Genomic DNA, 84556 nt, shown 5'->3' with positions numbered 1-84556 from the left:
GGCGACACACTCGCCCGCGACCTCACCCTCGACAGATCAGTACGCTACCAAGGACTGAACAACCAAAACTGTTCACGAAGTCGTGAGACATAACCGTTCACGAAGTCCTGAAACATGACAGGTCGTTCTCACGACCCGGATCACTCACGACCTTCAGTCGAGCAGGCGCCACAGGTGGTCGGCGGTCCCGTTGTCGTCGAACTGCACGACGATCGCGGAGTCCGCGGTGGACATCTGGTCCACGCCGAGCACCTTGCCGGAGTTGCGGTTCTGGACGCGGAACCAGCCGTCGCCGTCCTCGACGAAACGCCAGAGGTGATCGGCCGTGCCGTTGTCGCCGAACTGGACCACGCGCGCGGAGTTCGCGGTGGACATCTGGTCGACGCCGAGGACTTTGCCGGAGTGGCGGTTCTGGATCCGGAACCAGCCGTCGTCGTTGTCGATGGTGCGCCACAGATGGTCCGCCGTGCCGTTGTCGTGGAACTGGACGACCTGTGCGGAGTTCTCCGTGGACATTCGGTCGACACCGAGGACCTTGCCGGAGTTCCGGTTCTCGATCCGGGTCCAGCCGGTCCGCCACTCCAGGGAGCCGCCGGTCTGCGGGAAGGACGTCACCCGCAGCCGCGCGGCGCCCATCGGGATCAGCGTCACGCGCTCGACCGCCGTGTACGCCGCGACCGGGCCGTCGGCCAGTTCGCTGATCACGTTCTGTTCGTCTGCCTGCCAGGCATTGACGCGCTGTGCGTCGGTGGTGAGCCGGATGGGGCTGTTCGCCGGGGTGAACGGGTCGGCCGGGTTCCCGCCACCCGTGGCGACCGCGAAACCGGCCTGGGGCACCAAGCCGTAGTTCCACGAGGAACCGGGTCTGACCTCGTACACCGGCCATGGGGCGTTGCCTGCCACTTGACTCCAGTTCTCCTGAACCGCGAGGGAGAACGTCAGCGGCCCGCGGTCGACCGAGACGGAATTGTGGTTACGGGTCCAGATCCGCGTGCGGGTGATCATCGGCAGGCGCAGGGTGACGCGGTCGCCGGTGCGCCAGACCCGGCGGACGGTCGCGTAGCGCGGGCCCCCGCCCGCGACGACCGAAGTGCCGTTGACCGACAGCGATGGCGCCGAGCACCAGCCGGGAATCCTTACCTGGAAAGGGAATTCCGTCGGGGTCGCCAGGGTGAAGGTGAATGTGATGGTGTCCGAGAACGGGTAGGTGGTCGCTTCGGTGACGGTGACCGCGGTTCCGCCGGCGACCTTCACGGTCACCGTGGAAGCGCCGTAGAGCATCGCGCAGATGCCGCCGTCCGCGGTGGCCTGCCACATCTCTTCGACGTAGTACGGCCAGCCCATGCCGTAGTTGTGCGGGCAGCAGCGGTAGTTGTCGATGCCGGGCTCGTAGGCCTGCATGGCGAACGGATTGTCGAACTGGCTCAGCGACTTCGGCTGCCGATCGAGCTGGATCCCGTTGGCCGAGGTCACGTAGTGCACGCCTCGTCCCCTCGGATCGAGCGCGGCCGGAAGGAGATTGAAGGCGAGTTCCTCGACGCGGTCGGCCCAGATCGCGTCGCCGGTCGTCCTGGCGAGGATCTCGTGGCTCATCATGTACTCGACGATTCCGCAGGTTTCGAAGCCCTGCCTCGGATCGTCGTAACCGGGCCGGACGTTCTCGTCACCGGCGAAGCCGCCACCGGCGAATTGCCCGTAGCGGCCTTGGATCCGGTCGTAGTTCGCGTAGGCGCTCGCGCGGTGCGCGGGATCGCCGGAGAGCACCCAGAACTGGCCCGGCTCGCGGAAACCCTGGGTGATGTTGACGTTGTGGCCGGTCGGCAGGTTGTCCACCCAGTTCGCCGAGTGGCGGTGGATGGTCCGGACGAGATCCAGCAGGAACGCCTCACCGGTGCGGTTGTAGAGCCAGAAGACGACGTCGATCGTGTCGGACCAGCGGGTGGTGCCCCAGCCGTCGCTGAACACCGCGGCCGGCTGGGTTGCCATGTAATGGAAGTAGCGGGTGAGGAGTGGGACGACGCGAGCGTCCTTTGTGTACTCCTCGTGTGAGCGCAGTGCGTGCAGCATCGGCATGTGCGGCCACAGGTCGGCGTGGCCCTTGAGCGAGGTGCGGTGCCTGGCCGGGCCGAAGAACCCGTCGGGCGCCTGGGTGGCGATGACCGCGTCGATCCAGCGGTGCGCGTCGGCGACCACGCGCGCGTCGCCGGTGACGTAGCCGAGGTCTCCGTAGCCGCGAAGCCAGTACGGCACCTCTTCCCAGCCGTCCAGTTCGGGCTTCACCCAGCCGGTCTTGTCGAACGCGAGGTAGTGCGAGACCTCCTGATAGCGGCCGTTGAGGCCGTCGAGCTGCCTGCGGAGCTGGGTGGCGAGCCAGCCGTCGGCCTTCGCCGACCCGGGCGGGAGCCGCAGCAGGGGAGCGGGCTGGAGTGGTGCGCGGTTGGCGACGTACGGCGGGGCCGGAGCGGCGACCGCGGCTCCGGCAGTGTCGATTCCACTGTCGATTGCACTGCCGATTCCGCTGCCGACGACGAGACCGGTGGCGGCGGTGGCCTTGAGGAAGCTACGACGGGGGACGGACATGGCGTTTCCCCTTTCACGACCCGGTAGCCCAGATTTGCATCGTTGGTACAACGTTGTAAATCCGCCGTTCGTCGTGTTCCCGGTCAACCGCGGTGTCCGATCGGGCAATCAGGCTGGAAAGCCAACCTAAACCAGGCAAAATCACTCAAACCAACATTCGACGGCGTGAGGTGAGGCATACGTGTTCGTGACCGTCACGGCGAACCCCAGCGTCGACCGGACCATCGAGGTGGACCGGCTCGCCCGCGGCGAGCTGCACCGCGCGACGCGCACCCAGGTTCATCCGGGCGGCAAGGGCGTCAACGTGGCCAGGGCGCTGGTCCGCAACGGCGTCAAGGCCCGCGCGGTCGTGCCGGTCGGCGGCGCCGAGGGCACCCAGCTCGTCGCCCTGCTGACCGAGTACAGCGTCGACGTCGTCCGCGTCCCGACGGCGGGCGCGGTCCGCTGCAACATCAGCGTCATCGAGCCCGACGGCACGGTCACCAAGCTCAACGAGGCCGGTCCGCCGCTGACCGGGGACGACTCCGTCGCGATCCGCGACGCCGTCCTCTCCGTTGTGTCCGATGCCGAAGGGGTCGTGCTGGCGGGCAGTCTTCCGCCGGGCGCGCCCGACGACTTCTACGCCGACCTCATCGGCAGGCTCCGCGGTGTCGGCGTCGACATCGCCGTCGACACCAGCGGTCCCGCCTTCCTCGCCGCCGTCAAGGCTGGCCCCGCACTGGTGAAGCCGAACCTCCACGAACTGGAGGAAGCGGCCGGCCGGGAGCTTCCCACGCTCGGCGACGTCATCGCCGCCTCGCGGGAACTACGCGAGCAGGGGGCCGGCGCGGTGCTCGCCAGCCTCGGCGGCCGGGGTGCCGTCCTGGTCGACGGGAACGGCGTCTGGCACGCCGACGCGCCCGCCGAGGTGCGCTGCACGGTCGGCGCCGGAGACGCGCTGCTCGCCGGATTCCTTTCGGCGGGCGGAAAAGGTCCCGACGCTCTGGGCGAGGCCGTCGCCTGGGGAGCGGCCGCGGTTTCACTGCCCGGCAGCACCATGCCGGGCGCGACGGACATCAAGGGGCGGGTGGCGCGGATCGACGCGCGGCCGGATCCGGCGCGGAGCACCCGTTAGCGTTGTCGAACCAACAAGAAACCAACTATTGTCGCGTTGCCCGCATATCCGCCACCACACGAGGAGGTCCGTTGTACGCCGAAGAGCGGCAGCGCGCCATCCTCAAGCAGGCCCGGCAGGACGGCCGGGTCGACGTGGCGACGCTCGCGGCCACCTTCGAGATCACCAGCGAGACCGTCCGCCGAGACCTCACCGCGCTGGAGCGCAACGGGGTCCTGCGGCGGGTGCACGGCGGGGCCATTCCGGTCGAGCGCCTGGGCTTCGAGCCCGGTCTCGCCACCCGCGACACGGTGATGACGGGGGAGAAGGAACGGATCGCCGCCGCCGCGCTGGAGCAGATGCCCACCGAGGGCGCGATCCTGCTGGACGCGGGCACCACCGTGGGGCGGCTGGCGAGCATCATCCCGGCCGATCGCGAACTGACCGTGGTGACCCACTCGCTGCCGGCCGCGTTCACTCTCGCGGGGCGCCCCAACATCACGCTGATGCTGGTCGGCGGCAGGCTCAGGGCTCGAACGATGGCCGCGGTCGACAGCTGGGCGCTCAACGCCCTCAAGGACACCTACGTCGACATCGCCTTCATCGCCACCAACGGGATCTCCGTCGAACGCGGGCTCACCACACCGGACACCGCCGAGGCGATGATCAAGCGCGCGGCGATCGCGGCCGCGCGGCGCACGGTCCTGCTGGCCGACCATACGAAGATCGGCAACGATCACTTCGCCCGGTTCGGCGATCTGTCCGATGTCGACACTCTGATCACCGATACCGGGGTCGATCCCCAGGTGGCCGACGAGATCGCGCAGACCGGCATCAAGGTGATCGCCGTTTGAGGCGATCGGGCGAGCGGTTCGGCGGGTATCTGATGACCGCGCCGTTCTTCGTCCTGTTCGGTGTTTTCGGGCTCTTCCCGTTGCTCTACACCGCTTGGGTGGCGCTGCACCACTGGCATCTGATCAACGGCGACACCGGGTTCGCCGGGCTGGGGAATTTCGCCGTCCTACTGCGGGATCCCCATTTCTACAACGCCCTCTTCAACACCGTCAGCATCTTCGTGCTCTCGACCGTGCCGCAGCTGCTGGCCGCGCTCGGGCTCGCGGCCCTGCTCGACCGCCCGTTGCGTGCGCGGACGATGTGGCGCGCCAGTGTGCTGCTGCCCAACGTCGTCTCGGTGGTCGCGGTGGCGCTGGTGTTCAGCCAGCTGTTCGCCAAGGACTACGGCGTCGTCAACTGGGTGCTCGGCCTGGTGGGGATCGACCCGGTGGACTGGCATTCGGACCGGTTCGCCGCGCATGTCGCGGTGAGCGTGATGGTGATGTGGCGCTGGACCGGCTACAACGCGCTGCTCTACCTCGCCGCCATGCAGTCCGTGCCGCAGGAGCGTTACGACGCCGCCATGCTCGACGGCGCCTCGCGCTGGCGCACGTTCTGGTCGATCACCGTGCCCGCGATCCGGCCGACCATCGCCTTCACCGTGGTGGTCTCGACCATCGGCGGGCTGCAGCTGTTCGCCGAGCCGCAGTTGTTCGACGAGACCGGGGTCGCCGGGACCGGCGGCGCCGACCGGCAGTTCCAGACGCTCGCGATGTACCTGTACGAGCAAGGGTTCGGCCAGTTCGACGCCGGGTACGCCGCCGCCATCGCGTGGCTGCTGTTCCTGCTCTCGGCCGGGTTCGCGCTGGTCAACTTCTCGTTCGTGCGCCGGATGCGCGGCGGGGAGTGACGGTGGCGCGCGAACGGGCCGGATTTCTCGTCTACGGGCTGCTGCTCGCCGTGGGGATCGCGTCGATCTTCCCGTTGTACTGGTCGTTCGTGGTGTCCTCGAAGGACGACTCCGCGCTCGGGGAGACCACCCCGCCGCTGGTGCCCGGCGGCAACCTGTTCGAGAACGTCCGTGAGGTCTTCGCCACCGTCGATTTCTGGCTGGCCATGGAGAACTCGCTGATCGTCGCCGGCACGGTCACCGTGTCGAACGTGCTGCTGTCCAGCATGGCCGGATTCGCCTTCGCCCGGTTGCGGTTTCCCGGCCGGGACACGCTTTTCCTGGTCGTCATCGGCACCGCCATGGTGCCCGCGCAACTCGGCGTGATCCCGCTCTACCTGGTGGTCGGTGAACTCGGCTGGTACGGGCGGCTGGAAGCGGTGATCGTGCCCGGGCTGATCGGCGCGTTCAGCGTGTTCTGGATGCGGCAGGCGTGCGAGGAGGCGATCCCCGGCGAACTGCTCGACGCCGGGCGCATCGACGGCTGCTCGACGCTGCGGCTGTTCTGGCATGTGGCCGTGCCCGTCATCCGCCCGCAGGCCGCCGTGCTCGGCATGCTGACGTTCATGACCGCCTGGAACGACTTCTTCTGGCCGCTGGTCGTCCTCGACCCCAACGAGAACCCGACCGTCCAAGTGGCACTGTCGCGGTTGGCCAGTGGCTACTTCACCGACTACTCGCTCATGCTCACCGCCGCGACGCTGGGTGTGCTGCCGGTCATCGTGCTGTTCATCCTGCTGGCCAGGAAGGTCGTCACCGGCGTGATGCGGGGCGCGCCACGGGGCTGAGAGTGTGTTCGCCCTCCAATCACGCGTGTTCCGCCTCCAATCACGCGTGTTCGCTGTATGGCCACCCTCACGGACTCAGAGTCCCTGTGGCCACGCGAAGGATCCGTGGTTGTCGCGTGATCTTAGGGAGGACACGCGTGACTGGATGGAGATCACGTGTGTCCAGCCGGAGAACTTGCGTGATTGGACGCGGAACACGTGACGGAACCTCCGACGTACTGCACTTAAAGTCCGTTTCTGGCCACGACGTCGGCGAAGAACCGGGCGCTGTCCTTGAGTACCCGCTCCTGGGTCTCGAAGTCGACATGCACGATCCCGAACCGCTGTGTGTAGCCCCTCGCCCACTCGAAGTTGTCCAGCAGCGACCAGGCGAGGTAACCGCGGACGTCGGCGCCTCGCTCGATCGCGTCGTGCACCGCACCGATGTGCTCGGCGAAATACCGCACACGCTTTTCGTCGTGCACGCGCCCGTCGACCACCTCGTCCGCGAAGGCGGCACCGTTCTCGGCGACCACCAGCGGCAGCTCCGGGCAGTGTTCGTGCAGCCACAGCAACAGATCGGTGAACGACTCCGGCCGCTGTTCCCAGCCGAACGACGTCACGTCGCCTCGTGGCGGCTGGACGTCCATGCCGCGCAGGCCCGGCAGCGGGCAGTTGCTGTCGGCCTCCGGGGCGTCGAGCGGGACCGCGCGGGTGGGCGCGTAGTAGTTGACGCCCAGCAGATCCAGCGGCTGCGCGATGAGGTCGAGGTCCCCGTCGGCGATCGCCGGTTCGAGCGTGCCGAGATGTGCCAGGTCTTCGAGCAGCGCGGCCGGGTAGCCGCGGCCGAGCAGCGGGTCGAGGAAGAACCTGTTGTGCAGGAAGTCGAACTTGCGCGCGGCCTCGCGGTGTGCGGAATCGTCCACATCGGTCAGCACGGGGGAGAAGTTGAGCACGATGGACACTTCCTGCCCGTCGCCGCCGTTCGCGCGGATCGCCCGGGTCGCGTGGCCGTGCGCGAGCAGCAGGTTGTGCGCGGCGACCAGCGCGGCGCCCTCGTCCTGGATACCCGGCGCGTGATCGCCGTTGCCGTAGCCGATGAAGGCCGCGCAGAACGGCTCGTTGATCGTCGTCCACTGCCGGACCCGGTCGCCGAGTGCTTTGTGGACGGTCTGGGCATAGTCGGCGAAGTAGCCGGCGAGATCGCGGTTGGGCCAGCCGCCCGCGTCCTGCAGCGCCTGCGGCAGGTCCCAGTGATACAGCGTGAGCATCGGGGTGATCCCGCGCTCCAGGAGCTTGTCGACAAGGCGATCGTAGAAGGCGAGCCCGCGCGGTTCGATCGTGCGGCCGTCCGGCATGACCCGCGACCACGCGACGGAGAACCGGTAGTGCGGGATGCCGAGTTCGTTCAGCAGGCCGATGTCTTCGGCGTAACGCAGATAATGCTCACAGGCTCGCTCGCCGGTGGCGCCGTCGAGTACCCGGCCCGGCTGCGCGGCGAAAGTGTCCCAAATGGACGGTCCTCGCCCGTCCGCCGTCGTCGATCCCTCGACCTGGTAGGCCGCCGTGGCCGTGCCCCAGCGGAAACCTGCCGGAAACTCGCGCGTCAAGCCGCCCTCGCTCACTTGGTGGCCGCGGCGCGGCCTTCGGTCGTGGCCTGGGTCCAGGCGAGGTCGACCGACTGCCTTCGCTCTTCGACGCGGCCGAGCGCGTGGCCGTACACGGGCCGCACTTCACCGTCGCGCAGGCCACGGTAGTTCGGCCGCTGGGCTTCGGCGGACGCGGCGAAGATCTTGCCGACCGGGGCATCGCTGAAGTACTTGCTGGTATGGGAAAGCACGGCACCGTCCTGATAGGCGGCCAGCGCGCTCGGCAGAAGGCCGCTGTCGAGGAAGATCCGCTTCTGCTGCTCCGGCGCGGTGAGCCAGGCGGCCAGTTCGTACGCTTCCTTGCGGTGCTCGCCCTGCTTCGGGATCGTCAGGAACGAGCCGCCCCAGTTACCCGCCTTGCCCGGCACCGAGGTGACGTCCCATTTGCCCGCCAGTTCCGGGCCGCCCGCTTCCTCGATCTGCGTGAGCATCCAGGCCGGGCAGGTGATGGCGGCGAACCGGCTCTGCTTGATGGCCACCGTCCACGGCTGGGTGAAGGTGGTGACGGCCGCGGTCTGCTTCTTCAGCGCGAGGCCGCCCGCCAGATCGAAGGCCTTGCGCACGTTCGGATTGGTGTCCCCGACGAACTTGTCATCGGCTTTGGCGAAGTAGTTCTCCTCGGATTGGTTGAGCATCGCGGTGTAGACGGTGCCCGCCGAGTCGGAGAACTTCGCGTCCTTCACCTTCTCGCTGAACCGTTCGCCGACCTCGGCGAACTTCTCCCAGGTCGGCCACAGCGCGGCCACCTGGTCCCGATCGGCGGGCAGCCCGGCCTTCTCGAACAGGTCGCGCCGGTAGCAGAGCGCGAGACTGCCCATGTCGGTGCCGAGGCCCATGACGAACTTCCCGCCGTCCGCGGTGCCCTGGTCCCACTTCCAGGCGGGCCAGCCGGCCCGCAGGTCCTGCGCGCCGAATTCGGACAGGTCGCTGAACTTGTCCTTGGCCTGGCGGAACTTCGGCAGATACTGCTCCTCGATCGCCACGACGTCCGCCGCGCCGCGCCCGGCGCCGAGGCCGGTGGCGAGCTGCCGGTGGTGCGTCTCGAAGTCGGCGACCCGGCCCTCGACCGTGATCCCCGGATGCGCCTTCTCGTACTCGTCGAACAGTTTCTCGTAGCCGAACTCGCCGAAGGTGGAGACGGTGAGCGTGATCGGACCGCCGGCGTCCGCCGGCTTTCCCGCGCAGCCGGAAAGCAGCAGCGTGAAGGCCGCCAGTCCGGCCAGAGAACGGAATCGACGCGGGCTGATCATGGTGCTCCTCTGTCGTACGGTCATGCGAGCCTTCGGGGAAGCTGGTCGCCGACGGTCAGCCGGGACTCGGTGTGCAGTTTGGTCAGTACCCGCGACACCAGCGACTGCACCGTCCGCCGCGGGAGACTCAGCTCAGCGGCGATGTCCGGATTGGACAGGTTCGCCGCCACCAGCTGAGCGATGCGGAGTTCCAGCGGGGAGAGCGAACCGGTGCGGCGCGGACGCCGTTCGGCCCGGCTCAGCACGCCATAGGGACGCAGCCTGCCTTCCGCCCGGCGGATGCTCCAGAGGGCGCCGACCGGCCCGAGCACCTCACACGCCTCGGTGAGGGCTTGGGTGGCCGATTCGAGGTAGCCCGCGCGGCCGAGCAGTTCGGCGGCGTCCTCCAGCGCGGCGGCCAGTTCGATCGGACGGCCGACCTCGCGGTAGTGGCCGGCCGCGGCCAGCGCGCCGTCCGGGTCGCCGTCGGTCAGCGCCCGGCAGCGGTCAGCGGCCGCGGTCGCGCGCGCCGGAACGGCTTCCTGGCTCGCCTCCTCGACGCAGACGGCGAGCGCGTCGCGCGCGAGGTCCTCGTTCCCGGCCGCGAGCGCGATGCGGACGACGTCCGGCAGCCATTGGTGGCGCAGCATCATCCGGGCGTAGTCGGGACGCAGCACGGGCGCGAACAACCGCAGCGCGTCGTCGAGCCTGCCGCGCTGCTCGGCACCCATCGCTTGCGCCGCGAGGTAGAAGTCGCAGCTCTCGCGCTCGGAGGAGTTCGACGGCGAGTGCGCCTCGGCCGCGTCCAGATGCGAGCGGACGGAGACGCGCTCGCCGCGGTGCCCGGCGATGAGGGCGGCGACGCCGTGCAGCAGCAGCGCGGCGGCGCCCGGCTCGCGCACGCCGTTGAAGGTGATCGCCGGACCGTCCTCGGTGACCGAGTCCAGTTCGGCCAGTGCCTCGTCCCAGCGGCCGGTCCAGTAGTAGTGCACGGCGGCCGAGACCTGCGGCCCGGTCGGCAGGCCGTGCCGCGCGGCCGTCGCGTACCCGGCGTGCAGCGTGGCGTCGGCTTCCTTGAGACGGTCGAGGTTCTGCAGGGTGAACAGGCGATTGTCGAGCAGATCGAAGCGCAAGGTCGCCAGATCCGATTCGTCGCCGGCGGTCTCCAGCGCGGCGTCGATCGCGGTCAGCGCGTCGTCGTGCTCGCGGCGGATCGAGTGCACGAGCCACAGCGTCTGCTGCGCGTGCGCGGCCGGATAGCGTTCGTTCGCCGCGTCCGCCTCAGTGTGCAGCCGTCGCGCGATCCGTTCGGTCTCGTCCAGATCGACGAGGTCGCCGCGGCGGAAGTTGGCGAGCAGCGTGCGGCTGCGGGTGCGCCACAGTTCCGGCATCGCCTCGTCGTCCGCGGTGTCGGCGAGTGCTTCCAGCGCGCCGCCGGTGTCACCGCGGCGATAACGCAGGGCGGCGAGGATATGCCGCATCTCGGCCAGATCCGCCTTGTCGCGGACCGTCTTCACCGCCACCTCGGCTTCGGCCTCCGGGGCCACTTCGAGCCGGAACAGCACCCGAACCAGCACGAAGATCAGCTTTTCTCGCTGCGCACGGGTGGGCACCGCGCTGTCGAGCGCGCGGCGCACGAGTTCGACCGCGATCTGCGGCGCGCGGTTGGACACCGCGATGTGGTTGCCGGTCAGCCATTCGGCCAGCCACGGGTCGCACGGCGCCGGTTCGGCCGCCAGTTGCTCGGCCACCCGCTTGATCGGCGCCCCTCCGCGCGCGAGCGCCTCGGCCGCGCGGCGGTGCAGCGCGGCGCGCACCGGTTTGGCGATACCGTCGTAGAGCGCCTGACGCTGGAACGGGTGGTGGAAGGCGAGTTTGTCGCCGGCGTACTCGATCACCCCGGCGGTGGTGGCCGGTTCGAGGCTTTGCAGGACTTCCAGCGGGCTCATCCCGGACAGCGCGGCGACGTCCTCGACCGCGAACTCCGCGCCCAGCAGCGAGGCGGTGCGCAGGAGCCGCGTGACGTCCGGGTCGAGACACTCCAGCGTGCGGCCGACCGCGGCGAGCAGCGAGCGCGGCGCGTTCTCGGTGCCGTCCAGGGTCACCTCGGCGACGCCCGTTTTGACGCGTACCGAGCCGGTGCGGACCAGGTCGTTCGCGATTTCCCTGGCATAGAGCGGATTTCCGGCGGCACGGCGGACCAGCGGCCGCAGGCTCGAGCCCAGCCGGGCCGCCAGGATCCCCTCGAACACCGCGCCGATCTCGTCGTCGCTCAGCACCTCGACCGGCATGACCTCGCCGCCCTTGGCCTCGACGCCGCGACGCAGCTGGGCCAGGTCGCGGCGGCCATGCCCGGCGCGGGCGGCGGCGACCAGCAGCAGCGGCAGCTGGCGGGTGGCGGCGGCGAGGCGCTGCCACAACAGCACACTCGCCTCGTCGGCCCAGTGCAGGTCGTCGATCACCAGCACCAGCGGACCGGCCGCGCAGGTCTCGTCGACCAGTGCCAGCAGTTTGTCCACAGTGGACAGGATCGGGTCGGCGGGGCCCCAGTTCCCGTGTGCGGGCTCGGCGTGCAGCTCGACGGCGAGCCTGGCCCTCTCCGGATCGGCCGAGCCGTGGTGCACGCCGAGGCACTCCATGATCACCTGCAGCGGGAAGCGTTGCTGCAGCTCGTCGGCCGCGGTCCACGCGAGCTGACAGCCGCGCGCTCCGGCACCGGCCAGCCCGGCGATCAGCAGTTCCGATTTGCCGATACCCGCCTCGCCTTCGAGCCAGACCGGACGTCCGCGCCCGGCGAGCACGTCGGCGACGAACCCTTGGAGCCGCTCGATCTGCCGGCCACGGCCGGGCAGGTTCGCCGCGCCGCCGCGCTCGATCGCCTTCGCCACCGGCGGTGGTACGACGAACACCGGTGATTTCGGCTCGGCGGCGGGCTTTTCGGTGCCGTCCAGGATGCGCTGGTGCAGTTCACGCAGCGGTACCCCGGGCTCGACACCGAGTTCGCTCATGAGGACCTGCCTGGCCTCGCGGTAGACGGTCAGGGCTTCGGTCTGCCGTCCGCTGGCGTGCAGGGCGCGCATGAGCGTTTCGTGCAGCGATTCCCGCAGCGGGTGCCGCTGGACCAGTTCGGTCAGCTCGGCCACCAGTTCGCGGTGGTCGCCGAGACCGAGCAGCGTCGAGGCCCGCAGTTCGGTGGCGGTCAGCTGGAGTTCACCGAGCCGGACGCGTTCGGCTTCGGCGAACGGGCCGGGCACCCCGGAGAACGCCTCCCCGTGCCAGCGGCCGAGTGCGGTGGTGAGCTGTCTGGCCGCGCCCCGCGGATCCGGCCGGGCGACCAGCCGCCGGGCCTCGGCGGTGTCCTTTTCGAACCGGTGGACGTCGAGTGTTTCGCGGTCCAGCCGCAAGAGGTAGCTCGACCCGGACGACCGCAGCAGCTCGTGCGCGTCACCGCCCGCCTCGCGGAGGGCCCCGCGCAGGCCGGAGATGTAGGTGTGCACGCTGCCGGTGGCGCTGGCCGGGGCCGAGCTGCCCCAGACGTCGGCGATCAGTTCGCCGAGTGAGACGGCCTGGCCGCAGCGTGCGGCCAGGGTGGCGAAGACCGCGCGCTGGCGGGCGGGGCCGAGCCGTAGCTCGGTGTCGTCGAGCCAGGCCCGGGGTGGCCCGAGCAGCTCGACGCGCAGCCCGTTCGTCACGCCGGCTCCGTTCTTGATCGCTACTGAAAGTGGCCGGACCACTACGGCGTACTCGCAGTTTAGGACGTCCACGAGACGGTCTGGTTGCGTACCCGGCCGTGCACGCGAGAGAGCACGCCTCAGCGGACCAGCGCGCGGAGCGGTGCGCACCAGGCTGGCCGGGAAGTGTCCGGCCCGGGCAGCAACAGCCTGGCCAGCTCGGCCGTCAGATCGTGGCGCACGTCCTCGCCGACGGTTCCCCGGTTCGAGAACAGGTGGAGCAGTTCGATCGCGGCGGCGGCGGGCAGCGCGCCGACGTTGTCGAGCAGCCACTGAGGGATCCACTGCCCTGTCACCTCTTCGCCCGCCTGCAGCAGCTGCTCGGCGATGCGGTCCGGGGTGGCTCCGGTGGACACCATGGTCGCGGAGATCTCCTGATGGAGCATGGTGCGGATGGCCGACGGCGTGTTCGCGTAGAAGACCGAGCCCACCAGCGGGATACGGAACCTCAGGCGCTCGCCTTCGGTTTCCAGCACGCGCGCGGCGAGCGCTTCTTCGACCGATTCGATGAGCTCCCGCAGTTCTCGCCCGGTGATGTAGGACAGGTCGGCGACCGTGAACGAGGAGCCGAGCAGTGCGGCCGAAGTCAGCATTCGCTTACCGGGCAAGGAAAGCGTGGCGAGGTGGTCTTCCACCATGGCGACGACGGCCGCGGGCGGCGCGGTGGTGATGTCGCGGCCGGAGGCGAATTCGGCGAACAGCTGATGCAGGTAGCCGACATTGCCGCCGGCGTAGGCGGCGGTGAACTCGAGGACGTCTTCGCCGGGGTCTCTGGCCAGGGACTCCTCGGCGAGCGCGGCGACGTCCCGGCCGGTGAACGGCCGCAGCGCGATGATCTCGCCGTCGAGCCGTGCGCGGAGTACGTCGAGCGTGCGGCGCCGGGGGAGCGGGCGCGTGGAACCGATCAGCAGCAGCGGCAGGTGACGGGTGAGCCGGTGCAGCCGCTGCCAGGCGAGCAGGCTTTCCTCGTCGGCCCAGTGCAGGTCTTCGAAGACGAGTACCTGCGGGCCTTCGTCGCACAGCTCGGTGACCGTCCGGCTGAGGCTGTCGAGGGCTTCGCCGCCGAGGCAGTCGGCGATGAGGCTGAGCGGGACCGCGCCGCTCAGCTCGTCGGCTTCGACCCAGTGCGTCTGTTTTCTCACCGGCGCAAGCGCTTCCGCCAGCAAGGCGCTCTTGCCGCTGCCCGCTTCTCCGTCGAGCCACAGTGTGCCGCCGCGGCCTTCGGTCAGCAGCAAGGAAACCTGGTGCCGCAGCGTGGCCAGTTCCGCTTCGCGGCCGACGAAGACGGACGGCCGCTCGGGCGCGAGCTTGGCGGGCCGGTGCCGTTCCGGCTGGTCCTGGTGGTGCAGCGACGGGTCGCCGTCCAGCACGCGTTGCCGCAGCGCCACCAGTTCCGGGCCGGGTTCGAGGCCGGACTGCTCGACGATGGTCTCGCGGGCACTGTCGAACGCGGCCAGCGCTTCGGCCTGGCGGCCGGACCGGAACAGCGCGGTGATCAGCATGCGGTGCAGGCCCTCGCGCAGCGGATGCCGCTCGACCAGTACGGCCAGCTCGCCCGCGAGTTCCCGGTATCCGCCCAGGTGCAGTGCGACCTCGGCCTGGCGTTCGAGCGCGCCCATGCGCAGTTCGTTCAACCTGGCGCGCTGGCTCTCGGCGAACGGGCCGGGGATGCCGCCCAGCGCGGTGCCCCGCCAGAGCTCCAGCGCGGTGCGCAGCGACTTCAGTTCCCGGTGGTGCGAACCGGCGAGCCGGTGGGTGCGGGCCCGGTTCAGCTCGGCTTCGAAGACGTGGACGTCTATCCGGTCCCTCGGCAGTTCGAGGCGATAGCCGGCGCGGGTGGCGGTGAGCAGTTCGCCCGCGGGCTCGAGCGCGCGGCGCAGCGCGGAAACGTAGGTGTAGACGCTGCCGGTGGCGCTGTGCGGGGGCTGCTCGCCCCAGACGGCGTCGATGATCTCCTTGCGGGAGACGAAGTGACCGGCGCGCAGGGCGAGTGCGGCGAAGACCGCCTTGCGCTGCGCCGGACCCAGGGCGATCTCGCCGTCGCGGTGCTGGACGGGGGAACCGCCCAGCAGCCGGACCGTCAGCGAGGTGCCTTCGTCCATCGACCCTGCCACCCGTGCGTCCGACTCCCGATCATCCTGGTCCGCGAAAATCCTAGACCCGCGGATGTGGGTTTCGCAATCAATCGGGCAGGCGTCATGTTGGTTTTGTCTGCTTCTGACAAGTCATGCTCGGGGCTGTGCCAGCACACTTCGGGATAACCACCCTTCACCCTTCCTGAACCCGTGCGAGGTTGGCTGCCCGTTCATGTGGTTTTCAGCGCGCGTACAGATGAGGCACGACCGGGCAAAATCGTGCGTTCGCCAGGGCAAAAGCGCTCGTTCTCCTGGTCGCGGGCAGGCGCGGCCGGGCATGCTGAGCCGGTCCGACAACGGAAGTGGGTCCGGTGCGGTGAGCCAGCGACGAGAGCGGTCGGCGGGTGACATCCTGCTCGACCTCGCCTGCAGCGGCAGGCTGGTGCTGGACGCCGACGAGGCCGAACGGCGGATCGACGAACTGCGGCGGACGTTGGCCTTCGGGTACGCCCGGCTCGCCGATCCGGACAGCGGTGAGCCGGAAGGCAGGCTTCGCGAGGTTCTGAGCGAACTTCCGAAGTACGTGGAGGCGTTTCAGCTGGCCACGAAGTCCTTCACGTCTCGTTGAGAACTCGTAGAGGGTTCGTGAAGAGCTCCTTCGCAGACTGTGTCCCAGCCGACTGGGACCGCGGAGGGGACGAAGGTGGATACGGAAACACGAGAGATCACCGTGGCGGTGCACGCGCCCGACCCGATCACCACCGCCGGGCTGGCCAGCCAGCTGGGCACGCGGCCAGGGCTGACGGTCCGCGACTGGGACCTGCGCGCCGAGGCCGACGTGCTGGTGTTCGCCGCCGAGTGCCTGACACCGGAGACCGTGCTGTGGCTGCGGCGGCTGTCCGCCGAGGTGAACAAGCCGGTGGTGCTCGTGGTGAGCCAGATCGGCGAGTCGGAACTGGTGCCCGCGATCGAATGCCGCGTGGTGGCCGTCCTGCCGCGCTCGGCGACCACCGGCGAGCGGCTGGCACACGCCGTCCGCGCGGCGGCCTCCGGCGGCGGCGTGCTTCCGCCGAGCCTGCTCGGCGAACTGCTCAAGCACGTCGAACGGCTCCAGCGCGAGGTCCTCGACCCGATGGGCGTCAACACCGCCGGGCTGAGCACCCGTGAAATCGACGTGCTGCGCCTGATGGCCGACGGGATGGACACCGTCGAGATCGCCGGCGAGCTCTGCTACTCCGAGCGCAGCGTGAAGCACATCATCCAGGGCATCACCGGACGGCTGAACCTGAAGAACCGGCCGCACGCCGTCGCCTACGCGGTCCGCGCGGGCGTCATCTGACGGGTTGTCGTGAGGGCCACTGGTGTTTTAGGTACCTACGGCGGGCGGCGCGGGGTTTCGTGTGACTGGATGGACGGCACGCGTGTCCGCGCGGACGGCGAGCGTGTTCAGGGAGTCGTGAGCGATTCGGGTCGTTAGAACGACCCAAATCATTCACGACCCCCTAGATCAGCCCGGCGCGGATGGCCGCGGCCACCGCGTGCGCGCGGTTCCGCAAGGCCAGCCGGTGCTGTGCCTGGTGGAGGATGTTCTTGATGGTCCGCTGGGAATAACCCATCTCCGTGCTGATCTCCGCGGTGTCCAGACCGTCGGCGATCAGCCGCAGCACCCGGATCTCGCGCTCGTCGAACATCGACGGCACTTTCGGCTCGTCGGCGAAGAGGTCGTACCCGGCCGCCAGTTGCCGCGGCGAGCGCGCCGACGCGGTGTGCGCGGACACGATCTCGTTGATCAGCCGATCCGCCCGCACCACCCGGTGCGGCAGCAGGCTGCGCACGCCCGCGGAGACGGCCCAGTCGCAGCCCGTCGTGGGCAGCCGTCCGGCGATCAGCACTCCGGGCACCGCGCCCTGCTCGGCCACCGCGCGTTGCAGCACCGGCAGTTCGTGCTCGCCCGGGTCCTCGGCGGCCACCAGCACGTCCGCGCCTCGGCCGTCGGACGGCAGCACTTCGAGCCCGTCGGCCGTGGCGAGCATGCCGACGAGCCCCGAGCGGGTCAGCGGGTCGGCCGTGTAGACGGCCACCCGGATGCCCAGGGCGCTTCGATCGGTCATGGTCTCCCGCTTTTTGCCCGAGCCCTTGTCCGTCTGAACGCCGAAAGCGCACCGAATGTACGCCGGATCCAGGCCGCCGTCGGCGTCGCCCGGCCGCAGGGGGAGCGGTCGCACGAGCCGCGGCCGGGCGGGGCTCGTGAGCCCCTGGTCCGTCACCGGCCGTTACGGTAACGCTAACGCGATCTTGGCTTGGTGCGGTGGTTCTTGGGCCGTGCGGGCATCGGTTATGACCGAATGGGCACGGTTCCCGTGGTCAGCCGCAACTGCGCCGGAACGCCGTGGGGGCCGAGCCGATCGCGGTCGCGATGACGCCGTCGCCGGTGATCACCGGCGAGCGGACGACGCCGTGGGTCGGGCTGGTGGCGAGGGTCTGCGTCAAGACGCCGTTGTCCCAGACTCCGAGCGCGTACCCCTTGTCAGCGGTCCGGTAGACGCCGGTGGTGAGCGTGCCGGAATCGACCGCGGGAGAGGTGGCGGCGCGGTCGAGGCGGCGGACCGGTTGGCCGGTCACATCCCACTCGAGCGTCGAAAACTCCTCGTTTTCGTAGATCTCGCCTGCGATACGGCCGTTCCGGAACGCGGTGACGTACTGGGATCCCAGCGGGAGCTTGGTCATCGTCCCGTCCGGTTCGCGCACGAAGAAATCGCTCTCCGAGAGGCTCGCGTCGATCAGGATGCGGCCCTGCTCGTCGATATCGACCGAACTGACATAGCCGTACGCGCTGGGATCCGGGTTGATCGTCAGCACCGTGCCAGGGGCGTTCGCCGGCCAGATGGTCAGGTCGAAGGTGTCGCCGATACCTTGTGCGGTCCCGACGATGTCGCCGGCGTCGTTGATGTCGAGGGCGCGGGTCGTCCGGCGGCCCGGCGGCACCGGAAGCGCGGTGAACCCGCCGTCCCGGTAGACGACCGCCTTGCCGAAGGTGCCGCCGCCGTCATGGGTCAAGCCGACCGCGGTGCCCGAGGAATTGATGTCGCGCATTTCGGTCGAGTTACCGAAGGCACGGCCCAGGTTCTCGGCGACACCGTTGTGCCAGCGGATCGCGCCGGCGGGACCGCCGCCGACGAACCAGCCGCTGTTCGCGGCCCCGGACACGTGTCCCGAGGTCTGCCCGGGCGGTAGCGGCAGGGTGGACTGTTCCCACGTGCAGGCGGTTCCGCTCGCCGCGGCGCTCCCCGGGACCACCGTCAGCAGCGCGCACGCCGCGAACACGGCCATGACGGCACGGATGACTCTTCGGTCGATCATTTCTCCCCATCCCCGGAACTCGGAACAACCGATCACACCGAGCACGCCCCGCCCGGGCGTCCGGTTGCCCGCGGCCGGTCGGAATCCGCTGAAGTTCCCGCTCACCGGGACATCACGCGAAGTCGCAAAATTTCTGAACCATGTCAAGTTCTTGCAATACGTCTCACGGTTGTTGCATGCTCGTACGGCTCTGGCTCCCTCCCTGCTGTCTCAAAGAAGAGAAGACGCCATGACACGTATGCGCCTGTCCCGGCTCATCGCCGGTTTCCTCGCTGTAGGGCTCTCCGCGGCGGGGTTGTCCCCGGCCTCCGCGGCCGGTGGTCCGGTCCAGACCACCGCGGCCGCCGAACCCAGACCGGCCGCGCTCGCGGAAGTACCGTTGACCCGCACGGTGTCGGCGAGCAGTACGCAGCCCGGCTATCCCGTCTCGAACGCCGTGGACGGTGACCAGGCGACCTACTGGGAATCGGCGAACAACGCGTTCCCCCAGTGGATCCAGGCCGATCTCGGAGCGGCCAAATCGCTTTCGCGGATCGTGCTGAAACTCCCGGCGACCTGGGAAGCGCGCACTCAGACGCTCGCCGTGCGCGGCGGCGACGACGGCACCTCGTTCACCGACCTCGTGGGGGTGAGCGCGCACGCGTTCAACCCCGGCGCGAACACGGTCACGATCCCGGTGAACGGATCGGCCCGGTACGTGCGGCTGAACATCACCGCGAACACGCGATGGCCCGGCGCGCAGCTCTCGGAATTCGAGCTGTACGGGCCGGACACCGGTGACACGCAGGCGCCGTCGGCGCCCGCGCACCTCGCGCTGACCGAGCCCGGCTCCGGCCAGATCCGGTTGACGTGGTCGGCCTCGACCGACAACGTCGGCGTCAGCGGCTACACCGTCTATCGCGACGGCACGCCGGCCGCCACGGTCACCGGCACCACTTTCACCGAGACCAGGCCCGCGGGTACGCGTGTCGAGTACTTCGTGCGGGCCAAGGACGCCGTGGGCAACGAATCCGTGGACAGCGACCACGTCGTGCGCTCCGGGCCGACCGCGGGCGCGAACCTCGCCGCGGGCAAGCCGATCGAGGCGTCCTCGACGGTCCACAGTTTCGTCGCCACCAACGCCAACGACAACAACACCGCCACCTACTGGGAATCCGCCGGGGGCTATCCGAGCACGCTGACGGTGAAGCTCGGCGCCAACGCCGACGTCGATTCGGTCAGCGTGAAGCTCGATCCGGACGCGATCTGGGGCGCGCGGACGCAGAACTTCGAGATCCTCGGCCGCGAGCAGGGCGCCACCGCGTTCACGTCGCTGTCGGCGCGGGCCGATCGCCGGTTCGATCCGGCCACCAACCAGAACACGGTGACCATCCCGGTCGATGGCCAGGTCGCCGACGTGCGGCTGCAGTTCTTCGCCAACTCCGGCGCGGCGGGCGCGCAGGTCGCGGAGTTCCAGGTGCTCGGCACCCCGGCGCCGAATCCGGACCTCGTCGTCACCGGCACGGCCTGGACCCCGCAGAACCCGACGGAGACCAGCCAGATCGCGGTTGCGGCGACGGTGAAGAACGCGGGCTCGGCGAACGCGGCCGCCACGACCGTGAACGTCAGTCTCGGCGGCACCGTCGTCGGTGACGCGGCCGTCGGCGCACTCGCCGCCGGTGCTTCCACCACCGTGACCGTGAACGCGGGTACGCGGCCGCAGGGCACCTACAGCGTGTCCGCCACCGCGGACCCCGCGAACAAGGTCGTGGAGCAGGACGACACCAACAACACCTTCACCTCACCGACGTCGCTCGTGATCGCGCAGGCGCCAGGGCCGGACCTCGAGGTCACCGGCATCACGTCGAACCCGTCGAACCCCGCGGCCGGTACGGCGGTGTCGTTCACCGTCGCGGTGCACAACCGCGGCACGAGCGGCGCGGGCGCTTCGGTGACCCGGCTGACCGTCGGCGGCACCACCCTGAACACCGACACGGCCACGATCGCGGCCGGTGCCACGGCGAACGTCGCGATTTCGGGCACGTGGACCGCCACCAACGGCGGGGCGACGCTCTCCGCGACGGCCGACGCGACGAACACGGTCGCGGAGACCAACGAGTCCAACAACGGGCTCTCGCGGTCCCTTGTGGTGGGTCGTGGCGCGGCGGTGCCGTACGTCGAGTACGAGGCGGAAGCCGCGCAGTACCAAGGACAGTTGCTGGAGGCCGACCCGCTGCGCACGTTCGGGCACACGAACTTCGCGACCGAGTCCTCCGGCCGCAAGTCCGTGCGGCTGGCGAATCAGGGTCAGTACGTGGAGTTCACCTCGACGAACCAGGCGAACTCCATCGTGGTCCGCAACTCGATCCCCGACGCCGCGGCCGGTGGCGGGCAGGACTCGACGATCAGCTTGTACGTCAACGGGACCTTCGCGCAGAAGCTGACGCTGTCGTCCAGGCACAGCTGGCTCTACGGCAGCACCGACGACCCCGAGGGCCTGACGAACACGCCGTCGGCCAACGCGCGGCGGCTGTTCGACGAGTCGAACGCGCTGCTCGCGCAGTCGTACCCGCCGGGCACGAAGTTCAAGCTGCAGCGGGACAGCGGTGACAACGCGGCGTTCTACATCATCGACATGGTCGACCTCGAACAGGTCGCGCCGGCGGCCGGGAAACCGGCCGGCTGCACGTCGATCACGGAGTACGGCGCGGTGCCGAACGACGGGAACGACGACTCGACGGCGCTCCAGCGCGCTGTCACCGACGACCAGAACGGCGTGATCCCGTGCGTGTGGATCCCGGCGGGCCAGTGGCGGCAGGAGAAGAAGATCCTGACCGACGACCCGAACGTGCCCAACGGCGGCGGCCAGTACAACCAGATCGGCATCTCCAACGTGACGATCCGCGGTGCCGGTATGTGGCATTCGCAGCTGTACTCCCAGATCCAGCCGCAGGACGCGGGCGGCATCAACCACCCGCACGAAGGCAACTTCGGGTTCGACATCGACAAGAACACCCAGATCTCCGACATCGCGATCTTCGGTTCCGGCCGGATCCGCGGCGGGGACGGGAACGCCGAGGGCGGTGTCGGTCTCAACGGCCGGTTCGGTACCGGTACGAAGATCTCGAACGTGTGGATCGAGCACGCGAACGTCGGGGCGTGGGTCGGCAGGGACTACACCAACCTCCCCGCGCTGTGGGGTCCGGGTGACGGCCTGGAGTTCACCGGGATGCGGATCAGGAACACCTACGCCGACGGCATCAACTTCACCAACGGCACCAGGAACTCGAAGGTGTTCAACTCGTCGTTCCGCACCACCGGTGACGATGCGCTCGCGGTGTGGGCGAACCAGTACGTGAAGGACACGGCGACGGATATCGCGCACGACAACGTGTTCGCGAACAACACGATCCAGCTGCCCTGGCGGGCCAACGGAATCGCGATCTACGGAGGCTACGGGAACAAGATCGAGAACAACATCGTCCACGACACGATGAACTATCCGGGCATCATGCTGGCGACCGATCACGACCCGCTGCCCTTCTCCGGGCAGACGCTGATCGCGAACAACGCCCTGTACCGCTGCGGCGGGGTGTTCTGGGGCGAACAGCAGGAGTTCGGCGCGATCACGTTCTTCGCGCAGGCCAAGGACATCCCCGGGGTCACGGTGCGGGACACGGAGATCCACGACTCGACCTACGACGGCATCCAGTTCAAGACGGGTGGCGGCGTGGTGACCGCGGCGGTCACGAACGTCAAGATCGACAAGTCGAACAACGGGGCCGGCCTTCTCGCGATGAGCGGCGCCCGTGGCAGCGCGACCTTGACCAACGTGACGATCACGAACTCGTCGGGCGGCGACATCGTCGTCCAGCCGGGTTCGCAGTTCGTGGTCAGGTAACGCTCCGTCAAGCGCGTGAGGGCCACCCTCAGGGACTCAGAATCCCTGAGGGTGGCCCTCACGCGCTTACGGCTGCGGCCATTGCTGCCCGCGGCTCCAGGAGTCCAGCGCGATCAGCGTCTTCGTCCCGGTCACCTGGTGGTGCCGACGGATCTCGTCGATGGTGCGCTGCAGATGGCCCATGTCCCGCACCCGGAGCCAGACGAGCGCGTCGGGATCGCCCGCGATGGTGAACACCGCCTGGGCTTCGGGCATCCGCGTGGTCGTCTGGACGATCTCGCCGACCTTCGTGGTCCCGGTGAAGCGCAGTTCGGTGAACGCCTCGATGCCCCAGCCGAGTTTGGCGTGGTCGATCTGGACGGTGTAGCCGACGATGACGCCGGTCTCCTGCATGCGGTCGATACGGCGTTTGACCGCCGCGGTGGACAGCGTGACGCGGGCGCCGATGTCGGCGAGGGTCCGCCGGGCGTCCTCCCGCAGCAGTTCCAGGATTTCGCGATCGGTCTCGTCGATGAGATGCTCCGCCATGGCGACGTATCGTACTCTGACGCAACAGATCACAGCCAAAGCTGCAATTCGAGTGCATATTTTGCGTGTAGCCCGCCAGTGTCTACTCGCTTGTTGCGGAGATCACTCTGGCCCGGTCTGCTGTCCCCGTACCGTGCGGGCGGATGACCAGGAGGGTCTCGTGGAGCAGTTCACGCTGGAGGACCGGTATCTGCGCGAGGACGGCACGGTCTACCTCAGCGGGGTCCAGGCGCTGGTCCGGATGCTCTTCGACAGGGTGCGCCATGACCGCGCCCTCGGGGCCTCTCCCGCGGTGTTCGTCTCCGGCTACGAGGGTTCGCCCCTGGCCGGGTACGACCTCGAACTCGGCCGCAGGTCCGTTCTGCTGGACAAGCACAACGTCGTGCACCGGCCGGGCCTGAACGAGGAACTGGCCGCGACGGCGGTCATGGGCAGCCAGCTCACGAAGTCGGTCGGCTCTTCGACCGGCGGCGTCACCGGGATCTGGTACGGCAAGGCGCCCGGCCTCGACCGCGCGACCGACGCCCTGCGGCACGCCAACCTCGCGGGCACCGATCCGCTGGGCGGGGCGGTGGCGCTGGTCGGCGACGATCCCAACGCCAAGTCGTCCTCGGTGCCCTGCGCCTCCGAACTCGCGCTGGCGGATCTGTCGATGCCGGTGTTCTTCCCGGCCGACTCCCAGGACGTGCTGGACTTCGGCCTGCACGCGGTCGAGCTGTCCCGGGCCAGCGGACTGTGGTCGTCGATGAAACTGGTGGCGAACGTGGCCGACGCCGCGGGCACCGCGCTGGTCCGGCCACAGTGGACGGCACCGGAACTCACCTTGCCGAAGGGCCCGACGCCGTACCGGCACAAGCCCAGCTCGCGACTGCTCGGTACCGGGCTGATGGCGCTCGAACGCAGTCTCTACACCGAACGCCTGCCGCTGGCCCTCGAATACGTGCGCGCCAGCGGGGTCAACCGGATCGTCTGCCAGGGACCCGCCGACCGCATCGGCATCGTCACCGCCGGGAAGTCCTATTTGGACCTGATGCAGGCCCTTCGGTTGCTCGGCCTGGACGAAGAGGCGTTGTCCCGCCACGGGATCCGGATCCTCAAGCTCGGCGTCATCCATCCGCTGGAACCTTCGATCGTGCGCCGGTTCGCCGAGGGCCTGACCGAGATCGTCGTGGTGGAGGAGAAGCGTTCCTTCGTCGAGGCGGCGATCAAGGACGTGCTCTACGGCACCACCGGCGCTCCCGCCGTCTACGGCAAGACCGGTCCGGACGGCCGCACGTTGTGCACCGAACTCGGCGAGCTCGACCCGGACTCCGTCGCCAGGGCACTGGCTTCCCGCCTGAGCGAGCATCACGAGATCCCGTCGGTCACCACGTGGCGGCAGCGGCGGCGTCGCGAGCGCATCTCGGTCCCGCTGCTGACGCGGACGCCGTACTTCTGTTCCGGCTGCCCGCACAACGCCTCGACCAAGGTGCCCGAGGGAACCGTGGTGGGCGGCGGCATCGGTTGTCACGCCATGGCCCTGCTCATGGAACCCGAACAGGTCGGGGACGTCATCGGCCTGACGCAGATGGGCGGCGAGGGCGCGCAGTGGCTCGGGATGGAGCCCTTCGTCGAAGCCAAGCACTTTGTGCAGAACATCGGTGACGGCACGTTCACCCACTCCGGTAGTCTCGCGGTGCGGGCCGCGGTGGCCGCGGGCGTGAACATCACCTACAAGCTCCTCTACAACTCCACTGTCGCGATGACCGGCGGGCAGGACGCCATCGGCGGGCTCCCGGTGGACCGGCTGGCGTCCCTGCTCCTGATCGAGGGCGTCGCCAAGGTGGTCATCACCAGCGACGAGCCCGAGCGGTTCCGCCGGGTGCGGCTGCCCGCGGGGGTCGACGTCCGGCATCGCGACGAACTGCTGAGCACGCAAGAGGAACTGGCCGGTGTAACCGGCGTGACGGTGCTCATCCACGACCAGGAATGCGCCGCCGAGAAACGTCGCAAGCGCCGTCGCGGCAAGCTGGAGACACCGGCCACCAAGGTCGTCATCAACGAGCGCGTGTGCGAGGGCTGCGGCGACTGCGGCGAGAAGTCGAACTGCCTGTCGGTGCAGCCCGTCGCCACCGAGTTCGGCCGCAAGACCACGATCCACCAGTCTTCGTGCAATGTGGACTATTCGTGCCTGGCGGGGGATTGCCCCTCGTTCATGACGGTGGTGCCCACCGGCCGGAAGCAGCGGCGCCATGCCGGCGAGATCACCGCGGCGGAACTGCCGGAGCCGGTGCGCACCACCGACGGCGCCGACTTCTCCGTCCGGATCACCGGGGTCGGCGGGACCGGGGTGGTCACCGTCGCGCAGATCCTCGCCACCGCCGCCGTGCTGGAAGGCAAACAGGTCCGCACGCTGGACATGACCGGGCTCGCGCAGAAGGGCGGCGCCGTCGTCTCGGATCTGAAGATCACCGCCGAGCCGAAGCCGCAGGCCCCGAAACTCGCGGCCGGGGAATGCGATCTCTACCTGGCCTGCGACGTCCTGGTCGGTGCCGATCCGGCGAACCTCTCGGTGACCGAACCCGGCCGCACCACCGCCGTGGTCTCCACCACCGAGGTGCCGACCGGCCGGATGATCATCGATACCACCGTGTCCTTCCCCGACGCGGCGGCCGTCCGCGGCGCGATCTCCGAGAACGCGGCGCGCACCGTGGCGCTCGATGCCCGGGAACTGGCCGAGACCCTGTTCGACGACGACCAGTTCGCCAACATCCTCCAGCTCGGCGCGGCGCACCAGACCGGGGCGATCCCGCTGGACGCCGCCAGCCTCGAGCGCGCGATCGAGCTCAACGGGGTCGCCGTCGCGGGCAACCTCCAGGCGTTCCGGCGCGGCCGGCAGCTCGTCGCCGATCCCGACGCCCTGCACGCCGCCGTCACCCCGCCGGCCGTGGCCGCGACGTCCACTCCGTCACCGGCCACACTCCGTGCCCGCGTGCTCGTCCACGCCGAGCCGGGTTCCGAACTCGCGCGCCTGCTGGACATCCGCGTTCCCGAGCTCGTCCAGTACCAGAACGTCGCCTACGCGAGGGAATACGCCGAGTTCGTCGAGCGGGTGCGGTTCCTGGAAGGGGATTCGACCGCCGTCACCGAGGCGGTGGCGCGCAACCTGCACAAACTGATGGCCTACAAGGACGAATACGAGGTCGCCCGACTTTCGCTCGATCCCGCCGTGCTCGCCGGGATCGAGGCGGAGTTCGGGGAGGGCAGCCGCTACGCCTACCGCCTGCACCCGCCGTTCCTGCGGGCGCTGGGGATGAAGCGCAAGATCGCGCTCGGACCGGGCTTCCGTCCGGTGTTCGTCGCGCTGCGCGCCGCGCGGAAACTGCGCGGCAGCCGGTGGGACCTGTTCGGCAAGGCCGAAGTCAGGCGGGTGGAGCGCGAACTCGTCGGCCAGTACCGGGACGCGATCCTCGCCGCCTTCGGCACCGCGGACGCCGACCGGGGCCGGATCCTGGCACTGGCCGAACTGCCCGACCTGGTGCGCGGCTACGAAGACGTCAAACTGGCGAACGTCGAGGTGTACCGGCGGGAACAGGACGCACTCCTGGCCGAGCTGGCGCCCGCACGCCCGCATTTAGTCCTCTAATTGCGGCCTGTCAGTCGAAGGTGACGTAAAGGTCGGCGAGGCCGCGCAGCGTCACTTGCTTCGCCCAAGCCGGCTCGGACGTCAGCCGGAGCGTCCGGCCGGTGCCCAGCAGCGCTTCGAACGCCGACCTGGCTTCCAGCCGCGCCAGCGGGGCACCGAGGCAGAAGTGGATGCCTTGCCCCAGCGCGAGATGCTTCGGCGACGGGCGCCCGACGTCGAAGCGGTCCGGGTCCTCATGGGTGCGGGGATCGCGGTTGGCGGCTCCGAGCAGCACGAGCACCTGCGCGTCTTGGTCGATCGGCACGTCGCCGACGGTGGTGTCGCGCAACGCGATCCGCATCGTCAGCTGGACGGGGGAGTCGTACCGGAGCATTTCCTCGACCGCGTTCGGGATCTTCGACCGATCCTCGGCCAGCGCCTGGAACTGCCCGGGATGGTTCAGCAGCGCGAGCGTTCCGTTGCCGATCAGGTTGGTCGTCGTCTCGTGCCCGGCGACCAGGAGGAGCATCAGGGTGATCAGCAGTTCGCCTTCGCTGAGCTTGTCGCCCGCGTCGGAGACCGCCACCAGATCCGAAAGCAGGTCTTCGGTCGGCCGCGTTCGCCGTTCCCGGGCGAGTTCCCGGAAGTAGGCGACGAACTCCCGCCGGGCGGCGACCGCCGCGGCGGCAGCGTCTTCGGAGATCAGGAAGGGCGGGTCGAGCGCCCGGCCCATGGCATGCGACCAGTCTTCGAACCGGCCGCGGTCGGCCGGCGGCACCCCGAGCATTTCGCTGATGACGACGACCGGCAACGGCCGCGCAATCGCTTGCATCAGGTCGACTTCGCCTGATTCGAGCGCCTTCGCGACCAGTTCGTTCGACAGTTCTTCGACTCGCGGGGCGAGCCGCTCGATCATCCTCGGGGTGAACGCCTTGGAGACCAGCCGGCGCAGCCGCGTGTGGTCGGGCGGGTTGAGCCCGAGGAACGACCGCACAACCCGGCCCCGCTCGTCGACCGGTTCGTTCTCGTGCGGGTTCGCCAGCACCTCCGGCTCGGTGTGGCCGAACGCGGAGTCGCGCAGCAGCGCGGCCGCCTCCTCGTGCCCGCTCACCACGAAGAACCCGTCATTGAGCTTCAGCACCGGGCCGCGTTCGAACACCCCGCGGTAGAACGGGTACGGATCGGCCCTGGTCTCCGGCGTGAGCAGATTCTGGAGCATGTCGCGGGGTTCTCCTCGAGCGGGAGTCGGACTTCCTTTCTACCCGTGGACGCTGTCCGCCGTGAGCGGAACCGCCGTCCTGGACGACGGCCCGATGTCAGGATGGTGGTATGGCGGACATCCTTCCTTTCCAGCCGAAGCGCACGCCCAGCCCGGAACGTGAGCCGGAGCCGCTCTGGCGCGAGGCGCTGGGCCGGAGCCTGCGCGCCGCCAGGGAGGAGAAAGGCGGCCGCCTGATCGACATCGCGGAGCGCGCCGGCATCTCGCCGCAGTACCTGTCGGAGATCGAACGCGGCCGCAAGGAGCCGTCCAGCGAGATGATCGCCGCGGTCACCGGCGCGCTCGGTGTCCGCCTGGCGGACCTGCTCGTCGGCATCGCGGGAGACATCCGCCTGAGCAGGGGCCCCGCCGCCGGGCGTCGTCCGGCGGGACCCGTGCTCATGGCCGCCTGAAACCTTCAGGCACGCTGATCGAGGACGCTGTCCGCGAGGCCGTAGGCGACGGCGCCCGCCGCGTCGAACACGCGGTCCCGGTCGGTGTCGTGCCGCAGATCCTCGACGGCGCGACCCGTATGCGTCGAAAGGATCTCCTCCAGCTGCGTGCGCACCCGCACCACCTCGTCCGCCTGCAGGATGAGGTCCGGGATGGTGCCGCGGCCCTGCGCCGCGGGCTGGTGCAGCACCACCCGGGTGTGGGGCAGCACGAAGCGGTGCCCGGCCTCGCCCGCGGCCAGCAGCACCGCGCCCGCCGCGACGGCCTGGCCGATGCACGTAGTCGCCACCGGCGCCTTGATGAACCGCATGGTGTCGTACAGCGCGAGCATCGCGGACGGGTCACCGCCCTCGGAGTTGATGTAGAGGTTGATCTCCTGCTCCGGGTTGTCCGCCTCCAGGTACAGCAACTGGGTGATCAGCGCGTTCGCCACGCCGGAGTCGATCGCGGTCCCGAGGTAGATGACCCGCTCCGAAAGCAGATGCGAGTAGACGTCGATGATCCGTTCGCCGCCGGCGGTGCGCGTGATGACGTTGGGAATCGTGTACGTGCTCATGCGCTGACCCTTTCCGTGCCGAGCCCCAGCTGATGGGTGCGCACGGGCACGACCTGGCCGAGTCCCTCGACGACGTGGTCGATGAAGCCGTAGTCGAGCGCCTGCGCGGTGGTGAACCAGCGGTCGTGCAGCGAGTCGGCGAAGATCCGGTCGATCGGCTGGCCGGTGTCGTCCGCGATGAGCCCGAGCACCGTGTCCCTGGTGTGCCGCAGATCGTCCGCCTGGACTTCCACCTCGACAGCCGATCCGCCGATCCCCGCCGAACCCTGATGCATCAGGATCCGGGCGTGGGGAAGGGCGAACCGTTTGCCCGGAGTACCCGCCGACAACAGGAACTGCCCCGCGCTGCACGCCAGCCCCAGCGCGAGCGTGGCCACGTCACACGGCACGAGCCGCATCACGTCGCGGATGGCCAGCATCGCCGGGACCGAACCGCCCGGCGAATGGATCCACAGTGCGATGTCCTTCCGGGGATCCTCGCTGGCGAGGGACATCATCTGGGTGGCGAGCACCGTCCCGTTGTCGTCGTCGAGCGCGCCGTCGAGGACCAGGATCCGCTGGCTCAGGAACCGTTCCCGGAGCCGATGGTCGAACAGTGATTGCTTCTCGTGGTCGGTCATGCCCCGACCATGCCGCCGCCCCGGCGCCGTCCGCCGCTTTCTCTGCTGTGAGCGGATCAGCTCTCGGCAGTGAGCCCGCCTTCCCGCCCTTAGAGGACTAATTGCGGAAGTCCTGGGTCCCGTCTTGAGCGGCCTTGCGCAGATACTGACCGGTGATCGACGTCGGGTCCGCGGCCAGATCGGCCGGAGTGCCCTGGAAGATGACGGTTCCGCCGTCGGATCCGGCGCCGGGCCCGAGGTCGATGACGTGGTCGGCGTGCGCGATCACGCGCTGGTTGTGCTCGACGAGGACCAGTGTCGCGCCGTCGTCGACGAGGTCGTCGCACAGGTCGAGAAGTCTGTCGACGTCGCTTCCGTGCAGCCCGGCGGTGGGTTCGTCCAGGATGATCCGCAGGTCGGCCGGGTCACCGGTGTCGGCGAGGTGGCGGGCGAGGAGAAGCCGCTGCCGTTCGCCGCCGGAGAAGGTGTCGAGGCCCTGCCCGATGGACAGGTAGCCGAGCCCGACCCGGTCCAGCCACCGGAGCCGCCGCGCGATGCCGGAGTGGCCGGTGAGCAGGTCGGCGGCCTGGGCCGGGGTCATCGCCAGCAGGTCGGCGATGGAGCGGCCGTGCAGCGTCGCGGCGAGCGCCGCCGGGGTGAACCGGGTTCCGCCGCAGGCGTCGCAGGCGGTCCGGACGTCGTCGAGGAACGCCAGGTCGGTGACGATGACGCCCTTGCCCTTGCAGACCGGGCACGCGCCGCGGCCGTTGGCGCTGAACCACGACGCGGCGAGGCCGGTGGCCTTGGCGAAGGCGTCCCGGAGCGGTTCGGCGACGCCGAGCACGGTGGCCGGGGTCGAGCGGATGCCACCGCGCAGTGGTGCCTGGTCGACGACGACGAAGCCGGGGTGACGTCGAGGGAGTTCGTCGGCGATCAGCGTGCTCTTGCCGGATCCGGCGACCCCCGAGACGGCGGTCAGGACACCGAGCGGCACGTCGACGGTGACGTCACGCAGGTTGTGGCTGACGGCGTTCTCGATCGTCACGGTTCCCCGAGCAGCACGGGTTCGCTCCTTGAACCGGAGCGGGGCACGCAGCACGCGGCCGGTTTCGGTGTCGGTCTTCGCGAGTTCGCCGGGCCCGCCTTCGAACTGGACGTTCCCGCCGCCGGCGCCGCCACCGGGCCCGAGGTCGATGACGTGGTCGGCCGCCGCGATGACCGCGGGGTGGTGCTCGACCACGAGGATCGTGTTGTGCGCGTCGCGGAGCTTCGTCAGCAGTTCGAGGAGCCGGTGCACGTCGTGTGGGTGCAGGCCGGTGCTCGGTTCGTCGAAGACGTAACTGACGTCGCTGAGGCCGCTGCCGAGGTGACGGACGATCTTGACCCGCTGGGCTTCGCCGCCGGACAGCGTCCGCGACTCCCGGGACAGGCTGAGGTAGCCGAGCCCGACCGAATCCAGGGCGTCGAGGCGCTCCCGGATCGCCTGCAGGAGCGGTGCCACGGACGTGTGGTGCACGGCCGTCACGACGTCACGCAGGTCGCCGACGGGCAGGTCGGACCACTCCGCGATCGACCGGCCGTCGATCAGGCTGTTCCTCGCGGCCTCGGTGAGGCGGGCGCCGTCGCAGTCCGGGCAGGTGCTGTGGGTGACGACTCGGGCGAGCCCCTGTTCCTCTTCGGTGGTGAGACGCGACGGCGTCTTGCGCAGGTACGAGTCCCTCAGCCGCGGGAGGACGCCGTCGAAGACGCCGTGATCGGGGTACTCGGGATCGGGGTCGGCGAGCCGGAGTGCCTCGGCGTTGAGCAGCGCGTCGAGCTTCGCGGCGGGGAGCTTCTCCAGGGGGACGTCGGCGTCGGCGAGCCCGGAGTGGATGAGCCGCTTCCACCGGTAGGTGCCGGGAGCGAACGTCGGGAACCGCACGGCGCCGTCGCGCAGGCTCAGTGACCGGTCGAGCAGCAGGTCGAGGTCGATGTCGTCGACCACGCCGAGCCCTTCACAGCGTGGGCACATCCCGCTGGGGTCGTTGAACGAATACGCGGGGGAGAACCCGGCGGCCGGGCTGCCGATACGGGAGAACAGCAGCCGCAGCAGCGGCGCGATGTCGCTCGCCGTGCCGACCGTCGACCGCGCGTTCCCGGTGAACCGCCGCTGATCCACGATCGTGGTGAACACCAGCCCGTCGATCCGGTCGACGTCCGCCGGCGGGTGCTGGGGGAGCCGGTTTCGCACGAACGCGGGATAGGTCCCGGTGACCAGGCGCTCGGCCTCGGCCGCGATCGTGTCGAACGCCAGCGAAGACTTCCCCGATCCCGATACCCCGGTGAACACCGTCAGCCGGTGCTTCGGCACGCGCACCGACACGTCCTGCAGGTTGTGCGTCCGGGCTCCTTCGACCGTGATCCAGCGGCCTCGTTCGTTCATCTCCGCAGGCTACGATGAGATGTGGCCGGATAGCGGCCACAATTATCCGGGAGGGATCGATGTGACGACACCCCGAGAGCGGATGCTCCGGCTGCTGTCCCTTCTGCAGTCCGGGCGCCACTGGCCCGCCGTCGACCTCGCCGCGGCGATGGAGGTGCCTTCGCGCACGCTCCGGCGGGACATCGACCACCTGCGAGGCATGGGTTACCCGGTGGAAAGCTCGCGCGGGCCGGGAGGCCACTACCGGCTCGTCGCCGGAGCCGCGCTGCCCCCGCTCATGCTCGAACACGACGAAGCGATCGCCACCGTGCTCGGCCTGCGCCTCGCGGCCGCGGGCGGGACCGGGATCGACCTCACCGCCGAGTCCGCGGAACGCGCCGCCGCGAAACTGCGCCGCATCCTCCCCGCCGCCCTGCGCCGCAGAACCGACGAGGTGCTCGCCGCGGTCGAGTTCGGCCGCAGCGACCAACCCCAGGCCGACGCCACGGTGCTGGACGTCGCCGCTTCGGCCATCGCGGCTCGCCGCTGCCTCGAATTCGCCTACAACGCCAAGGACGGGCCGTCGTTCCGGACGGTCGAACCGATGCGGCTCGTCCAGCTACGCCGGCGCTGGTACCTCTACGCCTGGGACCTCGGACGGCAGGACTGGCGGAGCTTCCGGCTCGATCGGATCACCGGACCGCGAACGGACGACGTGGCCTTCGAGCCGCGCGCCCTCCCCGTCGACGACCTCGCCGGACATCTCCGTGAGCGCTTCGACGGCCCGAAATCGCTCGAGGTCACGCTGACCCTGCACACCGACGTGCGCGACGCCGCGGCACGCCTGCACCGCGTCGACGGCACACTCGAAGCCATCGACGAGCACAGCTGCCGGTATGTCGCCCACGTCGATTCCTTCGAGTGGCTGGCCGTCGTCCTGACCCTCACCGACCTCGGCTTCACCGTGGTCGGGCCCGCGGACTTCCGGGACTACGTCGCGCGTACCGGGCAGCGCCTGCTTCGCGCTACCTCGTAGTCGTCCTCGCCGCCGAGCACCGCGGAAGGGGCCGGGCCGCGGCGGCCCGGCCCCTGCTTTCACTGGCAGGCTTCGCAGTCCGGGTCCTCGATGCGGCAGGCGGCTCCGTCGGTGAGGGGGAAGTCGAAGTCGTCGAGCGCGGGGACGGCCAGAGCGGTGGTTTCTTCCGGCGTGGCGGTGGCGGACATGGCACTCCCTTGGATACGAACGGTTGCTACTTCTGTGTAGCGCCGAAGATCGACGGACATTCCGTGACGCGCGCCACAGGCATCGCTCACCGTCACCTCGTGGTGAACTGCCAGCGACCGTGGCCTGCTCGCAGCACCACGAAACCCCGGTCCTGCCGGACGAATTCCGCTCCGGGAGTGGACACCACCGCGTCCCGGCCGGTGGCCGGAACGTGCACTTCGGCGGTCGCCCCGACGGGGACGTCGACGGTCAGGCGGAACGTGTCGCCCACCTTCGCCCAGCCCGCCGACACCCGGCCGCGCACGGTGTCGATCTCGGTCCGCGCCCAGTTCAGGGAAACGGTGGCGTCCGGCCGCACGGTGAACGTCCGGTAGCCGGCGTCACCGGGACGGACCCCGGCGACGTTCTCGTACAGCCATTGCGTGATGGTGCCCTTGAAATAGTGGTTGCGCGAACGCGTCCCCGCGTCCCACATCTCCCACATGGTGTCCGCGCCGTTGTCGAGCCAGTGGCCCCAGCTCGGATAGGTCCGTTCGGTGGCGACCGCGTGGGCGACGTCCGCGTGCCCGTTGTCGGTCAGCGCCCGCAGCAGGACGCTCGTGCCCAGCGCGCCGGTGTTCAGGTGGTTCCCGTTGGCGCGCAGATGATCGGCCAGGCTCGCGGCCACGGTGGCGATCGATCCCGGCGGGACCATGCCGAAGGCCAGCGGGACGGCGTTCGACGTCTGCCGGTAGCCCGGATCCTTCGCCGTCCGGTAGTGCCCGTCGAGGAACGCCGCGTTGAACGCGGTCTTGAGGCCGGCGGCGACCGAGCGGTACCGGGCCGGCACGTCGCCGTGTCCCAGCAGATCCCCGATTTCGGCGGTGTCCAGCAGGCTCCGGTAGAGGTAGGCGGTGGCGGTGAGCCGGGTGTCCTCCGGCGGGAGCCCGTCGGTGCCAGGCGCGAGGTAGTCGCCGAGCGCGGTCACCGCGAGCCCGTCTCGCAACCGCCCGATTTCCCAGTCGAGGTACCGGATCAGCGTGGGCCAGTGGTCGGCGATGATCCGCTCGTCGCCGTACACCCGGTACATTTCACGCAGCAGGAACGGATAGACCGTCGTCCATTCGGGCGCGGGGGCGAGTTCGCGGTAGCCCCACCCGCCGCTGGGCACGATCACCGGAAGCTGCCCGGCCTGGTCCTGGCTGTCGGAGAGATCGCCCGCCCATTTGGTGAAGAACCGCGCGAGGCCGAATTCGTGCAGCATCGCGGGCAGCGCGACCTGGACGTCGCCGGTCCAGCCGTTCTTCTCGTAGGTCGGGGTGTCCGTGGGAATACCGTGGAGGTTGTTCACGACGGTGCGCCGCATCGCGCGGTCCAGTTGCTCGAACATCGGCTCCGAGCACCGGAAAGTGCTGACCTCGGGGACATCCGAGTGCACGAGCCTGCCCACGACGTCCGGCCTGCCCGCCGTCCCGGTCACCTGGACGTACCGGAAACCCTTGTAGGAGAACTGGGGTTCCCAGCTCTCGCGTCCTCCCGCGCAGACGTATTCGTCCAGCTGGACGCGGCCGCCCGACACGTGGCCGTTGACCATGTGGACCGTGCCGTCGGGATTCACCGTTTCGCCGTAGAGCATCCGGACCACCGTGCCCGCCGGGGCGGTGACGGAAAGCCTTGCCCAGCCGGACATCGTGCGTCCCATGTCCACCACGTACACGCCCGGACGAGGCTCGGTGATCGCCGTCGGCGTCACCGTGGCGACCGTGCGGATCGGCTCGTGCTGCTGGGCCCGCAGCCGTCCCTTGGGGGCGGCCTGGACGGCGGGAGCCTGCCAGGTGCGGTCGTCGAAGCCGGGGCTCGACCAGCCGCGCGGCGCTTTCCTCGCGTCGTAGGTTTCCCCGGTGTACAGGGAATTCGAGAGCGTCGGCCCTTCGAGCATCCGCCAGGTGGAATCCGAACCGACGACGGTGCGGGAACCGTCCGGATGATCGATCTCCAGCTGTGCCAGCAGTTTCGGCTCACCGTGCCAGGGCGGCCGCTCCCATCGCCAGACGTTCGGCGAGACCATCCCGAAGAAGCCGCGGCCGAGCGTCACGCCGAAAGCGTTCGCTCCCCTGGTGACGAGCTTGGTGACGTCGTGCACGGCGTAGAGCACGGTGTCGTCGTAGTCGGTGAAACCCGGATCGAGAACCTGGTCACCGATGCGTTTTCCGTTGATTTCCGCGTCGTAGTAAGCGAGCCCGCTGATGTAGAGCCGGGCCCGGGTAACCGGCTTGCCGAGGGAGAACTGCTTGCGCAGCAACGGCGCCGGGTTCTCACGCGCCGCGACCGACACATTGGCGCCCCAGGGTCCCTGGCCGTAGGGTGCCAGCACGGTCACGGAGGGCCAGGCGCTGTCGTCGAATCCCGTTTCCCGCCACCCGGTCTGCTCCTCGGTGGAGACCTTCCAGCCGGCGCCGGTGAGCAGTTCCCGCTGGTGGCCGTCGGAAAAGTCCACCAGCAGCCGGACGAGCAGGCCCGCCGGGTTCGGCGCGGTTCCCCGGTTCGTCGCGACCGCGGCGAGCACCAGCTCGCCCTCACGGACGTGTTCGGTGACCTCCGCCGAATGGCCGATCTTCCAGCCGTCGACCTGCTCCGGGGCCTGGAGTACTTGTGTGCCACCGAGGTACAGGGTGAAATCGTCGTCGGCGGTGGCCACGAGCCGGGCACGGGTCACCCCGGACGGCAGTGTGATCGTGCCGCGGAACCAGCGCGATCCGGGCTGGGTGTCGGCGGTCCAGATCCACGAGGCGCCGCCGAATCCGGGAGGTGCCTCGGGAGCGGTCGCGCCGATCCACCGCGCCTGCCACTGCGTGCCGAGCAAAGCCGTTTCCCACCACCGGGATTCGCTCCACGGCGACGGCCTTCCGTCCTGGTCCCACACGCGCACGCGCCAGCTGTACCGGGTACGAGGACGCAAAGGTGGCCCGGCGTAACGGATTCCGACGCTCTGGGCCGATCGGACGCGGCCGGAGGACCAGACGCCCGCGACGTCGACCTCGTAGGCCGTCTGCCGGGCGAGGTTCCCGCCCGCGGTGAGGACCCAGGACAGCCGCGGTGCCGCGGTGTCCGTGCCCAGCAGTGTCTCGGCGTACTCGACGCTGGTCCGCTCGACCCGCAAGCGGCCACCAGGCGCCTCTTGCTCCGCCTCGGCGATCGCGGGGGTCACGGCCGTCGCGGCGACCCCGACCGCCGAACTCTTCAGAAAGTCCCGTCTACGCAACGAATTCCCCGATTCAGACGTCGGAAGTAAAACGTTTCAATGCGGTAGTCAAAGCAGCGTCGCGTCACCGAAGTGCTTCTGTCAAGGAAAACGGTCGAACCTGACCGGACAAACCGGTGTCAACAGGCGCGCGCCGGTGTCCATAAGGGATGATCTCCTCCGACATCCGGCGATGAACAGGGGACAGTGTGCACGCGCGTGGCGACGCCGACCTGGCGCGAGCCTTGCTGGTCATCGTGGAGACCGGCGAACTGCTGCTGCTCTCCGGCGCGGGTGCCGCGGAGGTCGTCACCACCATGGGAGCGGTGGCCGACGCCTACTCCCTGCCCGAGTGCGTCGCGGACGTGACGTCCACGTCGCTGATGGTCTCGTACCGCTCGTCCCCGGAGACCCTGCCGATCACCGAGGTCCGGCTGGTCGGCGAGTACGGCCTGGACTACGCGCGGCTGCGGTCGGTGCACCGGCTCGTCGCCGGGATCCGGGCCGGGGTCGTGGGGCCGGAGGCGGCGCTCGCCGCGCTGGACCGGATGCGATCGAGTCCGCCGCCGTACAAGCCATGGCTGGTGGCGCTGGCCTTCGCCGTGACCGGCGCGTCCTTCACCTTGATGCTGGGCGGCGGCGCGGTGGTGTTCGCCGCGGCCTTCACCACCACGATCGTCGTCGAGCTGCTGAACCGGTGGCTGAGCGGGCGCCGGGTGCAGCGGTTCTACCAGTGTGTGCTGGGCGGCGCACTGTCCACTGTGGTCGCGACCCTGCTCCAGCTCACCGAGCTGACCACTCAGTCCTCACTCGTGGTGGTCGGCGGGATCGTGGTCCTGCTTCCCGGCCTGGCCTTCGTCGCCGGGGTCCAGGACGCCATCGCCGGCTATTTCATCACCGCCTCCGCCCGGATCCTCGACGCGGCCATCCAGACGTTCGCGATCGTCGGCGGCGTCGGGGTGGCGCTCTATGTCGCCGTCCAGTGCGGCGTGCACGTCCCGCTGGCACCCTTCGCCGTTCGCGCCGCCCAGGAATGGCAGCAGTTCGCCTTCATCGGCGCCGCCGCCGCGGCCGTCTGCGTGGGCTTCGCGACCGTGACCCAGTCCTCGCCCAAGCTGATGCTGAGCTCCGGTGTCACCGGAGCGGTCGGCTGGACGGTGTACCTCCTGCTGTCCCAGAAACTCGGTGGCCCGCCGGTGCTGGCCGCCGCCGGTGCCGCGGTCGTGGTCGGCCTGACCAGCCAGATCGTCGCCCGCCGGTTCGACGTGCCGCCGGTGCTGCACATCGTGGTGGGCATCGCGCCGCTCGCCCCGGGATCGACGATCTACCAAGGCCTGCTCAGCCTCAGTCAGGGCGAGTCACTGGCCGGGCTCCTGACCGTGGGGCAGGCGGCCGCGATCGGCCTCGCCGTCGCGGCGGGCGCCACACTGGGCCCGCGCCGGGTGGCCGCGCCGAAGCCCGAAGCGGATTTCCGGGCTCCTGATTGATTGGTGGTGAACTGATCATTCCGCCGGGGAAGACGAGGCCCGGACGATGAGTTCCGGGGTGAAGGTGACCTGCTGGTGCTCGTGACCGGGATCGGTGGTCTCTTCGACGAGCAGATCGGCGGCCGTGCGGCCGAGCAGCTGGCGGGGCTGTCGGACCGAGGTGAGCGGGACCGTGGCCGCGGCGGCGAACTCGATGTCGTCGTAGCCGACGATGGCCAGGTCGTCCGGCACCCGGATCCGCAGGCCGGCGCAGGCCTGCAGCAGGCCGAGCGCGAGAAGGTCGTTGGCGCAGAAGGCGGCGGTGGGCCGCCGCGAGGACGGGAGCCCGGCGAGACGCCTGCCCGCCTCGCTTCCCTCGGCGACGGTCAGTTCGTCCGTGCTCAGCCGGACCAGGTTCTCGGGGCCGAACCCGGCGTCGCGCAGGGCACGTAGCGCGCCGTCGTGGCGATCGCGAACCTGGCCGATCTCGGTGCTGCCGCCGACGAAGGCGATCCGTTCGTGGCCCTGTTCGAGGAGGTGCCGCACGGCGATCTCCCCGCCGTGGACGTCGTCGACCGCGACCGAGCAGAGCGTGGCGTCGCTCCGGGTGCGGTCGACTATCACCACGGGTGTTCCCCGCCGTGCGATCTGGTCGAGGGCGGGGGAGCCGGGGTCGGTCGGGGTGATCAGGATGCCCTGCACCCGTTGCTCCTCGAGCCTGTCCAGGTAGGCGTTCTCCCGCCCGGCGTGGTTGGCGCTGTTGCACAGGAACAGGGACAGGTCCTCCGCACCCACCGCGTCCTCGATCCCGGCGGCGACGTCGGTGAAGAACGGGTTCCGGCCGTCGAGCATCACGTACGCGATCACCCGGCTGCGCCCCGCTCGCAGCTGCCGGGCGGATTCGTTGCGCACGAAACCCAGTGCCGCCATGGCCTTTTCGACCTTGGTGCGGGTGCCGGGGCTGACCCGGCCGGGATGGTTGAGCACGTTGGACACCGTGCCGAGCGAGACCCCGGCGGCGGCGGCGACCTGCTTGACGCCGGCCGCCCTGATCTCGCTCGGTTCGCGTGCCGCCATGGCTGCCCCCTGCTTCCCGCCCTCAGAATTGAAACGTACTAATCAGTGCTGAACAACGATCTTAGCTCGTCATTGACTTCGGTTTCGGGTACATAGTAGCGTCGCCGCGACAGGTTAATGAAACCTTTCAATCCGGAGGTCGCAGTGAGGCGGCAGAACCCGGGCGACGTTCCCTTATTGGACGTCCGAGGTGTCTCGAAAGCGTTCGGCGCCGTCGCGGCGGTCGCCGGGGTGTCGTTCCCGCTGTATCGGGGCGAGGTGCACGCACTGGTCGGTGAGAACGGCGCGGGCAAGTCGACGATCGTGAAGATGCTCGCCGGTGTCCACCGGCCCGACACCGGTTCCCTGCTGGTGGACGGCGAACCCGTGTCGTTCGGCTCCCCGGCCGAGGCGAAGGCCGCCGGAATCGCGGTGATCTATCAGGAACCCACGTTGTTCCCGGACCTGACGGTCGAGGAGAACATCGTGATGGGCCGCCACCCGCGCCGTGGTCTCGGCATGATCGACCGTGCCGCCATCCGGGCCGAAGCGGAGCGACTGTTCGCCAGGCTGGGGGTCCGGATCGACCCGGCCCGTCCGGCGCGGGGCCTCTCGATCGCCGACCAGCAGATCGTCGAGATCGCCAAGGCGCTCAGCGCGGACGCGCGGGTGCTGATCATGGACGAACCGACGGCCGCGCTCAGCCTGGTCGAGGTGGAGCGCCTGTTCGCTGTGGTGCGCTCGCTGCGTGAAGAGGGCGCCGCGATCATGTTCATCTCGCACCGGTTCGAGGAGATCACCGGGCTGTGCCAGCGGGTCACGATCATGCGTGACGGCAGGCATGTCTCCACCGATCCGCTCGACGGCCTCACCATCGACGAAATGGTGCGTCGCATGGTCGGCCGCGATCTTGAGGCGTTGTTCCCCAAACAGGACGTCGAACCCGGCGCCGTCGTGCTCGAGGTCGACGGGCTGTCATCCGGCGGCGTTTTCCGTGACGTGTCCTTTTCCGTCCGGGCAGGCGAGATCGTCGCGTTCGCGGGCCTCGTCGGCTCCGGGCGTTCCGAGGTGGTGCAGGCGGTTTTCGGGGTGGACGCAAGGGATTCGGGCGTCGTGCGGGTGAACGGCCGGAAGCTCCGCCCGTTCTCCGTCCGTTCGGCGATGGGCGCCGGGATGGCGCTGGTCCCGGAAGACCGGCGGCAACAGGGTCTGGTGATGGACCTGTCGGTCGAGCGGAACGTGACGCTGCCGCGGTCGGGCGCGCTCGCGCGGTTCGGTCTCCTGTCCGGCCGGGGCGAGCGGCGCGAGGCCTTGGACTGGACGAAGCGGCTGCGGACGAAGTTCGGCGGGCTCGGTGACGCCGTCGGCACGCTTTCCGGCGGCAACCAGCAGAAAGTGGTGCTGGCCAAGTGGCTCGCGACGACGCCGAAGGTGCTGATCGTGGACGAGCCCACCCGCGGGATCGACGTCGGCACCAAGGCCGAGGTGCACCGGCTGATGTCGGAGCTGGCGGCGGACGGGGTCGCCGTAGTGATGGTTTCGTCCGATCTGCCTGAGGTCCTCGGCATGGCCGACCGGGTTCTCGTGATGCGGGAAGGCCGGATCGTGGCGGAGATCCCGCGCGCCGAAGCGACGGAGGACTCCGTGATGTTCGCGGCGATGGGGGCGAAGTGAACGTGACCAAGGCCCGTGAGTCGGGGATCGTGCTCGCGCTCGTCGTGCTGGTCGTCTTCACCGTGTCGCAGAACTCCCGATTCCTTTCCGGGCAAGGCATCCGCGACATCCTGCTCGGGACGGCGATCCTCGGGGTGCTGGCCGTCGGGCAGGCGATCGTGGTCGTCACCCGGAACATCGACCTTTCGGTGGGCTCCGTGCTGGGCCTTTCGGCCTTCGCCGTCGGATCCCTGATGCAAGACAACCCGGGCCTGCCGGTGATCGCCGCTATCCTGGCCGGGATGGGTGTCGGCCTGGTCTGCGGGCTGGTCAACGGAACGGTGGTGCGGTTCGGCCAGGTGCCCGCGCTCGTGGTCACGCTCGGCACGCTGTACGCGTTCCGCGGGGTCAGCTATTTCTGGGCCGGGGGCCGGCAGATCAACGCGGACGAGCTACCCCAGTCCTTTTTGGACTTCGGGACGGCGACGATCCTCGGCGTGCCGTGGCTGGTCCTGATCGCGGTGCTGGTGATGGCCGTCGCCGGGGTGGTGCTGCGCAACTACCGGCTCGGCCGCGAGTTCTACGCGATGGGTTCGAGCCCGGCGGCCGCGCTGCTCGCCGGGATCAAGGTCGGCCGCAACACCAGTATCGCGTTCGCCGTCAGCGGTGCGCTCGCCGGTCTCGCCGGTGTCCTGTTCGCCGCGAGGTTCGGGACCATCGACGCGGCGGCGGGGACGGGCTACGAGCTCACCGTGGTCGCGGCCGTGGTGGTCGGCGGGGTCGCGGTGTTCGGCGGCAGCGGTTCGGTCTGGGGCGCGAGCCTCGGCGCGCTCCTGCTCACGGTCATCGGCTCCGCGCTGGCGGTGCTCGACATCAACCAGTTCTGGCAGCAGGCGATCGTCGGCGCGCTGATCCTGCTCGCGATCGGGGCCGACCGGCTGGTCGCCTTCCGGGTGGCGAAGGCGTTGAAGAAGAGGGATTCCCGTGTCTGACACAGCATCTGTGCGTACTGTGCCTCCCTGGCTGTCCCGGTTGGCGAGCTGGGACGCGGCCGTGGTCGCGGTGACCGCCGTCGTCCTGCTCGTCGCCGTGCTGACGGTCGAGAACTTCGGCAGCGGCCGGAACTTCACCTTCCTGCTGCTCGACCTGCTGCCGGTCGCGCTCATCGCGTTGCCGATGACGTTCGTGATCGTGACCGGTGAGATCGACCTGTCCGTCGCCAGCACGCTCGGGCTCACCTCGGCCGTGATGGGCCTGTTGTGGGACAAGGGAATGGCGATCGAGACGATCATCCCGCTGTGCCTGGTGCTGGGCGCCGTCCTCGGTGCGGTGAACGGCTTCTTCGTCACGGTCCTGAAATTGCCTTCGCTGGCCGTCACGATCGGCACTCTCGCGCTGTATCGCGGGCTGGCGTTCGTCGTCCTCGGCGACGCGGCCGTCGCCGGTTTCCCGCGTGACTACACGTCCTGGATCACCGGGACGATCGGCGGCGGGCCGATCCCCAATCTGCTGATCCCGCTGATCGTGCTGGCGGTGATCTTCGGTGTGGTGCTGCACGCGACCCCGGTCGGCCGCGCGGTGTTCGCCGCCGGGGCGAGCGAGCAGGCGGCGCGGTTCGCCGGTGTCCGCACCGGCAGGCTCAAGTTCTGGCTCTACGTCGTCGGCGGCGCGGTCGCCGGGCTGGCCGGGGTGCTGTGGACACTGCGGTATTCCAGCGCCCGCGCCGACAACGGTTTCGGTATCGAACTCGCCGTGGTGGCCGCCGTGCTGCTGGGCGGGGTCTCCATCTTCGGCGGCAAGGGCACCTTGCCCGGTGTGCTCGCCGGGGTGGTGCTGCTCGCGACCCTGCAGAACGCGTTGCGCCTGCAGGACGTCTCGAACGAGGCGCTCAACGTCGTGACCGGCGTCCTTCTCATCGTTTCGGTTCTGCTGCCCAACATCCTGTCCTCGGCTCGCACCGCGATCCGGCGCCGGCGGCGTATCGCCGGCGATATCCCAGAAAGGTGACGACCATGAAACGTCGACTTCTCACCGGCGTCTTCGCGGTGGCCATGGCGGCGACGCTGACCGCCTGTAGTGGTACCACCAAGAACGACACCGCCGACACGGGTGCTCAGCAATCCGCCGGCGCCGCGGATCCCAACGCCGCGCTCAAACAGGGCGTGAAGATGGCGTTCCTGCCCAAACAGCTCAACAACCCCTACAGCGACATCGAAGTCGGTGGCGGCAAGACCGCGCTGGAGGAGCTCAAGGGCGAGTACAAACTCGTCGGCCCGAACGACGCGAGCGCGTCGTCCCAGGTCAGCTACATCAACACGCTGATCCAGCAACAGCAGGACGTCATCGGCATCGCGGCGAACGACCCGAACGCGGTCTGCCCGTCGCTGAGCCAGGCGCGCTCGTCGGGGATCAAGGTCGTCGCGTTCGACTCGGACGCGGCCAAGGACTGCCGGGACGTGTTCATCAACCAGGCGACCACGCAGGGCATCGGTGAGCAGCTGGTGAAGATGGCGAACGAACTCGCCGGCGGGGAAGGCGAGATCGCCATCCTGTCCGCGACCCCGAACGCCACGAACCAGAACGCGTGGATCGAGGTGGCCAAGCAGACGCTGGCCAAGCCGGAGTACGCGAAACTGAAGCTGGTCAAGGTCGCCTACGGCAACGACGACGACCAGAAGTCGTTCCAGGAGGCGCAAGGCCTGCTGCAGTCGTACCCGAGCCTGAAGGCGATCGTCGCCCCGACCACCGTCGGGATCGCCGCCGCGGCAAGGTACATCAGCTCGTCGAGCTACAAGAGCAAGGTCGCGGTCACCGGGCTGGGCACGCCGAACCAGATGCGGGCCTTCGTCAAGGACACCACGGTCAAGCAGTTCGCGTTGTGGAACCCGGCCGACATCGGCTACCTCGCGGCATACGCGGGCGTGGCCCTGAGCTCGGGGCAGATCACCGGCGCCGAGGGCCAGAAGTTCAAGGCGGGCAAGCTCGGTGAGTACACCGTCGGCGCGAACGGCGAGATCGTCCTCGGCCCGCCGACGGTGTTCGACGCGAACAACATCGACAAGTTCAACTTCTGACCGTGCGCCGCGCGTGACAAAGAAAGGCGTGATCGACTTGCCCGACGTCAAGGCCGTGAAAGCCGCGCTGGCCGCGCAGCGGATCGAGACGCCCTCGTGGGCGTTCGGGAACTCCGGCACCCGCTTCAAGGTGTTCCCGCAGCCCGGTGTCCCGCGCACCGCCGAGGAGAAGATCGCCGACGCCGCCACCGTGCACCGCTTCACAGGGATCGCGCCCAGCGTCGCGCTGCACATTCCCTGGGACCGGGTCGACGACTTCGCCGCGCTGACCGGCTACGCACGCGACCAGGGCATCACGATCGGTGCCATCAACACCAACGTGTTCCAGGACGAGGACTACAAACTTGGCTCGGTCACCAATCCCGCCGCTGGGATCCGCCGCAAGGCGACCGATCATCTGCTCGAAGCGATCGCCATCATGGACGCCACGGGTTCGCGCGACCTGAAGCTGTGGTTCTCCGACGGCATCAACTATCCGGGCCAGGACGACCTCCGTGACCGGCAGGACAGGCTGGCCGCGGCGTTGCGCGAGACCTACGACCGGCTCGGTGAGAACCAGCGGATCTTGCTGGAGTACAAGCTTTTCGAGCCCGCGTTCTACGCGACGGACGTCCCGGACTGGGGCACGTCCTACGCGCATTGCCTCGAACTGGGCGAAAAGGCGACGGTCTGCATCGACACCGGGCATCACGCGCCCGGGACGAATATCGAGTTCATCGTCGCGTTCTTGTTGCGGGCCGGGAAACTCGGCGCCTTCGACTTCAACTCCCGGTTCTACGCGGACGACGATCTCATGGTCGGCGCGGCGGATCCGTTCCAGCTGTTCCGCATCATGTACGAGATCGTGCGCGGCGGCGCGCTCGACCCGGCGTACGGGATCAGTTTCATGCTGGACCAGTGCCACAACATCGAGGCGAAGATCCCGGCGATCATCCGGTCGGTGATGAACGTCCAGGAGGCCACCGCGAAGGCGCTGCTCGTGGACCGCGACGTGTTGCGGGTGGCTCAGCAGGAAGGCGACGTGCTCCGGGCCAACGCGGTCCTGATGGACGCCTACAACACCGACGTCCGGCCGCTGCTCGCGGACCTGCGTACCGAAGCGGGACTGGACCCGGATCCGATCGCCGCCTACCACCGGAGTGGCTACCAGGCGAAGATCGTGGCCGAGCGGGCGGACGGTGAGCAAGCCGGCTGGGGCGCCTGACCACCCTCCCACTCCCGCGTTTAGTCCTCTAAGGGCGGGAGTGGGGCGCCGGCCGAAGGCGATCCTCCAGTCTCAGCGGGTCCGACTGGATATATTCACACCATGCTGAACCTGGAATCGCTTCTCGCGGACCCGGATCTCGAACTGCGGGTGGTCGAGGCCGGGCTCGACGGGGCGCTGGGGGAGCAGGCGCTGTGGGTGCACAACACCGAGCTGCCCGACCCGGCGCCGTACCTGCGCGAGCACGAGATCGTGCTCACCAACGGCCTGTGGCTGGAGCACACCGATCCGGCGGATTTCGTCGCGAGCGTGCATCGCGCCGGGGCGGCGGGGATCATCTTCGGTCTTCGTGTCGAACAGCGCGAAACCCCGCCGGAGCTGGCGCGGACCTGCCGTGAAGCGGGGCTGCCGTTGCTGGAGATCTCGGTGGCGGTGCCGTTCACGGCGGTCACCCGCGCGGCGGCGGCGATCCAGGCCAAGGGCAGGCAGAACGCGCTGATGTCCGTGGTGCGCCGCGGGGACGCGCTGGCCTCGGCGCTGTCGAGGGGCACCGGCGCCTCCGGGGTGCTGGCGGTGCTGCGCGACGACCACGACCTGCCGCTGGTGGTGGTGGACCGGCTGGGCCGGGAGCTGGCGGCGGCGGGCGCGGAGCTGGACGCCGGGCAAGCGCGCGCCGCGGCGGAGGCACTGGCCGGACATCCGCCCCCGCTGGAGGCGGACCTCGGCGCGGGCGTGCGGGCAGCGCTCTTCCCGGTCGGCGCGATCGGCGGCGCGGACGCCGCGCTGTTGTGCCTGCGACCCGTGACGGAACTGTCCGAAGTGGAGCGTGCCGCGCTGGATCAGACCGCTCGCTATCTCAGCCTGGAAGTGGCCCGGCATCAGGCGGTCCAGGCCATCGAGATGCGGTTCGCCAGCGAGTTGCTGGACATGGTGCTCTCCGGCGCGCAGCGTGCCGCCGAGGTGCCCGGCAGGCTGCGCGCGTTCGGCGTCGATCCGGACGGGTCGCTGGCGGTGTTCGCGCTCGCGTTCGCCGGAGACGACGACTCGGCGACCCTGCCCGGCATGGCCGAGGCCACCACGGACTTCCTGCTGACGGGCGGGCTGCCCGCGGTCGTGGCGGCGGGCAGCCGTGACGTGGTGGCGGTGCTGTCCCTGCGATCCGGGGCGCAACCGCCCGCCACGCTCGCGCCCCGGCTGGCGGCCGCGGTGTCGCACCGGTTCGGTGGCAGGCGCGTGGTCGTGGGCCTGGCCGATCCCGTGTCCGGCGCGGCCGGGCTGCGCATCCCGTTGCTGCGCAGCCGCGAGGCCTGCCGCGCGCTGCGGGGCAGACGCGGCGGGCCGGTGACGGCCAGCTTCGCCGACCTCGGCAGCTATCGGCTCCTGCTGGAGTCGCACGACGAGCAGTGGCGGCACACGTTCGCCGACGCTCTGCTCGGCCCGCTGCGCGAGCACGACCGTTCCCGCGACGGCGACCTGGAGACGACCCTGCGGGCGTTCCTCGATCACGACGGTCAGTGGGCGGCCACCGCCGCGGCCCTGTACGTGCACGTCAACACCTTGCGCAACCGGCTGGCCCGCGTCGCGGAGCTGACCGGCCGCGACGTCGGGCGCACCGCGGACCGGGTCGACCTGTTCCTGGCGCTGGAAGCGGACGCGGCTCAGTCCGGGTAGACCGCCGGATCGACTTCGAGCCGCCGCAGCGGCTCGGCGACCAGCCCCGGATCGGCCAGCGCCGCGGCCGCCACGTCGCGGCACCGGGCGAACCGGACGTCGCCACAGCCGAGCCCGAACTCGATCAGCTCCCGCACCGCGGCCAGCCGTCCCGGCCTGCCCGACAGGAACGGGTGCAGGCACAGGTTGAACAGGCAGCGGTGACGGCGCATCGCGTCCAGTTCGGCGCGCCACATCTCCAGCACCCGCACCGGCGAGGTGATCACCGAACCGATCTGTGGTGCGGGCAGGAACGCGTACTGCTCCCAGTCGTCGAGCGACCAGTGCACCGGCAGTTCGGCGATCCGGCCCTGCTCCGTCTCGATCAGATAGGGACGGTCGTCGGCCATCAGCGACGAGTCGTAGCTCAGGCCGTGCCCGGCCACCAGCCCCGGCGTCTCCCAGGTGGCCTCCCAGCCCGCCGCGCGATGCCCGCTGATCTCGATGCCCTGCTCGGCGAACACCGCCATCCCGCGCTCGAAGTCGGCCCGCTGCTCGGCGGCGGTCATCCCGGTCGGCGGCCGGTGGCTGTACGAGTGGTGGGCCACCTCGTGGCCGCGCTCGACGATCGAGGCGGCCAGGCCGGGCCGCTGTTCGGCGACCCAGCCCGGTACGAAGAACGTCGCGGGCACGGCCAGTTCGCCGAGCAGGTCCAGGATGCGCGGCACGCCGACCCGGGGCCCGTACGCCTGGTGCGACATGGTCGAGAGGTGCTCGGCGTAGCCGCGCCCACGGGCGAGGATGGGGGACTCCGCGTCCACGTCGAAGGTCAGGGTCACCACGGCGGCCGCGCCGCCGTGCCAGTTCTTGTCGGTCACGGTCGACGACTCTCCCGCCAACGGCGCGCGTTGGCCACCGTGACCACCGGGTCGAGCATCGCCCGGTCGAAGCCGGCGAGCGGCTCGTCGGCCGCGACCCTGGAGGGCAGGTCCGGATTCGCCAGCGCGCCGTGCCCGATCGAGAGCAGGTCCGCGTGCCCGCCCGCCAGCACCTCCCGCGCCTGGCCGGGGTCGTGCATCCCGCCGTTGGCGATCACCGGCAGGCCGGTGACCTTCCTGGCGAGCGCCGTGAGGGTTTCGCCGCCGTCCAGCCGCGCGGTCTCCAGCCAGTTGCGCCCTTCGCTCGCGATGTGCAGATAGCCCGCGCCGGCCTCGGCGACCGCCGCGAAGATGATCTCGGCGTCCGCGCGGCCACCCGGCCAGCGGTAGGTGAAGTCGTTGACCTTTGTCTGCGAAAGCCGAGCGCCCACCAGTAGATCCGGTACGGCCGCGGCGATGGCGGCGACGACCCGGGCGGTCAGCCGGATCCGGTTGGCGACCGGGCCGCCGTACTCGTCGGTGCGCCGGTTGGTGTAGCCGGTGAGGAACTGGTCGAGCAGATAACCGTTGGCGGCGTGCACTTCGACGCCGTCGAAGCCGGCCCGCCGGGCAAGTTCGGCCGCGGCGACGTACCCGTCGACGACGTCGTCGATCCCGGCCGTGGTCAGCTCCCGGGGCGCGGGCCACGGTCCGGAGCCGCCGTACGCGGGCATCATCTCGCCGCGCGGTACGACGGCCGAGGGACCCACTGTGTGTTCCTGGTGCGGATTGCCCTGGGCGATCGCGCCCGCGTGCATGAGCTGCGCGATCATCCGCCCGCCCGCCGCGTGCACCTGGTCGGTGACCACGCGCCAGCCGGCGACGTGCTCGTCGCGCACGAGACCTGGCTGGTTGAGGTAGCCCTGGCTGGCCGCGGCGTCGGTGTAGGTGCCCTCGCTGATGATCAGGCCGAATCCGCCGTGGGCGTACGCGGCGTAGTAGTCGGCCATCTCACCGGTGGGGGTGCCGCCGGGCTGTGCGGAGACCCGGGTCATGGGTGCGACGGCGTAGCGGTTGCGCAGTTCGAGGCCGCCGAGCGTGATCGGGGCCAGCGCGGGGTGGGCGAGGTCGACGGTCATGACTGATTTCCTTCGGTGTGAACGATTTCGAGGGCGAGCGGGGACAGGTGGTCGCTGATGCGCACCAGATCCTGCGGGCAGGCGGAGAGCACGACCACGCAGTCCATCTCGGCGCGGAGCGTGACCGCGTCGCCGGGCCGCGAGGACGCGGTCAGCCAGCTCAGCCGTCCGCCTTCGCCGACCGGGATACGCATGAAGACGTTGATCGGCTGCGGGGTCGGGCCCGCGTGGCTCAGCCCCATCTCGGCGAGGGCCTCGCGCAGGTTGGCCGCGCACGACCGGTGCCCCGGCGCCCCCAGCGCCGCGTACCGGGCCGGGTCGCACGCCGGGATGAGCATGTCGTGCTCGCCGGGGGAGGTGTCCTCGACCAGGGTCAGGACGGGCCGCCGCCGGTCGGTCGCGAACGACTCGCCGACGGCGGGGAAGAGCCGGTCGACCAGGGCCCGGGTGTGCGCGGCGCTGTGGTGCTCGGTGAGTTCGCCTACGCCGTCCGCGAAGGCGAACAAGTCACCGACCTGGCCGCCCGCCACGTCGATCACCCGCACCAGGTCTCCCGCCGCGACCCGCACGGCCCGCCCGGTGCCCGGCGGCACTTCGGTCCGGTTGGTTCTGCTCGGTGCTGTCATGCCTTCAGTCAACCGTTGGCGGCCCTCGGTTGCCATGTGGGAACAGCCAGTCTTGAAGGTGGTGAATGGAGAAAGCTCCAGTCACTGGACGGAATCTATTGGGCAGGTGTGGCTCCCGTGCTGAGCCACCTCTCGGAGGCGGGGCTGCGGCCCCTTGCGGTCGACTTCTCCGGAAGGGGCCGCTCCGGAGGCGAGTTCACGCTGGAAACGGCCACGGTCCCGGACTTCGTCTGGTGCATGATCATCGGTGGTTCAGATCTGGAGGTGCAGGGTGTTGCGGCGTGGGGTGCCGGTGGGGTCGAGGTAGGTGGGCGGGGTGAATTCGGGGAGTCCGTCTTGGGCGATGTGGACTTTCCATTGGCTGCTGTGGATGAGTTTGTGGTGGCGTCCGCAGAGTAGGACGAGGTTGTCGATCTTTGTTTCGCCGTGGTGTCGCCACATGACGATGTGGTGTGCGGTGCAGCGGAACACCGGCATGTCGCAGCCGGGCCAGGCGCAACCCCCGTCGCGGGCGGTCAACGCGTATTTCTGCGGGATGGTGACGGTGCGGGCGCTGCGGCCGACGTCGAGTGGTTCTCCGGCTTTGCCGAGGACGACGGGTCGGATGCGGCAGTCGCAGGCCAGGGTTCTCGCGTCGGTGGCGTTGAGCGGTCCGGCCAGTTCGAGTTGGGCGTTGTTGAGGTCTCGGATCAGGTCTTCATACGACATGGTGATCAAGATGTGGGTGGATTCCCCCGCCTGACCCGGCAAATCGGGGCTCGCGGTCTTCATCCGCACGTAGTCACCGAACGCGTCTCCGTACCGTTGGGCCTGAGTCCGCGGATCACGTTCGCCGTCCTCGGCCTTGTGGGGCTTCGCCAGGGGATCGAGGTCGGTTCGCAACCGGGCGTAGATCTCCTGATCCACGGTCGCGACCACCCCGAGGCTGCCATCCCGGTGATGGACGAACTTCAACTCCGGGCGGGTGGGTTTCGGGTCATCGTCCTTGGGTTCTTTCCCGTCAGGATCCAGGCGGGCGAGCAGGTCACGTCCGGCCCGGGCGACTGCTTTCGGCCCGGCGACCCGGGCAAGGTCGACCAAGATCTTCTCCCCGGCCCGCACCTCCTCCTCAGGCACCGCGGCGGGGATCTGGGTGAGGGTGCGGATGATCGGATCGAGCTGCGCACCACCCACCACACCGTCAGCGGCGGCCACAGCCGCCAACGGAGCCACCGCGGGCACATCCTGACCGGTGAACGTCGGCGTCGGATGCAGAGCCAGCACCCGTTCGGCACGGGCTTTCGCATCCGCGGGAGTCAGGCGCAGATCTTCCTCGATCAACCCGGCCAGCGAGTCATGCCCGGACACACCCCGCAACCCACGCCGATGAATTTCCGAATACACCTCATATTGCTCGGCCAGCAGTTTCCGGACCGCGATCTCGATATCCACCGTCCGCGACAGCAGCATGTTCTTGTCGACGCGCCACCATTCGCGGCGCGTCGACTCAGGAACATCGATGCTGGTCATGACATCAACGTTAGCAACATTCGAACATGTGTGCTAGTTAAAATCGCAAGGTGTTTGAAGTCGTCGGAATCACTAGAAAGGGTGAACCGAGACGTCTGCGTAGCTTCCTTCGCACGCGAAGGAAGCTACGCAGAAATACGCGATTGCTCACTGGTTTGGAAAGGGTTGTCTCCTCGTATTTCGATCCGGTTGTAACCCCAGGTGACTCACGGGCATTGGCGCCGTGGATACCCTTCGTCCCTCTCCAGCTCCTCTACTTGCCCGGTGTCACCGGGATGCCGTTGGCGGGCGGGACATCACCGGCGGCCGATTCGTCCACCTGGATGGGGCCGTCGCCGATGTCGGTGACCAGCACCGGCGTCAGGTCGTTCCCGACGGCGCCCTTGAGTTCGACCACCGCCATCCCGGAGATGCCGAGGTGGTTGTCGCCGGTGTAGCGGAACGGCGCCAGGCCGGGACCCGCGAAACCCTTGCCGGACTGCTCGATGGCCTTGACGACACCCTCCCGCGTCAGGTCCTTGCCCGCCGCCTGCAACGCCTGGACGAAGGTGTACGCCTGCGCCATCCCGTAGATCCGGTAGTTCGTCAGGCCGCCGTCCTTGCCGTGCGCGTCCCAGACCTTCTGCCACAGCTTCGTCCACGGGTCTTCCGGCTTGTCGACGCCAGGCAGGTACTCGGTGGTCATGACGCCGTCGATGAGCGACGCGCCGTTGCTCACCTTGCCTTCGGAGAAGCGCGCGAGCAGCGAACCGACGAGCGCGGGGTCGGAGCCGACGTTGCTGTAGAACCACTTCGGCTTGAAACCGATCTTCAGCGACGCCAGCTGGGAGAGTGCGGTGTACGACGGAACGTTGAAGCCCAGCACCAGATCCACGCCCGCGGCCTGGAGTTTCGCGATCTGCGGTGCGACGTCGGTGTTGCCCGGCGAGTACTTCGCGACTTCCACGATCTGCTTGTCGAGGTAGCGGCGCGCGCCCTTCTCGCCGTCGCGGCCGAAGTCGTCGTCCTGGAGGAACAGGCCGACCTTGGCGTTGGGCAGGTTCTTCCGCACCCAGTCGCCGATGATCTTGCCTTCGATCTCGTAGTCCGGCTGCCAGCCGAAGGTGAAGGGCGCCTTCTTCGGGGCGTCGCCCCAGCGCAGCGAACCCGACGAGACGAACAGGTCCGGGACCTTCGAGTTGTTCAGGAAGTCGACGACGGCGCTGTGCGTCGGCGTGCCGAGGCCGCCGACCATCGCGAAGATCTCTTCCTTGAGCACGAGTTCGTTGGTGACCTGGCTGGTGTTCGTCGGGTTGTACCCGTCGTCCTTCACCACGAACTCGATCTTGCGGCCGTTGATGCCGCCGTTCGCGTTCACGTAGTCGTAGTAGGCCTGATGCCCGCTGGGGATTTCGCTGTAGCCCGGCGCGGCGACGCCGGTCAGCGGGAAGTGCGCCCCGATCTTGATGGTGGTGTCGGTGACGCCTACGGTCGAGCCCTTCTCCTCGCCTTCGGGCCGGCCGCCCGCCCCGCAAGCGGCCGTGACCGTCACAGCCAGCAGCAGTGCCGCGATTCTGAACCAGGGTTTCATGAACTTCGCCTCCGATGGATGAGTTTCCGCAGCCCGCCCGCGACACCGGCCGGTGCGAGCAGCACGATCAAGACGGTGACCAGGCCGTAGATCAACGGCGCCAGTTGCGCGGCCTGGACATCGGCGAGCCCGAGGTCCGTCCCGGCTTCGGACACCAGCGGCGGCAGGAACGTCAGCATCGCCGCCCCGACGAGCGCCCCGGCCAGACTTCCCAGGCCGCCGAGCACCACCGCGGAAACCAGCAGCAGTGACAACGTCAGCGCGAACCCGCTCGGTGCGGCGAGCCGGGCCGACAACGCCATCAGCGCACCGGCGAGCCCCGCGCAACCAGCGCTGACGACGAACGCCTGAACCCGTGCGCGGCCGAGGTCGATCCCGGCCAGTTCGGCGGCGACGTCGTCGTCGCGCACCGCCTGCCAGTTGCGGCCGACGCGGCTCCGGGACAGGTTCGCCAGCAGCACGAAAACGAGGAGCACGGCGATCCAGGAGAGGTACGCGAGGTAGCGGATCTGCGTGAGGTCCTGGCCGGTGACGAAGTACGCGGCGTCCGCGAGCCAGCCGGGGATCTCCGGCATCCGCACGGTCAGTCCCTGTTCGCCGCCGAGGGATTCGCTGAAGAACAAGGGGATCCCGGGTACGGCGACGGCGAGCGCGAGTGTTGCGCCGGCGAGATACGGCCCGTGCAGCCGGGCCGCGGCGACCCCCACGACCGCCCCGACGACCAGCGTGACCACGACGGCCAGCAGCAGGATCACCGGCAGGGGCAGGGAAGTGTCGGGCGACCGGAGCAGGAGCGCGGTCGTGTAGGCGCCGACCGCCATCAACGCTCCATGGCCGAGCGAGAGCTGCCCGTTCAGTCCGGTGAGGACGGTCAGGCCGCCCGCCGCGATCGCGAAGTACGCCATCGCGGTGAACTGCGCGTTGAGGAACGGGCCGGTGGTCTCGAGTACGAGCACGACGACGACCAGCGCGGCGAGCGCGAACAGCAGATGCCTGCGGACCACTTCAGACCCTCCGCTCACGGACGCTCGAGAACAGGCCGCCGGGTTTGAGCAGCAGCACGACCATGAGCATCGCCAGCGCGGCGAGCGGAACCAGTTCCGAACCGACGTACCCGCTGATCAAGCTCAGCGAAAGTCCCAGCACGACGCCGCCGACGACCGCGCCGACCGGGCTGTCCAGCCCGCCCAGCACCGCGGCGACGAAACCGTAGACGACCACACCGTCCATATAGGACGGATGGACGAGACCGCCGCCCGCGATCAGCAGCCCTGACAGCGAACCGGCGAGCGCGGCGAGCGCCCAGCCGAGCGTGAGCATCCGCCCGACCCGCACCCCGAGCAGCCGGGACACCTCCTGGTCGAAGGCCGCCGCCCGCATCCGCAAGCCGAGATCGGTACCGCGGAACAACAGTACGAGCCCGGTCAGCACCACGCTGACGGCGACGATGGTGAACACACCGAACCCGGTCAGCGCGATCGTCGTGTCGCCGACCCGGAAGCCGGTGAGCCCGAACGGCGCCGGGAACGACCGGTACCGCGCGCCGAACACGATCGCGGCCACCGCGTGCAGCACGATGAACAGCCCGAGGGTGAGGATCACGGCGTTGATCTCGGCCTTGCCGGAGACGAACCGGACCACGAAGCGTTCCACCACGGCACCGAGCACCAGCCCGGACAGCAGCGCGACGACGAAGCCCAGCCAGTACGACCAGCCCGCGTCGATCAGCACCAGGGCGATGTAGGTGGTGATCATCGCCATCGGCGCCTGCGCGAAGTTCACGATCCGTGTCGCCCGCCAGATCAGGACCAGCGCCAGGGCGAACGCGGCGTAGACCACGCCCAGCGTCAGGCCGGTCAGCGTGGTGGTCAGTAGTTGCTGCACAAGGCCCCTTTCAGAATCCGAGGTAGGCGTGACGCAGGTCGTCGTCCGCGACGAGGGCGGCCGCGTCGCGCCGGACGACCACCTTGCCGAGGTTGAGCACGACGCCGTGGTCCGCGATGGACAGCGCGCTGCGCGCGTTCTGCTCGACCAGGACGACGGCCAGCCCGTCGTCGTGGACGAGACCGCGCAGCAGGTCGAAGATCTGCGCGACGATCAGGGGAGCGAGGCCCAAGGACGGTTCGTCGAGCAGCAGCACCTTCGGCCGGGACAACAGCGCGCGGCCGATCACCAGCATCTGTCGTTCCCCGCCGGAGAGCACGTGCGCGAGCCCGCCCTTGCGTTCGGCCAGAACCGGGAACAGGTCGTAGATCCGGCGCAGGTGACGTGCCGTCGCGCGGCTGCCCGACCCGAGCGCGCCGAGCCGCAGGTTCTCCTCGACGGTCAGTTCGGCGAGCACGCCACGGCCTTCGGGTACGTGCGCGAGCCCGAGGCCGGGAAGGTCCTCTGTGGACACTCCGGTGACGTCGCGGCCGGCGAGGGTCACGCTGCCGCTCGTGGGCCGGACCAAACCGGAAATGGTGCGCAGCAAGGTGGTCTTGCCGGCGCCGTTCGCGCCGAGCACCGCGGTGATCTCGCCTTCCGCGGCCGAGAGGCTCACGGAGTCGAGCGCACGCACCGGGCCGTAGCTCGCCGACAGATTCTCAACGGTCAGCATGGGAGGTCACCTCTTCGCCGAGGTAGGCCGCCTGGACCGCCGGATCCGCCCGGATCTCGTCCGGTGTCCCGCGGGCGATCACCTTGCCGAAGTCCAGCACCACGATGTGGTCGCAGACGGTCATCACCAGATCCATGTGGTGCTCCACGAGCATCACCGACATCCGGCCGGTCAGGCCACGGATCAGGTCGCCGATCTCGGTGATCTCGGCCGACGACAGCCCGCCAGCGGGTTCGTCGAGCAGCAGCAGATCCGGTTCGCCGACCAGTGCCCGCGCGAGGGCGACCCGTTTACGCACCGGATACGGGAGGCTCGACGGGTAGCGGCCCGCCACGTCGGCGATCCTGAACTCCTCGAGCCGGGTCATCGCCCGTTCGATCAAGGCTTTCTCGTCCCGGGCCCGGCGAGGCAGGCCGAGCAGTGACGGCCAGAAGCCGGTCTTCGCGTGCCTGTCCGCGCCCACCAGCACGTTGTCCAGCACGGTCATCCGGCTGAACAGGCCGAGTTCCTGGAGGCTGCGGGCGATGCCGTGCCCGGCGAGGTGATGCGGGCGCAGCCGTCTCAGTTCGCCGCCGCGCCAGGACAGCGTCCCGGTGTCCGGCCGGACGAACCCGCACGCCACGTTGAACAGCGTGGTCTTACCCGCCCCGTTCGGGCCGATCACACCGAGCACCTGGCCCGGCTCGGCGATCAGCGAGACGTCGGACAGCGCGACGAGACCACCGAAGGTCACCGATACGCCGGACATCTCGAAGGACGACAGGGTCGAGGCCACGCAAGAACTCCCAACAGCGGAAAGGAAAGGGTGGAACAGGTCCCGGCGCGGCCGGACCGCGGCCGCGCCGGGACCTGGGATCAGGCGTGCGGGCAGGTGTCGCGGTAGTCGCTGATCGCCCGGTCGTCCGGGGCGGGACAGAGGAACTGCTCGTAGCGGGTGTCGTTGTCCACGAACCGCTTCAGCCACGAGATCGTGTACTTGGCCATGGTCGTGTTCGCCGTGTTCGGGAAGAAGTGGCTCGCGTTGTCCAGCTCCATGTAGGCCTTCTCCGACGAGGCGGGAATGGAGGTGTAGAACGGGATCGAGTGCGACGCCACCGGTGCGACCGAGTCGGACTCGCCGCCGATGACGAACGTCGGCACCCGCAGCGAGGACCACGACTTCTGCGTGTTCCACGGCGCGAGCGGCACCGCCGCCTGGAGCGAGGGCCGGTCCTGCGCGGCTTCGAGCGAGCCGCCTCCGCCCATCGAGTGCCCGGCCACGGCGAGGCGGGAGGTGTCGACGCGGGTGCGGACGCTGCTGCGCTGGGTCAGGTAGTCCAGCGCGGCCAGCAACTGGTCACCGCGGCTGGCGGGCTGGTCGTAGATCGTGTTGGTGTCGATGGTGAACACGACGAAGCCCTGCGATGCCAGCCGTGGGCCGATCCACGCGATGCTCGACTGGGTCGCGGTGAACCCCGGTGAGACGGCGACCGCGCCGAACGTGCCCTGCGCGGTGCTGGTGGGGTAGTAGATCGTGCCGCCGCCGAAACCGGTGACGGCGAGGCTCGACACCGATGTCTGCGACACCGCGAACGAGCCGCGGGAGGCCTCGATGCTGCTTTCGGTCGGGGCCGGGCCCCGTTCGTAGGGGTTCTCGGCGGCGTAGGCCGTTGGCGCGATGGCGAGTGCTGCGACCGTTGCCAGTCCACAAAGGATCCGGGTCGTACTTCGCATGGTGCCCTCTCTGTTCGCCGTTGAACACAGTCCGTCGTGATGGACTGTGGCAAACGGCCGCAGGCGCCTGCATCGGTGAAATCGCCGGTCTTCGCCCGCGCCCCCTCCCAGGCGGTGCGTCGCCCGTACCATCGGCGATCGTGAATCCCTCAGCCGAGGACCTCGTCCGCACCGCGGCGCGGTGGATCGATCGCGGTGTCCGCGTCGACACCTCCGCCTTCGCCCAAGAACTCGGCATCTCGCGCAGCACCCTGTTCCGCCGTGTCGGAAACCGGGAAGATCTGCTCGGTGATGCCCTCTATTACCTGTCCGAGCGCACCCTGACGGCCGCCGTGCGCACCTGGGAGCGCGATGAGGGCGATGTGGTGCGCAATGCGGCCGGCGAACTGCGATGCCTCGCGATCATGACCGAGTACCGGTCGGTGCTCGCGGCGAGCGAGGGCTTCCGCCGCTTCCTCGACGACGAGCCGGCGGTCGCGATCCGGCTGCTCACCGATCCGGACGGGAGGGTCCAGCCGAGGGTGATCGCGGCGCATGTCGAGTTGCTGCGCCGCGACGTCGACGCCGGGGGATTCACGCCTTCGGTGAGCCTGGGCAGCCTCTGTTACGCGATCGTCCGGCTGGGCGAGGCGTTCCTGTACTCCGACGTCCTCGCGTCCCGGACCCCGGACCTGGACGCGGCGTCGACGCTGCTCGCGGCGCTCGTGGAAGGACGGGTGCCGAGCAGGACCCTGTGAAACAGCGCCTCCTGAAACAGGACCTTGTGAAACACTTGCGCCTAGTGTTTCATCGGAGGGGACTTCGAGGAGGCGCCGATGCCTGTCCGGGATGTGGCCGCGTACCCGCTCCGGGGCAGGGAAGCCCTCTTCGGCGGGCTGCGGTCGGTCGCCGGCAACGCCGTGCTCGTCCGCGGCACGGAAGGGCTGGGCAAGTCGGCCTTGCTGACCGCCTTGCGCGCCACGACGGGCGTCCGTCTCCTCGGCGTCCGGGGCCTGCGGGCCGAACGCGCGCTGCCATTCGGCGCGCTGCACCGGATGTTCGGCACCCCGGTCTCCGGCGGCGCGGAAACCCTCGGCCGGCTGAGCGCGATTCCGGTACCCGCCGTCTGCTGGGTGGACGACGCGCAGTGGATCGACGCGGAGTCCTTGGCGGCCTTGGGGTTCGCGGCGCGACGGCTGTCCGGGCAGCCGATCGGGATGGTGCTGGCCTCGCTGTCCGGGTCCGAGGAATTCGAGTCCGTCGAACTCGCTCCCTTGACCGACGACGCGGCGGATCTGCTGCTGCGTGACCGCGGCGTGCCGGCCGGGGTCCGTCCGCAACTGGTCGAACTGGGCGGCGGGAATCCGGCCGACCTCGTCGAACTCGCGTCCTCACTGACACCCGCGCAGGCGTCCGGCCGCGAGCCGGTCTCGCCGGTGCTCAAGTCGCGGTTGCTCCGCTACACGGCACAGCTGGACGCGATGCCCTCCGGCGAACGCGTCCGGCTTTTGGCCGCCCATATGGACGTTTCGGCGAGCAAGGCGACACAGTCGACGTGGTACGCGGCGGCGTCCCCGGCGGATCGCCGGGCGGCGCACGCCCACCTGGCGGCCCTCCTGGAAGGCCCGGACGTGCTCTGGCACCGCGCGATGGCGACCGCCACGCCGTTCGCGCCGCTCGCCGACGAACTCGCCACCGCGCCCGCCGCGGACCACACGGCCTCGGCCCGGCAGCTGGAACGGGCGGCTGCCTTGACCGCCGATCCGTCGGTGCGGGCGGAGCGGTTGCTGGCCGCGGCCGGGGCGGCCTGGCAGGCGGGCAGACCGGGCTGGGCCCGGCTGCTGCTGTCGCGAGTGGACTCCGAACCGGGTGCGGTGGCGTTGCTGCACGGCGAGATCGAACTGCGCGACGGTGACCCGGCGGTGGCCACCCACGAACTGACGACGGCGGCGGAACTCCTGCCCGACCCCGCCGTCGCGCTCCTGCTGGCCGGCGAGGCGCGGCGGCTCGGGGGTGACATGAGCGGATATCGCGGCCTGGCCCGGGCGATCCCCGCCGAAGACGGCTTGGTGTCCGCCCATTTCGCCGGTCTCACCTCGGTCTTCGCCGACCGCCACGACGACGCCGCCGATCCGCTGGAGGTGGCCGTCCGCCGGGGGATGACCGGTGCCGACGTCGCCGGAGCCGTCTGGGCCGCCGAGGCCGCTTTCGCCCGGGGGCACGCGGAACGAGCGCACGAATGCGCGGCCGCCGCGGTGAGCCGCGCGCGGCTCGGCAAACGGCACGCGGAACTGCCCTGGGCGTTGATCTATCTCTCGCTCTCGGCGATCGTGCTCGACCGCATTCCTTGCGCCAGAGCGGCTTCCCTCGACGGGCTGCACGCTCCCCACAACCTGCGGATGGAACACCTGACGCTCCTCGGCCTCGCCGCCGCGCTGGTCGGCGACCGGGCGCCCGAACTGGACGAGGCGACCGAGGGGATCGCGAACCGGGGTCTCGGGCGGCCGGCCGCCATCGCCGCGTGGGCGAACGCCTGTCTCGACCTGGCCGAAGATCGTCCGGACGACGCCTTGGGCAGACTCGAAGACCTCGCCTCGGGTGTTTGCGGTGACCAGCCGGTGATCCGCGCGCTCGCCACACCGCAACTCGTCGAAGCCGCCGTGCTCGCCGGGCGGCCCGAACGCGCGCGGAAGGCGCTCGACGTCTTCGATCGCTGGACCCTGGCGGGCGCCGAACCCTGCTGGCTCGCGCTGAGCCATCGCTGCCACGGGCTGACCGCGGCGGACGCCGTCACCGCCGAACACCACTTCCGCCTGGCCATCGACGCTCACCGGCTGGCGGGCGGCGCCATGGAACTCGCCAGGACCCGGCTCGCCTACGCCACGTCGTTGCGCAGGCACCGGCGCGCCAAGGACGCGCGCGATCAGTTCCGCGATGCCTTGCGGGGCTTCGAGAACGTCGGTGCGACGCGCTTCGCGGAACGTGCCCGCGCCGGTCTCCGGGCGACCGGGGAGACGGTGGACGCGCCGCCCCGGTCGCTCGCGGGGCTCACCCCGCAGCAGGACGCGATCACGCGATTGGTCGCGGCGGGGGAGACCAACAAGGAGATCGCGCGGCGGCTGGTGATCAGTCACCGGACGGTGGATCACCACCTGCGCAACATCTTCACGTCCCTCGGCGTGCGCTCCCGGGTGGAACTCGCCCGCCGGGTCGCGGCCGCGGAATGATCTCGATCCGTCAGGGCTTTCCCGCGGGCGGCAGGAGCGCGGCGAGGTCGAGTTCTCGAGGGAATCCAGGCCCGCATCGAGAAGTGACCCACCACTCACGCAGCGAGAGGACTATTGATATACCGTATACAGCAAGGGAGGGAGTATCCATGACCGCCGTGGAATTCGAGAACGGCCGGATCGTCGCGCCGCCGAGTATGGCCGACCTGGCCACCCGCGCCCTGCGCGCGATGATCCTTTCCGGCGAACTCCCGCCCGGCACACGGCTGGTCGAGGCCAAGCTCACCGAGCGGCTCGGCGTATCCCGGCCGCCGCTGCGCGAGGCACTGCAGAACCTGACCTTCGAAGGCCTCGTCGTCCCGCATCCCCGGCGCGGCGTCATCGTCCGTCCCCTCACCCGCCACGACGTCTACGAGATCGTCACCTTGCGCGAGGAACTCGAAGCGTTCGCCGTCCGGATCGGGATCCCGGTCCAGGCGCCGGAGCGTCTCCAGGCCTGCCGCAACGCGCTGGCCGCTTTCGAGCAGGCAGCCCTCGACGGCGACGAAGGTGTCTTCACTCAGCGCAAGTACGAATTCCACCAGTCGATCGTCGCCCTCGCCGGGCACGAGCGCGTCACCGAGGCGTACCGCGCGCTGTCGCTGCAGATGCAGCTGTGCATGGCACTCAACCGCAGCGCCCGCCGCGACGGCGAATCGTTGCTGCAGAACGTCGAGCGGCACCGCGAACTGGTCGCGGTCATCGAGGCGGGCGATCCCGACGCCGTGCTGAAGGCCCTGGCCGAGCACGGTCACGGCAGTTTCCTCGTCGAGGTGGTCGATCAGCTCGACGGCGGTACCCCCGAATCCGAGAAGTGGCTGGCCGAACGCCGGAACGGCTAGGGCTCGTGAGTGGTAGTGACGGTTAGAACCGTCACTACCACTCACGAGGTATCAGCTCCAGCCCGGCAGGATGAACAGCAGCCAGGTCGTGAGTGGCGCGATCGCGCACATGCTGAAGCCCCAGATCATCAGGCCGCGGAACACTTTGTCGTTCTGCCCGGCCGGGGAGTTGGCCACCACCAGGGCGCCGCTGGTCGAGAACGGTGAGGAGTCGACGACCGACGACGAGATCGCCAGCGCGATGATCATGCTCACCGCGCCGACCTCGCCGGCCAGCAGGAACGGCACCGCCAGCGGGATGAGCGCCCCGAGGATCCCCGTCGTGGAAGCGAATGCCGAGACGATCGCGCCGATCGCGCAGATGAGGATCGCGGCCAGCAGCGGCGAACCGATCCCGGTGACGGCGTTGCCGAGCCATTCGATCGTGCCGACTCGTTCCATGAGTGCCACGAAGGTGACGATCCCGCAGATCAGCAGCACGGTCGGCCACGCCACCTCGCCGATCGCCGCCTTCGCCGAACGCGGTGACACCAGCGAAAGCACGGTGGCCACGGTCAATGCGGTGAACCCGACGTCCAGGCCGAAGACGAGCGCTCCCACCGCGAGGGCGGCCAGTCCGATGAGGGTGAACACGTGGTCGCGGGTGAGCGGCAGGCGCTCGTCTTCTTCGGTTTCGCCGCCGGAGGGTACCGGCTCGATGTCGTCCGGTCCGGGGACGCCGCCGGTGCCGGTGCCAGTGGTCGGCGGGGTGCCGGAACCGGTCAGGGCGAGCGCGGGCTGAGCCGTCACGGTGACCATTGTGGACGAACGGCGGATCAGTTCACGCCCGCCGAAGAGGAAGAAGACCACCGCGCTCAGTACCAGGTTGAAGACGAAGGACGACGCGAACAGGAGTCCGGGGTTGCTGGGCAGGTTGTCGCGGGCCACGACGCCGTTGACGATGCTGCCGAAGATGCTGATGGGGGAGAAGCCGCCCGCGCTGGCACCGTTGATGATCAGCAAGCCCATCAACATCGGGTTGATCTTGTAGCGGCGGGCGAATCCCATGCCGATCGGGGCGATGATCGCCACCGCCGCCGGGACCACGGCACCGACCGCGGTCAGCGTCGCGGTGACCACGAACATCACCCACGGGATCAGGGCTATCCGCCCGCCGACGGCGCGCACCACCAGTTGCACGAGGCGGTCGACGGTGCCGTTCCCCTTGGCGATGGCGAACAGCAGTGTCACCCCGACCAGGATGACGAAGAGATCACCGGGAAAGCCGGAGACGATGTCGTCGGTGCTTTCCCCGGCGAACACCGTGCCGATCACAAAGGCGGCGACGAACGCCAGCGCCCCCATGTGGACGGGGAGCAAGGTCGCGATCAGGAACACCAGGGCGAGAGCCACGACTGTGACGAGCTGTATGGACATGTGAATCCTCTGTGGTCGGCGCTGACTCATTCAGGGAATCGAGCCCGGGCCGGCCGCGGGGGCGGCCGTCCGGGCGAAGTGAAGTTTTAGGGTGCACCCCCTCGACGGGAGTTCGGTACACGGTATACCTTTCAACCAGCGAGACCAAGTTTTCGTACTGTGAAATCTCGGAGCCGAGCGTGGAGGCACATATGACATACACAGCCGGCCGTCATTTCCTGCAGATCCCGGGCCCGACCAACGTCCCCGACGTGGTGCTCCGGGCGATGTCGGCGGCCACCATCGACCATCGCGGTCCCGAGTTCCAGGAACTGGGCAGGCATCTGCTGAGCGAGATCAAGCCCGTCTTCGGCACCACGAACCCGGTGGTCATGTACCCCGCCACCGGGACCGGTGCCTGGGAGGCGGCCCTGACCAACACGCTCAGCGCCGGCGACACCGTCCTGGCCTTCGAGACCGGCCACTTCGCCACGCTCTGGAACGAAATGGCCCGCGGCCTGGGTCTTGAGGTCGACTTCGTGCCGGGAGACTGGCGGCACGGCGCGGACCCGGCGGTCGTCGTCGAAAAACTCACCGCCGACAAGGCGCACCGGATCAAGGCCGTCTGCGTGGTCCACAACGAGACCTCGACCGGCGTCACCAGCCGTATCCCGGAGATCCGGGGCGCGATCGACGCCGCCGGGCACCCCGCCCTGCTGCTGGTCGACACGATCTCTTCACTGGGCTCCATCGACTACCGGCACGACGAGTGGGGTGTCGACGTCACGGTGGCCGGGTCCCAGAAGGGCCTGATGCTCCCGCCCGGGATGAGTTTCAACGCGATCAGCGACAAGGCCCTCAACGCCGCCAAGACCTCGGGCCTGCCGAAGATCTTCTGGGACTGGGGCCCGATGCTGACCGCGAACGAGCGCGGATTCTTCCCGTACACCCCCAATACCAACCTGATGTACGGGCTGAAGGAAGCCCTGCGGCTGCTCTACGACGAGGGACTCGAGAACGTTTTCGCACGCCACTCGCGCCACGCCGCCGCCACTCGCGCCGCCGTGCGCGGCTGGGGCCTGGAGGTCCTCTGCCAGGACGAGCGCGAGCATTCCGGTGCGCTGACCGCGGTCCTGGTCCCCGAAGGCGTCGATGCCGACAAGGTCCGCGCCGTCATCCTCGACCGCTTCGACATGTCTTTGGGGGCAGGGCTGGGGAAACTCGCCGGGAAGATCTTCCGGATCGGCCACCTCGGCGCGTTCAACGACCTCACGCTCGCCGGAACCCTCGCCGGTGTCCAAATGGGACTCACGCTCGCCGGTGTCCCAGCCGATCCGCGCGGCCTGCAGGACGCGCTCGAGGTTCTGCAGAACGACTAGCGAGAGGACACCGCCGATGACAGCCGAACTGACCCGCTCCACCACCGGCCCGCTCGAAGACGTGCTGCGCGCACGGATTCGCGGTGAGGTCGACTTCGACGACTACACCCGCCACCTGTTCTCCCGCGACGCCAGCATGTACTCGATCATGCCGCTGGGCGTGGTCTTCCCCCTCGATCAGGACGACGTCGCCGCCGCCGTCGCCACGGCGGCGGAGTTCGGCGTCCCGCTCGTGCCCCGAGGGGCGGGCACGAGCCTCGCCGGGCAGACCGTCGGACCCGGTCTCGTGCTCGATCTTTCCCGGCACATGAACCGGATCCTCGACCTCGATCCCGTCGCCCGCACCGCCGTCGTCGAACCCGGTGTCGTGCAGGATCAGCTCAACAAGGCCGCGGCCGAGCACGGGCTGATGTTCGGCCCGGACACCTCCACCAGCAACCGCGCCACCATCGGCGGGATGGTCGGTAACAACTCCGCCGGCTCCGGGTCGCTCACCTTCGGCATGACCATCGACCACATCCGTGCCCTCGACGTCGTGCTCGCCGACGGTTCCACCGCCCGTCTGGAGCCTGTCGACGAAACCGAACGCAAACGCCGCGCCGAGGCCGACACCCTCGAAGGGCGCCTCTATCGCGACCTGCCCGAACTCGTCACCGCCCACGAGAAGGCGATCGCCGAAGGCATGCCGATGTTCTGGCGCCGTGCCTGCGGTTACCGGCTCGATCGCCTCGCCGGTTACGAGGACACCGGCGTCTTCGATCTGGCCAAGTTCGTCGTCGGCGCCGAGGGCACCCTCGTCCTGATCACCCGCGCGATCGTCGATCTGGTGCCGAAACCGAAGAAGACCGTTTACGCGGTCGGGCATTTCGAGACCGTCCACGGCGCGATTTCGGCCACCCTCGATGCCTTGAGCTGCCACCCCCATCAGGTCGAGATGATGGACAAGACCATCCTCGACCTGTCCAGGGAGAAGATCGAGTACGCCGATCTTGGCAACTACCTCGTCGGTGACCCCGCGGCCCTGCTGTTCGTGTCCTTCTCCGGCGACGACGAGACCGAACTGGCCCCCAAGCTCGACGAGGTCGCCGCCCTGTGGGAGCGGAACGGGCACGGCTATCACACGCTCAAGGCCGTCACGGCGGCCGAACAGGCGGCCCTGCTCAAGGTGCGCAAGTCCAGCCTCGGCCTGCTGATGGCCGCCGGTGAGGGCACCAAACGGCCGCTGGCGTTCATCGAGGACACCGCCGTCGCTCCCGAACATCTCGCCGAGTACACCGGGCGGTTCAAGGAGATCCTCGACGAACACAGTCTCGAAGCCGGTTTCTACGGCCATTGTTCGGTCGGCTGCCTGCACATCCGCCCGTTCGTCGACCTCACCGATCCCGCGCAGGTCGACACCATGCGCGTGGTCGCCGAGAAGATCAAGAACCTCGTCGCCGAGTACGGCGGCGTGAATTCCTCCGAGCACGGCGACGGCCTGGCCCGGTCCGAGTTCAACCGGGAGATCTTCGGCGACGAGCTCTACGAGGCGATGCGCCAGGTCAAGAAACTGTTCGACCCGGCGGGAACGATGAACCCCGGCAAGATCGTCGATGCCCCGCCGATGACCGACAACCTGCGTGACCGCGACGCCCTTCCGCCCGCGCCCCCGCTGCGGACGATGCTGTCGTTCGAGGTCATCGGCGGTGGCGGGATGCGCGACGCCGCCGACCGCTGCATGAACATCGGGCTGTGCCGCAAGACCACCGGCGGCGTGATGTGTCCGTCCTATCAGGTCACCTTGCAGGAAGAGCATTCCACGCGCGGCCGTGCCAACGCCTTGGTCAAGGCCTTGTCCGAGCCGGACCCGAAGGCCGCGCTCGGCGACGAGCGCCTCCACGAGATCCTCGACCTCTGCCTGATGTGCAAGGCCTGCAAGAGCGAATGCCCGATGAGCGTCGACATGGCCTCGCTCAAGGCCGAGACCCTGCACCAGCACCACGAGCAGCACGGCATTCCGTTCCGTTCGCGGATCTTCGGGTCCATCCGGTTCCTCAACAAACTGGGCTCGGCCACCGCTCCACTGTCCAATGTGCCCGGTCGTGTCGGCCTGGTGCGCGCGCTCATGGAACGCGTCGTCGGTATCAAGGCCGAACGGCCCATGCCGAGGTTCGTGCGGGACAACCTGGTGCGCTGGAACCGGAAGCGCAGCACACCGGCGGGGACGGCGGGCACGCTCAACTGGCTGGCCGACTCCTTCACCACCTACACCGAACCGCAGATCGGCAAGGCCGCGATCGAGTTGCTCGAAACCGCGGGCTGGTCGGTGAACCTCGCCGGCGGTGGCTGCTGCGGGCGTTCGAGCCTGTCCAAAGGGCTGCTCGACGACGCCAAGCGGAAGGCCACCGGCCTGGTCACCTCGCTGGCCCGGGACACCGAGCCGGGATCGCCGATCGTCGGGTGTGAGCCCTCGTGTGTGTTCACCCTGCGAGACGAGACGGTGGCGCTGCTCCCGGATCTGCCGGAAGCCCTGCAGGTCAAGGAAAGGGTGCGCCAGGTCGAAGAGCTGCTCGTCGAAGCCATCGACGACGGCAGGCTGCGCTTGCCCGAGCGGTCCTGGCTCAGCGGCCGCCGGGTCGTCTTCCACGGACACTGCCATCAGAAGGCCGAAGTCGGCACCGCCGCCACCATGGCGCTTCTGCGCCGGATCCCGGGCCTGGAGGTCGCCGAGATCGACTCCGGCTGTTGCGGGATGGCGGGCTCGTTCGGTTTCGAGGCCGAGCACTACGAAACCTCGATGGCCGTCGGACGTGACCGGCTTTTCCCCGCCATCGAAAAGGAACCGGCCGAAACGCTGGTCGCCGCGACCGGGGTTTCGTGCCGTCAGCAGATCTTCCACGGGGTCGGCCGCACCGCCTGGCATCCGCTCGAACTGGTCCGCGAGGCACTGGGATGAGACTGATCCGCTTCGCCACCAAGGGGTACGACCGCACCGGTTGCGTCGAGTCCACTTGCGACGGTGACATCGTCCGCGCCTACGACCCGGTCGCCGGTCCCGGCGCCGTCGTCGGACCGCTCGCCGATGTCCGTCTGCTGGCGCCGTGCGATCCGCGCACGATCGTCTGCGTCGGCAGCAACTATCCCTGTCAGGTCGAGGAAAAGGGCCGTCCCTGGCCGGAGCAGCCGGCCTTGTTCCTCAAGGCGCCCAACGCCGTCATCGGGCCCCGGCAGCCGATCCTGCATCCACCGGAGGTCGAGCGCCTCGAATACGAGGGCGAACTGGCCGTCGTCATCGGGAAGACCGCCAGGAACGTCACCGCCGGCAATGCCGCCGCCCACATCCTCGGGTTCACCTGCGCGAACGACGTCACCGCCCACGACTGGCGGGCCGACGGGCAATGGGCGCGGGCGAAGAGCGCGGACACCTTCTGCCCGCTCGGGCCCTGGATCACCACCGGGATCGACGCCGGGGACCTGGGCCTGACCACGCGGCTCGGTGACCGGATCGTCCAGCGGTCCGGCACCGGCCGGATGATCTTCGGCGTCGGCGAGATCCTCGCCTGGGTCACCCGCTGGTTCACCCTGCACCCCGGCGACGTCGTGCTCACCGGCAGTCCCGCCGGTGTCGGGCCGATGAAGCCGGGGGACGAGGTCACCGTCGCCATCGACGGCATCGGCGCCCTGACCAACCCTGTCGGCCTCCGGACCTGAATCCGCGGAAATTCGGATGCGAGGAGTCCGGCGCTGACCTACTCTGCCGATCGTGATGCAGCAACTTCTGTTCCTCTGAGGGACGACGCCTCCACCGGTACCGCGAGCCGCGGTGCCGGACTTCGTCCTCTCTGCTCATCACTTTCGTTGGAGGCAGTTCCTTGTCATCCCCTCTTCCGCCCGCGCTGGTGCGCGCGGCGCACCTCCGCCTGTCCGGCGTCCACCTCACCTTCGGCGGCCGCCCCGTGCTTTCCGGAGTCGATCTCGTCGCGGCGGCCGGTGACCGGGTCGCCGTCGTCGGCGAGAACGGCCGCGGCAAGACCACCCTGCTCCGGGTGCTCGCCGGTGACCTGCCCGTCGACCACGGTGAGGTGTACCGCGCGGGTTCGATCGGCGTCGCCGACCAGCAGATCCCGCTCGACGCCACCGAAACCGTCGGCACCCTGATCGATCTCGAACTGGCCGCCGTGCGGGGTGCTCTGGCCCGCTTGGAACGCGCGACCGACGCCCTCGCCGACGGCCTGCCCGGCGCGGACGACGTCTACGCCGACGCGCTCACCGAGGTCGAGACGCTCGACGCGTGGGACGCCGATCGGCGCGTCGAAGTGTCGCTGGCCGCGCTGAACGCGGTCGACGATCGGAGCCGCCCGCTCGGCACCCTTTCGGTCGGGCAGCGGCACCGGGTCCGGCTCGCCTGCCTGCTCGGGGCCGGGCATTCCGTGCTGCTGCTCGACGAACCGACCAACCATCTCGACGCGGCCGGGCTCGATCATCTGACCGAGCGGCTGCGTGCTCATCCGGGTGTGGTCGTGCTGGTCAGCCACGATCGGGCGTTGCTGGCCGATGTGGCGACGTCGGTGATCGACCTTGACCCGTCCAGTGACGACCGGCCGCGGGTCTATGGCGGTGGTTACGCCGCTTACGTCGAGGCTCGCCGAGCCGAGCGTGCCCGCTGGGAGGCGTTGCACGCCGAGCAGATCGCGGAGCGGCAGCGCCTCGCCGACGACCTCTCCGCGGCACAGAACCGGTTGCGCGACAACTGGCGACCCGAGAAAGGACACAAAAGGCACAGCCGCGCCAGCCGCGCTCCCGGCTTGGTCAGGGCGGTCCATCGACGGCAGGACGAACTGACCGCGCACGTGGTGGCGATCCCGCCGCCACCCGCCCGGTTCGCCATGCCCGAACTGCCCGGGTACCGGGGCGCGACCCTGCTGCGGGCCGACGCGGTGACCGTGGCCGGGAGGCTTTCGCGTCCGGCCGGCCTGGCGCTCGACGCCGGTGACCGGCTGGTGGTCACCGGGCCCAACGGCGCGGGAAAGTCGACGTTGCTGACCGTGCTGGCCGGTGACCTGGAACCGAGCACGGGCACGGTCGTCCGCGCCCGGCCGGTGCGGATCGGGCGGCTGGGCCAGGAATCCGATCTGCCGGGCACGCGCACGGCGGCGGAACTGTACGACGAACAGCTCACGCGATCGGGCGTTTCCGGGCCGGGCTTGGGTGAGCTGGGTCTGCTCGGCGGCTACGACCGGCGACGTCCGGTGGCCGAGCTTTCGGTCGGCGCCCGGAGGCGGCTGGACCTGGCGCTGGTGCTGGCCCGACGCCCGCACGTGCTGCTGCTGGACGAACCGACCAACCACCTGTCGGCCGCGCTCGTCGACGAGCTGACCGTCGCGCTCGGGTCCACCCCGGCCGCGGTGGTGATCGCCACGCACGACCGGCAACTGTTGCGCGACACGGGGTCCTGGCCGCGGCTCGCGCTCTGAACCGGGGACCGCGGGCCGGACGTGATCCGGCCCGCGGTCTCACGGTCAGCGACGTCCGCGGAGGGTGGCGGTGCCTGCGTAGCGGGCTTCGGAGCCGAGTTCCTCTTCGATGCGGATGAGCTGGTTGTACTTGGCGGTGCGGTCGGACCGCGACAGCGAACCGGTCTTGATCTGGCCGCAGTTGGTGGCCACGGCGAGGTCGGCGATGGTGGTGTCCTCGGTTTCGCCGGAGCGGTGGGACATCACCACGGAGTAGCCGGCCTTGTGCGCGGTTTCGACCGTGGTCAGCGTTTCGGTGAGCGTGCCGATCTGGTTGACCTTGACCAGGATCGAGTTCGCGATACCGCGTTCGATCCCGTCGTTGAGCAGATTCACGTTGGTGCAGAACACATCGTCGCCGACGAGCTGCACGCGATCGCCGATGGTGTCGGTGAGCTGCTTCCAGCCGTCGAAGTCGTCCTGGGCCAGACCGTCCTCAATGGACACGATGGGGTAGCGCGTGGTGAGGTCGGCGAGGTAGGCCACGTGCTCCTCGACGCTGCGCTTGCGGCCCTCACCGGTGTAGTCGTAGACGCCGCCGGTGTAGAACTCCGACGCGGCCGGGTCCAGCAGCAGAGCGATGTCCTCGCCGGGCGTGTAGCCGGACTGTTCGATCGCGCGAAGGACGAACTCGAGTGCCTCGTCGGCCGAGTTGAGGTTCGGCGCGAAGCCGCCTTCGTCGCCGACGTTGGTGCCATGCCCGGCTTCGTGCAGCGACTTGCGCAGCGTGTGGAAGACCTCCGAACCCATCCGGACCGCGTCGGCGAAGGTCTCCGCGCCGAGCGGGCCGATCATGAACTCCTGGAAGTCGATCGGGTTGTCCGCGTGCGCCCCGCCGTTGATGATGTTCATCATCGGCATCGGCAGCAGGTGCGCGAACACGCCGCCGACGTAGCGGTACAACGGAAGGTTGCTGGCGGCCGCGGCGGCCTTGGCCACGGCGAGCGAGACGCCGAGCGTGGCGTTGGCGCCGAGCCGGGCCTTGTTCGCGGTGCCGTCCAGCGCGATCAGCGCGCGGTCGACGTCGGCCTGCGCCTCCGCGTCGCGCCCGATGATCGCCTCGGCGATCTCGGTGTTGACGGCGTCGACGGCCTTGCGCACACCCTTGCCGTGGAAGCGGGTCTTGTCCCCGTCGCGGAGTTCGACGGCCTCCTTGGTCCCGGTGGAGGCACCCGACGGCACGGCGGCCCGGCCGAGCGAACCGTCCGCCAGTTCGACGTCGACTTCGACGGTCGGATTGCCTCGGCTGTCGAGAACCTCACGGCCCTTGACGCGGGAGATCGCAGTCAACTTCGCTCCTCGATGAGTCGATATCGAAGCGGCGCAACGATGAGCCGCGAAACAGGGCGAGGCTAGCAGAAAACCTCTGAATCGATCCCGAGGTCTGACGCCCGGATCAAGCGTGGAGAGCGCGTGAGGGCCACCCTCAGGGACTCAGAGTCCCTGAGGGTGGCCCTCACGCGTCAACAGGCCGAGCTCACGGGCAGGCGAGTACCGGGGCCTGCGGACGTCCGCCGCCACCCAGCTCGCTCAACGGCACTCGAGCCAGCCCGAGGATGCCCTGCGCCGTCGCGCGCGGAGCGGTAACCGCGTTCAACCCGGTCGTGTCGTAAGCGATCGCGCCCCGGTCCGCGACGGCCCCGGTGCAGCCGACCTGCAGCGACTTCAGGAACTGCCGGGCCTTGACCGCGGCGGCGGGACGGTGGCCCGCGAGCGCCTGGGCGGCGACGCCGGTGCTGTTGGCGTTCGGGGCGTTCGCGCCGACACCGAAACCGCCGTTGGCGTGCTGCTGGGTGACCAGCCACGAGGTGCCTTCGCCGGCGTTCGCCGCGTCACCGGTGGCGCGCAGGGCCTGCACGACCATCGCGGTCGAGTCGACGTCGCTCGTGCAAGTCGCTTCGCCGAAGTTCAGCGGGAAGCCGCCGTCCGCGCATTGGGTGCCCGCGAGGAACGTGACGGCCGACGCGGGAGCGCCCGCGGGGGTGCGGTCCAGCGCGAGCAGGGCGAGCGACTGGGTGAGGGCGTTGGAGTAGTCGCCGAATTCGGATCGGTCGGAGAACCGGCCGGACGGCGCGAGCAGCGAGAGCAGTCCCGCTTTCAGGTCCACGCCACCGAACGACGACGGGTTCTTGCCCCGGATCTGCGCGGCGAGCATCAGCTTGGCGTGCGCGCCCGCGTACGCCTCGGTGCCGCTGCCGACGTAGCCCGTGGTGATCTCCGGCTTCGCCAGCCACGCGATCGCCTTGCCCGCGTTCGTGCCGGAAACCCCGGAGGCGGCGAACGCGAAGACGGCGTCGATCGTCAGGCCCTGGTCGGGGTACTTTTCGCCGCCGAAGTCGACTTCGAGCCGTTCGCCGTCGGCCATCTGCCTGGCGAGCCAGCCGGCGGCCGAGTCGGCCTTGTTGGTGGTGGCGGCCGAAGCCGGCGCGGCGGCCAGTCCGATTCCGCACAGCACGGTGACGGCGATTACCCAGCGTCTCATGAGATCCCTTTCCCCCACGTCCGTCCTGAATGATCCGGACGGCCCAAAGGGTCTCATCCCGGGGCAAGCCCGTGGCGCCGCCGTCGCTGTGATCCTGGCAACGACCTGGTCAGCGGTGCCTGCGGCAAGTGATCGGGTGTTAACCTCGCAAAGCTCGACAACTGAACACCGCCGCCCGTGACGGGGAAGCCGGTCGAAATCCGGCGCTGTCGCGCAACCGTGGGCCATCTTCGATGGTGAGCCGGGGTACCGCACGGGCGGAGGAACCACCAAGAAGTCCGACCACTGTCGCGAGAAGCAGGGGTGACTCCGGCGTCCCGCGCCTGTCCTCCTTATGCCGCAAGGAGGAGGAACATGCGCCGCCGCGAGTATCTGGCCGCCGTGTCGTTCGCCGTCAGCGTCGGCGTGATCGCCGCCCTCCTCACCGGCACCGCGACCGCCGCGAACGACCGCGACGCGGCCCGTGCGAGCTCGAAATGGCTTTCGACCAAGATGAAGCCGGACGGCACGTTCGAGAATCCCAACGGCGGCGCGCTGCCCGACCACGGCCTGATGCTCGACGCGCTGTTCTCGATGTACGCCTCGGGCGACGGCGCGCTCGCCGCGCCGATCGCGGACTTCCTCGACACCCAGGGCCACGCCACCGACTACTACACCTGGGACGGCCTGGTCCCCGGCGCCGGCTACGACGCCGTCATCCTCGGCGGCGCCGCGGCCAAGACCCTGCTCGCCGCCCAGATCTCCGGCCGCGATCCGCGGAACTTCGACGGCCACGACATGGTCGCCGAGACCCGGGGCGCGATCATGCGCAAGGGCCCCGACAAAGGCCGGATCAGCGATTACTCGAAGGATCCCGCTCTCGCCGATGCCGTGACCAACAACGCCAACATGTTCGGCCAGGCGCTCGGCGTGACCGGGCTCGCCGTCGCGGGTGAGAACGACCAGCAGGCCATCGACAAGATGCTGACCCAGCAGTGTTCCGAGGGTTACTTCCGGGTCTTCTTCGGCCTGATCCCGACGAAGGAGACCGGCGACCACGTCACGCCGACCGGCTACAAGATCTCGACCTGCGACGAAGGCAAGGCATTCGATCTGTCGTCCTCGGACGGCGACGCGACCGGACTCGCGCTGTCGGCGATGCTGGCCGCGCGGAAGGCGGGGGCGGCCGGACTCGACGAGCCGATCTCCAGGACCGTCAAGTGGATGACGGCGAACCAGAGCGCGTCCGGCGGCTGGGGCGGCGGTGTCGGCACGGAAGCCCCGAACACCAACAGCACCGGCTTGATCGTCCAGGCGCTCGCCGACGCCGGCGGCGCGGACGCGGCGGTGGACCGCGGCGTCCGCTACCTCAAGTCCGCACAGGCCACGGCGGCGGTCGACGCCGGCAACTCGCTCGCCGGTGAAATCGGCGCGATCGCCTACAACCCGGCGTCGTACGAGGCCGCGCGCCGCACCGGCGTCAGCGGTCTCGACACGTGGATCCGCGCCGGGGCACAGGCTTCGCTCGGGCTGTCCCAGGTCGGGTTCTACGCGCTCGCGAAGGGCGGCGGACCCCCGCCGACGAGCAGCGGTTCGTCCACCAGTTCGGAGACCACGACTTCCACGCCGTCGGACACGACCACCAGCAGCCCGACGTCGAGCAGCCCGGTCTCGACCAGCACGACCACGACCACAACCACGACGACAACCACAGCCACCACGACCACGACGACGTCGGTCACGCCGTCGTCGAGTTCGCCGGCGACCAGTCCGCCGCCGAACACGGTCACCGTCACGACCACGCCGCCGGTGGCCGAACCTCAGCCACAGCCCCAGGCTCCCAAGCCCGCGCCCAAACCCCCCAAGCCCAAGGCCGCCAAGAAAGTCGTACGCGCCAAGGTGCCGCCGCCGACCACGAAGGCGCCCGAGATCGCGAGTCCCGGCACGACGACACCGGCCGCCCGGCTCGGCGCGTACCTGTCGAATCGGCTGGCCGGCGGTGACCACGTCGAGGTCACCGAGGACGGTAAGACCTTTGTGGACTACGACGCCACCGCGGATCTGGTCCTGGCGCTCCGTGCGCTGGGCGACCAGCCCGACACCGTGACCCGGGCATCGAAGTTCCTGCTCACACCGGAAGCCGTGCAGGCCTACGCCCACGGGGCGCCCTACGAGCAGAGTGGCGCGTCCTACGCCGAGCCGCTCGCCAAACTCGTGCTCGTAGCCGAGTTCGCGCAAGCCGGCGACGTCGTCGGCTTGCTGCGAGGCGACCTGGTGAAGCTGCGCGGCGAAGACGGCAGGTTCACCGACACCGGTGCCTTCGCCGACGCCGACGAGACGGTCGAACGGCACGCGTGGGCGCTGCTCGCCACCACCGCGGACCCCGGTCCGGCGGTCGAACTGCTGCTCTCCCGTCAATGCGCCGACGGCACGTTCCCGATGCACCTCGACAGCGAGGAATGCGGGTCCGGTGACCTCGGCGCGACGGCCGCGGCGGTCACCGCGCTGGGAGTCCGGCCGCATACCGATGGTGCGCCGTCGACGAAACGGCCGGACGGCTGGTCCGAGCGACGGGCGTCGGCCTTCGTCTCCGCCGTGAGCGCGCTCGGGGTCAGGCCGACCGGCGAAGGCATGGTGACCGGCGAGGCGGGCGAGCCGGATGTCGCGCTCAGCGCCGCTGTCGCCGCCGCGCGGCAGGTGGCGGGACTCGACGCGAGCGGTACCGCGCGATCGCTGGGCAAGCTCGTGCTTCCCGATGGCGGGCTCACCAAGGGATCCGTCGCGGCGAGCGACGGGAAGACCGACTTCGCGACGACCTTGGCCGCCGCGCAGGGCGTCGCGGGACGATCCTGGCTCACCGCCGAGGGCTCGCCGCTGTCTCCCGCGGCGCGGTTGCCGCTCACCGACGTCAAGGCCGAGGCGGTGGCGGGCACGCAGTTGCAGGCCGCCGCGCAGACCACGCGATCCCCGTGGCTCGCCTGGGGTCTCGTCGCGCTGGCCGGGCTGTCGCTGCTCGCCGCGGGCGCCTTGATTTTCCTGCTCCGCCGCTTCATCAAGACCAAGGGGGTCACACCGTGAGAAAGCTGCTCGCCGTCACGTCCGTCCTGATCGGACTGATCGGGCTCGGCACCGCCACACCCGCCCAGGCCGTCGACCCGGCCAAGGGGTACAACGGGGTCTGCACCGGCGACGACGCGCTCAGCGGCGTCACCGTCGTCGTCGACTTCCAGGAACTGGACGGCAACGGCGGCACCGCCGCGCCGACGATCACCCGGTGCTCGCCCAACGCGAGCCCCGGCACCGCTCGTACCGGTATCAAGGCGTTGCAGGACGCGGGAATCGCGGTCGCCGGCACCGCCCGGTGGGGCCTCGGTTTCGTGTGCCGCCTGGAAGGCCGCCCGGCCGCGGCGGAGATCATCCCGCTCTCGAGCAACCCGAACTACAAGGAAGCGTGCGTCACCACACCGCCCGCCGGCGCGTACTGGGGCTACTGGCACGCCGACGGTTCCGGGTCCACCTGGACCTACAGCAACCTCGGCGCGCTCAACCGCAACGTGACCCCCGGCGGGTTCGAAGGCTGGTCGTTCTCGCTGAACAAGTCGGCGACGACCAACCCGCCGCCCGGTGTCACGCCGACGACCGCCCCATGAGGAGGGCTTTCGGGGTGGTGGCGGTGATCTTCCTGATCGCCGCCCTTTCCCCGGCCGCGCACGCCATCGACCACGGCAAGGGCTATCCGGGGTTCTGCAAGGACGCCACCGGGGTCACCGTGGTCGTGGACTTCCAGCAGCTCGGCGGCACGACCATCGTGCGGTGCGATCCGCAGCCGAACCGCGGCACCGGGCTGGACGCGCTCAAGGGCGCGGGGTTCCAGATCGCGGGCGTGCAGCGCTGGGGCGAGTCGTTCATCTGCCGCGTCGAGAACCGGCCTTCGGGGGCGGAGCAGCTCCCGATCGCCGGCCGCGAGAAGTACCGCGAGATGTGCATCGACACGCCTCCGGCGTCGGCGTATTGGTCCTACTGGCACGCCTCGAACAACTGCGCGTGGGACTACAGCCAATGGGGCGTGAAGAATCGCGACTTCATCCCCGGCGGCTTCGAAGGCTGGTCGTTCTCGCTCAACGCGACCGCGGAGAACAACCCGTATCCCCGCGTCTCCGCGGTGCGGCCGGGTACCGAAGGCCGGCCCTGCGTGCCGCGTGAGGAAGAGAAGCCGGTCGGCAACGATCCCAACGAGAGGCAGCAACAGCCTCAGGCGGGCAACGGACAACAGCCGGGGGACGGGCAGCACCAGCCCGCGCCGGGCGAGGATCCCGGGGCGACGGCGGGGGACCCGTCCGCCGCCGGGCAGAGCGCCGGTGCGCTGCCACCGCCTAAGCCCCGTCCGAGCGCCTCCGCGCGGCCGAAGGCGAAGGACCCGTCGACGAACGTGGCGTTCACCGGAGGAGAGGGCGCCGAGGACGTCAACGCGGTGATCGAACGCGAGTCCGGTGCGAGCGGCTGGGCGCCGTGGGCGGCCGGTGGTGCCGTGCTGGCGTTGTGCGTGGCCGGATTCTTCGTGGCACGCAGACGTAAACGCGCCCAGGGAGCCTGATGACGTCGTACTTCCTGCCGCGCGACCTCCATCCGGCCGCCTGGTGGGTGTGGGCGCTGGGGCTCGCCGTCGCGGCGACCCGCACGACGAACCCGTGGCTGCTGCTGACGATCGTCGCGGTCGCGGGCTACGTCGTCGTGGCGCGGCGCACCGAGGCGCCGTGGGCCATGGCGTTCCGGCTGTATCTGTACCTCGGCGCGTTCATCGTGGTGGTCCGGGTGTTCTTCCGGCTCGTGTTCGGCGGCGCCGAAGGCTCCACGATCATCCTGCGGCTGCCCGAGATCCCGCTGCCCGAGTGGGCGGCGGGCATCCGGCTGTTCGGGGACGTGTCCGCGGAATCGTTGCTGGGCGGGCTTTATGACGGGCTGCGGCTGGCGACGATGGTGATCTGCCTCGGCGCGGCCAACGCGCTGGCGAATCCGAAACGGCTGCTCAAGTCGATGCCGCCGGCGTTGTACGAGGTGGGTACGGCGGTGATCGTCGCGCTTTCGGTGTTCCCGCAACTCGCCGAGAGCGTGCTGCGGGTCCGGCGGGCCCGCAAACTGAGGGGTGGCGCGGGCAAGAAGGTGAAGGCCCTGCACGCCGTCCTCATCCCGGTATTGGAGGACGCCCTGTCCCGCTCGCTGCAGCTCGCCGCGTCCATGGACTCCCGCGGCTACGGCCGGGCGGGTGCGGTCGAGGCCCGAGCCCGGATCCTCACCGGCACGCTGATGATCGTCGGCCTGATCGGCGTATGCGTCGGCGTCTATTCCACTTTGGACGGTTCGACGCCGAGATATCTCGCCGCACCGGTGCTGTCGGCCGGTGTGCTGGTCGGTCTGATGGGGTTCTGGTTCGCGGGCAAGCGGGTCCAGCGCACCCGTTACCGGCCCGATCGCTGGCACCTGCCCGAGATCGTGGTCGCGGCGAGCGGTATCGGCGTCGCGGCCTTCCTGTTCGTGACGTCCAGTGTGGACCCGATGAACCTGAACCCGTCCCTGATCCAGCTGTCCTGGCCGTTGCTGTCGTGGGGTCCGTTGCTCGGGGTGCTGATCGGCGTGCTGCCCGCGTTCCTGACCCCGGTCCCCGAACCCCCGTTCGCCGCGCTCGAAGAAGAAGTCACCGCATGATTGAACCGGCATGATCGAACTAGAGAAGGTCTCCTTCACCTACCACGGCCGCGCCGAGCCGGTGCTGTCCGACGTGACGTTGTCCATCGGCGAAGGCGAACTCGTGTTGTTCGCCGGTCAGACCGGTGCGGGCAAGTCGACGTTGCTCGGCACGATCAACGGTCTCGTCCCGCATTTCACCGGCGGGCACCTCGAAGGCACCGTCTCCGTCGACGGCGTCACGACGCGATCCCGGCCGCCGCGCGAGTTCGCGCATCTCGTCGGCGTCGTCGGCCAGGATCCGCTCGCGGGTTTCGTCACCGACACCGTCGAGGACGAACTCGCCTATGGCATGGAACAACTCGGCCTCGACCCGCAGGTGATGCGGCGCCGTGTGGAGGAGACACTGGACCTTCTCGGCATCGCGGAACTGCGCAGGCGCGCGCTGCGGACGTTGTCCGGCGGGCAGCAACAACGGGTGGCGATCGGTTCGGTGCTGACCACCCACCCGAAGGTGCTGGTATTGGACGAACCCACGTCCGCGCTGGACCCGACGGCGGCCGAGGAGGTGCTGGCGACACTGGCCAGGCTGGTGGAGGACCTCGGTACGACGGTGCTGATGGCCGAGCACCGCATGGAACGCGTGATTCCCTTCGCGGACCGGATGATCTACGTGCCGGGTACCGGGGGAGTGGTGGACGGCACGCCGCCCGAAGTGTTGAAGGACATGCCCATCGCGCCGCCGATCGTCCAATTGGGACGGCTGGCTTCCTGGGATCCTCTCCCGATGTCGGTGCGGGACGCCCGCCGTCGCGCTTCTTCGCTGACGCTGGGGAAGCCGCCCGTCCGCACCACGACCGCGGGCGAGGAACTGCTCACCGCGTCCGGTGTCGTGGTCCGGTACGGGCCGAAGGTCGCGGTGCGGGAAGTGGATCTCACCCTGCGCGCCGGTGAAGTGCTGGCGATGATGGGCCGCAATGGTTCCGGCAAGTCGTCGCTGCTGTGGGCGGTGCAGGGCTCCGGGCCCCGCCAGGGCGGCAAGGTCCGTGTCGGCGGCACGGATCCGAAGGCGCTGAGCAGTGCCGAGGCCCGCAAACTCGTGGGTATGGTGCCGCAGACCGCGAGCGATCTGCTGTACCTGCAGACCGTCGCCGGGGAGTGCGAGGCGGCGGACACGGAGTCGGGCGCGAAAGCGGGCTCTTGCCGGAGCCTGCTGGACAGGCTCGCGCCGGGTATCGATCCGACGTCGCATCCGCGCGACCTGTCCGAGGGGCAGCGTCTCGCCCTCGTGCTCGCGGTGCAGTTGTCGGCGGCGCCGCGGATCATGCTGCTGGACGAACCCACTCGCGGCCTCGACTACACGGCGAAAGCCGCGCTGGCGCAGATGATCGCGTCGCTGACGGCGGAGGGCAAGGCGGTCGCCGTGGCCACACATGACGTCGAGTTCGTCGCGAACGTCGCGCAACGCGTGGTCGTGATGGCGGAAGGGGAGGTCGTCTCGGACGGCCCGACCGCCGAGGTCCTGGGTGGTTCGCCGGCGTTCGCCACGCAGATCGCCAAGATCCTCGGCGAGCCGTGGCTCACCGTCGACGACGTCCGTTCGGCGCTGACGCAGGAGGTCCGGTGATCACCGCGCCCGCCGTCCGGCTGGGCCCGCGCTCGGCACTGGTGCTCGGGCTCGCGTCGCTCGCGGGCCTGATGATGTTCCTGTGGCCGCTGCTGACCAAGGTCGAACCGCAGTCGATGCAGCACGGCCCGGACGCGCCGTTCATCTTCATGGCCATCCTGCCGATCCTCATCGTCATCGTGCTGGCCGAGTTGTCCGAGGGCGGCATGGACTCCAAGGCCCTGGCGATGCTCGGGGTCTTGTCCGCGGTCAACGCGGCCCTGCGCCCGCTCGGCGCGGGGACGGCGGGCATCGAGACCGTGTTCTTCATGCTGGTGCTGGCCGGCCGGGTCTTCGGTGCCGGCTTCGGTTTCGTGCTGGGCTGCACATCGCTGTTCGCCTCCGCGCTGCTGACCGCGGGCGTCGGCCCGTGGCTGCCGTTCCAGATGCTGTGCTCGGCGTGGATCGGGATGGGCGCGGGCCTGCTCCCGCGGCGGATCACCGGCAAGGCGGAGATCGCGATGCTGGTGGTCTACGGCGTCGTGGTCGCCTACGTGTTCGGCTTCCTGATGAACCTGTGGTTCTGGCCGTTCATCACCGACGCCGAGGTGCCCTACCACGACGGCCACATCTCTTACGTGCCAGGCGCTCCGCTGCTGGAGAACCTGCACCGGTTCGGCGTCTTCACCCTGCTCACCTCGACCGCGGGCTGGGACACCGGCCGGGCGATCACCAACACGGTGGCCATCGTGGTACTCGGGCCAGCCGTACTCGCCACGTTGCGCCGCGCGTCACGCAAGGCGTCCTTCGGGACCATTCCGTCGTTCACCGATACGGTGGTGCCCGAGATTCGGCGGCCCTGACGGGAAGGTGAGCACTGGTGACGGTGTCGGTGGAACAGACGTGGCAGCGGATCGTGGCCCTGTTGTCCGAACACGCACCGGTCACCGCGCGGGAGATCCGGCCCCCGGCGCCGATCGAACACGTCGAGCGCCTTCAAGACGCTGTCGGCCTTGCTCTTCCGGCCGACCTCCGTGCCTGGTGGGCCGCCATGGACGGCATCGACGATCAACGCGATCACGGAACGGGAAGCCGCGTCGGAGGTCTGGTGCCGAACTCTTTCGTTCCTCTCACGGTGAAGCGCGCCGAGGAGGAATACGTCAGGCAGTCGGGTTATCCCGATACAGGCTGCTGCACGCCCGAAGGGACACACCACAAGCGGGCCGGAGACACCGGATTCCCGTTCTGCACCGCCCTGGTCCCGATCTGCCGCGACGTCAGCGGAGGACTGCTCTGCGTCGACCTCCGGCCAGGCGACGACCACGGCCGCGTCATGAACTGGTACGCCAGCGAGGGGTGCTATCCCTCGGGCTGGGCAGGCGTGGCGGAGATCCTCGACGAGATCGCCGAGCGTCTCGGCGATTACGCCGACGGCGGTGAAGTTCCTTATGGTGAAAGGCATCCCGTCATCACCGAGGGTGCGCTCACCCAGTGGTCGTGAGTGGTAGTGACGGTTCTAACCATCATTACCACTCACGAGTCCCTTGCGCTGTGCCGAGCTGCGGGAGATCCCGTACGTCGAGCACGTGTCCCTGGTCGGCGGCGACTTCGACATCCTGCTGCTGGGGCGGACGCCGGACAACGCGTCACTGAGCGACGTCGTCCTGGAACGACTGCAGGCGCTGGACGGCGTGCGCTCGACGCGGACCTGGCTCACGAGCCCGGAGACGACCGCGCACAACCTCGCGAAGGACGCTTTCCCCACATGCGATGCGGGGAAAGCGTCCTTCACCTCTGCCATGGCCGCCCAGAGGAGAACGCAACTAGAGGACTAAACGCAGACGACCACTCACGAGCTTTTATTGTTGAGTGACCGGGTTGCGTGCCTCGATCACTCCTTGGTGTTATCCGCGCTATTCGTCGGCTAATTAAAATTACGAACGCGTGTTCGATAGATGTGCGGTATTGTGGAGGGGTGTCCGAGACTCTCGTTCTTCCTCAGTTGCCGCAGGAGTTGTGGCGTGCCGGGAAACTGGAGCTCGCCCACGGAGCAACCGAGGCGTTGACGTTGATGCGTGCCGCGTCCGCTGTGTTGGGCATCTATCTGGCGGAGATCGAATCCCGGGGCGCCAAGGATCTGTACGGGTATGCCAATACGAAGATGTGGCTGGCCGATATGGCGCGGATTACCCCTGCCGATGCGAAGAAACTCGTGGATCGCGCGGTGGCGCTGAACCCGACCCGCGCACTCGATGGCGCCGAAGTCCCGGCACTCGCGCCCGCCACCGCCGTGGCCGCGGCGGAAGGTGCGGTCGGTGAGCAGCACATCGATCAGATCATCGGAGTGTTGAAGAGGATCCCCGGTCATGTCGCTGTCGAGAACCGGGACGCCGCCGAAAAGATCCTCGCCGATCTTGCTCGTGATGGGGGTCCTGGGCAGATCGCGGCCGCCGAAGCAGGCCTGATGGCCTGGCTGGACCCTGACGGTGCAGAGCCGAAAGATCCCGAACCCGTCCAGCCTCGTCGCGAGTTGAGGTTGCACCGTCGCAAGGATGGGTTCTGGAAGCTCACCGGCCTGTTGGATGACGAAGCAGGCGTCCGGACCATGGCGGCGATCGAGGCCTACGCGAAACCTCGCCCGGTCGACGAGTTCGGCCAGGCCGACCTACGGACGGTGTGGGAGCGTCAGGGTGACGCTTGGGTGGATCTGCTGGATCTGGCGATCGCGAGTCCGGACCAGCCCGGGACCTGTGGGTATCGGACGATGGTGCATGTTCTGGTCGGTTTCGAGGAGTTGAAGACCGGGCTCGGGACCGCGAGTGTGGACTTCGTGGGTCAGATGACCGCCCGAGAAGCACGGATGGCCGCCTGCGACTGCTTGATGCTGCCGATCGTGATGAACGCCGCTGGTGAACCCTTGGATGTCGGGCGCATCAAACGGTTCGTCACCCCAGGTCAACGCAGAGCCTTGAATGCACGGGATCGGGGCTGTTCGTTCCCTGGGTGTCAGAGGAGACCGAAGCGCTGTCACGCTCACCATATTCATCACTGGGCAGACGGTGGCATGACCGACCTCCGCAACATGTGCCTCCTCTGCAGCTTCCATCACCGCCTGATCCACCACGGCGATTGGGAAGTCCGCATGGCACAGGATGGGTTACCTGAGTTCATCCCGCCGCAGTACTTGGATCCGTTACAACGGCCGAGGTGCAACACGCTGCATCACACTCTCGTCTGAGCCGAGGAGCCCGCCAGCCACACCGGCGACGGGTTCCTCGCCATGCCCGAATACAAGAAAGACCCGCTCCCGCTCAGCGTAGGCCTGGGGGTTACCTGCGAGCGGAAGCGGGAGTTAAAGGGTCGGTACGGTGGGCCGCCTCTCGGCGAGTGGCACGACATGGCTCCGGCCGAACCGGTATTCCATGAAGGCGGAGTTTGAGGCCCGGGGGCACCATCCGTACCGACACTCTCTATAACGCACCAATGCCACGAATGTTCCCGAACAACCACCACGAACGAACGTGACCCACGTCAACACACGAACGCAGTAACCCTCAGCAGGACAGCGGAACCGGCTTGAGCAGTCCCCACGCCCTTAGTGCACCTGAAACGAGGCGTAGAGCGCTCGGTCTCCGGCCCGGCAGGAATACCTGCTCGTATTCCCCACTCGCGTCCAGGCACCCGGCTTCGGGTTGTGGCTCTGGGCCGCGCCGTCACAAGCGCCGTACACGCGGAACTCGCCGGTCCCGTTGGTGCTTTTCGCGTAGCCGTGCTGCGAGCGCGACGCAAGTGGTCCAAACCAGTACGTTCTCAGCACTGATGAACCCGTGGATGTTGTGCTAACTTCCCGGGAATGCGCGGAAAAACGGTCCACGGTCGGGCAAGCGTCCCACTCAGCAGGACATTCGCGGTAGTCGTGTCAGCGCTGATGCTCTCGCTGCTCGGTCCAGGGGCGGTCGCCCGGGCGAGCGAGCCGGCCGGGGGCGAGCGGGCGGGCTGTGAGTGCGCGACCCCGTCGATCGACAGGCTGCAGCACTGGATCGCGAGTGGTGAAGGCACCACGGTTCCGGCGACAGGCAGTCTGCTGGTCCGTGAGCGTGGCGATTACGCGGCCAAGGTGAAGTTTCTCAACGTCGAATGGCATGTGGTCGTCGTCTGGCTCGGCAATCAGTTCGAAGCGCAAGCCGATCTCTCCAGGTCGTCCGGCTTCTGGATGACCTACAGCGCCACCGATGACCTTTATGTCCAGTTGCGGCCCGCTTCGCACTGGAGTGGTGGCGACAAATGGCTCACGCTCGTTCCCTCGACCGGGGGAAAGACGGTCAGGAAATTCTTCAGCTTCGCCCCCGGTGCGTGGACCACGCTGCCCGAACTGGGAAAGCCGGCCTATTCGTTCGCTGAAGCGCTGAAAGAGGCGCGCGGCCTGGTCTTCGTCGGCAAGACCCCGAACGAACTCGCCTTCCGCGGATTGCGCGTCGATCGCTACACGCCACCTTGCCTTTGATCGACTAAAGGGTTCCCCTCGACGGTCTGCCCGATTTGTCCTGTACGGTGGATAGGTCGCGCCCGCTCGACCTATCCGAGGAGAACACCCGATGAGCCTGTTCGACACGCTCAAGGAAAAGGCCGCCGAACTGCTGGGTGGCGCAGGTGACAAGGTCAGCGAACTGACCGGCGTCGACCTCTCGGCCGGCGAGGCCGCAGTCGACCAGGCTTCGCAGGCCGCCGGTGGCCTGGCGGAGACGGGCCAGGGGCTCGCCGACACCGCCACCGAAACCGGCCAGGGCATCGTCGACTCCGCCGGCACGCTCGGCGAGACCGCCACCGGCCTGGCCGGCGACGCGATCAACCCGAACGCCCGGGGCTGATTTCGGGAGATCGCCGGTATCCGCGAGGTTCTCGCGGATACCGGCGATCGTCTTGTCCCGCTACGTCAGCGGGTTGTCCTGGTAGGCACTGCGGAAGCAGCTCCCGCCCTTTACGCAGGTCACCACCCGAACCGCCCTCGGAGATCGTCTGCCCGCAGCCGGCGCCGTTGGTGGTCTGGTCCGATTGATAGACCTTCCCTGGGCGCTTGACCCAGTTCGCGGAGCCGTACACCCCCGGCCCGGACGCGTAGCCCTCGCCCGACGCAGCCGAAGCGACTCCCGTGAATCCCAGCAATGCCACCGAAGCGGCAGCGGTCACGGCCCCCATACGCCGCAGATTTCTTCCGATCGAACTCCCCATGATTCCTCCTCGTGGTAGACCAAGACGACTCCGGGGGAGGCGTCTTGCTTCGTATTCACTTCACCGACCAGACCTCGCACGCGTCCGCGTCGCCGCGGCACCGGATCCCTTGTGGGAAACGGTGCTGGCCATGCAGAAACTCGTCCTGGACGGTATCCCGGTGTTCGCGCAGTGGCGGCGCCGCGTTCGGCGCGAAATGCACGAACAGGGGTCTCGCGGGGCGCTGCGGTTCCTCCTGGCGCTCGCCCCGCCTGCCCGGTACTTCCCGGATTTCCTTACTCCCAGTGGACGGCGGGTGCGAACCCGGGTCGACAACGACCGGATGCTGCGCTCCCGATGGGCTGGTGAAGGCGGGGCGCTCGGCCTGCTCGAATCGCTACGCCCCGACGTTCCACTGGACGGCTCCGGTGCTGACCGCTCGCTATCCCCTCGACCGTGACCTGCACCTGCGTGGGCGCGGTCTGCGGCTCGTCCCGTCCTACTTCTGCTGGGACACCCCGGTCGCCCTCGCCGACGACGAACTGGCCGACCGGCTGGGCATCTCGGCCACCGCGGTCTCCCGGCACGCCGCGGTCCTTCGTGACGGCGGCCTGATCACCAGTACGCGTGATGGCGCGATGGTGCTGCACAGCCTGACCCGCTGGGAGCCGCGCTCCTCGGCTGAACCTTCATGTTTCCCCCGCGTTGCTCACGAAGAGCGTGCAGGAGTCGCGTGAGCCGGCGCGACACTCTTGCGCCGGCGCGCAAAAGGCCTGGTACGCCGCCTCAGGCGACGCGTCGGCACCAGCGCCAGGCTGCTTGCAGGACGGCGATAAGGGCCTCGTCGTCGCTGAAGGTGGGTTCTTCGCCGACTGGCAACCATGTCCGTTCGACGACGTGGCCGTCGTAATGACGGACCACGGATATCCCTGGGTAGGACAAGGCCTCGCCCTCGGCGGCGACGTGACGGGACTCCAGGCGCAGCTGGACAACGCGTTCAGCGCTCATCGACCACAACTTTCCATCCTTGCGTGCCAGGTAAGTCGTTTGTCGAGGCCCGAGCGTTTCTCCTTGTGACCTCTGACGCTGCTGAGCAGGCCGGATGAGCGTCTGCTTGATTTCGCCCTCACGCTGCGGAT

At 69.2% G+C, this 84556-nt stretch carries 65 protein-coding genes, 1 pseudogene and 1 riboswitch (1 of these 67 cut by a window edge); of the genes and pseudogenes, 37 read left to right on the top strand and 29 right to left on the bottom strand.

Annotated elements, in window-relative coordinates; translation table 11 throughout:
- Nucleotides 1-153 precede the first annotated feature (153 nt).
- Nucleotides 154-2580, bottom strand: a complete 2427-nt coding sequence (locus ACLJRL_RS32310) for a beta-L-arabinofuranosidase domain-containing protein (protein WP_410660118.1) — start codon at nt 2578-2580, stop codon at nt 154-156.
- Nucleotides 2581-2761: 181 nt separating this feature from the next.
- Here ACLJRL_RS32310 and pfkB point away from each other — a divergent pair, with 181 nt between their 5' ends.
- The 4 genes from pfkB (at nt 2762) to ACLJRL_RS32290 (ending at nt 6244) form a co-directional block, all read left to right on the top strand.
- Complete coding sequence (pfkB, locus tag ACLJRL_RS32305) at nt 2762-3694, top strand: 1-phosphofructokinase (RefSeq protein WP_410660117.1); 933 nt, start codon at nt 2762-2764, stop codon at nt 3692-3694.
- A 71-nt stretch (nt 3695-3765) separates the two neighbouring features.
- On the top strand, nt 3766-4527 hold the full coding sequence (locus ACLJRL_RS32300) for a DeoR/GlpR family DNA-binding transcription regulator (RefSeq protein ID WP_410660116.1): 762 nt from the start codon (nt 3766-3768) through the stop codon (nt 4525-4527).
- Nucleotides 4524-5417, top strand: coding sequence for a carbohydrate ABC transporter permease (locus ACLJRL_RS32295; protein ID WP_410660115.1), 894 nt, complete (start codon nt 4524-4526; stop codon nt 5415-5417). Before ACLJRL_RS32300 ends, ACLJRL_RS32295 begins: the two co-directional genes overlap by 4 nt.
- The gene (locus ACLJRL_RS32290) at nt 5414-6244 is read left to right on the top strand and encodes a carbohydrate ABC transporter permease (RefSeq protein WP_410660114.1); all 831 of its coding nucleotides are present in this window, start codon (nt 5414-5416) and stop codon (nt 6242-6244) included. The genes ACLJRL_RS32295 and ACLJRL_RS32290 overlap by 4 nt, the downstream gene beginning before the upstream one ends.
- Before the next feature lie 224 nt (nt 6245-6468).
- On the opposite strand, the gene ACLJRL_RS32285 is transcribed toward ACLJRL_RS32290, so the two are convergent.
- From ACLJRL_RS32285 to ACLJRL_RS32270, 4 genes are all read right to left on the bottom strand, one after another.
- Complete coding sequence (locus tag ACLJRL_RS32285; protein WP_410660113.1) at nt 6469-7833, bottom strand: GH1 family beta-glucosidase; 1365 nt, start codon at nt 7831-7833, stop codon at nt 6469-6471.
- A gap of 11 nt (nt 7834-7844) precedes the next feature.
- The gene (locus tag ACLJRL_RS32280) at nt 7845-9122 is read right to left on the bottom strand and encodes an ABC transporter substrate-binding protein (protein WP_410660112.1); all 1278 of its coding nucleotides are present in this window, start codon (nt 9120-9122) and stop codon (nt 7845-7847) included.
- A gap of 20 nt (nt 9123-9142) precedes the next feature.
- The gene (locus tag ACLJRL_RS32275) at nt 9143-12793 is read right to left on the bottom strand and encodes a BTAD domain-containing putative transcriptional regulator (protein ID WP_410660111.1); all 3651 of its coding nucleotides are present in this window, start codon (nt 12791-12793) and stop codon (nt 9143-9145) included.
- A 119-nt stretch (nt 12794-12912) separates the two neighbouring features.
- Entirely contained in the window at nt 12913-14934 is a 2022-nt protein-coding gene (locus ACLJRL_RS32270; RefSeq protein WP_410660110.1) for a BTAD domain-containing putative transcriptional regulator, read from the bottom strand.
- Nucleotides 14935-15283: 349 nt separating this feature from the next.
- On the opposite strand from ACLJRL_RS32270, the gene ACLJRL_RS32265 reads away from it, so the two are divergent.
- Both ACLJRL_RS32265 and ACLJRL_RS32260 read left to right on the top strand, forming a co-directional pair.
- Complete coding sequence (locus ACLJRL_RS32265) at nt 15284-15535, top strand: hypothetical protein (protein WP_410660109.1); 252 nt, start codon at nt 15284-15286, stop codon at nt 15533-15535.
- Nucleotides 15536-15610: 75 nt separating this feature from the next.
- Entirely contained in the window at nt 15611-16246 is a 636-nt protein-coding gene (locus ACLJRL_RS32260; RefSeq protein ID WP_410660108.1) for a LuxR C-terminal-related transcriptional regulator, read from the top strand.
- Nucleotides 16247-16409: 163 nt separating this feature from the next.
- Here ACLJRL_RS32260 and ACLJRL_RS32255 read toward each other — a convergent pair whose 3' ends face one another.
- Both ACLJRL_RS32255 and ACLJRL_RS32250 read right to left on the bottom strand, forming a co-directional pair.
- Nucleotides 16410-17174 (bottom strand): helix-turn-helix transcriptional regulator, encoded by a 765-nt coding sequence (locus ACLJRL_RS32255; RefSeq protein WP_410660107.1) that lies wholly within the window; start codon nt 17172-17174, stop codon nt 16410-16412.
- Nucleotides 17175-17271: 97 nt separating this feature from the next.
- Nucleotides 17272-18267, bottom strand: a complete 996-nt coding sequence (locus ACLJRL_RS32250) for a hypothetical protein (RefSeq protein ID WP_410660106.1) — start codon at nt 18265-18267, stop codon at nt 17272-17274.
- A 229-nt stretch (nt 18268-18496) separates the two neighbouring features.
- On the opposite strand from ACLJRL_RS32250, the gene ACLJRL_RS32245 reads away from it, so the two are divergent.
- The gene (locus tag ACLJRL_RS32245) at nt 18497-22147 is read left to right on the top strand and encodes a CARDB domain-containing protein (protein WP_410660105.1); all 3651 of its coding nucleotides are present in this window, start codon (nt 18497-18499) and stop codon (nt 22145-22147) included.
- Between the two features lie 66 nt (nt 22148-22213).
- Here ACLJRL_RS32245 and ACLJRL_RS32240 read toward each other — a convergent pair whose 3' ends face one another.
- On the bottom strand, nt 22214-22675 hold the full coding sequence (locus tag ACLJRL_RS32240; protein ID WP_410660104.1) for an Lrp/AsnC family transcriptional regulator: 462 nt from the start codon (nt 22673-22675) through the stop codon (nt 22214-22216).
- Between the two features lie 160 nt (nt 22676-22835).
- Between ACLJRL_RS32240 and ACLJRL_RS32235 the strand changes: the two genes are divergently transcribed.
- Entirely contained in the window at nt 22836-26300 is a 3465-nt protein-coding gene (locus ACLJRL_RS32235; protein WP_410660103.1) for an indolepyruvate ferredoxin oxidoreductase family protein, read from the top strand.
- Between the two features lie 10 nt (nt 26301-26310).
- On the opposite strand, the gene ACLJRL_RS32230 is transcribed toward ACLJRL_RS32235, so the two are convergent.
- On the bottom strand, nt 26311-27498 hold the full coding sequence (locus ACLJRL_RS32230; protein WP_410660102.1) for a cytochrome P450: 1188 nt from the start codon (nt 27496-27498) through the stop codon (nt 26311-26313).
- Between the two features lie 110 nt (nt 27499-27608).
- Here ACLJRL_RS32230 and ACLJRL_RS32225 point away from each other — a divergent pair, with 110 nt between their 5' ends.
- Nucleotides 27609-27950, top strand: coding sequence for a helix-turn-helix domain-containing protein (locus tag ACLJRL_RS32225; protein ID WP_410660101.1), 342 nt, complete (start codon nt 27609-27611; stop codon nt 27948-27950).
- 5 nt (nt 27951-27955) lie between these two features.
- On the opposite strand, the gene ACLJRL_RS32220 is transcribed toward ACLJRL_RS32225, so the two are convergent.
- From ACLJRL_RS32220 to ACLJRL_RS32210, 3 genes are all read right to left on the bottom strand, one after another.
- Nucleotides 27956-28546 carry a ClpP family protease gene (locus ACLJRL_RS32220; RefSeq protein ID WP_410660100.1) on the bottom strand — a complete coding sequence of 197 codons (591 nt, stop codon included), beginning with the start codon at nt 28544-28546 and terminating at the stop codon, nt 27956-27958.
- Nucleotides 28543-29166 (bottom strand): ClpP family protease, encoded by a 624-nt coding sequence (locus ACLJRL_RS32215; RefSeq protein ID WP_410660099.1) that lies wholly within the window; start codon nt 29164-29166, stop codon nt 28543-28545. Before ACLJRL_RS32215 ends, ACLJRL_RS32220 begins: the two co-directional genes overlap by 4 nt.
- A gap of 97 nt (nt 29167-29263) precedes the next feature.
- On the bottom strand, nt 29264-31567 hold the full coding sequence (locus tag ACLJRL_RS32210) for an excinuclease ABC subunit UvrA (protein WP_410660098.1): 2304 nt from the start codon (nt 31565-31567) through the stop codon (nt 29264-29266).
- Between the two features lie 61 nt (nt 31568-31628).
- Between ACLJRL_RS32210 and ACLJRL_RS32205 the strand changes: the two genes are divergently transcribed.
- On the top strand, nt 31629-32582 hold the full coding sequence (locus ACLJRL_RS32205; RefSeq protein ID WP_410660097.1) for a helix-turn-helix transcriptional regulator: 954 nt from the start codon (nt 31629-31631) through the stop codon (nt 32580-32582).
- Between the two features lie 59 nt (nt 32583-32641).
- Here ACLJRL_RS32205 and ACLJRL_RS32200 read toward each other — a convergent pair whose 3' ends face one another.
- A complete protein-coding gene (locus ACLJRL_RS32200; protein WP_410660096.1) occupies nt 32642-32770 on the bottom strand; it encodes a hypothetical protein in 129 nt (42 codons plus the stop codon).
- A 92-nt stretch (nt 32771-32862) separates the two neighbouring features.
- Nucleotides 32863-36012 (bottom strand): family 78 glycoside hydrolase catalytic domain, encoded by a 3150-nt coding sequence (locus ACLJRL_RS32195; RefSeq protein ID WP_410660095.1) that lies wholly within the window; start codon nt 36010-36012, stop codon nt 32863-32865.
- Between the two features lie 188 nt (nt 36013-36200).
- Here ACLJRL_RS32195 and ACLJRL_RS32190 point away from each other — a divergent pair, with 188 nt between their 5' ends.
- Nucleotides 36201-37478 (top strand): threonine/serine exporter ThrE family protein, encoded by a 1278-nt coding sequence (locus ACLJRL_RS32190; RefSeq protein ID WP_410660094.1) that lies wholly within the window; start codon nt 36201-36203, stop codon nt 37476-37478.
- Between the two features lie 15 nt (nt 37479-37493).
- On the opposite strand, the gene ACLJRL_RS32185 is transcribed toward ACLJRL_RS32190, so the two are convergent.
- A complete protein-coding gene (locus ACLJRL_RS32185) occupies nt 37494-38534 on the bottom strand; it encodes a LacI family DNA-binding transcriptional regulator (RefSeq protein WP_410660093.1) in 1041 nt (346 codons plus the stop codon).
- Between the two features lie 144 nt (nt 38535-38678).
- Between ACLJRL_RS32185 and ACLJRL_RS32180 the strand changes: the two genes are divergently transcribed.
- The 6 genes from ACLJRL_RS32180 to ACLJRL_RS32155 all read left to right on the top strand — a co-directional run bounded on the left by ACLJRL_RS32180 (nt 38679) and on the right by ACLJRL_RS32155 (nt 46115).
- On the top strand, nt 38679-40187 hold the full coding sequence (locus ACLJRL_RS32180; RefSeq protein WP_410660092.1) for a sugar ABC transporter ATP-binding protein: 1509 nt from the start codon (nt 38679-38681) through the stop codon (nt 40185-40187).
- Complete coding sequence (locus ACLJRL_RS32175) at nt 40184-41158, top strand: ABC transporter permease (RefSeq protein WP_410660091.1); 975 nt, start codon at nt 40184-40186, stop codon at nt 41156-41158. Before ACLJRL_RS32180 ends, ACLJRL_RS32175 begins: the two co-directional genes overlap by 4 nt.
- 10 nt (nt 41159-41168) lie before the next feature.
- Nucleotides 41169-42173: an ABC transporter permease gene (locus tag ACLJRL_RS32170; protein ID WP_410660090.1), complete on the top strand. Its 1005-nt coding sequence runs from the start codon at nt 41169-41171 to the stop codon at nt 42171-42173.
- Nucleotides 42174-42178: 5 nt separating this feature from the next.
- Nucleotides 42179-43240 carry a rhamnose ABC transporter substrate-binding protein gene (gene rhaS / locus ACLJRL_RS32165; RefSeq protein WP_410660089.1) on the top strand — a complete coding sequence of 354 codons (1062 nt, stop codon included), beginning with the start codon at nt 42179-42181 and terminating at the stop codon, nt 43238-43240.
- Nucleotides 43241-43268: 28 nt separating this feature from the next.
- On the top strand, nt 43269-44444 hold the full coding sequence (rhaI, locus tag ACLJRL_RS32160; protein WP_410660088.1) for an L-rhamnose isomerase: 1176 nt from the start codon (nt 43269-43271) through the stop codon (nt 44442-44444).
- 102 nt (nt 44445-44546) lie between these two features.
- Nucleotides 44547-46115 carry a PucR family transcriptional regulator gene (locus ACLJRL_RS32155; protein WP_410660087.1) on the top strand — a complete coding sequence of 523 codons (1569 nt, stop codon included), beginning with the start codon at nt 44547-44549 and terminating at the stop codon, nt 46113-46115.
- Here the strand turns inward: ACLJRL_RS32155 and ACLJRL_RS32150 are convergent.
- The 10 genes from ACLJRL_RS32150 to ACLJRL_RS32105 form a co-directional block, all read right to left on the bottom strand.
- On the bottom strand, nt 46103-46972 hold the full coding sequence (locus ACLJRL_RS32150) for a polysaccharide deacetylase family protein (RefSeq protein ID WP_410660086.1): 870 nt from the start codon (nt 46970-46972) through the stop codon (nt 46103-46105). The genes ACLJRL_RS32155 and ACLJRL_RS32150 overlap by 13 nt on opposite strands.
- Nucleotides 46969-48090 carry an NADH:flavin oxidoreductase gene (locus ACLJRL_RS32145; RefSeq protein ID WP_410660085.1) on the bottom strand — a complete coding sequence of 374 codons (1122 nt, stop codon included), beginning with the start codon at nt 48088-48090 and terminating at the stop codon, nt 46969-46971. Before ACLJRL_RS32145 ends, ACLJRL_RS32150 begins: the two co-directional genes overlap by 4 nt.
- Nucleotides 48087-48716: a DUF1989 domain-containing protein gene (locus ACLJRL_RS32140; protein WP_410660084.1), complete on the bottom strand. Its 630-nt coding sequence runs from the start codon at nt 48714-48716 to the stop codon at nt 48087-48089. Before ACLJRL_RS32140 ends, ACLJRL_RS32145 begins: the two co-directional genes overlap by 4 nt.
- A 252-nt stretch (nt 48717-48968) precedes the next feature.
- Complete coding sequence (locus ACLJRL_RS32135; protein ID WP_410660083.1) at nt 48969-50225, bottom strand: DUF222 domain-containing protein; 1257 nt, start codon at nt 50223-50225, stop codon at nt 48969-48971.
- A gap of 253 nt (nt 50226-50478) precedes the next feature.
- On the bottom strand, nt 50479-51795 hold the full coding sequence (locus ACLJRL_RS32130) for an ABC transporter substrate-binding protein (RefSeq protein WP_410660082.1): 1317 nt from the start codon (nt 51793-51795) through the stop codon (nt 50479-50481).
- A complete protein-coding gene (locus ACLJRL_RS32125; RefSeq protein ID WP_410660081.1) occupies nt 51792-52817 on the bottom strand; it encodes a branched-chain amino acid ABC transporter permease in 1026 nt (341 codons plus the stop codon). Before ACLJRL_RS32125 ends, ACLJRL_RS32130 begins: the two co-directional genes overlap by 4 nt.
- Nucleotides 52801-53679, bottom strand: a complete 879-nt coding sequence (locus ACLJRL_RS32120; protein WP_410660080.1) for a branched-chain amino acid ABC transporter permease — start codon at nt 53677-53679, stop codon at nt 52801-52803. Before ACLJRL_RS32120 ends, ACLJRL_RS32125 begins: the two co-directional genes overlap by 17 nt.
- Before the next feature lie 10 nt (nt 53680-53689).
- Nucleotides 53690-54394, bottom strand: a complete 705-nt coding sequence (locus ACLJRL_RS32115; protein ID WP_410660079.1) for an ABC transporter ATP-binding protein — start codon at nt 54392-54394, stop codon at nt 53690-53692.
- Complete coding sequence (locus tag ACLJRL_RS32110) at nt 54381-55142, bottom strand: ABC transporter ATP-binding protein (RefSeq protein WP_410660130.1); 762 nt, start codon at nt 55140-55142, stop codon at nt 54381-54383. Before ACLJRL_RS32110 ends, ACLJRL_RS32115 begins: the two co-directional genes overlap by 14 nt.
- 107 nt (nt 55143-55249) lie before the next feature.
- Nucleotides 55250-56107: an alpha/beta hydrolase family protein gene (locus tag ACLJRL_RS32105; RefSeq protein WP_410660078.1), complete on the bottom strand. Its 858-nt coding sequence runs from the start codon at nt 56105-56107 to the stop codon at nt 55250-55252.
- 140 nt (nt 56108-56247) lie between these two features.
- Between ACLJRL_RS32105 and ACLJRL_RS32100 the strand changes: the two genes are divergently transcribed.
- The 3 genes from ACLJRL_RS32100 to ACLJRL_RS32090 all read left to right on the top strand — a co-directional run bounded on the left by ACLJRL_RS32100 (nt 56248) and on the right by ACLJRL_RS32090 (nt 60194).
- On the top strand, nt 56248-56844 hold the full coding sequence (locus ACLJRL_RS32100) for a QsdR family transcriptional regulator (RefSeq protein ID WP_410660077.1): 597 nt from the start codon (nt 56248-56250) through the stop codon (nt 56842-56844).
- Nucleotides 56845-56922: 78 nt separating this feature from the next.
- Nucleotides 56923-59313, top strand: a complete 2391-nt coding sequence (locus tag ACLJRL_RS32095) for a LuxR C-terminal-related transcriptional regulator (RefSeq protein ID WP_410660076.1) — start codon at nt 56923-56925, stop codon at nt 59311-59313.
- A 149-nt stretch (nt 59314-59462) separates the two neighbouring features.
- Nucleotides 59463-60194 (top strand): GntR family transcriptional regulator, encoded by a 732-nt coding sequence (locus tag ACLJRL_RS32090; RefSeq protein WP_410660075.1) that lies wholly within the window; start codon nt 59463-59465, stop codon nt 60192-60194.
- Between the two features lie 51 nt (nt 60195-60245).
- On the opposite strand, the gene ACLJRL_RS32085 is transcribed toward ACLJRL_RS32090, so the two are convergent.
- A complete protein-coding gene (locus tag ACLJRL_RS32085) occupies nt 60246-61610 on the bottom strand; it encodes an SLC13 family permease (protein ID WP_410660074.1) in 1365 nt (454 codons plus the stop codon).
- 191 nt (nt 61611-61801) lie between these two features.
- Here ACLJRL_RS32085 and ACLJRL_RS32080 point away from each other — a divergent pair, with 191 nt between their 5' ends.
- The 4 genes from ACLJRL_RS32080 to ACLJRL_RS32065 all read left to right on the top strand — a co-directional run bounded on the left by ACLJRL_RS32080 (nt 61802) and on the right by ACLJRL_RS32065 (nt 68421).
- Complete coding sequence (locus ACLJRL_RS32080; RefSeq protein WP_410660073.1) at nt 61802-62968, top strand: pyridoxal-phosphate-dependent aminotransferase family protein; 1167 nt, start codon at nt 61802-61804, stop codon at nt 62966-62968.
- Between the two features lie 16 nt (nt 62969-62984).
- Complete coding sequence (locus ACLJRL_RS32075) at nt 62985-65903, top strand: FAD-binding and (Fe-S)-binding domain-containing protein (protein WP_410660072.1); 2919 nt, start codon at nt 62985-62987, stop codon at nt 65901-65903.
- On the top strand, nt 65900-66658 hold the full coding sequence (locus tag ACLJRL_RS32070) for a fumarylacetoacetate hydrolase family protein (RefSeq protein ID WP_410660071.1): 759 nt from the start codon (nt 65900-65902) through the stop codon (nt 66656-66658). Before ACLJRL_RS32075 ends, ACLJRL_RS32070 begins: the two co-directional genes overlap by 4 nt.
- A 161-nt stretch (nt 66659-66819) precedes the next feature.
- The gene (locus tag ACLJRL_RS32065; RefSeq protein WP_410660070.1) at nt 66820-68421 is read left to right on the top strand and encodes an ABC-F family ATP-binding cassette domain-containing protein; all 1602 of its coding nucleotides are present in this window, start codon (nt 66820-66822) and stop codon (nt 68419-68421) included.
- Between the two features lie 45 nt (nt 68422-68466).
- Here ACLJRL_RS32065 and eno read toward each other — a convergent pair whose 3' ends face one another.
- Together eno and ACLJRL_RS32055 are read right to left on the bottom strand one after the other, a co-directional pair.
- On the bottom strand, nt 68467-69750 hold the full coding sequence (gene eno, locus ACLJRL_RS32060) for a phosphopyruvate hydratase (protein ID WP_410660069.1): 1284 nt from the start codon (nt 69748-69750) through the stop codon (nt 68467-68469).
- Between the two features lie 187 nt (nt 69751-69937).
- Nucleotides 69938-70942, bottom strand: a complete 1005-nt coding sequence (locus ACLJRL_RS32055) for a prenyltransferase/squalene oxidase repeat-containing protein (RefSeq protein WP_410660068.1) — start codon at nt 70940-70942, stop codon at nt 69938-69940.
- A gap of 183 nt (nt 70943-71125) precedes the next feature.
- Nucleotides 71126-71193, top strand: a riboswitch (cobalamin riboswitch).
- A 103-nt stretch (nt 71194-71296) separates the two neighbouring features.
- Here ACLJRL_RS32055 and ACLJRL_RS32050 point away from each other — a divergent pair.
- The 13 genes and pseudogenes from ACLJRL_RS32050 (at nt 71297) to ACLJRL_RS31990 (ending at nt 84154) form a co-directional block, all read left to right on the top strand.
- Nucleotides 71297-73999, top strand: coding sequence for a hypothetical protein (locus tag ACLJRL_RS32050; protein ID WP_410660067.1), 2703 nt, complete (start codon nt 71297-71299; stop codon nt 73997-73999).
- Nucleotides 73996-74571, top strand: a complete 576-nt coding sequence (locus tag ACLJRL_RS32045; protein WP_410660066.1) for a flagellar hook-length control protein FliK — start codon at nt 73996-73998, stop codon at nt 74569-74571. Before ACLJRL_RS32050 ends, ACLJRL_RS32045 begins: the two co-directional genes overlap by 4 nt.
- Nucleotides 74568-75515: an ABC transporter substrate-binding protein gene (locus ACLJRL_RS32040; RefSeq protein WP_410660065.1), complete on the top strand. Its 948-nt coding sequence runs from the start codon at nt 74568-74570 to the stop codon at nt 75513-75515. The genes ACLJRL_RS32045 and ACLJRL_RS32040 overlap by 4 nt, the downstream gene beginning before the upstream one ends.
- Nucleotides 75515-76624: an energy-coupling factor transporter transmembrane component T gene (locus tag ACLJRL_RS32035; RefSeq protein WP_410660064.1), complete on the top strand. Its 1110-nt coding sequence runs from the start codon at nt 75515-75517 to the stop codon at nt 76622-76624. Before ACLJRL_RS32040 ends, ACLJRL_RS32035 begins: the two co-directional genes overlap by 1 nt.
- A gap of 10 nt (nt 76625-76634) precedes the next feature.
- Nucleotides 76635-78230, top strand: a complete 1596-nt coding sequence (locus tag ACLJRL_RS32030) for an ABC transporter ATP-binding protein (protein WP_410660063.1) — start codon at nt 76635-76637, stop codon at nt 78228-78230.
- Nucleotides 78227-79072, top strand: coding sequence for an ECF transporter S component (locus tag ACLJRL_RS32025; protein ID WP_410660062.1), 846 nt, complete (start codon nt 78227-78229; stop codon nt 79070-79072). Before ACLJRL_RS32030 ends, ACLJRL_RS32025 begins: the two co-directional genes overlap by 4 nt.
- A gap of 17 nt (nt 79073-79089) precedes the next feature.
- The gene (locus ACLJRL_RS32020) at nt 79090-79710 is read left to right on the top strand and encodes an SMI1/KNR4 family protein (RefSeq protein ID WP_410660061.1); all 621 of its coding nucleotides are present in this window, start codon (nt 79090-79092) and stop codon (nt 79708-79710) included.
- A gap of 52 nt (nt 79711-79762) precedes the next feature.
- Nucleotides 79763-80044, top strand: a pseudogene (locus tag ACLJRL_RS32015) (Lrp/AsnC ligand binding domain-containing protein); the annotation flags it as partial.
- A 140-nt stretch (nt 80045-80184) separates the two neighbouring features.
- Nucleotides 80185-81447 (top strand): DUF222 domain-containing protein, encoded by a 1263-nt coding sequence (locus tag ACLJRL_RS32010; protein ID WP_410660060.1) that lies wholly within the window; start codon nt 80185-80187, stop codon nt 81445-81447.
- A gap of 690 nt (nt 81448-82137) precedes the next feature.
- On the top strand, nt 82138-82713 hold the full coding sequence (locus ACLJRL_RS32005; RefSeq protein WP_410660059.1) for a hypothetical protein: 576 nt from the start codon (nt 82138-82140) through the stop codon (nt 82711-82713).
- Between the two features lie 91 nt (nt 82714-82804).
- Nucleotides 82805-83077, top strand: coding sequence for a hypothetical protein (locus ACLJRL_RS32000; protein WP_410660058.1), 273 nt, complete (start codon nt 82805-82807; stop codon nt 83075-83077).
- Between the two features lie 491 nt (nt 83078-83568).
- Nucleotides 83569-83877: a hypothetical protein gene (locus ACLJRL_RS31995; RefSeq protein WP_410660057.1), complete on the top strand. Its 309-nt coding sequence runs from the start codon at nt 83569-83571 to the stop codon at nt 83875-83877.
- Nucleotides 83846-84154 carry an ArsR/SmtB family transcription factor gene (locus ACLJRL_RS31990; RefSeq protein WP_410660056.1) on the top strand — a complete coding sequence of 103 codons (309 nt, stop codon included), beginning with the start codon at nt 83846-83848 and terminating at the stop codon, nt 84152-84154. The genes ACLJRL_RS31995 and ACLJRL_RS31990 overlap by 32 nt, the downstream gene beginning before the upstream one ends.
- Before the next feature lie 49 nt (nt 84155-84203).
- Here the strand turns inward: ACLJRL_RS31990 and ACLJRL_RS31985 are convergent, their stop codons facing one another.
- On the bottom strand, nt 84204-84556 hold the 3' portion of the coding sequence (locus tag ACLJRL_RS31985; RefSeq protein ID WP_410660055.1) for a hypothetical protein. Its footprint extends 19 nt past the window's final position; 353 of the gene's 372 nt are visible here — the last part of the coding sequence; its start codon lies off the right edge, out of view — the gene reads right to left on this strand; the stop codon is at nt 84204-84206.

Source organism: Amycolatopsis sp. lyj-112 (assembly GCF_046549055.1).
GTDB lineage: Bacteria > Actinomycetota > Actinomycetes > Mycobacteriales > Pseudonocardiaceae > Amycolatopsis.
Note: the sequence above shows the minus strand (reverse complement) of the source record. Positions and strands in the feature narration are given on the sequence as shown.

Bases quoted from the DNA above. Each gene is read 5' to 3' on its own strand.
- ACLJRL_RS32050 (WP_410660067.1), top strand. From the start codon at position 71,297: ATGCGCCGCCGCGAGTATCTGGCCGCCGTGTCGTTCGCCGTCAGCGTC.
- ACLJRL_RS32115 (WP_410660079.1), bottom strand. From the start codon at position 54,394: ATGCTGACCGTTGAGAATCTGTCGGCGAGCTACGGCCCGGTGCGTGCG.
- ACLJRL_RS32035 (WP_410660064.1), top strand. From the start codon at position 75,515: ATGACGTCGTACTTCCTGCCGCGCGACCTCCATCCGGCCGCCTGGTGG.
- ACLJRL_RS32185 (WP_410660093.1), bottom strand. From the start codon at position 38,534: ATGGCGGCACGCGAACCGAGCGAGATCAGGGCGGCCGGCGTCAAGCAG.
- ACLJRL_RS32090 (WP_410660075.1), top strand. From the start codon at position 59,463: ATGACCGCCGTGGAATTCGAGAACGGCCGGATCGTCGCGCCGCCGAGT.
- rhaS (WP_410660089.1), top strand. From the start codon at position 42,179: ATGAAACGTCGACTTCTCACCGGCGTCTTCGCGGTGGCCATGGCGGCG.
- ACLJRL_RS32230 (WP_410660102.1), bottom strand. From the start codon at position 27,498: ATGCTCCAGAATCTGCTCACGCCGGAGACCAGGGCCGATCCGTACCCG.
- ACLJRL_RS32225 (WP_410660101.1), top strand. From the start codon at position 27,609: ATGGCGGACATCCTTCCTTTCCAGCCGAAGCGCACGCCCAGCCCGGAA.
- ACLJRL_RS32070 (WP_410660071.1), top strand. From the start codon at position 65,900: ATGAGACTGATCCGCTTCGCCACCAAGGGGTACGACCGCACCGGTTGC.
- ACLJRL_RS32000 (WP_410660058.1), top strand. From the start codon at position 82,805: ATGAGCCTGTTCGACACGCTCAAGGAAAAGGCCGCCGAACTGCTGGGT.
- ACLJRL_RS32155 (WP_410660087.1), top strand. From the start codon at position 44,547: ATGCTGAACCTGGAATCGCTTCTCGCGGACCCGGATCTCGAACTGCGG.
- ACLJRL_RS32040 (WP_410660065.1), top strand. From the start codon at position 74,568: ATGAGGAGGGCTTTCGGGGTGGTGGCGGTGATCTTCCTGATCGCCGCC.
- ACLJRL_RS32055 (WP_410660068.1), bottom strand. From the start codon at position 70,942: ATGAGACGCTGGGTAATCGCCGTCACCGTGCTGTGCGGAATCGGACTG.
- ACLJRL_RS32220 (WP_410660100.1), bottom strand. From the start codon at position 28,546: ATGAGCACGTACACGATTCCCAACGTCATCACGCGCACCGCCGGCGGC.
- ACLJRL_RS32310 (WP_410660118.1), bottom strand. From the start codon at position 2,580: ATGTCCGTCCCCCGTCGTAGCTTCCTCAAGGCCACCGCCGCCACCGGT.
- ACLJRL_RS32075 (WP_410660072.1), top strand. From the start codon at position 62,985: ATGACAGCCGAACTGACCCGCTCCACCACCGGCCCGCTCGAAGACGTG.
- ACLJRL_RS31995 (WP_410660057.1), top strand. From the start codon at position 83,569: ATGCAGAAACTCGTCCTGGACGGTATCCCGGTGTTCGCGCAGTGGCGG.
- ACLJRL_RS32215 (WP_410660099.1), bottom strand. From the start codon at position 29,166: ATGACCGACCACGAGAAGCAATCACTGTTCGACCATCGGCTCCGGGAA.
- ACLJRL_RS32005 (WP_410660059.1), top strand. From the start codon at position 82,138: ATGCTCTCGCTGCTCGGTCCAGGGGCGGTCGCCCGGGCGAGCGAGCCG.
- ACLJRL_RS32245 (WP_410660105.1), top strand. From the start codon at position 18,497: ATGACACGTATGCGCCTGTCCCGGCTCATCGCCGGTTTCCTCGCTGTA.
- ACLJRL_RS32200 (WP_410660096.1), bottom strand. From the start codon at position 32,770: ATGTCCGCCACCGCCACGCCGGAAGAAACCACCGCTCTGGCCGTCCCC.
- ACLJRL_RS32085 (WP_410660074.1), bottom strand. From the start codon at position 61,610: ATGTCCATACAGCTCGTCACAGTCGTGGCTCTCGCCCTGGTGTTCCTG.
- ACLJRL_RS32250 (WP_410660106.1), bottom strand. From the start codon at position 18,267: ATGATCGACCGAAGAGTCATCCGTGCCGTCATGGCCGTGTTCGCGGCG.
- ACLJRL_RS32105 (WP_410660078.1), bottom strand. From the start codon at position 56,107: ATGCGAAGTACGACCCGGATCCTTTGTGGACTGGCAACGGTCGCAGCA.
- ACLJRL_RS32145 (WP_410660085.1), bottom strand. From the start codon at position 48,090: ATGACCGTCGACCTCGCCCACCCCGCGCTGGCCCCGATCACGCTCGGC.
- ACLJRL_RS32280 (WP_410660112.1), bottom strand. From the start codon at position 9,122: ATGATCAGCCCGCGTCGATTCCGTTCTCTGGCCGGACTGGCGGCCTTC.
- ACLJRL_RS32210 (WP_410660098.1), bottom strand. From the start codon at position 31,567: ATGAACGAACGAGGCCGCTGGATCACGGTCGAAGGAGCCCGGACGCAC.
- ACLJRL_RS32080 (WP_410660073.1), top strand. From the start codon at position 61,802: ATGACATACACAGCCGGCCGTCATTTCCTGCAGATCCCGGGCCCGACC.
- ACLJRL_RS32030 (WP_410660063.1), top strand. From the start codon at position 76,635: ATGATCGAACTAGAGAAGGTCTCCTTCACCTACCACGGCCGCGCCGAG.
- ACLJRL_RS32095 (WP_410660076.1), top strand. From the start codon at position 56,923: ATGCCTGTCCGGGATGTGGCCGCGTACCCGCTCCGGGGCAGGGAAGCC.
- ACLJRL_RS32135 (WP_410660083.1), bottom strand. From the start codon at position 50,225: ATGACCAGCATCGATGTTCCTGAGTCGACGCGCCGCGAATGGTGGCGC.
- ACLJRL_RS32110 (WP_410660130.1), bottom strand. From the start codon at position 55,142: ATGTCCGGCGTATCGGTGACCTTCGGTGGTCTCGTCGCGCTGTCCGAC.
- ACLJRL_RS32140 (WP_410660084.1), bottom strand. From the start codon at position 48,716: ATGACAGCACCGAGCAGAACCAACCGGACCGAAGTGCCGCCGGGCACC.
- ACLJRL_RS32240 (WP_410660104.1), bottom strand. From the start codon at position 22,675: ATGGCGGAGCATCTCATCGACGAGACCGATCGCGAAATCCTGGAACTG.
- ACLJRL_RS32130 (WP_410660082.1), bottom strand. From the start codon at position 51,795: ATGAAACCCTGGTTCAGAATCGCGGCACTGCTGCTGGCTGTGACGGTC.
- ACLJRL_RS32270 (WP_410660110.1), bottom strand. From the start codon at position 14,934: ATGGACGAAGGCACCTCGCTGACGGTCCGGCTGCTGGGCGGTTCCCCC.